Origin of the sequence: Sphingobium xenophagum (assembly GCF_031457465.1) — a bacterium.
Taxonomy (GTDB): Bacteria; Pseudomonadota; Alphaproteobacteria; order Sphingomonadales; family Sphingomonadaceae; genus Sphingobium; species Sphingobium xenophagum_A.
Genome location: NZ_JAVDWV010000011.1, coordinates 1 through 115,343 on the forward strand (window position 1 = coordinate 1; position 115,343 = coordinate 115,343).

Consider the following 115,343-nt stretch of genomic DNA (forward strand, 5'->3'; position numbering starts at 1 on the left):
CAAGGGGCAACCAGTGTCGCGGGATGGAGCAGCCCGGTAGCTCGTCAGGCTCATAACCTGAAGGTCGTAGGTTCAAATCCTACTCCCGCAACCAAACACACACGTATCAAGCCTTTCCGGATCATCCCGGAGCGGCTTTTTTATGCCTTTTTTGGCGGATTTACGCCGTTTCCTGAGATCGCAATGTCGCTCATCGGATCGCGGCAAATCCCAGGACGTCGATTTGCATTTGGGGGTATTTTCTGGGGTAATCGTCTGCGTCCAGCAGGAGATACCCCCATGCCGCTCAAGGAGCTCGAGGTCCGCTACGCAACGAAGCGTTGCAAGGATTACAAGCTGGCAGATGGCCAAGGCCTTTATCTGCTGGTCCGCCCTACCGGCTCGCGCCTTTGGCGCATGAAATATCGGTTCGATGGCAAGGAGAAGCTGCTTTCGTTCGGACGCTATCCTGAGGTTACTCTCGCACAGGCACGTCTGCGTCGCGCCGAGGCCAGGCTTGCCCTTGCCAGGGGCGAAGATCCCGGACCCAAGGCGGCAGCGCCGATCGTCAGCTTTGAGGTTGCCGCACGGGCCTGGCATGATAATCGGGCGAGCGCGCTGGAGCCTAGCCATGCAGCGCGCATTTTGTCGCGTCTGGAGCGAGACGTGTTTCCTGTATTGGGGCAGCGAGATCTCAAGCAAATCTCGGCCGCCGAGATATTGGAGATGCTCCGCGCGGTCGAGGCGCGCGGGGCACTCGATGTGAGCCGTCGACTGCGTCAGCATGTCAGCCAGGTCTATCTCTTCGCCATCCCGCAGGGCTGGGCCAGCCATGACCCGGCTGCCGGACTGGCGACTTTGCTACGCCCCAAGCCACGGGTGCGCCATATGCCGCGCGTCGGGGTAGGGGAATTGCCTGCGCTCGTGAGGGCGATCCACGCCTATGATGGTGACGAAAAGCCCCGGCGCCGGGCGGTGACGCGCGATGCTCTGATGTTCACTCTGCTGACATGGGCGCGGACCAATGAGACGCGGCTTGCCACCTGGCAAGAATTTGAGGGGCTGGATGGCTCTGCCCCAATCTGGCGGGTGCCTGCTGAGCGTATGAAGATGGAACGGGAACATATCGTGCCGCTTTCGCGCCAAACTGTAGATTTGCTCAAGGCGGTGCGGGTGTATAGCCCCGGCCACCACGTGTTTTCCGGTGATAAGCCTGGATCGCCCATATCGCAAAATACGATGATCTATGGCTGCTATCGCATGGGGTATCGCGGGCGACAGACGGTACACGGGTTTAGGGGCATCGCCTCGACCTGGGCCAACGAAGCGGAATGCTATCGGCCTGACTGGATAGAGATGGCCCTTGCTCATGCCGATCGTGATGAGGTGCGCGGCGCCTACAATAGCGCCCTCTATCTCACACCGCGTCGGCGCATGTTGCAGCAATGGGCGGATTATGTGTTGAGCATGATCGAGGCGCCGCAAAAGGCTGCGGCACCCGGTTGATCTATCAATTTGAAGCAGGACGTGGGGATCGTCGCTCATAATCCCCACGCGCCTGTTGTCAGGTGGGTTCGACCACTTTCTTGGTGCGGGCAGGGCGAGGCGCTTTGGCAGGCGCTGCCTCAACAGCGCGCGGCTTGCGGCCCAGGCCAATCTTGTGGGCGAGTTCCTTGCGCTGAGCAGCATAGCTTGGCGCCACCATCGGATAATCGCTCGGCAGGTTCCATTTTGCCCGATAGTCCGCCGGGGTCATTTGATAATGGGTCATCAGGTGGCGCTTGAGCATCTTGAGCTTTTTGCCATCTTCAAGACAGATAATATAGTCCGGCTTGATCGACGCACGTACCGAGACCGCGGGTTCCTGCTTTACTTCCTCAGCCACGGCAGGTTTGCCCAGAGCCGAAAGGGCGCCATGCACATTGGCAATCAGTGCTGCGAGATCGTTGACTGCCACGCTATTGTTGCTGACATGCGCGGCTACAATATCGGCGGTAAGCGTGATGAGTGTTTCGTCGGCGGACATAGGATGTCTCTCCTTATTTGCGACCATGGAAGATTATCCATTGGCAGCCGGTAGGTCATATTACCAGTACCGGATCTCGCAACTATAGCCGTCAAGCCGCTGTCGACCCAAATTAGACCTCCAGCCTCCCTAGTTGCGGCCCGTCCGTTTCCCGTTCTGAATGCCCAAGTCTGGCCGTTAGGCGAATGTCAGGTTCGGAGCCGAGCTGCCGGAAAAGCTGACGTTCACGCGGCGTCGTATGAGCGGTGAGAAGCGGAAGCTGGCTTTGACGTACCTGCCTCGCTGGTGTCGGCATTGCGCTTCTAGATCACAGCGAAAAAGTCGAACGGTCCCGGCTCACAAACAGGGTGGCCTTCCCAGGATATGTCAGTCAGCAAAATTTCGACTTGCTTTGGGGGCGCCATAATGAAGAATTGCGTCATGGATGAAGACGCACAGCATGAGCCTGAACAATCGGTTGCCAACCGCGTGCTATCAACGTTCATCGCGGCGGTTAGGGAAGACGAGACGCTGTCAGAGGTGGCCACGCGCATGAAACCTGTCTTGTTCGATGGCGATACAGTCAACGAAGCGTCATTGCGTCAGGCCATTTTCGGCGACGATTCATGATCACAGTTGAGCGCATCAAGATTGAAGAGTTCCGGGGCATCCGCGACCTAACCGTTGATCTCGGCAGCGCGAATTTTGTGGTGTGCGGCCCGAACGGAACTGGCAAGAGCGGCATAGTTGACGCGCTCGAATTCGGCCTGACCGGCAAGATTTCTCGCTTGATCGGAAAGGGTCGCGGCGCATTGTCGGTCAAAGAACACGGCCCCCACGTTAATAGCCGGACCCATCCCGAGAAAGCGGTAGTGACGCTGGAAGTGTGGATCCAGAGCCTCGGCCAGAAGGCGACCATTACCCGTGACGTCAAATCGCCCAAGACTCCTAAGATCACACCGGATGACCCCGCCATCCGCGCGGTGTTTGAGCATGTACAGCGCCACCCGGAATTTTCACTCTCGCGGCGCGAGATAATCAAATATGTTCTCGCCGAACCTGGCGAGCGGGCCGAGGAAGTGCAAGCGCTGTTGCAGCTCGACAAGCTCGATACCACCCGCAAACTGTTGCTGAAGATATCTAACGCCGCGACGCGCGACTTAAAGGCTCTGGAAGGCGAGCGCGACCGTGCCGCGACCCACTTGATGAGCGCGCTTGGCATTGCCGAGGTCAAAGCGCTGACCTTGCTTGCATCGGTTAACGCCAAACGGGCGGCATTAGATCTGCCCGCCCTGACCAAACTCGAAGCGACCACCTCTATTCGTGACGGGCTAGAGACACAGAGTGGCGTATCCGCGCCTAAGGTGCCCAAGATCCAGGCCAAAACCGACATTGCCAAGGGGCTTGCCTCGCTTGAAGCGATTACAACGCCGGAATCCGAAGCGGCATGGTCAGGCGTGGTCGACGCGCTCTCTGCGCTAAAAGAGAACGAGGCCAAACTTGCCGACATGACCCGAGATGGGATGCTCGCCACGGCCCTTGCGCTTTTCGATGAAGAGCATTGCCCCGTCTGCGAAATCGAATGGAAACCCGACGAGTTTCGCGCCGTGGTCGAGGCCCAACGCAAGCAATTGAAAGCGGCGGCGGCCGAACGCAAACGAGCCGAGGGATTGATCGAGCCCGTCGTCGTCGCTTTGGAAGGGCTACGACCGATGTTGCGACAGTTGGCTGCCTATGCCCGCGATCTGCCTACCCCGCTCGCATTTGAGCCGTTCGCGGTGGTGGCAAAAGAAGCTGATCGCCGTGCCGAAGTGCTACGCAAGTTCCTGCCGCTGGACGATGCGATCGCCGCGCTCGACACTGACTGGGAAGACGTCCAACTGGCGATTGAACATATCGCCGCTCTCTCCGCGAGCGTCGAGGCGTTGTCGGAACCGACAGACCGAGACGCGGCACGCGATTTCCTGACCGTAGGGCAGGAACGCTTGGAGTCGTGGCGTCAGGCGATGACAAAATATACAGCGGGGAAGGCCAAAGCCGACGCCGCCGCCAAAGTTTACGCGCTGTATGGCGCGACTACCGACAAGGCGCTCGAGGCAATTTACAAGGATGTCGAGGCGGAGTTCCGCAGTTACTACCGCGACATCAACGGTGACGACGAAAGCAAGTTTGAGGCGCAATTAACGCCTTCGCTCGGCAAGCTCGGCTTCGAAGTCGATTTCTACGGCAAGGGCTTTTTCCCGCCTGGGGCCTATCACAGCGAAGGCCATCAGGACGGCATGGGCCTGTGCCTCTACCTCGCCTTGATGAAGCACCTGCTCGGCGACCAGTTCACCTTCGCCGTGCTGGACGACGTGTTGATGTCGGTCGATGCCGGGCACCGGCGCGAAGTCTGCACCCTACTCAGGGCCAAGTTTCCAAAAACCCAGTTTGTGCTCACCACCCACGACCCGGTATGGTTGAACCACATGAAGAGCAGCAAGCTCGTCGCGGGCAAGAGCGCAATTACTTTTCGCAAATGGCACGTCGATCACGGCCCGCAGGAATGGAAGCAGACCGACGTATGGGCGGAGGTCGATCAACTGGTAGCCAACAACGAGATACGCGCGGCCGCCGGTCAGCTACGGCATTACCTTGAATATGCCGCAGCGGAATGGTGCACGCGCTTGGGCGGTCGCGTCGAGTTTCGCAGCGATGGCAAATACGAACTGGGCGACCTGTTGCCTGCCGCTTTCGGCGCGATGAACGAACTCTATAAGAGGGCCAAGTCGACCGCGCAAAGCTGGGGCGACAAAGCTCGCGTTGACGAGATAAACGGCTGTCATACGACTTTCACTGCCGCCGTGACCCAATCGCAAAGCGAGCAATGGGAAATCAACCCAGCCGTCCATTTCAACGAATGGGCCAACTTCCAGCGACAGGATTTTGAGCCGGTGGTCGCCGCCTTCAAGCGGTTGGAAAGTGAGTTCGAATGTCCTGCTTGCGGCGACCTGATCTATGTCGTGCGGAGCGGCAAGACCAAGGAAGCAGCGCGCTGCGGCTGTGCTAAGGTCAATTTGAATTTGAAGCCGAAACCTAAAGATGCGACTGCCTAGCCGCCGTTACGCCCGCGTTGCATGTAGTCTGATTGTCATGCCGGGGATAGGGCGCCTCTGCATCCGAGGCCAGGTCCAGCGCTATCCGCACTTTTGAGAAACTGGCCAGATCGCACGGGCGGCATGGCCATGCCTGGCGATTTACGATAGCATCGAGAGGTATCTCGAACGCATGGGGGGCACGAGATGACAAAACGCATCGCGGTCATTCTCATCCACGGCATTGGCGAACAAATCCCGATGGCGACCCTGAACGGCTTCATCGATGCCGTCTGGACACATGATCGCGACCTTGTCGATCAGGACAAGCCCGATCCCGATAGCGGAGCACCGCGCAGAACCAACGCCTCATGGAGCAAGCCTGATATTCGCAATCGCAGTTTCGAACTTCAGGTTGTGACGACCGAAAGGGACAAATCTGGACGTCGTTATGATTTCTTCGAATATTATTGGGCGCATCGCATAACGGACACCAGCTGGGAACAGGTGCGCGCCTGGCTGTCTGGGCTGATGCTGCGCAATCCTCTCACCAACGTCCCGCGTGGCGTTCTGCCCGCCTGGCTGATGATGTGGCTGGCATTTTTCCTGTTCCTCTATGTATCGATGGTTGCCGGCATGGCGACGGCTGACGACCCAATCATCGTGTCGGATGCCTATTGGCGCGCCGTGCGCTTCACGCTCGGTTTGGCGGCGTGGACTCAAGCTTTGGGAAAGTGGCAAATCGCCCTTGTCTGGGGGGCGGCCAGTCTGGCGATCGGCTTCTTCCTGAAAATCATGGTCGATGTCGCCGGCGATGTCGTCCGCTATGTTCAGGCGACACCGAAAAACATCGCGGTTCGCCAGGCAATCCGCGAGAATGGCGTGCGGCTGCTCGAAATGCTCATGGGCATAGACGAACATGGCAAAGCTGGCCCTGCAGAATACGACCGGATCATCGTTGTCGGGCACTCGCTCGGTACGATCGTGGGCTATGATATCCTGACCCAGGCTTTTGGACGCCATCATATGCGCGTCAACCCTGACCTGCTCCTCACAGCGTCTCAGGACCGGCGCGAGCAGATGGAACAGCTGATACGCGACGCCCTTGCTCCTGATTCACCGCCGCTGTGCGTCAAGGCATTTCAGACATTGCAGGACGCGTGTCGGGCTGAGCTCACCATGCATGGCAATCCCTGGATCGTAAGCGACTTCATAACGCTCGGCTCGCCGCTCACCCATTCCGACTTTCTGCTGGCCCGGGATCGGGCAGCACTGGAGACTGCCAAGCAGAAGCGGATACTGCCGACCTGCCCGCCTACGCTTGAATATGATGGGACGACCAGATTGCTGCATTTTACCTTTCGGCTGCGCAATATTGCGGGCTCCGGCTCCGGCTCCGGCTCCGGTTCCGGCTCCGGCTCCGGCACCAACGGCGATGCACCGCGTGTGCCGCATCATGCAGCGCTGTTCGCCTACACGAAATGGACCAACATCTATTCGCCGCTCAGATTGATGCTGATCGGGGACATTGTCTCAGGCCCCCTCCGCGGCCTCCTTGGCCTGCCGAAAAAAGGAGGGCCGCCTGTGTGCGGCATTCGGGATATCGCCGTCCTGCCCGGTGCCGGCGACACCAAGGCGGATCGCAAATGGCGTTTTCTCACACATCTCAAATATTGGGATATGAAGACCGCCCTGACTGGGACAGCGGGCATTATCCCCTATCATATTAGGGTGCTGCGCGACGCTCTGGGCTTTGATCGCAAGTCCTAGAGCATCCCCTGCACTTCTGCCACGAGCTTGAGGCGGAATGCCCGCGCCATTCCGGCAAACTGGCTGTCGGGCGTACAGTTGGCATTGAAGTCTTCAAGATCCTCCAGGACGATGTCCCGAAGCGCTTGCGCGACCTCGTCCGAGGTATTGGCGGTATCGGCAATCCGATTGAGACGATTGAGAATGGTGCGGCGCTTTTGTCTGAAGGCGTTGAGTACGGACACGCGGGCCTCTGTCAGCCCGCGCCTGTTGAGACCCAGTATGTCGATCGTTTCAGCGGCTTTGGGATTGCCGTTGCGCGCCTTGACCGTCGATATCGATCGTTCGAATTCCCATTCGAGCAGATCCTCGGGCTGATCCACGGTCGGATCAATCAAAAGCGGGTCCTCGTCCGCCAGATCCGTATCATGGGCAACGACCCACTTGTTGTTTCTCACCGGAAAGCGGTTCTTCTTGCCAGTCGTGCGGAGTCGGTTTTCCAGCAACTCCTGCGCGATCGCGGCCTCGTCCAGGCCGGGCTGATGGATGAGCTGCTTTCGTGACTGATTGCAGTGCTGGCAGCTCAGGACTAGATTGTCCCACGCCATTGCCAGCCACCAATAGCCTGGATGCGCAAATGCAACGTCATCCGCATCGGTCACCCCCCCTTTGGGCCGGTAATGTTCAACATCCCCATCGAAGCTGGCCGTCGCATAAATCTCGCAATAAGCGCATTTTCCCCTGAAGATTTCCTTTAGTCTGGCTTTGACCGGCGGGCTGGAATAGACATTGAACTTCTTCTCTTCGGGTAATGTCCCATGCTCGGCTAGATGATCCAGTATCACCTTGAGCTCCAGCGACGCGGCGCTCATCTCGTCGGTCATATCCAGGGACGGCGGAGGTGCCGGGCGATCAACCTTGATCATGGCGCGCCTCTTACTCAGCCATCAGCTTGGCAAGCGCGTCCTTGACCATCCGCTTGCGGTCTCCGTCCCTGACCTGTGTGAGAATGATGGGGGCGTCGAGATCGGCGCGCCGCGCTGCCTCGGCCTGGGTCTGCTGCTCGATCGTCGAGCCAACCATCATCTGTCCCTCGATTTCGTCGGCGAGCCTCAGCCGCTCAGCCTCCTCATCGTCATTGCGTCCTGCCTTGCCGGTCAGAAACTGGTAGCGCTCGACCTTGGCGTCGGTGGTCGGGTCGGTAGACCCAAGCCCGAAGAATTCGGACGTCAGTATCTGATCTGCGCGCATACCTTCAACATTGGGCAGTTCGGACAATGTCTCGATCGCATTATCGGCATCGTCGCGGCGAAGCACGAAGACCTCTCCTTGATACATGCCGCGCAGACAGAGGGGGTCATGGGTCGTCAGGATGAACTGGACGCGCGGGAACGCCTCGCGCAGCAGCCCCACGATCCGCATCTTCCAGCGGGGATGAAGATGGGTCTCGATCTCGTCCACAAGCACGACGGCATGGGCGTTTTCGAGATTATCATAATAGACAAAGAGCTCGCGCATGATGTCGATCGCCATCGCGATGACAGACTTATAGCCCACTGACATCTTGGTAAGTGGAATGCGCCCCTGGGGGCTGTCGACCATGATGTGACCGCCTTCCGTTTGAATGAGGGCCTCATCCCCGAGCATGAGCACGATCCGCAATGCGCGGACGGCAGCGTCAAACTTCACGCTGTCCCGCTCCTCAAGCTTGCGCAGCCAGCCGATCGGGTTGGTGATGGTGGACATCGGGTCGAACAAGGAACGAACGCGGTGCGCGGCAGCGCGAAACCTGCGCGTTATCACATTTGGGAAATATCGGCGCGGGCCATAGCCAAGGACGATCTTGCTGGGCGTGATGCTGCCTTCAAAGTCAGCCTGGCCATGGATGCCCCTGAGAGAGGCCGTAGCCTCCACACCGGTAAACTGGACATCGACCATGAGTGGTGCGCTGGCAATCACGTTCCAGTTGCCAGCGTTGGGTCGATGCACGAAATCCTCAGGGCCGATCTTGTCGGGTTCGACGAGCTTATCGAGCGCCCTCGTTTCCCCTGTACCAAGCAGCGCAAGGGCGATAGCTTCAAGCACCGAGCTCTTCCCCGTGGCATTCTCGCCCAGCAGCAACATGCAAGGCACAAGATCAGGTGTTTCGACAAGTGTAGGCAGGCTTAGCGCAATTGATGACAACGCCTTGAAATTCTCTATCCGGACGCTGGCAATAGGCCGTTCTGCCGACGGAAGTTCATTTACCTTGAACCTGGGAGGGCCTTGCGCTGTTTTTGAGGCCTTTGGTGCAACGCTTACAAGGGGCGGTTGGGGCGCATAGTCCTCGCCATTGAACGCAGCCTGAAACCGCCCTTTCACATCACCGGGCAGCTTTCCCCACAGGTCCAAAAACACTCTGAGATCAGTGATCTGGGGCATCACCCGCGTCGCGACTTCCAAAATTGCAAGCGTCGTGGCTCCGGCATGGGGTATCGCTCCACCGTCAGCCTGCGCGAACACCCACGAACTCCAGCCATTTGGAAAGCCGGTTGTGGAACAAGCCGGCACCTTGTCGGTCGAGAGCATGTTAATCGCGCCGGCCAGCTGATTGCAGCGCTGCTCGACGAGGGGCTTGCGATTGAGCGCCAGCGTTTCAATCGTGGCTTTGCCATCCTCGCTTTTCGGGCGGGCCATGCCAGTCAGATCGAAGCCGAGATGCTGGGCTATGTCACTGAAGCAAGGATCGAGCAGAAGTGCCCGTTCCTGTTCTCGCAGTTCCTGGACCGAGGCCCCGATCGCACCGCGCTCACCGGCAACGTAGAATTTGTTGCGTTTGGCGTTGTTGCAAGTCCGGCAGATTGGCAGGAGATTGTCCCACTCATAAGCGAGCCAGACATAATAGAGATGCTGGGTTTGCCCCTTATGCTGGGCAGCGCTCGCCTTGGGACGATGATGCTCGACATCGAAAAATTCAAAGCCGCGCATGTCGGTTTCACAATAAGCGCAAAGGAAGCCGAAATTCTTGGCCAACGCCTCCTTTATCTCCGGATTGGTCAGCAGCCTTGGATCATAGGGGGCTCGCCGCTGACGCTGCCGCCGTTCATCGGGATCGTGCACATATTCGAGAAGCTGGCGGCGCGCATTCTCGAACGGAGCCGAAGACAGCACAGTCGGCGCAGACATCAGGTTGCGATCGAAATAACGCACCGGCCCGTCTCCCCTGTGATCTGTCCAAAACTCTATCAGCCCCGCCAACTCCTGCAAGCGCGAAAGCGAAAACAGCCCCATTCCGGCGCAATCGGATCAGCCTTTTGCTGCGGCGCAACGCACGGCATTTCTCTCACCCCGCTGTGACTTGCAGCCCCTCTCTTACCTGCCATGCCCGCATCAGGTCTCGGCATCGAGATAGGCACCATCCTCATCACGAAGAAACAGCCCGCAGTCCGCTGCCAGCCGGAGCAAAGTGTCCAGCCGATCCGCGGTCGGGTTCGCATGACCGGCCCCCTGCAGCGCTATCCATCCGCCTTCGTCGAGGACGATGCGCAGTCGCTGGGTATCATCGCCGCTCCGACCGATCGCCCAATAGACATGCTGCCCGATGAGCAACTCCGAGATCATGAGCTCACATGCATCGCGCATGGAGATCTGCCCTGCCCCTTTCAGCCTCTTCGACAACCGCTCCAGTGGCAAACGGTCGGGTTGACCGCCAAAAAGGTCCGGTTCTTCTCCCATTTCCCGGCAAATTGCGACCGCAGCGCGTAATCCGGCGGCGCAAAGATCAGGATGGTCGCTCTGGTCTGCGCCGTCGATATCATCGAGCAGCGAGACGGGCGAGAGCGTGGCCTTGATCCGGGCGCTGGAGCGAATGTCTTTTGCCAGCCACTGGTCCAGAGTGGCACCACGCCGAACGTTGAGCGCGGCATGGAGCTCGCCCACCATCTCCTGCAGCGACACAGGCCCATCGGATGCTTGCGTCAGAACCCAGTTGAGCAGTCCCTCGAGCGAGATGCGCATGAGCTGGCGCGCCTGAAGGGCCCGCCATAGCCGCGCGATCGGCAGCGTCGACCAGGATTGGTCGGAGCGAGCGGCCAGGGTGCGTATCTCATCGACGAGAAGTGGATCGTCTGCCTCTTGCAGGATTTTCCGAACCAGTGCGATCATGTCGACGCGCCCGGAAGCCGAGCCGCCGCGAAGCAGTGCAGCACGACCCACTTCAATTTCCTGTGGGGACAAGTCGTCCATATCCCATAGCGATCGCCATCGCTTGATCTTTCCGAGCGAAACCCAGCCGCATTCCAGCGCGGCGAAGGCCGGATCGCGCAGCGCTGGCGCAAGTCGCTCATCAAGCGCCCGCACCGCCGGCATGATTTCGGAGACGGGGACGAAAAGCGGCCCCGCCGCGCGAAGAAAGCCTAGCCCCAACCCTTCCTTTGCAGAGGGGCCGTAAGAGACGGGCGCCAACAATGAACCCTGCCCGCGCCTGCGCATATGCCAGTCAGTCCAGTCCTCGCCGGAAAAATCATAGCCCTTTTTCTCAAGCACCCGCGCAGCAATGGCCTCACTGCCCTGCAGGCTGTCATAATTTCCAGCCGCGAGATGCCCCGCCTGAAACAATATTTCGATGCGATCGACAAATAATCGTGCCTTGAGGGGAGCAAGCGCGTGGAGCCCGGCCTGTCCCGCAAGGCGCCCCATCTTCCACCAGGCCCAGGCCATGACGACATAGGGCCGCAGCCGCCAGGCGGCATTGTTGAGGCCCGGGATGCAGCGATCCATCATGGTAAAGTTGAGCTGGCGAAGGCCAAGTGGGTCAACGCCACCAACAGAAAGCGGAAGCGGCGGCACGATCTGAGGCCCGTCGAGGCGCTCTACCGCGGTATCGAGGTCGGACAGAGTTCGAATGCGCATCATGACTGGGCTACGTCCAGAACGATCACACGCCCACAACAATTTCTGGCCTCGACGAGACCGACCGAGGAAAGACGTACCACGTCCGATTGCGGAAGCCCTATCCTGCATTTGGGACAGGCACTATCGCCACTCCGTGCGATCGGAATTTTTGCTGCAAAGCCTTGCAAGATACGTTGCCGAATACGGTCGGTTTCCGGTTCCTGGTCGAGCCGGGCCAAAGGCGGCGGTAAAACCCCCGCACGAATAGCGGAAAGAAGAATCGGCAGTTCCTCGAGCGGCGAGCGCTCAGCGCGGACTGCGTCGGCAAGGCACTCAACCGCATCATAACCGGCTGTGGCCTGCTCGATAAGTCCCTTCAAAGCCGCTGGCAGCCCCTCCTTCCATTGCAGAAGCGCAGCGTCTGCATCGCCAATAATGGTGGCCATGCGCCGCCGGGTTCTTTGCGGCACGCCATCGGCAAGCCCATCCATGAGCAGGAAGACGGTGGCAAGCCTTATCAAATCGGGGCGGTTTGCAGGTTGTCGAAGATGGCTGGCCGCCAGGGTGCACCACCAGCCCACGAACGCTGTGAGCCTTGCGGCATCTGGACGACGGGCAAGGACGCAGATGCCAAGCTCCCCCAGGCGATGCAGTTCGGTGGCCGGATCGAGCGGCACCCGCTCGGCCAATAGCTCGCACAATGTTTCGAAAATCCTGTCGACCTTCTCGGGCGGTGGTGGGGGTGCCCCATCCCCTTCCGCATCATACTCGCTTTCGATCGTCGCGCCACGTGCCGAGCCTGCGGGCGCGGACAGCAGCATGCGTCTGACTGTCGCTGCAAGCCGGGCCAGCGCACTTGCTCCACCGCTCATTCCGGGCGCGACCGCCATGTCTTCGCGGGGCCGGATATCAAGATCCATCAAGGCTATGTCAGGCTGCTCGCGAACGAAGCCGTCCTCTTGGGTGCCAGGATCGCCCGAGGCCCAGGCGAAGGATGTCTCGTCGGGATGGCGCGCATAATATTCAAACACGCCGGCCCAATCCTCGTCGTCAGTCGACCCGCCTATGACCCGGATCATGGCCCCGGCCCCCGTTCCGAGCCGGCCGTTAAGCTCAAGAAGATCAGGGAACGTAACGAACCCCGAAATACGTTCATCGCCGCGATAGAGTATGAGCACAGCGCGCTTCGTGCCGAAGTTGACCTCATCTGCCGCATCGATATCGACGCTGAACGACCGGTCCGGACCGACCTCCACGGGGCCAAGCTCATTCATAAGGCCCGCCGCATCGAGGCGTGCGTCCCAGCTGCCAGCCGCCATGGCTCCAAGGACAGAGCCCGACAGCCTGCGACCGACGAGCCGCGCCTGAAGGAGAGAAGTGACAGTGGAAGAGGGTGCGACCGCCTGCTGCTCGATAACGGGCAACGCCCCCTTGAAGCGACGGCGCGCTGCGGTCTCCCTCCCCACGCGAACCACTGCCAGTTCTACGTTACTCGCCTGCATGAGCGCAGGACCGCTGGCGTTGACGCTTCCGCTGACAGTCAGCACAGCGTCCCGACATTTTACCTCCAAGAGCTTAGCGTGCATTGGCCTTTGCCGAGCCGCTTCATCAAGCGCACGCACGACCACCGGTCGGGCATCCTCATGCCGCTCAAAATCATAATGATGGCCCGCAAGCGCCAGTCTCGACGACACATGGACATCTGGACGGTTCACGCCCAACGCTTTTGCCAGGCGTTGAACGGCATCGCCTTTCCCGAAATAGGGCGAGGCAACAAGCAGTCCCTCAGCGCCGCCATAAAGGCCGGCCATGGCAGCCAATTGCGGCGCGATCGGTTCATCGACATTGTGAATGAGGCGCATGTCCTGCTGCCGCCCCGGCACAGCAATTCTGCGAAGGGCTCCCGCCCAGGATTCAGCGGTTCTGGCTCCCGGGAAATCGACACGATCCGAGTGGGCGAGCGCGCTCAGAAAATCGGCCATGTCAGCAAATACCTGCGGCGCTTGTTCCGGGGTGAGAAACTCCGCCAGTTCGAGATTTCGGCCCCAGCCGCTAAATGTCAAATTGCCCGACCCTACAAACATCCTTGGCCCGGTTTCGCTGTCAAGCAGCATGAACTTTGGGTGAAAGCAGCCTTTGCGTACAAGGAGGGGTTCAACCGCATAGGTCCGCCCGACTTCGCGTGCGCCGGCTTCGCCCAGCGCATCTGCTACGCCCGAAATGTCCGCCAATATGCTGATTTCAGCAACGCCTGCCCGACGAAGCGCCCGCAGCGGCGTTGCCTCGAAGAAGCCAAGGCTCAAAGTATAGGTACCAAATAGCGCTCGCTTCCAACGGCCAGCGCGCAGCATGTCGAGCGGATGCAAGGCTTCAGACCGTTCTTTCTTTCCCATGACTTGATCCCGCTGCTACTCAAGACACATATGATCCGCCTGCTGCGCAGAGGGAGAAAATCCGCGCGGCAGGTGCGAACCATCACCGGCGTACAGACTATCTAAAATGACTAGGCGGCGTGGACAAATTTGAGCCAGAATCTGGCTGTGGCAATATGGACCATGCCTAGGAAGCTATTGGCAAGCTGATCGTAGCGGGTAGCGATCGCGCGGTTGATCTTGAGGTGGCCGAACATTCGCTCGATGCGGTTGCGCTGCTTATAGAGGACTCGGTCATTCTCGATCTTCACACGGCGGTTTGATCGGCCGGGTATGACAGCCTTAATTTTACGTTCGGCAAGGTCGGCGCGGATGGCGGCGGCGTCAAAGCCTTTGTCGGCAAGCAAAGCGTCGGGTGTGCGCTCGGCCAATCCGATCAGGGCACCATACGCCTTGCAATCAGCTGCCTCGCCGACCGTCAGATGGAAGGCGAGTGGCCGACCGAGGGCATCAGTCAGGCAGTGAAGCTTACTGGTGAACCCGCCCCGCGAGCGGCCAAGAGCGCGTCGATGAGTCCCCCTTTTCCGCCCGCTGCCGAGACATGGGCGCGAACTGTGGTACTGTCGATGCTGTAGTGGCCGCTGTCCGCCATGATCTCGGCTAGGGTCACAGCTACGGTCTCCCAGAAGGGCATTGACGAGCTGGGTTCGCTGCCGAACCAGCAAATCGCGCGTCCTGAACACCATCGCCCCAGCTTGCTGTTCCGGCGATTTGAGCGCGACAAAGCGCATGTTCGGCCGAACGGCCGCTTCAGCGATCGCCTCTGCGTCCGCAGCGTCGTCCTTCTGCCGCTTCACGAAGGGTTTCACATAGATTGGCGGGATGAGACGGACCTCATGTCCAAGCTCTTGTATCGCGCGCTCCCAGAAATGGGCGCTGGCACAAGCCTCGATCGCCACTATGCAACGCGACTGCTGGGACAGAAATGGGAGCAACTGACCACGGCTAAGCTTCTTGCGGAGGAGCGCGCGCCCGTTCGGACACGCTCCGTGTACTTGGAAAACCCGCTTTGCCAGATTCAGACCGATGATGCTAACTTCGCCCATGGATGTCTTCTCCTCTGCTGTGATGTTCGGAAACATCACATTGGCACATTCGATGCCGTCGGTAGGGGGAATCCACTCCATCACTTCTCAGTGGAAATCAGCACGAACGGCGCCTGTCTTGCGTTGGGCCATCGAACTGGATGAATGTGCCAGCCTTTACCCCGAAGCCGCCATTAAACCGGCTCGAAACGTCTGCATTTTTCGGATGGTCGCTCAAGACCGGACCGAGCAAAACGTCCCCAAGCAAGCCATTGAACTGAGGTAGCGCCCCTGTGGAGCGAACGTCGGCTTACGCTGGATGGTCGCCGATAAGCCGACAGTCGCAAAAGTCCCATCGTCGGCCGTTATCGGTCGCGCTGTCACCGGCGTTGGCGAGCGGCAAAAGTAACCCCGCCGCAGATAATATCGACGGCGGGGCCATAGTTCAGGGAGGTGTCGCTCCAAAGGGGGGGAGGATGCGACAGTCTTGATATGGGTTGCGTCGATGACATTACAATGACTGAATCTTTTGCGCTGCGCCTGCGTCATCGACACTCCAAAACATCGGATTGCGCATCCAGTCGTTGACGGCGGATTCGCGCCAGCCCGTGCAGCGGGTGGCGATGCGGATCTGTCGCGGAAAGGTCCCGGCCTGGACCTTTCGATAGAGCGTGGCCCGGCTGAGGCCGGTGCGATCGAGCACGGTGTTGAGCCGCAAAATGCGGTCGGGTGGCTGAGCGGTCATGGTAATATCCCATATGCTATGATGTCATTTATGCGCCCCTGAGCCGCAGGATTGTCAGGCGTCTGGTCGGCGTCAATAGGCCGAGAATCCACGGGAACACGCTGTTCGCACTGTGGCGCATCATGGCAATCGTCAGCGTTCTTCAGTGGACTGAAAATATATTTCGTCGTTCGATTGGGATGCTGGCTGACGTCGCCTGCTTGAGATGTCGTGAGACAATTGGTCGGCTGCGGAACGCGCGGAAGGGCCGCGCGTGCGTCGTGTGATTCGGTCTCTAGGCGGCGCTGTGTGCCGCCATGCGGTCATCGCGCCTGGTGGCGCGATGGCGTTGGCCTCCGGCATCGAACGGTCGGTGTGGGCGTCGCTCGTCCCTAGCCCCGCCTCGCCGTCCTGCAACCCCGGCTGCGCCGGGGTCCTCCATTGCATTGCGGCCCTGTGGGTGCAGGCCGCCTTCCCCGGCGGCGCTGATGGACCGCTCCTGCCGCCCACCCCGCCCTCCGGCGCCGGTTGCGGTGTGAAGAAGGAGGAAGGACCCATGAGCAAGACCGAACGGCAGAGCATCTATGCCGACGTTACATCCCGGATCATCGCACAATTGGAGGAAGGCCATCTTCCCTGGGTGCAGCCTTGGGACAGCAGCGCCTGTCCCTGCACCATGCCGCAGAACGCGGTCACCGGGCGGCAGTACTCAGGGATCAATATTCTGATCCTGTGGGCTACCGTCATAGAGCGGGGCTTTGCCGGGCAGCGCTGGCTTACCTACCGACAGGCAGAGGCAGCAGGCGGTCATGTCCGCAAGGGCGAGAAGGGCACGATTGTCTGTTACGCCGATCGCTTCATTCCCAAGGCCGAAGAAGAACGGGCGGGACAGGAGGATCGCGAGGCCAGGACGATTGCGTTTCTGAAGCGGTTCACGGTCTTCAATGTCGACCAGTGCGATGGCCTGTTTGACGATCTGACCCAGTTGCCCGAAATCCCGGAGCCGCTGGTTACAATCGCCGAGGCTGATAGCGTGATCCAACGCAGTGGTGCTGATATCCGCATAGGTGGCGATAAGGCCTATTACGCCCCAGCAGGCGACTATGTTGCCGTGCCCCCGCAAGCGGCGTTTCATGAGCCGATCAACTGGTATCGCACAGCGCTGCATGAGCTAGGGCATTGGGTCGGACATGGCAGCCGTCTGGCGCGCGATCAGTCGGGCAGCTTTGGGTCTGCGCTCTACGCGCGGGAAGAATTGGTGGCCGAGATGGCAAGCGCGTTCACCTGCGCGTCGCTCGGGATTGTCCCCACCGTCCGACATAGTGACTATATCGGATCCTGGCTCGCCGTCCTGCGCGAGGATGATCGGGCGATCTTCAAGGCGGCCAGCGCAGCCAGCAAGGCGGCCGACTATCTGCTGAACAGGGAAGAGGCGGTGTCATGACCGATCCGCTTGCCCGGCGCGTCTTTCTGCGGCGCGGGCGCAGGTCGCTGCGCCGCATGACCTATCTCCAGCGCGCGATCTTCTTCGCCATACGCATGGAGGACCTGACCTATGCGCAGCTTGCGGAACGTCATGACATCACGGCGAGGCAAGCAGAGGCAGAATTTGCCGCTGCGTTGCGCATTTTCCTGCGAACCGTGCACGAGCCCGAGCCCTGGTGGCGACGCCTGTCCCATCGCCTGTGATCAATTCACCGTGCCCGGTGGCTTGCCATCGGGCGATCGGTTCGACAGGGTATCCCTGACATGCGTAACGATCTCGATCATCTTCCCGCCGACAAACAGCGTGAACTGGAGCGCGTGGTACAGATCATCTTCGAAGAATTCGAGGATGCTTTTGCGCTCTCGCGGCATGAATGGAAGAAGGCAGGTCGGATCCTCAAGATCGTGCTTTATGGCAGCTATGCCCGTGGCACCTGGGTCGACGAGCCGCACACCGCCAAAGGCTATAAGTCCGACTATGATCTTCTGATCATCGTCAGCGACCAGCGCCTGACCGATCGCGTCAAATATTGGCTCAAGGTCGATGACCGGCTGATGCGCGAATATGGCATCACCGCTACGCTCAAGACCCCGGTCAACTTCATCGTCCACACCCTGCAGGAGGTGAATGACGGCCTTGCCCATGGCCGCTATTTCTTCATGGACGTCGCCAAGGACGGGATCGCGCTCTATGAGAGCGAAGACAGTGAATTCCATCAGCCCAAGCCCAAGACGCCGCAAGCGGCGCTCGATATAGCGCGTGAGTATTTCGAAGAGTGGATGCCCAGCGGGCAGCAGTTTCTAGAAACTGCTAGGTTCACCTCTAGTAAAGGCTGGAACAAGAAGGCTGCTTTCCTAATGCATCAAGCGACAGAGAGCCTTTATCACTGCGTCCTGCTTGTCGTAAATTTCTACACACCACACGTTCATAATTTGGCATTCTTACGGACGCAGGCAGAGAAGATTGACCGGCGGCTGGTCCATGTGTGGCCAAGCGATAATCGCGAGCAGCGGGCCCGGTTCGAGAAGCTGAAGGAAGCCTATGTGAAGGCGCGCTACTCCAAAAATTATCGCATCACCGAAGAAGAATTAGCTTGGCTTGGCGAGCAGGTCGAGGAACTGGGCCGGGTCGTGCATGCAATCTGCACCGAACGCATCGCCGATCTTAGAAAGGCCGCAGGCATCACCGCCTGATCATTCCGGTTGAGGGTCCACTTTCCCGAGCGCGTCCGCAATCATCGCTGCCAATGACTCTTCCGCCCGTATGCGTGCAGCCGCATCTTTCGCGGTGAGATCCTGGCGGATCCATTGCGGTGCCCGTTCTATCACGGCGAGAATGGCCGCCTGGATATGTTCATTCATGCCGCCGCCTATGCCTGGTCAGCTTTCGTCAGGCAATGAATCGCTGGCGAACATCCGTTGACCGCGTCTGCGCCATAGCAGGAGCAGCCGCTCGTGATCGTCTGTGCGCAGCTGTGCCGCAGCCTCGCCCAGCAGTCCGAGCATGACGGCGCGATCATCATCGGTGAGCGCAACCAGATCGGCCTTTACGACCAGCCCGCCCAGTTCGATCAGATGGCGGGTACGTTCGCGCCGCTTCACCTGCCAGTCCCGCCAATCATGCCGCGCCTGGACTGCCTCCAGCCGGTGACGCGCGATCGTGACCCGTTGCACCGCCGCCCGGCTTGTCGCCAGCGCTGTGGCCAGCTTCGCCTCGCTTGCCTGAAAAGAAGGCCGCGCCCCGTTTGTGCCACGCCTCCCGTTTCGCGCTGTCCGTGGTGGCGACGGCGTCCAGCAGCGCCCCGGCTAGCGCTTCGGCGCTGAGTCCATCCGCCCCGGTCGCCATGACCAGTTCGCCGAGCTGGCTTTGTTTGCGGCTCTTGAGCTGCCGGGCCTTGTCGGTGAGAGCCTTGAGCTCAGCATCGAAATCGCGAGGTTTACGCATGGAGAATGTCCTCCTTGTAAGGGTGAGGCCATTCGCGTTATCGACCCTCTCGATCAGTCACAATCTCGTGAAATGTCCTGAGATTGCGCCATCCCGAGATTGATGAAATCTTTTGAGGGCGCGCTTATACGTCGTGCCGACGTGGCTCTTTAGGGGTAATTGGTATGTCGCCATGGCGATCTACCACTTCTCTGCGAAGATCATTTCCCGCGCCGCCGGATCCTCGGCGCTGGCGGCTGCCGCCTATCGCTCCGCCTCCCGGCTGCATGATCAGCGCCTTGGCCGCCATCATGACTTTTCCAACAAAGCTGGCGTCGTTCATAGCGAAGTGATGCTGCCCGACGGCGCGCCAGAACAATGGCGCGATCGCGAGCAGCTGTGGAATGACGTCGAGGCTGCCGAAATCCGCAAGGACGCCCAGCTGGCGCGCGAGGTCGAGTTTGCCATCCCGCGCGAGATGACGCGGGCTCAGGGCATCGAACTGGCCCGTGACTTCGTCAAACGAGAGTTTGTCGACAACGGCATGGTGGCCGACCTTAATGTCCATTGGGATATCGGCAGTGATGGCATGGCAAAGCCACATGCCCATGTGATGCTGTCGCTGCGGGAAGTCACCGACGAGGGCTTCGGCGCGAAGGTCCGCGACTGGAACAGGACCGAACAGCTCACCCACTGGCGCGAGGCTTGGGAAAACCATGTGAACTTGACTCTGGCCGAACTGGATATCGATGCGCGGATCGATCACCGCAGCCTGGAGGCGCAGGGGATCGATCTCGAACCCCAGCACAAGATCGGCCCTGCCGCCTCACGCATAGCAGGCCAAGGCCATGACAGTGAGCGGCTGCAAGAACATCATGAGATTGCGCGGGCCAATGGCGAAAAGCTCCTCGCCAACCCCGGCATCGCAATGGACGCGATCACTCAGGCCCAAGCGACCTTCACCACCCGCGACCTTGCCCTGTTCGTCCATCGCCATAGTGAGGGGAAGGCGCAGTTCGACGCGGTGATGGCGGCGGTGAAGGCGTCGCCCGATCTCGTCACCCTGGGCAAGGACGGGCGCGGCGATGCGCGGTTCACGTCGCGCTCGATGCTGGAAACCGAGCAGCGGCTCGAACGGGCGACCGCCACGCTCGATGCACGCCGCCATCATGGCGTGGCCGAACGCCATGTCGCGCATGCGCTGGAGCAGGCGGCCAAGCGGGGCCTGGACCTGTCGGCCGAGCAGCGCGGCGCGCTCGAACATGTCACCGGCGCCAAGGGGCTCAGCAATGTGATCGGTTATGCCGGCACCGGTAAGAGCGCGATGCTGGGCGTGGCGCGCACCGCATGGGAGCATGCCGGCTATGACGTGCGCGGCGCAGCCCTGTCCGGCATTGCCGCAGAAAATCTCGAAGGCGGATCGGGCATCGCGTCGCGCACCATCGCCAGCCTCGAGCATCAATGGGCACAGGATCGCGAGCTGCTCACCGACAGGTCCATCCTTGTGATCGACGAAGCCGGGATGATTGGTACGCGGCAGATGGAGCGCGTGGTCAGCGAAGCGGAGAAGCGTGGCGCCAAGATCGTGCTGGTGGGCGATCCCGAGCAGTTGCAGGCGATCGAGGCGGGGGCAGCATTTAGATCCGTGGCCGAGCGCCATGGCAGCGTCGAGATTACCTCGATCCGGCGGCAGAGCGAGGCATGGCAGCGCGAGGCGACCCGGGCACTCGCCACGGGCCGGACCGGCGAGGCAATCGACGCCTACATGGAAGCAGGCCATATCCATGCCGCCGAGACCCGCGATGATGCGAGAGCAGATCTGGTGGATCGCTGGGACAAGGATCGCATCGCAGACCCACAGGCCAGTCGTATCATTCTCACCCACACCAATGATGAAGTGCAGGCGCTCAACCAGGCGGCACGCGCCCGGCTGCGCGATGCTGGCGCGCTGGGTGATAACATAGGCCTGCCGGTAGAACGCGGCGAGCGCAGCTTCGCAGCCGGCGACCGCGTAATGTTCCTGAAGAATGAGCGGAGCATGGGCGTCAAGAACGGCACGCTTGGCACGGTGCAAAGCGTGAACCAAGTTCGCATGGCGGTGATGCTTGATGATGGTCGGGCTATTGTGTTCGATATCAAGGATTATGCCGCCATCGATCATGGCTATTCCGCTACCATCCATAAGGCGCAGGGCATGACAGTCGACAAGGTCCATGTGCTGGCGACGCCCGGACTCGATCGTCATGCCGCCTATGTCGCGCTCTCCCGCCATCGGGGCACGGTCGATCTCCATTATGGCCGGGATGACTTTGCCGATCAGGGCAGGCTCGTACGCACGTTGGGCCGCGAGCGGGGCAAGGACATGGTGTCGGATTATGCCAAGGTCACAGAGCAGCAGCGCGAACTGCAGCCTGCGTCCACCGCTCCTCGACGCGGCATGTTCGACGGCCTCAAGCTCAACCGCGCTCCGATCAATATTCCCGAGCAGCCCAGCCCACTGGATCAGGCTGTGCAACGCTATGCCCGGGCCGCGGCAGATATCATCCGCATGAAGGAACAGGGCTTTGATCCGCTGCCTCATCAGCGTCAGGCGTCTGGCGGCGCGATCAAGGACATCGATACGCTGCGCCCCGGCGGCGCGGAAGACATGCGTATCGCTATGAATAAGGACCCTGCCCTTATTCGCGAGGCCACCGATGGTCGCACCAGCCGTGCGATCCAGGCGATGATGGCCGAGGGGCAAATCCGAGCCGATGGCATCAACCGTGCCGATCGCTTTGTCGCTGCCTGGCAGGACAAGGCCCGCGAGTTGAAGGCGCTGGAGCGCCACGGCGATTCCGACGCTGTCTGGAGCGCGAAGCAGGACATGCATGCGATGGCCAAGGCGCTGCATCGCGATCCCCAGCTCGAGTCGCTGCTGCGCAATCGGACCAAGGACCTTGGCCTCGGGTCTCAGAAGGGCGCGTCCATTTCTCAGAGCCTCCAGCAATGGCTCGACCGCTCGCGTAACCGTGGAATCGGACTGTAGGGTCCGAGCTCATGACCGACATAGCCCCCCAATCCGCCATCACCGATGATCCGAGCCAGGCCTTTGAGGGCCTGCGGCGGGAGATATCACTGCTCCACACCGCCATTCAGGGCCTGACGGCCGCGCGGGAGAGGATACCCGATTACAACCCGACGCTGGGGGCGATTGGGAAACAGCTTGCGACCCTGACGGAGGACATTGGGGTCATTGCTCAAGCCCCGGCTGTCAAGCTGACCCCGACCGTCATGGTCCGGGAACTTGCCAAAGCTGCCATCGATGTGCGCGCCGATGACAAGCAGCAGATGGATGAAGCGCGAGCCGTGCTGCACCAATCGATAGGTCGGCTCGAGGGGATTGCCCTGCGGGCGCGGACTACGCAGCATCAGCGCAAACGGGGGGTAGCGATCGGCGGCTGCGCTTTTATTGCTGGCATCCTGCTCTGGTCGTTTCTGCCGGGCGTGATCGCCAGGTCGCTGCCAGCAAGCTGGCATGTGCCCGAATGGATGGCGGCGCGAATGCTGAAAATAGAGGAGGTAGCTTTGATCCAAATGCGCGACGCTCATGTTAATGGGTTAAATACTGAGAGAGGTAGGTCAGGCCAGCCTCGCCGATAATAGAGCCGTAATTCAATGTGGTTTTACAGAAATATTGTAACTATTCATGTCAAAATACAGCCAGATATAATGAACATTTGATAATTGCAGTTATCACATAAGCGCATTTGACCCCTATTCATAAGGTGCGCTACAGCCGCGGGCATGGACGCCGATAGAGCAGGTGGGCGAGAAGGCCCGGAAACCCCTGATTTCGACGCCCCTAGTGGCGCAATCGCCGCGACGTCGGTTGAGGGAATGCCTGCGATCGCCTGGACGGCGACCCAGATGCGCACCGGCCACGTCGGCGCAACGATGGGCTTTGATGTAGCTGCTGCCGATCTGACCGGTCTCCGAAATCCGGCCTTCCTCTGTCAGCGCCACCAAGATGTGGGTCCGGATGCCCCGACGGCTCACCTGTTCCAGCGGTTGTAAAGGGTTGTCGGCGGGCCGTACTCAGTGGAGCAATCCTCCCATCGTTCGCCGCATTTGAGCATGTGGATGATGCCAGAGATCACACACGACCCGTTGCGCTCCGGGCTGGTTTTTCGGCAAATGCGGCTTGGCAACTTGAGCTTGAACGGTTAACCAGAACAATGAACGCGACATTCTCAAAGCCTTCTGCCTCAGCGAAGACTCCCTGAATCAATGTGCACGCGGATTTTCAAGCGGCTGATTGGGTTTGGACCCTAGGGCAGCTTCACCGGATCCAGTGCCTCCAAGGATTGTAATACAGCTGGCGGCAAACCTCGCATGCTCTCAAGCATGCTGCTAAAGAATACTTCTGCCTTTGCCTTAAGATCGGCGAACATGGCAGCATTGCGTCGCTTATAGTTGGCGTGTTCGGTCTCATCTTCGGCGAGGTTGTACAGAAATTCTCGTTTTTCGATCTTAAGATATTTCCAAGGGTAGGCTAGGGCGGAAAGCATTTCACCCGGGGTCTTCCAGTAGACGACCCGGTCGACCGGCTTGGCCCCGAACAGCTGCGGCGAGAGGTCTATCCCGTCCGAAGGCAAGGTTGGGTTGGTGAAGGCGCCAGCCAGTGAGGCGAATGTCGGGAGAAAATCCATCGACATAGCGACCTGGTTTGACCGCGATCCGCGCTTGATCGCGCCGGGCCAGCTGACAAGGAGAGGCACACGGGTGCCGCCCTCCCACAGATCACCTTTCGCACCGCGTAACGGCCACATTTTCGAAAAGCGTTCCCCGCCATTGTCGCTCGTAAACACGATCACAGTATCGCGAGATAGATCGAGGCGTCGCAGCAGGGCAAGTACACGCCCCACGCCGTCATCCATAGCCCTAACCATTTCGCCATAAATCGCCGGCGAACCGCCGTCGAAATGAGCGTCTGACATCCGCGGCAGGCCGCGATCGGACCGTGTCTCCCACGGCCAGTGGGGCGCATTGTAGTGCAAGGACAGCAGAAATGGCTGCCTCGCATTGCGCTTGATGAAATCGCAAGCCCGGTCTGTGAAGAGATCCGTGGCATAGCCCTCGACGTCTACGGGACGCTCGTTTTCATAGAGATCTGGGTCACGCCCATCAGGGTCCGTCGCCTTGTCCGGGGCGTGGGTCCAAAATTTGCCTAGGTCATGCGTCGAGTAGGAGATACCTCCACCCATCAGCCCGAAGAATTCGTCATACCCGCTCTTATTCGGGCCGAAGCCCGGCAATTCGCCCAAATCCCATTTGCCAACAAGCGCCGTTCGATATCCTGCGCTCTTTAGGACGCTGGCCAGCGAAGGCAGTGAAGCCGGGTAACCGAGCGTAGCACTCGGATATCCGCCGCCTTCGCCAGTCCCGATTGGCAGGCGGTTCTGGTACCGGCCCGAGAACAGCGCCACGCGCGTCGGCGCACAGGAACTCGAGTTGGCATAGCCAAAGTTGAACTTCATGCCCTCTTGCGCAAGGCTGTCGATGTGCGGCGTCGTGTAGTCGGTACGACCATAGCACGACAGGTCGAAGGCCCCCATATCGTCCGCTAAGATAAAGATAAAGTTGGGCTTGCGCCGCTGGGATGCTGCAAAGGCGCTCCCAAATCCGGTCGATGCCGTCACCGCCGCCGAGATGCCGGTGCCTAGCAGTCCGCGCCGCGAAAAGCCTTCAAATCTATCATTCATCGTAACCCTTTCTCAGATGGGGTTATAAGCGCTGTGATGCCCGTCGCCAGCAGCGGTATCGGCGCTTACGCGATCAGGCCAAGGTTCTTGATTGCATCTTGACCTTGATTTCCGGTTGCGCCGAAAAGGCCGCAAACCAGTCGAGGGCGGTCGGATTGGCCATCGCATCGCGGCTAGCGACGACATTGGCTGCGGCGCCCATCATGAGCTTGCGGACAGGCACCTCCATCTTCTTCCCCGTAAGCGTGTAGGGAATTTCCGGCACATAATAGACTTCGTCGGGCACGTGTCGCGGAGAAGCCTCCTCGCGCAGGGCGCGTGCGATGACCTGCGCCGTGACGTCCTCGGGGCTGACGCCGACTGCCAATTGCACGAAGAGGGGCATATAGTAATTGCCATCCGGCAATTCGCAGCAAATCACCAAGCTGTCGCGGATGCCAGCCACCTGCTCGAGCACACTGTAGATCTCGGCGCTTCCGATACGGACGCCGTGTCGGTTCAATGTCGAGTCCGAGCGGCCGTAAACATATACGCCGCCTTCTCGCGTGATCTTGGCGAGGTCGCCATGTCGCCAAACCCCTGGAATGGCGGAAAAATAGCTGTCATGGTAAAGCGTACCGCCTTCGTCGCCCCAGAAATATAGTGGCATCGAAGGCATTGGCTTTAGCACCACCAGTTCGCCTGTTCGATCGAGCAGAGACTGCCGATCGTCATCCCAGACTGCCAGATCCGTGCCCAGTGCGCGGGCCTGAATTTCACCTGCCCGAACCGGCAGCGTAGGAACGCCAGTGGCGAGGCCGCTGCAAAATTCGGTCCCGCCGGACTGCGAGGTGAGCCACAAATCCCGTTTCACATTTTCGTAGAACCAGGCAAAGGTGGCGGGCGTGGAAGGCGAGCCCCCGACCATCACCGCTTCCAGAGCAGACAGGTCAAAACGCTCCCGGGGCCGGACGCCCTCCTTCTCCATGATTTGAACGAGTGTCGGACTGGCCCCAAAAAAAGTTGTGCGGCTGTCGGCAGCCATGCGCCAGAGCATATCGACCCCACCATGTGTAGGGCTGCCGTCGTACAACACTGCTGAGCTGCCAGCGATAAGCGCCGCCACCACAATGTTCCACATCATCCATCCGGTAGTGGAATAGAAGAACATCGTAGTCGAACAGCTAAGGTTGCAATGCAACATGATCACCTTGTAATGCTCGACGATCATGCCGGCATGACCGTGCACGATTGCCTTAGGTAGGCCCGTGGTCCCGGAGGAGAAAAGCACCCACAGCGGGTGATCGCTGGCCACTCTCTCAAAGGCGAATTCCTCGCGCGCGATCGTTGGCCGATCTATCAACGCGGCGTATTCCATCGTCCGCACTGGCAGGTTGCGCTTGGACAAGCCCAAAAAGTCTAGCCGGACGACGGTTTCGAGGCTGGGCAGTCCTTCGACGATCTCGGCCACCTCTTCGTCCCTGTCGAAGATGCGTCCGCCGAAGCTATATCCATCGGTGACGAAGATAAGTTTGGGAGATATCTGACGAAAACGATCGAGGATGGTTTTCGCGCCAAATTCCGGTGCGGCTGCTGACCAGACCGCGCCGATCGAAATGCAGGCCAGCATCGCCACGGCAGTTTCCCAAACGTTGGGCATGTAGGAAACGACGCTATCGCCCGGTCGTATGCCGAGTTCGCGCAATCCGGTCGCCAATCGTCGAACGCGGTCGCCGACCTCGTGCCAGGTCAGCGTATCGAGCGGACGCGTCTCAGCGGAATGATAGAAAGCAATTTCATTCGAAGCTGCCTCCGCTTCGTATCGTAGCAGATGTTCCGCGTAATTGACGCGGGCGCCGGTGAACCAGCGGACACCGGAAACACCCTCGCCCTGCAGCACGGACTCATAAGGTACATCAGAGCAAACGTCAAAATATTCCCACATCGCACTCCAGAACGCTTCTAAGTCATCTACTGACCATTGCCAAAGCGCCTCGTAGTCATCGAAGACCAGACCACGGTGGTTCAGGAGCCACGCCTGAAAGCGACTAATATTTGACCGCTTGGCAAAGGCGGCACTAGGCCGCCAAAGCAATTCTCCCTCAACAACCATTGAAACGGCCTCTTTCCCTTTATGGCTCCCAGCATTGCGTCGTTATGTTTGTACGCCGCACGTCAGGAGATCTTGTACATGCCCCCGTCCACGACCAGGACTTGCCCCGTTATGTGACGCGCTTCCTCGCTGGCGAGGAAGGATACCGGACCCGCGACGTCCTCCGGTTCTCCGAGCCGCTTGATCGGTTGGGCGTTTGCGACCTCGATCCGCATGGTGTCCGATGCGGCGGCAGTGCCAGGCGTATTGGTTAATCCCGGCATAACGGCGTTGACCGTGATGCCGTCGTTGCCCAGGTCGTTGGCCAGCCCCCGGACGAAGCCGATCACGCCCATTTTACTCGCCATATATGCACACATGCCCGGGTAGGATGCCCCAATCGTGTTCGACGACAGGCTGATGATGCGGCCGTACTTCTGGGTTCGCATGATACCGATGACGCTCTTTGCGGCGATGAAATGCGCTTCGAGGTTAATCGCAAACGTGTTGCGCCAAAGATCGAGATCGGTTTCGTCGATCGGCACAATCGGCATGACGCCAGCATTGTTGATCAGGATGTCGACCCGGCCATAAGCGTCGATCACGGCAGTAACGAGTTCTGCCCATTTCGTGCTCGAGGTGACGTCGAACACGGCCGTCATCGCCTCACCTCCAACCGCGGCCTGAGTTTGCGATGGATCATCCTTGTCCACTAGGACGACCTTCGCTCCGCGGCGCGCGAGATGTTCGCTGATAGCGCGGCCGATTCCGCCTGCTGCGCCGGTGACGATCGCGACTCGCCCTTCGTGGGTCTCGGCCATGGGATCAAGTTTCCTCGTGTTGGTAGTAGCCAGGAACCATCAGCTATCCATCTCGGCGAGATTGGCGATCGCCGTGCCGAAGCCAGTGACGGTCCTGAAAAGATGGTCGTCGGGCCAGACGTCACCGCGCCATGCGATATGTTGATCGGGCCTTATTAATGCCATTTTACGCTCGTAAACGCGGGCCAGCTCGACATCGCCGATGCGAACCACCTCCAAAGGTACTTGCAGCTCCGCAGCCTCTGCGCCTGCACGGTCAATGTAAGCCTGCTCAACGCCATCGAAAGCGAGGAGCGTGAAGCCCGCACCGAAAAGGTCGTAAAGGGATCGGCCATCGGCCAACCAGCTATGCGGTGCGAGGCACCCAGGCGCTGCACTAGGAACATAGTCCCTGTTGGGCACCCAGTCCTTCTCAGTGCCGTCTGGGACGATGATCGGCGACGCGAGATAGCGCAGGCCCAGTACGATCCCGAGCGTATGGAATTCCTGCTTTTTCGTCCGCGCGATGAGCTCCGAGACCTCTGCGCGAATTGATTCGCCCTCGGCCGTAGGCTCCTCGATCCCATGGCGCATCAGCTGGTTCGGTGCCACTTTGTGATTATTCTCGGCCTCGTCCATCACGATGTGGTGGACCGGTCGCCGCTCGGCTTCATAACTATCGAGGAGTTCCGAACCTCCCCAGCCTTCCACCGTCGCAGCGAGCTTCCAGCCTAGGTCCAGGGCGTCCGCTACGCCCATATTCATTCCATAGCCTCCAAAGGGTGGGTGGAGATGGCAGGCGTCTCCCGCCAGGAACACACGTCCCACTCGGTACCGGTCCGCGAGTAGGCGACTGGCTATCCACACGTCCGAGCTGAGTATTTCGTAGGGCAAATCCACGCCGGTCGAGCGCTTGATTAGCACGACCATTTCATCGTCTGTAAGTGTCAAATCGGCCGGAAGGCCCATCGGCCCGAAGAACCACCGGTCATCGTCGTCCATCGGGCCGACCACGCTGGGTGCGTCGGGATTGATGAGCCAATACATTATGCCCGGCCCATGCGGATGCGCTTCCGCCAAGCCGGGAGCACGGAAAATGACATTGTAATTCCGGGACAAGCCATAGGTGCCGTCCATGCGGGCACCTATGGCCTCTCTGACGCTGCTCCGCGGGCCATCTGCGCCGATCAGGAAACTTGCCCGGATGGTATCGGACGACCCTGTCGCGTGGTTGCGTACCTGAACATCAACGCCATCCTCGCCTTGGACGAGACCGATGAACTCGGTCGCAAATAGAAACTCGATGGAGGGAAGCTGCCTTGCTTTCTCGAACAGAACGGCTTCGAGCTTGTATTGCGGGATCCATTGCCCGTGCTCGGAGTATCGGTCATCGCGGGCCGGCGCGCAGTTCGCGGCATGCTCGAAGCGGGCCAGGCCGTAGCCATCCATCCGCGTTACAAAATGGATGTGGCTTGGGTAGTCTACGCCGAAGGGCGAAGCCTGCGCCAATGCATCGGAAATCCCCCAGCGGCGCATGATCTCGCGCGTGCGTACGTTGGTGGTCTTGGCACGCGGTGCGTGACCCCGGCGTTGCTCGCGTTCGAGTATGATACAAGGCACGTCGCGAGTGCCTAGTTCAATCGCCAGCGCAAGTCCGGTTGGGCCAGAGCCCACTATGACAATAGGAAACTTATCTTGGAGCTCAGCGCGCATCGTGTGGCTCGCTGCTAGCACCCACCGTCGGATGAATGGCTTGTACCGGCCTCTCGCCAACCGGAGGTTGCGGCGATCCAGAGCCGCTAGCGGCCGATAGATATATCGTTGAAATGCCGATCGTAGACATCCGTTCCCCCTCATCCGGTAAGCGTTACCGGCTCCACCATTTTCTGGCCCGTGGCGATCTCGATACTGAAATTGCGCACGCGGTCGGAAGATGCTTAAAGTGGGCCTTGATAGCTCATAGGCATCACCATCAATGGCGGCGGGACGAGCAAGCCTTGATGCCAGGGGTCACTTGGAAGAGGTTTAGAAGAATGAAGCTTAGCAATATCCGCGACATTTTGGCTGTCGCCGAGACCGGGAGCTTACGTAGTGCGAGCCGGAAGATCGGTATCACTCAACCCACGATAACGCGTAGCATCCGCGACGCCGAGAACGAACTCGGCCTCGAGCTGTTTACACGTACAGTCAGTGGCGCAATGCCCACCGAGTTGGGTAGAATCTTCATTCGGCGAGCGAAAGCCATTCAAAACGAGCTGCGCAAGATTCAGGAGGAATTAGCGCAGGCCCGAGGAGAACTGACGGGAGAAGTATCGATAGCGATGTCGCCGGCGGCAGCAATTGCCCTCCTCCCAAGTGTCCTTGGGACGTTTGAACGGAAATTTCCCAGGGCCACGCTCAAGTTGACCGAGTCGCTGTTGGAGCCAATCGAGTCGGAAATCATCGAGGGCGCGGTCGATTTCTTTGTTGGTCCATATCTAAAAGAGATCACGACCACGGCTCTGCAAGTTGAGACATTGTTCGAAAACCGGCGAGTTGTCGTTGGGCGGAGTGGGCATCCGCTTGCGGGATCGACTAGCTTAGAGATGCTTCGGGACGCGCGATGGGTGCGCCCCAGTTTTGCCGTCCGACGCGACGAAATTGAATTCGAGGCGATTTTCGAACGCGCGGATCTGCCGCCACCTAACATTGCTGTGCAGGCTCGCTCGACCATCATGACGCTTCTGACGGTCGCGAATTCCGACATGCTCTCGGTCTTCCCGGCACAATGGCTCGACCTTGCAGAAAGGAACTTTGGCGTCGAGATCATTCCTCTCAAGACAGCGCTGCACGCTGCCCCCATCTGCGTTATTCGGCGAGGGGGTCTGCCGCTGACGCCACTGGCCGAGGCTGTGTACGATATGATCCAGAAAGCGGGACTGAACTACCGGTTGCAACGGAGCGCCAACGTGGCGGCTTGATCTCGCAATGTGGCGTTCGGTTCGGAAACCGACGTTGCAGATTGAACTAATGGCTGGCTATCCGGCAGCACCGGGCTGGCAAGGCCCCGCAGCATGGTTTTCATCCTACGAGAATGCGCTGCCTCGTTTCAGGCTGTGTGCTTGTTGTCCTGTTGCCTGGCCAAGCAGTCGTGCGTAGCGGCAATCGCTATCGCTTAGGGTTACCGGTCAAGAGCCACGGTTCTGATCCATGCACCGCGACGTTTAAATGTCCTGCTGCGCACCGGCAGTGATCTTGCCGGTGCCAGCGATGAAATCAGCGTCAACGCCCCGGCCGTGACTGACTTGCACCGCGTGCCGAAGCTCCGCCAAACCACCCTCAAGCCATTTAGCACTGCGCCACAACACATGGCCGTCCGGCCGGACGGCAACCACGCCCCCTGGCCCGATCCCGAGGAGATCCTTGATCCGCTCTCCAAAACGCGCCGCGTCAGCCGCAACTGCATGAATCGGCACGCCAGTGTCGATAGACACCTCGCGCGCGATGGCGGACCAGCGATCATCTGCAGCAAACAAAGTCACTCCTTCGGAAAGGATATGACCAAGCGTAGAATCCTCGAACCGTCCGCTAACGGCTGCGTATGGAAGCCGGGCGCCAGGATGCGCATCGGGGCGGTAACTCAGCGTGTCCGTTGACGGCGGCGGCGAGCCGTCGGGTATCAACGCCCCCGTCGTGTATGAAAAACCCAGGTCCATGCCGGCCCCTTGCGCGAAATGCTCGGCTTGCGCGTCGATAGCGTGCTGAACTGCGGCACGATGCGTTGCCGCCTCTGCGTGACCTTCATCGATGCGGAGTGCGCCTGAGGGATAGGAGTCGATCGGGCCTATGCCGGCGTCTGACAGCACCGGCGCCAATGTAGCTATGCCAAGAGCTTCGTCAATCATCCCCATTTTCATCAGGTTGCGCACGCTCTGATCGGTGTTGCGTTGGGCGATCGGCCGGCGTTCTTGCTCGTAGCTGTCGAGCAAAGTCGCGGGCGCGCGCTGTTCGATTACCGCGGAGAGCTTCCAAACGAGATTATGCGCGTCTTGGATGCCCGTGTTCATACCGAGGCCGCCAGTCGGGGGGAAGCGGTGGCAAGCATCTCCCGCCAGAAGTACATGTCCCGCCCGATATGCGGTCGCTACCTGCGCGCTCATGTTCCAGTCGCTGACCGCAAATATGTCGATGGCGACATCTTCGCTGCCGATCGCCTTGTGCAGGATCCTCCGGCTTGCGTCAGCATCGAATGTTTCCATCGGCAGGTCCGCGATGGGAACCAGCATCGCCCAGGTACCCGTTGCCTTTTCGAAATTGATCAGGACGCCCCTGACATCCTTACCGCCGACCCAATAAAGGATTGCTCGACGTCCCTCTACGAAATGATCCAGGTCCGCGCGAAAATAGATGGTCATGAAGCGAGCGAGAGTGCGCGGCCCCTCCATTTCGATGCCGATCGATTTCCGAACGATGCTGCCCGCGCCGTCACAGCCAATCACCCAGCCATAAGCCTCCTTTCGACCTTTTCCTTCTGCCACGGAGCGAATTTCAACTTCCGCGCCCTCCTTGGTTTGCTTGACACCGAGCACCTGTTCCCCAAAGCTCACCGTCCCGCCCAAACTAACAAGGCGATCGTAGAGCAGCGCCTCGAGGCGATTCGGCGCGATGTTTAGGGAACCGAAGGCACTCAACGGACCCCTGTCATCGTCAGGCGCCGCGGGAACGTGCAGGCGACCATATTCACGGTGCGATAAGCTCTCGGTCCACACAACAAGCCCGCTGTCGCTGGCTGACAACGGCTCACCGGCGGCGATGGCCGCATCGACTGCACCCATCTCCGCCAAGACTTCGCACGAGCGCGTGTTGAGAACATGGGCGGCAGGCAGGTTTGCCAGACCTGCGCGGCGGTCCAGGACCACCGGATCATAACCTCTAAGGCGAAGCATGATCGCTGCCGAAAGGCCGGTAGGACCGGCCCCCACTATGAGAACCGAGTTCCGATCAGACATGATTAAGCCCTCGGACTCGTGAAGCGCTCTGACCAACTTGTCAGTAGCGATAGGATAGCCGCAGTCCATAAGTGCGTGGCGGGGCAATCGAGACGCCCACGAACGAGGGAACGAAGCTGTTCTGGAAAGCGGCCAAATAGACCGGCTCATTGCTGATATTGCGCACGAAGCCTGTAACCGACAGCGTGTCGCCGGGCAACGCGTAAGTCAGTGCCGCATTGAACACCTGATAGGCAGGCAACCGGGTGTTCGGAATGAAGTCTGCCGACGCCTCGCGTTCCGAAGCGAACTGCATGTCGCCGTTGAACGTCAGCGTCCCATTGGTGTCCAGATCGAACACATGGCTGTAAGCCACATTGCCGGTCCATTTTGGAGCAAGCGGAAGGCTCTGACCCGAGCAGTCGACCTGAGCGAAAGGCGGGCTTGCCGGGGTGACAACGCATCCAGTTTTCCCGGAGGGCAGAGCAAACTGCGGCGTCTGATAGATGAAACTGTCATAGCGCGTCTTGTTATACACGAGACTGGCCGACAAATTGTCATTCGACGTTGCCTGAAATACGACGCTGCCTTCGGCACCGTAGGATTTTGCTTGTCCTGCATTGTAGATCAAGCCCGAAAGAATGCCCAGATTGTCCGGGGCGACGGACTGTACCTGCTGGTTTTTGTATTCAAGGTAGAACCCTTCGACATTGACCTGCAGCTTGTTATCGAAAAACCGGTTGCGCATACCGAGCGTGAAGGTTTTGACCCGTTCCGGCTGGTAGGGCGGGGCGACCGCAGGAGAGACGCCGCCGGCCTTGAAGCCAGTTGTGTAGTTTCCATAAAGCATGTTCTGCGGCGCTAGGTCGAACTCGAAGCCGACCTTGAAATCAACGCTGCTAGATTTGGCGATACCGTTCACGGGAAGCGGATTCGTGCCGGGAACCGGAAGGTTTGACGTCCGCGTACCAGCCAAATTACGCTTCTCTTCGGTGTAGCGAAGTCCACCGATCAGCCGTATCGTATTGCTTACCGAGGCGGTCGCCTGTCCAAAGGCGGCTGCGCTCTCGGTTTGCAGGTCTGCCGAGAGAGATACATTTTGGAGCAGGCCTTGATTGGCCGTGACCACATAATGTTGCTTTTCGTTGTAGTAGAAACCACCGACGACCCACTTCAGCCAATCGCTCTCGTTCGATAGGCGAAGTTCGCCCGAATAGGCTTTCGAACTTTCAGGTCGTCCCCGCCCGGCATCTTCTCGCACTTGAAAGTTTATCGACGAGAAGATCTTATAGTCGATCGTGCTTCTCTGATAGGACGGGATGAAGGTGAGCTTCGCGAAGCCAAGATCGGCGTTGAGTTCCCCTTGGAAGTTCCAGAATTCGTTATTTTGATAAAGACCGTTGGGGTCCGGCGCAGTCAGCACCGGCGGGGGAGCTCCCGTTGCCAGGATCGCTGCACCACGTGCATCGGTCGCGCTGGTCCAGGGATCGAACGACCCGATCGATGGGCGTGGCGGTGTGCGGAGGGGGTTACCCTTCGGGTCGTAGAGCGCATAGCCGTTGCCGATCCCGCCCATGTGCGCATAGGCGCCGAACAGGAGGACCGACACCGCGTCGCTAGGCTCGAACAACAGTTGCAGCCTTACAGCCTGGCGCTTGTCGTCGCTGCTGCCGTCGGACAAATAGCCGTCACGAGTGCGAAGCAGGTAAGAAGCGCGGAGCGCGACAGTGTCTCCAAGCGGCAGGTTTATGGCACCGTCGGACGAGATCGCTTGATAGTTGCCGGCCTCGATATTCACGAGGCCTTCAAGCGTTCCGAGCTTGGGCCTTGTGGGCAGGACATTGACCGCGCCGCCGCTAGAGTTGCGGCCATACAGCGTGCCCTGAGGCCCCTTCAGGACCTCGATCCGCTCCAGATCGTAGAACGCCGTGCCGGCGGCCTGGGGTCGCGCATAATTGACCCCGCCAATGTTGAGCGCAATCGCCGGATTGCTGAGTGCGGTTTGGCTGGGATCGCCGACACCGCGCACATAGATCTGCGGAATCGCGCCTGAAGTGCCAATCTGGACGCCCGGAGCGATCCGGGCGATGTCCTCCGTCCGGGAAACGCCTTGCCGGCCGATCTGTTCAGCGGTCAAAACGCTGATCGAAAGCGACGACTTTTGAAGGTTCTCCGCACGGCGCTGCGCCGTAACGACAATATCGTTGATCCCGGCGGCCTCGCTGGCGGCCTGCGCAGGCACCGTCGCGTCAGGCGACGTAGTCTGCTGAGCCGAAGCGGCATGCGGAAATAGTAATGATGATGACGTGCTCAAAGCGATCGCCAGGAAACGCGCTTTTTTCATTTAATCCTCCCCATTTGACTTTATCGAACTCGATTGATGATCGTCCCTATCTGATCGATCTCACAGCGGACTTCATCGCCCGTCTTTAGGAACTGCGGTGGGCTCATGCCGACCCCGACACCCGACGGCGTGCCAGTCGCCAAGATGTCGCCGGGTTCAAGGGTGACGCCGGCGGACAAATAAGCGATCTGCTGCCAGATTGAGTAAAGAAGGTCGCTGGTGCTGGCCGACTGTCGAAGTTCGCCGTTCACAAACGTGCGGACGTCAAGTGCGTGCGGGTCTGATATTTCGTCGGCCGTGACGATGCACGGCCCGATCGGGCCATACGTGTCGAAGGACTTGGCGATGGTGAATGTGGTCGAGTGGCGCTGCCAGTCTCGGGCTGACAAATCATTTGCCACCGTGTAGCCGAAAACATAGTCCAACGCTTCGTCTTCGAGGACCGCTTTTGCCGGTCGACCGATAATTACGGCCAGTTCGACTTCATAGTCGAGGCTATTGGTGACACCGGCGACGATGTCGTCGAAAGGACCGGAAAGACAAGACGTTTGCTTGTTGAACCAGACCTGGTTTGTTGGGGCCGCCAGCCCTAGCCGCTCGGCCTCTTCGATATGCTTGCGATAATTCATTCCAATCGCAAGATATTTTCCAGGACGTTCGATCGGGCAAAGCAATGCCGCCGAAGCCAACGGAAAGGCCCCGTCGCCCTTCGCCGAAACCTCGTGCGCAATCTCGAGCGCGGCTGAGCCACCCGCGATCAGCTCCAGCATGGTGCTGTATCGCGCCCCAATCGGCGCGAGCGGGACGACATAATCGCCCGATACGCTTCCCAGGGCTGGTCGGTCGCCATTGCTATATCGGACCAGTTTCACAGGCAGACCTCGGGCGCCATGCTGCGCTCACCCGACACTGTCGCTATCGCGACGGCAGGCCGATCCCAATAAGGGGTGGGGCGCAGGAAGGAGGGAGCGGGCGAGGTCACTGCTGACCGTTCCCGAACAGCATGGCCATTTCCTCGGCGAAAATCTCCGCATAACGATCGCGCTGTAGAAGGCCTGCTTGAAAGCGATCCAGTTCGGGGAACTCGGCCAGCTGACCCGCCAACACGGGCGAGCGTCTCCATGTGAGCAACACCAGCAGGAAGACATCGCACAGGCTGAAGTCGTTCAGCACGAAGGTGCGCCCCGTCATCATACGGTTTACGTCGCTCAGGATCTTGTTCAGATGTGCAAAGGCGCCTTGCCGGGCGACTTCCGTGTCACAACCGACTTTGGGCCTGACGAGCGGGCGATAGGCGTCGTGTAGCGCAGTCGAAAAATAGGAAAGGCGAGACTGTGCAGTCGCTCGATCGAACGTGCCGGCGTCCGGCAGCAAGCGCTTATCCGGAACGCGGTCAGCAATGTATATGAGAATGGCAACAAGCTCGGTGAGGAAACCTTCGGGGGCAACCAGTGCGGGCACCTTGCCGGACGGATTTACTGCGAGGTACTCATCGGTCCGGTTCTCTCCGGCCGACACGCGAACAAGCTTTATCTCATGAGGCAGGCCCGACTCCGCCAGCGCGATTCGCGCTGCAAGCGAGCAGGCCAGCGGAGAATGGTACAGTTTAAGCATTTTAGTGATTCCCCACGCTGAGATCACTCGGCGTCTTCAGGCTGAGCGGTCCGCCGTCGGGCACCGGAAGTTGCGCGGCGATCTCCTCGGGCGCGATCACGGGGCGCGCGAAAAGCTGTTCTGGATTTTCACCCGAGCGATAGCGACGAATGATATCGTCGGCGTCAATGCGCACGCCGATAGGGTTCACGCTGAAGTCACTGTGCTCGAACCACTCGTTGGTCTCTGCCGCGTCGCCATGCAGATCAATCTGCAGTTCGATCTGGTTTAGATCCGGATCTCGGTAATAGAATGACAGCGTTGGCCCGTGGTTGACCGTCCAATATGGTTCGATGCCGTCCGCCTTAAGGCGGCCATAGGTCTGGAATAAATCCTCCGCAGACCCATAGGTAAACGCAACATGCTCAACGCCGACTGCCATCGCCGGGCGTTCGACCAACCCTGGGAGCATAGCGATGGCAATGCGATGATGCTCGTCATCATAGGTGAGAAACGAGACCATATCGTTCGCGAGCGCCACCTCTGCCTGCAGAACGTTGCGATACCAAGCGATAAGTTCTTGAGGACGATTCGTGCGAAAGACGATGTGAGCCAACTTGGCTGGCCTGACCTTGTCGCCTTCCTGTGACGATTGTGGCTCCCCCTTTGACATTAACGGCTCCCATTGTTCTTGGTTGGATCCTGCTGGCTGACTACGGAGTCTCGTCTCCGATGCCACCATCTGAGCGCTCGCTTTCGACGGAGTCCTGTCCCCCGTCATTTGGCGATGGTCCCACGCCGATTGCTACCGATAGGGGAGGCGGGATGGGCGTTGACGCCTGAGCGGTTATGCGTTGCGCTCATGTGGTTGCGTTAGGGGCGGCAACAACGAAATTTTCGCCGACATCATTCGGGGCGAGGTTGATCACGACTGATTTCGTGACCGTGTAGTGGTCGAGCGTGGCCAGCGCCATTTCCCGCCCGAAACCACTTTGCTTGTAGCCGCCGCCAGGTAGGCCGGGCTTGAAATTGTAATAGCGATTGACCCAAACGACCCCGGTCTCCATCGCGCGTGAAATGCGATGCGCACGGGTCAGGTCCTGAGTCCAGAGGCCACCTGCGAGGCCATATTCGACGCCATTGACGAGCTTGAGCATCTCGTCTTCATCCTTCCAACGGATAACGGAAGTGACCGGACCAAATATCTCTTCTTGAGCAATCCGCATGTCGTTGCGCACATCGCTAAAGATCGTCGGCTCGATGAAGTAACCATCTTCCAATCCCTGGATACGGGCCGGCTTGCCGCCAAAGAATGCGCGCGCTCCCTCTTGCGCACCTAGCTCGAGATAGCCGCTAACTTTATCGAACTGCGCCTTCGATGCCATCGCCCCAAGCTGGGTCGCGGGATCTACCGGGTCGCCTTGGCGGACTGCTGCGAGCCTTCGCGCGAACGCTTCGAGAAACTTGTCCTCGACCTTTTCGTGGACGAAGACGCGCGTCCCGGCCACGCATACCTCACCCTTGTTGAAGACCGTCGTGATCACCGCCGACTGCGCTGCGGCCTCGATGTCGGCATCCTCGCAGATGATGTTCGCGGATTTACCGCCCAACTCCATCGTCTGCGGAATGATGTTCTTCGCCGCATAGCCGATAATTTTTTGCGCTGTCGGACGGGAGCCGGTGAACGCGACTTTCCGCACCTTCGGATGCGAAACGAGAGGCTCGCCGACCACGCTGCCATAGCCGGTGACGACATTGATCACCCCGGGCGGCACGATATCAGCGATATCTTCAATAAACGCCATCACCGAGAGGCAAGCGACCTCTGCCGGCTTCAGAACAATCGTGCACCCGGCCGCGAGGGCAGGGGCCAGTTTGATTGCCGCCATCATCAGAGGTGCATTCCAGGGGATGATCTGCGCGACGACACCGATTGCCTCGCGATGGACGAGCGCTGTCGCATCGGGGAAGTCGTGCGTCTGCCCATAGATATGAAATGCAGCACCGGAGAAATATTCGAACTGGCCCATTGCTCCGGGAATGTCGTGCGAATAGGCGTCGGAAATCGGCTTTCCGTTGTTCAACGTCTCCATCATCGCATAATCGAACTGCCGCTCGCGGATGCGCGCCGCGATGGCTCGGAGCATAAACTGGCGCTGAATGGCCGGCGACTGGGACCACTTTGGAAAGGCACGAGCGGCCGCTTCGACGGCGCGGTTCACATCGACGGCATTGCCCGCTTGAATATGAGCGAGCACTTCGTGCGTCGCAGGATTCTCCTGGGGGATTGTTTCTCCGCTGTCGCTTTCAACCCACTGGCCGTCGATGAAGTGCCCGTACACCTTGCCCGTACGCGTCCGCTCGGCCGCCTCCCGTGTCGTCTCCAACGTCAATTCCACGCATTCTCTCCTTCTCGGGCATCCGGGTGCCACTCATCGTCACGATCTGGACTGGTAGCCCCGCGCTTCCGAGATGCGAAAATTACAAGGTGATAGCTATTGGGCATCGAGACCTATATCATGTCAGCGTACACCCGGTCCGAGCTTTGGATGCTGACGTTCGTATCGTGGGCATCCGACCCGGCTCGCTTGGAGTAGAAGTGAAGGGCAGGATCTTCCAGTCCGACCCGACTGCCGCCAAGAAGGTGCCGCGATCGACACTACCGTGAACACATTACCTCCGGCTTAGAAGGCGCACGCGATGATGCCTAACAACGCGGGGTTCGACACCCGCCTCTGGACGAATGATCAGGCTCGATGTCGAGGCGAAAGACGAGGTAGTTCGCACCGCGGCGTGCCCTCGAACCGGAACAGCCCAGTGGTCATGAAGCGCTCGGGTCTCATCCGTCATGCGCGACAAAGCCATCGTGATCGCGCGCACCTTCGGGTGTGACGTAGCCGTCACGCAGGTCGGCGCTGATCGCATCCGCGGATCGCTTAGAAGAGGGCCATAGCCACCGCCTGAATGGACTACCAGCCGGTCGCCGGGTTGGCGGGCTGTATTAATCCCATAGCGGTCGATCAGTGCGCGCACCATCTTCGCGCTGGAGAGGCAGCCGGCGAGTTGCTTAGTGACAACGCCAATCAACTCGCGCGGAAATCGGATGTTCGCCTCGATCGTCGGGAACAGCGCTTCATCGCGTTCGCCACCGCGCAGGAACTTCAAGCAGCGATACGGCACGCTTCCTAAACTATTGCGGTCGCGGTCAGCGGTTCGGATTCAACGGCACTGCCGCCGCCGTCGAGCCAATGGACGACTATCGCCATGAAGCCAAACAACGTCTTTCTCGTCCGTAATTTTGGAATGAGCCAGGTGGCCTCTGGCTACTGGATTCGTGGGGGCGCGGGCACATTGCTTCTGCCTGCGCTGATCCACCCGCGTATCCGCGATGGCCGTATCGATGCCTTCGTCAATCTACTGCTCGGCACGATGTTCGGATGCATAGTATGCGGCGGCCTCGCCGGCTTGGGCCTCAACTTGCCAATCACACTTCTCGGTTTCGCTGGCTTCAAGTTCCTCGTGGGCGCAACGGGGACCCACCTTGATGGTGCAGCTCTACGTGCCGGCGCACATGCGCGGCCGGGCGTCTGCTGTGGTGTGTTTCATAATATACCTCATGGGATTTGGCCTTGCGCCGGCTCTTGTTCCCATCATTGCTGGCCGGCTATCTATCAGCGGCTCGGCGATCGGCATACTAGCGGTGCTTTCGGGTCTGCTGGCGATTCTGCTGGTTAATTCTACTCGGCGCGCTTTCCACAAGGCCGAGAGTGAGGATCGAAAATTTCGCGCATAGGCCGACGGTAGTGAAGCATCAGGTCGATTAGCCGGACCATGTGCCTGAGAACTATTTTACTCGCCCAGTGTAAATTTGCCGCAGCGATGACATCCGCACTGACCCGTCCAGCCCATGGCTATAATTTACAATAGCTTGTCGAGCGTGATAGGGAGGTCCCGGATTCGTTTGCCGGTGGCATTGTAAATCGCGTTAGCGACCGCCGCGCCGGTGCCAGTGATCCCGATCTCGCCAATGCCTCTGGCGCCCATCGGGGTGTGCGGATCGGGTATATCCGTCCACATCACATCGATCGGTGGCACGTCTAGATGCGCCGGAACGTGATACTCCGCGAGGCTGGGGCTCATCACCCGTCCGGTGCGCTCGTCGAAGGCGGTCTCTTCCATCAGCGCGAGGCCCAGGCCCATGATGATCCCTCCGCGGAACTGACTAGCTGCCGTCTTGGGATTGACGATGCGCCCGCAGTCGAACGATCCCAGGAAACGGGCGATGCGGGTTTCGCCCGTCACCGCGTTCACCCGTGCCTCACAGAACATCGCGGCTTGGGAATGCATCGACCAGTGCAGCATCTCAAGTGGAAGCGGCGCCTTGGCTTCGACCGTCAGCTCCGGCAACTTCGCACGGGCGAGTATCGACGCATAGCTCTCCCGGCGCTCCGCGTCGTCGAGCTTGGCAAGACCTCCATCGAGGCCCGTGACCTCATCCGGTCTGAGGCCGGCGATGGGTGAATCGTTTCCGGCGAGCCTGATCAGCTTCGCGACCAGCGTGCGGTGGGCCGCGATGATCGCGGCCCCGATCGCTGCGGTCTGCTGGGAGCCACCGGCCAGGAACACACCCGGCAGTATGGAGTCGCCATACTCGACGGTGATCTTGTCGAGAGGGAGGCCCATTCGGTCCGCTACGACCTGCGTGTGCGCCGTCGCCGTGCCCATTCCCATCTCATGCGCCGCCACCGATGCGCGGACACAGCCGTCACGGTCTATGGTCAGGCGGGCCACACCGCCCGGCATCCTGTAATATGGGTAGGTGCCGGTCGCGCAGCCCAGTCCGACCAGCCATTCGCCTTCGCGGCGCGTGCCTGGCGCCTGCCGGGTGGACCATCCGAACCGCTCGGCGCCCGCGCGGTACGCCTCGACGATGTTGCGGGACGAGAAGGGCCTGCCATCCGTGGGGTTGCGCTCGGGTTCGTTCCTGATGCGCAACTCGATCGGATCGAGCCCTATGAGCTCGGCGAGTTCGTCCACCGCGCATTCCAGTGCGAAGGTGCCGACCGCTTCGCCAGGCCCGCGCATGAAGGTGCTAGCGACCGAGTTGATCCGCGCGATTTGCACGTCCAGCTTGAATGTCTCAGCGGCATAGCTGTTACCGGTCCCGGCGATGAACGGCTCCGGCATGAAGTTGTGCGGGGTCATTAAGGCAGTGCCGGTGTGGACGATGGCGGTGAAGCAACCGCGCTCGTCGGCGCCGATCGCGACACGCTGTTCTGTCGGGCTGCGGACGCCCACAATTCGGAAGACACCTTCGCGAGAGAGCGTGATCCGGACAGGACGACGAGCCAGCTTGGCCGCCGCTGCACCGAGCACCTGATGTTGCCAGAGACCCTTCGAACCGAACCCGCCCCCGACATAAGGAGAGGTGACGTGCACCTTTTCCTGGGGAATGCCGAAGACACGGGACAGCTGCCATGCCGTGTGCGTCACCCCTTGGGTCGCGTCATGCACGACAAGTGCGTCCTCGTTCCACGCGACCGTCGTGGCGTGAGGCTCGATCGCCGCATGACTGTGCCGGGGTGTCCGGTAGAGACCATCCACCCTAAACGGGGCCGCTGCAAGTGCCGACTCGGCGTCGCCCACCTTTACGTGAAGCGGTTGGCCCAGGAAAAAGCCGGTCTCCGTGCCGGCGGCCTTCGCTACTTCGAAAGCGGTTGTCGAGGGCCAGATCTCGTAACCGATGCGGATGAGCGATCTGGCATAGTCGGCCTGTTCCTGGGTTTCCGCGAGCACAACCGCCACAGGTTGGCCGTTCCAGTGGATGACGTCGTCCTGCATGACGGGCAGATCGTCTCCGCTCAGGGCCATCTCGCTGCTCCCAAGAGCCTGCATCGGCTTCATGCGCGGCGCGTTGCGGTAGCTCATCACGAGAACGACACCGGGCGCGGCTTCAGCGTCGCCGACGTCGAGCGAAGCGATCCGTCCCCTCGCGATCGTGGAAAAGGCGATCGCCGCATAGGTCATGTTATCGAGCGCGACCTCCGCAGCGAAGCGCGCTGAGCCCTCTACCTTCAGGGGGCCGTCGATTCGAGAAATCGGGCGGCCGATTTGCCCGTGCTGTCGCCGGATCAGCGGATCGGGCGTCCCGCCCGGCATCCAGCGATCGGGTGCGTTTTCGACCGCCTTTTTCATGACCTTGAACGCGAGGCTCTTCGCAGCCTCGGCCGCATCGTTTATGATGCTCATGCGACATCTTCCGCGAGGTCGCGGAGCACCGCAGTCATGGTGCGCTCGGCGAGCTCCACCTTGAAGGCATTGTGAGCGAGGGGGGTCGCCGCCGCGAGTTCAGCGCGCGCGGCGTGGCGGAACATCTCGTCGTCTGCACGGGCGCCGCGCAGCAATTTTTCCGCGCTACGGGCGCGCCACGGCTTGTGCGCTACACCGCCAAGCGCGATGCGGACATCGGCAATGCGATCGCCCTCTAACAGAAGCGATGCGCCGACCGAGACCAGGGCGAACGCGTAGCTCGCCCGGTCCCGCACCTTGCGATAGGTGGATCGGGTGGACGGGGGCGAGGCTGGGATCTCCAGGGCGATGATAAGTTCGTCGGGCGCGAGCGCTGTCTCGATATCCGGTCGTTCTTCGGGCATGCGATAGAGGTCGACCAGCGGTAGCCTGCGCGACCCGTCGGCCCCCTCAAGACAGACGACCGCATCGAGGGCGGCGAGCGCAACACACATATCCGACGGATGGGTTGCAACACAGAAAGGGGAAGCTCCCAGAATGGCGTGCGCGCGATTGAGGCCGCCGACGGCGTCGCAACCGTCACCAGGGCTGCGCTTGTTGCAACGCGCTCCGTCCGTATCGTAAAAGTAAGCGCATCGCGTCCGCTGAAGGATATTGCCGCCGACCGTGGCCATATTCCGGATCTGACCCGAGGCGCCCGAGAGGATGGCCCGTGCCAGGACGGGATAGCGCGCGCGCACGCTGGTATGCTCCGCGACGGCCGTGTTGCGAGCCGCCGCACCGATAAGCAGGCTGCCGTCGGCACGCTCCTCTATCGTTTGCGAAAGACCTGTCACGTCCACGAGGGTGGCAGGACGCTCGATCGTCTCGCGCATCAGATCGACGAGGTTGGTGCCCCCGCCGAGATAGCGGGCGCCCTGAGTTGCCGCCAGGCGAACAGCGTCGCCGACGTCGCCGGCGCGCGCGAAGCTGAAAGGAGTCATGCGACACACTCCAGCGTGGCGGACCGCGCAACGTCGCGATCTCCGCTTGCCCCGTAGATCTCATCGATCGCGGAAATGATGCCGTTATATGCGCCGCACCGGCAGAGATTGCCGCTCATGCGCTCGGCGTATTCTTCTCGGCTTGGCACCATTGTCGTCGCGTTCAAATCCTTGGTCACATGGCTTGGCAGTCCCCGCTGCAGTTCGGCAGCCATGCCCACCGCCGAGCAGATCTGGCCCGGCGTGCAATAGCCGCACTGAAATCCTTCATGCTCGATGAATGCCGACTGGAGTGGATGCAGGCGCGAAGAGTTGGATAGACCCTCGATGGTCGTTACCTGTCGCCCTTCATATTGGATAGCTAGCGCGAGGCAGGAAACAATACGCTCGCCATCGACCAGCACGGTGCAGGCGCCACAGGCGCCTTGGTTACAGCCCTTCTTGGTTCCGCTCAGACCCAGCTGATCACGCAAAAGATCGAGCAATGACAGACGCAGATCGATGTCCGCCTCGACTATATTTTCATTGATGATGAAGCGCATGGCAATTCCGTTCAATGCGTTGGTGAACCCGAGACGGTCGTCGCCGGCGCCGGCGGGTAGTACATGCCGTTAATTTAGGCTTGTCTTTGTCAGCGCCTTCGCCGTACGCGACAGGCCGCTAAAGCGAACACAAGCTCGGGACGACGACCTTGCAACCCCAAACATTCCGGAAGCTCATGTGGTCAGCATTTAGTCCAAATTGAATTTAGACTAAATGGGCTTTAGGTTGCAAGTGGGAATCTTGGGGGAGTGCTCATGATCGTTACACCGAGGCGACCGCTTCGCTCAGATGGGGAGGCGACCCGTACGCGTCTCTTGGAAAGTGCGGGCGCACTCATTGCCGACTTGGGCTATGCTGAGACCACAGGGAAGGCGATCGCCGCCCACGCCGGGGTCGATTTGGCTTCGATCAATTATCATTTTGGCAGCCGTGATGGGCTCTACCGCGCGGTCCTAGTCGAAGCCCATCGACGTCTCGTCCGACTTGAGGCGCTGGAAGAGATCTCGACCAAGAAAATCCCGCCTGGCGAGAAACTGAGGGAGTTGCTTGAGATCATCCTGTTCAACGGCGGCGACGCGAAGAATTGGAGCATCAAGGTACTTATGAGGGAGATGATCTCGCCGTCGTCGCACTTTAACGTGCTGAAGATAGAAGGGTTAACGCCGAGCCTTGATTCCGCAGTCGTGATCATCAGTGAGATAACGGGTATACCATACGAGGAGCCTCTGCTTTTTCATTCTCTGCTTTGTTCAGTCGCGCCCTGCCTGATGTTGATTTTGTCCGGGACCGCAATAGTCGCTCAGGATAGGCCGCGACTTTCCCCTGATAAGCTACTCGACCACATGCACAGCTTCGCTCTTGCGGGCCTTAAGGCTGCAGCGGTGCAGTATCACGCCGGACGCCTTTGAACTTTTTGTTCCGTAGGACAGACGATCCATGTGCGTCGACGCGTCTCACGGGCCTATGGTGCCAGCGGCCGGAATGTCGCACTTTGTGGCAAGAACGGACTTGATCCTGGGGACCAGCGGCAAGCCGTCGAACAACGCTTGAACCCGGACCGCGCGCTCGAGCGCTTCGCTATCGCCTTGATGATAAACAGCGGCGCAGTCGAGCACGTTGAGGTTGGCGGCGGCCGAGATACAGCTGGCGAAGCATTCGCCCATGCTTCGCTTAACGTAGGCTCGTTTGACGAGAAGACACGGAGGTCCCGCGAGAGCCAGCGACCGCCCGGGCAAGGAAAGATCTCCAGACGCGTTCTTCAGCCCTGCGATCCGCTGACCGAAACGCTGCAGAAGCAACGAGACAAGCGACGGACCGTAGGTGATGCCGCTGAGCGCTGGGAAGTTGTAGAGATATAGCAGCAATGCTTCGGCGGCCGTTTTCTAAGCAAGCGTACCGATAGGAGGCGACCCCCCATCCGTGACGGGCTTGTAGTAGAAGGCCTGCCATCACGACCGTCAATTATGACGTCCGCACCTAGTTTCGAGTTGATCGCCAGCCGTTCTGCGCGCGTACCAATAAGTATGAACCGACTGGCGCCGAGCGTCGTTGCGACGGCTACTGAAATCAGGCCAATCGGGTGGGGCCGATGACGACTGCGCTTGCTCCAGCAACAAGGCCCCCGAGTTCGGTAAAACCATACATCGACGTTCGGTTCGGTGGCCAGATCGATGTGCGCCTTCAACAACAGCATTTTCTTGCTCACCATGTTGGACCCCAAGCAGCCCGGCTTCAAGCTGCTGCCCCGTCGCTGGATCGTCGAGCGCAACTTCGGCGGGATGACCCTACAGAAGCACTTGGTTCACGACTACGAACAGCGTCTCGAAGTCTCCGACGCCATGATGCACGTCGCACACGGCAACCTTATGCTGCGTAAAATCGTCTGCCCTTGGTATTCTCAAACGGACTCTAGGCGGCGAATGCCGATTTCGGATCAATGTTCGTTGAGGGTGTCGAACAGCGGAAAAAGCGTGGAGGGCTCCTCGCCGCCGCGAATTACCCAGGCATTTGCGGAGAGAAGAGGGCGAAGCATATGCGACTGCTGAGCCGGCAGAATCTCCACGCAATCGTCAGTAGAGCCTTCGCGCGTCATGGCTTTCAAAATCCTAGTTGGACCAGCTTCGGGGATCTCATCAAATGTTCGGGTAGGCCGCTCCGCGTCCAGTCCTAGCCTCGCACGGATCGCCCGCATGACAAAAAAGCGAGCACCGACGAGTGCTGCAACGGGATTGCCCGGCAGGCCGAAGAAAGTGGCCCCATCGGGATGTGTCGCGAACAGAACAGGCTTGCCTGGCCGCATGTGAACGCCGTGGAACTGCACGTCACCACCAACACGTTCGACCGCTGGCCGCAAGAGGTCGCGATCCCCGACAGATGCGCCTCCCGTTGTGACGATAAATTCGAACTGACTGCGCAGCAGCTGCTCAAATGCACTGGCAATAGCGAACTCCTCGTCGCGAATGGAGCCAAGCAGTGTGACGTCGCAGCCTGCATTGCCAAGCAGCGCCGAAATCATTGGTCCATTGGAGTCGACGATCGACGTATCAAGCGTGTTGCCGACGGACTTTAGCTCGTCACCCAGGGCCAAGATGGCCACTCTCGGGCGGCGGCACACTTGCATGGAAACCACGCCATAAGCGCATAACGCTCCGATCAGGGCCGGGCTGATGCAGCGCCCCGGTTCCAACAATTTGTCGCCTGCCCGAGCATCTTCACCTTGGCGTCTAATATTGGCGCCCGCCACGAGCGCCTCGGGTCGTTGAAGATGGTGTCGAACGATTGTTGCACGCTCCCTAACTAGGATCGCGGAAGCGTTTGCAGGTACGGCGGCGCCTGTCGCGATTGGCCTCGCCTCACCCGGCGCGAGCTGTTGCGCAGGAGCTCCGGCATATTGAGGCGCGCCGATCCACAGCATGCCTTGGTCGGCTTCCCCCAGAGTCTCTTCTCCGATCGCATAGCCGTCCATGGCAGACATATCGAAAGGCGGCCAATCGCGGGCGGCCAATACGGGCTCAGCGGTAAACCGATTAATCGCTTCTTGGACCGCGATGCGCTCGGGCGCACCCGGGCGGACCATGTCGCCAATCATCTGCATGGCCTGAGCGAAAGATCGCCGATCCCGGCTCAAGACTCTTCTCGATTGAGAGCTGAAATCCAGGTGGCAAGTTCGTCTGTATAGTAGAAGTTGACGACTCCGATGCCCCGGAAGCGAGGGAGCGCGAAAATTGAATTTGCCCATGCGCGCATTGAATTGTCGGCTTCCACGGCGAGCCACTCGTCGAGTTGATCTGCTTCGGAACTCGGCCACAGACCCATCACCGGTTGGCTTTCCATGAAGCTGGCCTCGGCCGAACGCGCAAGCTGCTCGAGTGTCCCGAGTGCAACGAAGGGAGCGTCACACGGCAGGGAGAGCACCCAGCTGACCCCACTATTGCGGGCGTGGTGAAGCGCACTGTTGAGGCCTGCCAGCGGCCCTTGTCCGCCCTGCGCACGATCTGTCAAACAGACATGAGGCTTCCACTCACAACCGCATATGACGACTGCAAGATGGATCGCCCTTAACGCGTCGATTGCGTGTGAGATCAGCGGCTTATCAAGCGCAAGCGCGACAGCTTTGTCACTACCGAACCTGCGCGACCGACCACCAGCAAGAACAGCCCCAAGCACATCCCCCGCGACTATCTGATATGGATCCGACCAAGCGGGAGAATCCGACCTCATGAGCGATCTTTCATAAGATCCTGATGAACAGGCCACGTAGGAACACTGCGCCTGGGATTGTCTGTCTCGTAATTTTGCCACGTGCGCCTACGCCTGCTATGTAATACGTTGCCGAGTGCCAATGTTGCGCTGGCGGTAGAGCCTTTCGACGGCGGCTCGACGGCGTATTCGCTCACAAGGTCACCATACGAAGGGCCGGGAGGGATTGCGGATCGGTGTTCAGGCATCGGCGGTTGATGTTCGGCGAAAAGGCCCGGTGTCCCGGTGTTCTACCAAAGCGATTGCGAGGAACGACTTTGCTTCGGTGAGAACGGCACGGCTTAAAGAAGCCAAGCCGAGAAACCACTCGGTTTGAGCATGCGCCTCGACTGCATCCGCCCAGCTCGGAATCCACCTGAGCATATGCTGTGTCAGGAAGCCTCGCTGAGCCGCGATCAGCCTTTTGACTTCTTCGCCATCGAATTGCTTCGATGCTGCAATAGTCAGCTTGGAGAGGTGGGACAAGAAACTGAATTCCAGCCCCACATGATCGGCCGGCTCGTTATATTCAGTTGCTAGCCCCAGCGAGAAGCGCTTGTACCAGTTTTTCACGCCTACCGTTTCGGTCTGAAAGACGGCCCGATCCTTGTTGCTATAGACCGAGCCCCATGGTGCGGCGAGCAGTCGTCCTGGACCGACAAACAAGTGCATGTAGTCACGACAGATGGCCTCAACCGCGCCATCGCGGTGCTCTCCGAGAAGCGAGGCCGACCCGGATCGCAGCAAGGCTAGCGCGTCCTCGACATCCCTGTTTTCCGCGTAAGGCGGCAAAGCGTCAAAAAGCTTTTCCTCTGCAATCGCGTGGAGCCATGCGACGTCGGGCTCTTGATAGAGGGCCTTTGCGAGGAAGGCCGAGACCAGCATCTGCGTCTCAAACTGAACGATCCACTCGGTGTTCTTGGCGGCTTTCATTTGCGTTCCCGATTAAGAATGGGGGTCTCTCAAAGCAGAGGGGAGGGGCTTACTTGGCGTTTGATGACCCAAGACGTCCAAATGTACAGCAGCGCAGGCACAAGTGCAGCGGTCGACGCCGCCATGATGACCCATCGCAGACCTTCCGGGCCATGCTTGGTGGATAGATTGGCAGAAAAAGCACCTATCAGGAATGGGCCCAGCCCGCCTCCGAGGAGGTTCATCACCATGAACAAGATGACAGTGACAGTCGCCCGGCACGACGCTGGAGACAGAGAATGAAGAGTGGAAACGAGTGGCCCCATGAAGAAGAAAGCGCCAAACGCGACGATACCATAGAAGAAAGTGAAGACGCGCCAGTCCTCGCTTCCGAATGCGACAAGCGCCGCGGGAATGCCAAGCGCCAGGCCCGCGGCCGGAACCAAAAGGGATCTGCCGACCCCTCTTCTTTCCATGCGATCGGCGAGAATGCCGCCGACCATCGTTCCGGCAATCCCGCCTAGCCCGAGGATCAAGCCGAGAATCAGCCCCGCATGTCCTGGCTCAAGATGCAATATTCGGATCAGATAGATCGCCGTCCAGCTTGGTAAGCCGATCGTAATGAGGCCGGAAGTCGCCGCCGCGAAAGTCAGAAGTAATAGTGGTTTCGAGATGAGCATGACCCGCAACGCCTCGTCGAAACGCGCGCGGTGCGCGAGACGGTCCATCGGGCCCATTCTACGCGGATCCCGGACGAAGATCTTGAAGGCGACAGCGACAAGGATTCCGGGCGCACCGACGATGACAAAGGTCATGCGCCATCCCACAAGCTCGACGAGATATCCGCCTACGGCCAAGCCGAGCAATATTCCGAGAGGCGCTCCCAACCCATAGATTCCAAACGCCTTCCCGCGCACGCGTTCTGGCACAGCCTCGTTCAGAAGCGTTAGCAATGCAGGGCCTGAACCGGATTCTCCGACTGCAACGAAGGCACGCGCGAAGAGAAGTTGCACGAACGTGGAAGCCAGGCCGGATAGGACGGTCATGGCAGACCAGACCGACACACAGGCTGCGACGACGAGCCGGCGATCGGTGCTGGGGCGATCCGCATAATGGGCGATTGGCAACCCGGCAATTGAGTAGAAAAGGGCAAAGCATACCGACAGCAGGCCAAGTTGCGTGTCGGTCAATCCGAGGCTTATCCTCATCGGTTCCGCCACAATATTCAAAACGGAGCGGTCGAGGATATTGAGTGTAGCCGTGCTGGTTGCAAAAAAGAGCAATACGCTGGTGGAGGTTCGCGTAGCGGGGAACCCCGTCATGTTGATGTGGGCGCGGGCTGACTCACCCATGAGCTTACGCTTCTCGACCGGCGAGGTGCCGATCGTAGGAGGCCTCGACCATCGCGTCGGTGGACGATGCTAACGGATCTGGCGGCGCCGCCGGTACCAGAACGGCCTCATCCAGATGTCTATCCGCATCTGCAAGGATCTGCGCGTCCACTTTCGCGCCCCCGCCGATCCAGCGGCCGGCCTGCACAAAATCTATAGGGCTGTTGACCGCCTCCATCGATATGACTTCCTTGTCCTTGAGGTACCACACCGTGAATCCGGGCTTGTCGGCATCACCGCGGACGATGACCTCGTCGAAGCCGTCGGACAGGCCGACGATCTGGAGTTTCAAATCATATTGGTCGGACCAGAACCAAGGAACGTGGGCGTGGCGAACCCGGCGGCCGCACATCCCGGCCGCCGCAACTCTCGCCTGCTCCAGCGCATTATCCACGGACTCGAGCTGGATGCGCCGACCGTATCGGACGCTGGGATGACGCGTGCAGTCCCCCGCCGCGAATATATTGGGATCGGACGTGCGGCAGCGGTCATCAACCACGATGCCGCCTTCGCATTCTAGACCAGCGTCGGCCGCTAGGCGGTACTCCGGGATGTTTCCGGCGGCGACCAGGACAACATCCGTGGCCACGAGTTGCCCGTCATCGAGCAAGACTGCTTCGACCCGTCCTGCGCCTTCAAAAGCCATGGCCGAGCGGTGCGGCATCAGCTTGACGCCATGATCAAGGTGATAGCGAGCGAAAAATTCCGAGGTTACCGGGGCGACGACCCTGCTCATCAGTCGTCCCGTGAGCTCGATAACGGTAACATCCATGCCGGCCATCCGGGCCGCGGCGGCCGTTTCCATACCAATGTAGCCGGCACCGATGATCACCAAACGCACACCGGGAGCAAGCGCGGCCTTCAAGCCTCTGGCATCCTCGACAGTCCTGATGACATGGATCCCTGCAAGATCGGAGCCTTGAATAGGCAGGGTTCGTGGGCGCCCGCCGGTTCCGATCAGCAGCTTGTCATATTGGAGAGGTTCGCTGCTCTCGATCGTGACAATCCTGTTGCGACGATCAATGCCGGTCACCGATGCTCCCAGGCGCAGCTCGATATTGTTGTCATCGTAGAAGTTCTGATGCCGCAATACGAGGCGCTTGACCGGCATATCGACCAACAGGCCCTTCTTGCAGAGGGGCGGACGGCTGTAAGGCAAATGCTGTTCTTCGCTGATAAGAACGATCCTGCCTTGGAAGCCCTCTTGCCTCAAGCAGTCGGCGGCGCGAGATGTCGCATAACCTCCGCCGATCAGTGCAAATGTTTCAGCCATCTATTTCACTTCTGCTGAGCGGAGAATTCCGATGGGGTGTGATCAAGAGCGACGGCCTGGTGATTGCTGGATCAGGAAGCGGCTCGACGCCAGCAACCCTGGTCGCATGCTTGTGCGCTAACTCTTCAACATCTCCGAACTCCAGCGCGCGTTGCGGACAGGCGGCGACGCAGGCCTGCTCTTCGCCGGTACCCTGCAGATCGACACAACCGTCGCACATTGTCATCACGCCGAGTTCTTCGTTGAACTGGGGGGCGTCGTATGGGCAGCACTGGCATAGCCGGCATCCCACACAGATATTCTTGTCGATCAGGACGAGTCCGTCCTCCTGCTTCTGAATAGCGGCAACCGGACAGGCTTCGAGACATACGGGATCGGCGCAATGATTGCAGGCGATGGACAAGGTATAGGCCGATATTTGCGGCACCAGAAAGCCTGGCTGAGCGCTATCCTCCTCCCAATGCCCCATCGTTTGATGGATGACTTTGCGAAAGTTTACGCCGACGGGATTGTCATATTTGTCCTTGCAGGCGACCAGGCAAACAGAACAGCCATTGCATGCCGCTGCGTCCAGGTAGAAGCCAAGTTGCGTGCTCACATGCGCTCTCCCGGCAATGGGATAATGGCCCCGCGATCCAAGTCCGGACGCAGTGGCGCGCCAGTCCATTTTTCGACCTGCGCGATGACGCTGTTGAAACCTGAATGCCCGCCGCCCGTCAGGGTCCCGCCCTTGAGGACATTCGCGCATCCGCCATGGTCGATGCCTGTTTCTTCATCCAGGTCGACGCGGGCGCCCTGGCCGAGTACACACACTCCAGGCATCACCAGCGGCGTGACCCACGTTGTGCGCAAGATCTTGCCCCACGGACTGCGAACCAGAACCGTGTCTCCATTCGCGATGCCTCGCGCCTCGGCATCGGCCGGGTTCATGATGAACTCGTGCGGGAACAATTCACGCATGACCGTCGCATTGTCGAAGAACGTGTGTGCGTTTCGCGGCATGTGTACATTGTAGATTTGAAGCGGATACTCGCCCTTGATGCGAGCTGGCCAGTCGCTGAACGTGGCTTCATAGCCTTCAAGTGGAGGATTGTAGGAGGGGATAGGCCGAATTTTGGCCCAGCCCAGATTGTTCACCACATCAGCCAGCGCCTGACAATGAATTTCGAGCTTTCCGCTTTGCGAGTGGGTCGGATGCCTTTCCGGATCGTTTCGGAAGGCTTCGAGATAGACAAAGCTGTGATTGTCGCCGGGCTCGCGCGGAATGTGGTAGATTCCCTTTTCCTGGAATTCACGGATCGGGATGCGCCCGACTTGAGGCTCTCCTTCAAAGCCGAAATGCGCCAGGTCTTCTTCGGTGATCGTGACGAGCGGCTCCAACGTCTTGCCGTCATCCTGCATGACCCGGGCATCCGCAACCTGGTTGAAGATCTCCTGACCCCAGGACCATGGCTCTACGATCGTAGGATCAACCCCGAGCCGCTTCGCTAGTTGAACACCGATCCACAGGTCGTCCTTGCACTCGAAATAGGGTTCCATGACCTTGGAATGCCATAACAGCTGCTCGCGGTAGCCGATGCAGACATTCCCTTCGCGCTCCCAGCGCGACGTGACCGGCAGAACGAGATCAGAATAGATCGCATCGGCGTTCATGAACATATTCTGGGTGACCACGAACTCGACCTTGCGATGGGCCTTGATCGCTTCGAGCGTATTGGGAATCTGGTTTACCCGAGATCCGTGCGCATGATAGATCATGCGTAGGTCGATTGGCGTCTTTGCGCCATCCACCTCGGTATACTGTTCGTTAAGAACTGCCGAGTTAATCTCGTAGATGTTGATGCAGCCTGGCGTCGGGAGCACCACTAGACCCCCGGCCATCGTGTTGCTCGCCAAAGGATTGAGCACGGGCGGAGCGCGCAGGTGTGAATTTGAATAGGACCGGGAATTTTGCCCTTGGACGAGCTGCGGCCCGCCATTGGTGCCGAAGTGATGTGCTAGGGCAAGCTGGCTGTGCGCCCGGCCGATATGGCCGGTCATCGCCGCGAGGGTGATAAACGCCTGCGGCAGGCTGTCCGCATTGTCCACGCGCGCCACGCCTCCGGACGTGCAGAGAACCGCGTCGCGCTCCTTCGCGAGCTCTCGCGCTAGCCAGCGAATGCGCTCGGGTGGAACGCCGCATATCTCCGACGCCCACTCGGCGTCCTTGGGCTGGCCGTCGTCCTTGCCCAGCAGGTAATCGACGAAGTTCTCCGACGAATCGACGCCTTCGGGCATATGATCGCGGTCGAAGCCGACCGTGCAGCGGTGCATGAAGTCCCAGTCGATCAACGGATTGGTGCTCGGATCGTCCTCGACCACCAAGGTGTGCATCATCCCGAGGAGCATGGTGTGGTCGGTGCCAGGACGAATGGGTATCCACTCGTCGGTCAGCATCTCGTACGTCGGGTTGTAGAAGGGGTCGATCGCGATGAACCGCGCGCCCCGCTTCTTGGCTTCCCAATAAGTGTAGGCTGGAAGTCCAGCCTGGCTCCAGACTGGATTGGTACCCCAGAGAAGGAATAATTTGGTCTCGACCATGTCAAAACGGTCGCTCCACTGCATCTCATACCCAGTGAAGAAAATGGCGTTCATCCAGGTCCCGAGAGAATGTCCGCCCCATTGCTCGGTAAAGCCGCCATATGCTCCCAGAAAGCGCGCCGTAATGGTACCGACGAAATTAGCGAGGATCGCCCTGTTCCCGTAGGTTTCCTTTACGCGCTTGAGTTCGCCGGCGAGAATATCGAGCGCTTCGTCCCAGGATATCCTTACCCACTCATCCTTGCCGCGCAGCTCCTTTTGCCCACCACCAGGCTCCCAGTTCTTGCGTTTCATCGGATATTTCAGACGGTCTGCTCCCAAGAGCCACAGCCTCAACGACTGTCCTCTTGCGCAGGCGCGCAGTTGCGGTCGATTCCAGCTGTCTTCGATATTGTCGTCCGTCCCCATCCTGACGACGACACCGTCTTCGACATAGGCCTTGTTATAGCCCTTGCTGCCACAGTCGGGCCAGCAATCCGCCGCAATCCATTTGCCCCGGCCGCCGCCTGGACCCAATAGCTTGTCCGATCTCGGGAGCTGTTTGAGGCCGAAGCCGACGCCGCCAGCCAGTTTGACAGCCCGGCTCCAGGCATCAAGAGAGGCTTTGAACGGCCTCGCGGCACCTTCCCTCGGCCTATCCTCTACTCGCATTGTACTGCCCTTCCTTGGGTTAATCCTTTAGCGTGACCGATGACCATTTGGCGTGAACCGCGATGTTTGTAGGTCGGGGCTGTTCGCCATGCCCTTTCAGTGCATGATCTCCGGCACTGGAGCATGGGTCGTCTCACCGTGCGGTGGGTAGTGGGGTCGGCGACCCCGCTCAAAGGCGAAGCAGACCAAGGTGCGGAAGCCGGGTTCCATCGCCAGCGCGAAACCGGTTGCACCGACGTCCACTCGGACGATGGAGTCCCGGATCTGCCGCTCAGCGCGCATGGCACATCTCGTTCCCGGCATCTGCGTTCACCGGAGATGGCTTATCGCAAGTATAGCCCGCCAACTGGCAAACGCGCGGGGGGGGCAAGCACATGGCTTTTGTGCTTCACTGACTTGAGCTTTCATCCATCCTCCTCGGCTGCCCCTTATCCGACGCAAAAGACAATTATCATTGGGCGTTACGGCGAGAGTATGGAGGCCGCGGGCGGCGGAGTAAGATGTTTAATCTGAGGCTTGATAGCTCCTGGGCATCGCCCTCACTCCAGCAGCGGCCCTGCTGCCGGATCGGTCGCTCTTGCCATGTCGCTGCGGACGGATGAAGCTGGCAGCGCAGATTCAGCCGGCTTCATAAGGCGAAAGGTGTCTACGCTCGCCGCTGGTTAACTTCGTGCGCAGTGTGGAAATGAATGTGCGCGTTGCTTGAGTGGGTTCTGCCCGTGCCCGCACGGCCGCGCAGATGATGGCGCCAGGATATGGCGTGAGCGGCTCGATAAGATCGAACTTCTCGCCGAACCTCGGATACTGAGCATAGCTGCGCGCGACATGGCCGATGGCATCCGAGGTCGCGACGAGGCGCCGTACCACCGGAAAGGCGTCGATCACATGGACGTGGCGCTTCCAGTCCATTCCTTGGCTCTCGAAGATGCCGCGTGTGGTGGCTATATAGGGCCGGGTGACGGCTGGCGAGACGAGCTCGTATCGCGCGAGGTCAGTGTCGCTTGGCCGAGAGATCGCGTGGATCGGATGACCTTTGCGCGCAAAGAAGGTGGATTCAAGCACTCCGATCGGGATGCGCCTTACCTCTGCCCAGTCAGCGAATGCGGCATCGAAACCAATCGCGACGTCCACATTGCCACTGAGAAGCTGCTGAATGGTGCGCTCGAAATTGGCGCTGCTCATATCGAAGCGAAGCTCGCCGTGACGCCGATGCAGATCGCTAAGGGCTTCAACGAGGAGCCATTCGAGCGATGACGGACAGACGCCGATCCTGAGAGTTACGGCGAAGGGATCGTCTGGGCGCCCAACCCCACGGAGCAGATCCTGCGTTTCATCCAGGAGCCGCTCTGCGCGTTCGATGAAGTCGCGACCTTTTTCCGTAGGCAGCGCGCCTTTCACCGAGCGATGGAAGAGCAGGAAGCCAAGCTGCTTCTCCAACTCGGCGACGCTGCGGGTCACCGCCGATTGCGTAAGCCCAACCTCCTTGCTGGCAGCGGTAAACGAGCCGGTGCGCGCTACCGCTACGACATAGGCAAGACGGCTATCCAACATGCGATCATTCATTGCATGAATGGAGCGTACTCACAATGAATTATACGTCACGTTCATGCTTCGCGTAGGCCTCACAAGACGGGTTGCATCGGTATGCCCAATCTTGCTGAGAGGTTCCTTTGCCTATCGCCATCACATCATTGGCATCGATCCCCCCAGGTTCGACGACGTTGGGGACCGCTCGGAGAATCGCGCAATGACCGGCGGCCCGCTGAGCGGTCTGCGAATTCTCGAATTCGCCGGTATGGGGCCTGGGCCGTTTTGCGCGATGATGCTTGCGGACCATGGCGCGGAAGTCATCCGCATCGATCGACCGTTCTCCCACCAGGATCGCTTCGGCGTCGATCCGCGATCGGACTTTACCAATCGTTCGCGGCGCTCGATCGTCATCGACCTTAAAATGTCCGAGGGTGTCGCCCTGGTGCGGACCCTTGTCCGCTCGGCGCATGGCGTCATCGAAGGCTTCCGGCCTGGTGTCATGGAACGCCTCGGGCTTGGGCCGGACACCCTGCTCGCGGAGAACCCGCGCCTCGTCTACGGCCGGATGACTGGTTGGGGCCAGACAGGTCCCCTCGCGCCCTGCGTCGGTCATGACCTCAACTATATCGCGCTTTCCGGCGCGCTTCACGGGATTGGTCCTGCTGACGGTCGACCGGTCCCGCCAATCAATCTAGTCGGAGACTATGGGGGCGGGGCCATGATGCTTGCTTTCGGGATGCTTGCGGCGATCAACCACGTCCGAAACACCGGCGAGGGGCAGGTCGTCGATGCCGCCATGATAAAAGGAGCGGCCACGCTCACCACCTCGATCCACTCATTCCTTGCCGCCGGCAATTGGACAGACCACCGAGGCGTCAATACTCTCGATGGTGGGGCGCCTTTCTACGATACCTACGAAACCGCCGATGGTCTGCACGTGTCGATCGCGCCGATCGAGCCGGTCTTTTACGGGCGCTTGCTGGCGCTTCTGGGCGAGGAGGAGGATCCGCTACTCAAGCGGCAGGAAGACAGGGCGTCATGGCCAGCGCAGCGGGAGAAGTTTGCGGCGATATTTAAGAGCAGAACACGCGCCGAATGGGACGCTCTCCTGGCGGCTACCGATGCCTGCTATGCGCCGGTCCTTTCCCTGTCCGAGGCCGTTGATCATCCGCAAAATGTCGCAGTTGGCGCCTTTGTCGATGTTGATGGCTACAAGCAGCCCGCGCCATCGCCGGTCTATTCGCGCAGCGTTACCGTCGTTCCAAGGCCGCTGCAATCAGGGCCGGACACAACGCGGCAGATCCTGAGCGAAGCGGGCTACGGGGACACCGCGATCGCGTGCCTCACCGAAGGTCGGGTCGTTTGCTGATGCACTAGCCCAGAGGCCCGCGGGCAATGGATAGAGTTCTGATTGAAGAGGAGGGGCGCTTGCGCCCGAAGCAACTATGCAGCGAATGATTTTCGACGAGACCCATGAGCAGTTCCGGGCGACGGTGCGGGACTTCATGCTGCGGGAAATCGAACCGAACCGTGATCGGTGGCGCGAGGCGGGCATGGTCGACAGGGAGGCTTACGCCAAGGCCGGCGCAATCGGTCTGCTCTGCACCTGGGCCGAGGCGCGCTACGGCGGCGCCGAGATCGGCGATTTCCGCTTCGAGCAGGTCATCATCGAGGAGAATTTTCAACGCGGTGACTCGGGTTTCTACATCCACCTGCATTCCAATCTTGTTGCCCCATACATCGCGAAACTCGGCAGCGACGAGCAAAAAGAGCGTTTCATGCCTGGCATTGTGTCGGGCGACATTATCCTTTCGATCGCGATGACCGAACCTTCGACTGGCAGTGATCTCGCCGGCATTCGCACGCGCGCTGTAGAGGATGGCGATCATTGGGTTCTGAACGGAGCAAAAACTTACATCTCGAACGGTATACTTAGTGATTTGTGTATCGTTGCCGCGCGCACCGATCCCAACGATGCGCGCCACCAGACGCTCTTTCTTGTCGAGCGCGGCATGGAAGGGTTCGAGCGGGGCCGTAGGCTCACCAAAATGGGGTTGAAAAGTCAGGATACAGCTGAGCTTTTCTTCAATGACTGCCGCGTGCCGAAGGCCAATATACTTGGCGAAGTAGGGCAGGGGTTCAAATACCTCACGCGCTTCCTGGCTCAGGAACGCCTTGTCGCATCCTGCGCCTTCATAGCGACCGCGCAGGCCGCCTTCGACCTCACCCTCGACTTTGTGAAGGACCGTCGTGCCTTTGGCCGCGCTATCGGCGCGTTTCAAAACAGTCGCTTCAAGATGGCGGAGATGCGCGCGCAGTTGGACATGTGCCAGACCTACATCGATCAGTGCGTTGTGATGCATAATAGTGGTGCGCTGTCGCCCGAGGACGCCGCCGCGGCCAAATTGCTTTCCAGTGAAATCGAGGGGCGCGTGATCGACGAATGCCTCCAGTTGCACGGCGGGGCGGGTTTCATGGACGAGTATCGGATCAGTCGGCTCTTTACCGACACGCGCGTCGATCGGATTTTCGGCGGCACCTCCGAAATCATGAAGGAAATCATCGGGCGCGGTCTCGGACTCGACGAGCGGAAAATGGCCTGAGCGATGGACAGTCTCTTCTCTCTTTCCGGCCGAACCGCGATCGTTACCGGTGGCGCGCGAGGTCTTGGCCGGATGATCGCCGAAGGCCTCGTCGTGGCCGGCGCGAGGGTCTTCGTCACCTCGCGGGATCCTGATCTGTGTTGCGCCGCCGCCACCGAGATCGGCGCTGAGCCGCTGGTGGGGGATGCCGGTTCTCCCGAAGGCATTGCAGCGATCGGCGCCACATTCCGGGCAACAGGTGCCGCAACCCTCGACATATTAGTGAACAACGCGGGTCGCACCTGGGGGGCACCATTGGAAACCTTTCCTGACAAAGCCTGGCCAGGCGTTTTTGCGGTGAATGTACAGGCGCCCTTCCGGATGGTGCAGGAGTTTCTGGTCGAATTGAGCGCAGCGGGGCGTGCCGAGCGTCCATCACGCATCATCAACATCGGCTCCGCTGTCGGCGTCGCGTATACCGACCTGCCTGCCTACAGCTATATCGCCAGCAAGGCTGCAATCCATCAGCTCAGCCGTAAACTTGCGAGCGACCTCCTGCCACGAAACATCACGGTCAATGCGATTCAGCCGGGCTATTTCGCAACCTCGATGACGGCGTTTCTCACCGAGGACCCACAAAGCCATCTCGAAGAGCAGATTCCGATGCGGCGTCTCGGACGCCCGAGTGAGATTGCCGGGGCGGTCATCTTCCTCGCCAGCGACGCCGGCTCCTATCTGACCGGGGTGGAGCTTCCGGTCGACGGAGGCCTTGTGGGATGCCGGTGATCAGCCGCCCCGTACACCTTCTTGAACATTTCACGACATTCTTCGGGAGTTGCAAATGAAGCTACAATCGACGGCCGCAATCGTTACCGGCGGCGCATCCGGTCTCGGCGCGGCAACCGCCCGTACTCTAGCGGCCGGTGGCGCGAAAGTCGCCATCTTCGACCTGAACGATGCGCTGGGCGAGGCCATCGCGGCGGAGATCGGGGGAACATTCTTCAGGGTCAATGTGACGTCGGAGGACGATGTGATTGGCGCGCTCGACGCCGCCGAACAGGCTAATGGTATCGCTCGCGTCCTCGTCAACTGCGCAGGCATCAGCGTGCCCACCAAGACGATCCAGCGCGACGGATCTCCCCATCCGCTCGACAGCTTTCGCAAGGTCGTCGAGATCAATCTCGTCGGTACTTATAACGTCGCATCCAAATTCGCGGCGGGTCTCGCCAGGGCCGAACCGATCGACGGTGAGCGGGGCGTCATCATCAACACTGCATCAGTCGCCGCCTTTGATGGGCAAATTGGTCAATGTTCTTATGGCGCGTCCAAAGCCGCCATCGCCGGATTGACGTTGCCGTTGGCACGCGATCTTGCCAGCGTCCTGATCCGCGTGAACACCATCGCGCCGGGTGTTTTCATGACCCCCATCCTCGAAAGCCTATCCACCGAAGCGCTGGCGTCGCTCGGCAAGCAGGTGCCGATGCCGGCGCGTTTGGGCCGACCGGAGGAATATGCCGAGCTCGCAGCCCAGATCGTGTCGAACGGCTATCTGAACGGCGAAACGATCCGCATCGACGGCACGATCCGCATGGCTCCGCGCTGAGCCGCTCGATTCTAGTTATAGAAAGGACATTGTTCATGGGTGAAGCCTATATTGTCGAGGCCGTCCGTACGGCTGGCGGCCGTCGCAAGGGGGCGCTGGCCGATTGGCATCCGGCTGACTTGGGCGGCGAGGTGCTGACCGCTCTTGTCGACCGCACAGGCGTCGACCCTGCGGCTATCGAAGATGTGATCATGGGCTGCGTCAGTCAGATTGGTCAGCAGAGCTTCCAGCTTGCTCGAAATGCGATCTTCGCTTCCAGGCTGCCGGACAGCGTGCCGGGCACCACCGTCGACCGCCAGTGCGGATCCTCGCAACAGGCGGTGCATTTCGCTGCGCAGGCGGTCATGTCGGGAACGCAGGATCTTGTGATCGCAGCCGGCATCGAAAGCATGACGCGCGTGCCGATGCTGAGCCCGACCAACCTCGCCCTCGAGGCGGGGCTTGGCAGTCCCTGGTCCCAGCGCGTCCTCGACAGGTTCGGCGTTACCGAGTTCAGCCAGTTCAACGGCGCGGAGATGATTACCGAGAAATACGGCTTCACGCGCGAGCAACTCGATGCCTACGCCCTGCTTAGCCATCAGCGCGGCGCCAAGGCGACCCAGGAAGGCGCTTTCCAAAAGGAGATCGTTGCGCTCGAGATCGTAGACGCTGAGGGAAGAACTGGGCTCCATAACAAGGATGAAGGCATCCGGTATGATGCTTCGCTCGAGGCAATGGCGCAGGTGAAGACCATTCGGCCGGGCGGCTACATCACCGCTGCGAACGCCAGTCAGATGACCGATGGGGCCGCGGCGATACTGATCGCCAATGAAAAGGCGATAAAGGCGCATGGGCTGAAGCCGCTGGCGCGCATTCATCAGATGCATGTCCATGCGGGCGACCCCGTCATCATGCTCGAGGAACCGATCCCGGGTACCGCTCGCGCGCTCGCGAAGGCCGGCATGACAATCGCCGACATCGACCTTTATGAGGTTAACGAAGCGTTTGCGCCTGTGCCCATGGCTTGGCTCAAAGCGATCGAAGCCGATCCCAGCAAGCTCAACGTTCATGGAGGAGCAATAGCGCTCGGCCATCCATTGGGCGCAACGGGAACCAAGATCATGACAACCCTGGTCCACGCCCTGCATCGACACGGCAAACGCTATGGCCTGCAAGCCATTTGTGAGGGCGGCGGGACGGCCAACGTCACCATCATAGAGCGCATCTGAGGCTCCTTAAACCCGAAGCCCCGCCCCTTGGACCAGGATGCATCATGACACACCTAAACAATTGCTCCGTCGTTCGTGAAGGACGCATTACTATCGTCACCATCGAGCGGGAAGCCGCGTATAACGCGCTGCATACCGAAGCTCATATCGAACTGGAGGCGGTGTTTGATGAGTTTGCCGCTGACGACGAGCAGTGGGTCGCCATCATCACGGGTGCGGGCGCCAAGGCATTTTGCGCCGGCAATGACCTTAAGCTCGTACCAGATTTGAGCCGCGAAATAACACCACGGTCCGGTTTTGGCGGTCTTAGCGATCGCCACGATCTTACAAAACCTGTGATTGCCGCCGTTAATGGCATCGCTATGGGGGGGGGCTTCGAAATCGCTCTCGCTTGTGATATTATTGTTGCTCAGGAAAATGCGATCTTCGCGCTCCCGGAGCCACGCGTGGGATTGGTCGCGCTGGCCGGCGGTATACAGCGCCTCGTCCTTGATATCGGCCTCAAGCGGGCAATGAGCATGCTCCTGACCGGCCGCCGTGTGACGGCGGCGGAAGGCAAGGACCTTGGCTTTGTCGCGGAAGTCGTGTCCGGCGACGTGCTCGCGGCGGCCAAGACTTGGGCCAACATGATAATTGAATGCAGTCCGCTCTCGATCCGCGCGACAAAGGAAGCCGTATGGAAAGAGCTCGCACCAATCCTGTCAAAAGAGCTGGCCGAGGAGTGGCAATATCCGGCCATGGCGAAGATGCTCACTTCGCAAGATGCAGTTGAGGGGCCAAAGGCGTTCGCAGAAAAGCGCAAGCCTAGCTGGCTCGGCCGCTGACTACATCTTTTCTTCCGGAGACCCAATCCCATGAGTTTCGCCGTTCCCGCGACTGAGCAGCGCTTCCTGTTACGGCATATCGCTGATTTGCCGACACTGCTCGAAGAAGGCCGTCACGATATCTCTGCTGACGACGCGGACGCGATCGTCGAAGCGGCAGCCGACTTTGCCAATGGCGAGTTCGCGCCCCTTCTTCGCGCCGGTGATCTTGAAGGAGCAACGTTCGGCCCAGACGGCGTGCATCTCCCGCCAGCATTTCGCGCGGCGTATCAGGCGTATGTCGATAATGGCTGGGGGACCGTCGGAGGTGTCGCCGAGTTTGGCGGCCAGGCCTTGCCATTCCCGCTCGCGCTCGCGGTTCACGACGCGCTCGGCATGGCAAATGTCGGCTTTACCCTATGTCCTGTTCTGACCCAGGGCGCGATCGAGGCCATCGAAGCTCATGGTGACGAGGCGCAAAAGGCTCGATGGCTTCCCAATCTCATCTCCGGTGCGTGGACCGGCACGATGAACTTGACCGAGCCCCAAGCCGGCAGCGACGTTGGCGCGCTGAGCAGCCAAGCCACGCCATACCCAGACGGCCTCTATAAGATCCGTGGTCAGAAGATCTTTATCAGTTTCGGTGAGCACGATCTGGTCGACAATATCGTCCACCTCGTTCTCGCACGCCTTCCGGACGCTCCTCCCGGTTCGAAAGGGCTTTCGCTCTTCCTCGTGCCACGATTTCGACTCGATGAAGAAGGTAATCCGTCCATTCCGAATGGAGCGCATTGCGTGTCGATCGAGCATAAGCTTGGTCTTAAGATTTCGCCGACTTGCGTCATGGCGTTCGGCGAAGAGGAAGATTGCTTTGGCGAGTTGCTCGGGGCACCGGGCGGCGGATTGCGGGTGATGTTCACCATGATGAACAATGCGCGCCTTAACGTCGGCGCAGAAGGCGTGCAAATCGCAGAGCGCGCCTTCCAGCAGGCCCTTGAATATGCACAGGAGCGGGTGCAATCTCCGCTGGCCGACGGCAGTTCGGGCACGAAGCCCAGGCCGATCGTTCAGCATCCAGACGTTCGGCGTATGCTCTCGCGCATGGCAGCGCTCACGCAGGGGTCGCGCTCGATGATCTATTATACGGCAGGCCTGGCGGGCCGCCGAGATACGGAATCGATCGCCCGAGCCGCTCTACTGACGCCACTTGCCAAGGCCTATGGTTCCGACGTCGGCGTCGATGTCGCTTCCATCGGAATTCAGGTTCACGGTGGTATGGGATACATCGAGGAGACCGGCGTAGCCCAGCATCTGCGCGATGCGCGCATCATGCCGATTTATGAGGGGACAAACGGGATCCAGGCTGCGGATTTAGTCGGGCGCAAGCTAAAAGGCGACAACGGAGCGGCACTGACCGCACTCCTCACCGACATTTCGGCGGACATTGATCGCGAGCAGCCTTTGGTTGACCTCTCAAACGCGGTTCGGGAGACTGCTGCATGGCTTTTACACGCCGAGGTCAACGACCGGTTATCGGGTAGCTATCCGTTCTTGACCATGCTCTCGACATTGGTGGCTGGGTGGTTGCTTGTGCGGCAACGCCGGATCGCGGAAACGCTTAGCGAAGGAGCTGGTTGGAATCCTGAATATCTAACGGCCAAGATCGCGGCTGCGAACTTCTACGTGCGGTGCATCGTGCCGGAGGCGACTGGCCTTCGGTCCAGTGCAACGGCGGGCTCCCACGTTCTTTTTGCGTGATACCGAACGGGAAACGCTGCCTGACTATGATTTCGGTATCGGAGTAAAGGCCGAGTCCGCAGCGCTGACAAAAGTGTCGATCACGCTGCTTTTCCTATAGACGCAGAAAGACATTGCAGACTAGTGCTTCGGTAGAGCTAAGGCCGACCAATCGTCATGTGCGGTTCGATAACATCGCAGGAACAGTTCTGCGATGATGCAAGACTCTCTTGCTGCCTCAGCCGAGCTAAAGGGACTCACGCCCAACAGCACTTTTTGCCGAAGACCGCCGACACACAGATTGACGACCATTGTCGCTGCCACATGGGCATCATCCACCCGCAGGTTGCCCGACACCATCTGATCGCGGATAAAGCCTTCGAGTAGCCCGACCGTTGCTTTCGGCCCCTGCCGATAGAATATCTCGCTCAGTTCTGGAAACTGCGCGCCTTCGCTGATGATGAGGCGCTGAAGCGCAATCGCGTCCTGTCGACACAGGCCTTCGATATAGCACAAAGTGAACCGTTCCAACGCCTCGCGAATGCCCTGATTGGGATCGAGTATGGCTACAAGATCCTGTCGGAACGAAACTATGGCACTCTCAACACATGCGGCGAACAAGTCTTCCTTCGAGGGGAAGTAGCTCCATAAAGTTCCTTTCGAACCTCCCATCTCTGCCGCAATCGCAGACATGCTCGTTGCATAATATCCGTGCTGCAGGAATCTGCGGCCGGCAGTGGAAATGATATTGGCGCGACGTTCAGCTCTGCGCCGCTCTCGCCCACTGATGGAATGGAGGTCCGTACTCATGTCAGGAACTTCATGAAGTGAGGGCGAAATTGTGCATCGAGTCACCCAATAGCTTCGGTTGGGTCGGGACAGCGTTGATGCGAGACCCCGTTGAAAATTCTGGCGACCTGGCGTCCGGCCAAGGAACTGACGTTTACTACAGCAACGACGGATGCTTTCGGTGTCGAGGCGACGATTATTCGAAGGGCCCCGACTACCTCTTGCGACTGAACGAGCGCTCCAGATATATCGAACAAAACTTGACGGGCTCCCATCGATTCCCGCAGCGCAGCAAGCGCTCTGCAAAGATCCTCTCGAAAGACCTCGACATCCGCGAGCGTCGCGAAACCGCTTAAAGTGATCTGCAACCGATTTCTAGTTTGGATCGGTTCAACAGTTAGTGCGCTCATAGCCTGCTTCACGCGCCGCCTTTTCCGTTGCTCCAGCATGGGAATCGAAAGCTCTTTTCGCCATGTGCGATGTTTCGAACGAAGGCTGGCTAACGCAAAATAGCGTCCGAGCGTTAGCCATCGCCAATCTATCAAGGATTCTCCAAGCGCCGAAACTCCCGCGCGACGTTACGCATCGTCCTGCGCAACCATAAGTGGCCAGGGTCGCGGTGTAGGCGCTCATGCCACACCATCGTAACATCGAAGGGGGTCATGAGGAATGGAAGGTGCAAGATCTGAAGCGGAAGGCAGCGCGCGAAAGCCGCGGCGGCAATGTTTGGCAATGTCGCGATCAAATCCGTCCTCGACACCGTCGTTGCAAGGGCAAAGCCCGAGGTTGCCCTCGCGGCGATGCGGCGGTGGCGGCCATCTTCTGCGAGGGCTGCGTCGATCATCTGCTCCAGAGTCGAGACAGGAGTCGGTGTCCCCGATGTGACAACATGTCCCAAATCCAAATACTGATCGATAGTAATAGTGCCGACGACGCCCGGCAGGTCGTTGCGCGCGATGCATACCGCTTTGTCGTGCAATAGGACCGATGCGTGCAGCCGATCATTCAGGTGCGTAAGCGCCCCGAATGCAACGTCGCATTCCTCCTCGTCCAGCCAGCGATCAACCAGCGGCGGCTCAATCGACTTGACGCGTATTGTGATGCGCGGGGCGGTCGCTTGCATTTCTGACATGATTCCTGGCAACAACATGACGGACACATAATCCGACATCGCCAACACGAAGCTGCGAGTGCTTGTTACTGGGTCAAATGTTTCTGGTTGTTCCAACGCTCCGTGGAGGCTTGTTAAGCTCGAGCGTACGCCCGCGGCAATCTCAATCGCGCGGCCGGTCGGAACCAGACGCTGTCCCGATCTAACCAGCAACGGATCGCCGGTCAGTTCGCGTAAGCGCGCCAGGGCATTGCTCATGCGAGGTTGCGTCATCGAGACGCGCTCGGCTGCCTTCGTCACGCTGGCCTCGTCGACTAGCGCGATTAGAGCGTTTAACAATCGTATATCGAGCGACGCAGGAAGACTCATGATGCTCCTTCGTTCGCCTATCGTTATTCTGCTTCGAGCATTAGCGCAACAACCAAGAATAGCGAATCAAGGCGCATCGGTCCGAATCCCGACATTTCAAGCAGATCTATATGCCGCATTCGGCATATCCGTTATCGCTCGGCGGATATTGCTCGGACCGTCCGTCGGCACCAACATGCGACATGAACACGGCCGCCCAGACCATATGCGGGTCACGTGGGGCAGATCCTGGCGCCTCGATAATCGATTTCGATGCGGGGATGGCCGTGCCGAATGATCGAGGAAATGGCGATGAAGTTGCGTGACGTTTCGCTGGACGACCGACACCGGTTCGACGGTAATCCCTTCTACCTCAATGGGACGCAGTCGCTGGTGCGGCTCTTCCAGTTGGAAAAGCGTCGTCGGGCCGAGCAGGGGTTCGACACCGCGGTCTATGTTACTGGTTATCGCGGATCTCCCCTCGGCACGCTCGACCAGACGTTTGCGCGCGCGGGCAAGCTGATCGACCCTGCCATTCGCCTCGACCCCGCGGTCAACGAAGATCTTGCGGCAACCGCCATTTGGGGGACGCAGCAGGTGGGGACTTTCGGGGAGGGGCGCGTCGAAGGCGTCTCCGCCGCATGGTATGGCAAGGGTCCGGGCGTCGATCGGACTGGCGACGTGTTCAAGCATGGCAATCTGGCTGGCTCCGCGCGCAACGGCGGGGTCCTCGTCATCGCGGGCGACGACCACACGTGCAAATCATCCACGACAGCTCATCAATCAGAATATGGTTTGGTGGACGCGCTTATCCCAATCCTTTCGCCTGCCACGATCAGCGAACAGATCGAATATGGTCTGATCGGCTGGGAGATGTCGCGCTATACCGGCTTGTGGGTCGGACTGAAGGTCGTGACCGAGATCATGGACAGCGGCGAAAGCTTGGCCGCCGACCCCCGGGTCGACATCACGCTACCCATGGCATTCGAGATGCCCCCGGGCGGGCTCTCGCTGCGTACGCCGGATACGCCACTGGCACAGGAGGAAAGACTCCATAAATTCAAGATCCCTGCCGCCCTTGCTTTTGCGCGTGCGAACCAGCTGGATCATGTGGTCTTCGGCTCGGAGGCGGCACGGCTCGGCATCATCACGGTTGGCAAGGCCCATGTGGATACGTTGCAGGCGTTGGCCGATCTCGGGATCGACGAGGGCCGCGCGGTCGCGCTCGGTCTCCGCCTCTACAAGGTGGCGATGCCTTGGCCCCTCGAGCCCGAAGGCGTCCGGGCTTTCGCAGCCGGACTGGAGCAGATCGTCGTCATCGAGGAAAAGCGTGGGTTAGTGGAGGATCAGCTGCGCGCCCACCTCTATGGCATGGCAAACGCTCCCACCATCGTTGGGAAGCGCGACGAACAGGGTGACTGGCTGTTCCCCTCGAACGGCGAACTGGGCGCGGGCGTGATCGCCTTGGGACTTGGGCGGCGGATAGCCAGCCGAGCCGGCGACCCGAAGTTGCAAGCCCGGCTTTCCGGGTTGATGGAGCGCAATGTCACGCTGAAGGAACTCCCCAATCTCGCGCGACGGTCGCCATATTTCTGTTCGGGCTGTCCGCACAACAGTTCGACCAAGGTCCCCGAGGGAAGCAAGGCATTTGCCGGCATCGGCTGCCATTATCTGGTGCAGCCGATGGAGCGCGAGACTGCCGGTTATACGCATATGGGGGGCGAAGGGGCGAATTGGGTGGGCCTGGGTCCTTATTCCAAGACGAAACACATGTTCCAGAACATCGGCGATGGCACCTATTTCCATTCCGGGTCTCTGGCGATCCGCGCCGCGGTCGCTGCAGGGGTCAACATTACCTACAAGATCCTCTTCAACGACGCAGTGGCGATGACCGGCGGACAGCCGGTGGATGGCGAGTTGACCGTTGATCGGGTCGCAGCGCAGGTCGCAGCGGAGGGCGTGCAGCGCATTATCGTCGTGTCGGATGATCCCACGCGCTATTCGTCCGGGACCTTCGCGCAGGACGTTACTGTGCGCCCGCGTTCTGAGCTGGATCAGGTCCAGCGTGAGTTACGCGAGGTGGAAGGCGTCACCGTCATCATCTACCATCAGACCTGCGCGACCGAACTACGGCGCCTGCGCAAGCGGGGGAAATTGCCCGACCCGCAGGTGGCGGTGGTCATCAACGATCTGGTCTGCGAGGGATGCGGAGATTGCTCGCGCGTGTCCAACTGTCTGTCCGTAGTCCCGGTCGAGACCGAGTTCGGGCGCAAGCGCGCGATCGACCTGTCGACCTGCAACAAGGATCAGACCTGTCTCGACGGCTTCTGCCCCAGTTTCGTGACCGTCGAAGGCGGAAAGTTGCGGCGGCCTAAATTGTCATTGGCGGATGAGGTGCCCCTCCCTGAGCCCGTCTATGAAGTCGACAGCGACAGTTATTCGCTGGTTGTGACAGGCATCGGTGGGACCGGCGTCGTGACGATCGGCGCGCTCATCGGTATGGCAGCGCATATCGACGGTAAGGGCGTGCGCGTCATGGACATGACCGGCCTTGCGCAAAAAGGCGGCGCGGTGGTCAGCCATATCCAGCTCGCGGCCCATGCCGATGATATACAGGCATCGAAGGTCAGCGCGGGCTCTGCGGACCTGCTCATGATCTGCGATTTGGTGGTAGGCGCCTCGCCGGACAATCTGGGGCGTATTTCGCGCGAAGCCGGACGGGTGATCGCTAACGACCATGAGAGCATCACAGGAGCATTTACGCGCGATCCGGATTTCCTTTTGCCGACGCGTTCGTTGATGGCGTCGCTGAAGTCGATGGTTGGTCAAGGACAGCTCGACATGGTCGACGCTACCGATCTCGCGACCAAGCTAGTCGGCGATGCAGTGGGCGCCAATCTCTTCCTGATGGGCTTCGCCTGGCAGAAGGGGCTGTTGCCGCTCTCGTTTGAGGCACTTGATCGTGCCATCGAATTGAACGGCGTCGCGGTGCCGCTCAACCGCCAGGCCTTTGCCTGGGGACGGCGCGCAGCTCTTGATCTTCCGGCCGTAGAGGCTGCCGCGCAGGCCGACAAGCCAGCGCATCACGCCCTGTCGTCTTCGCTTGACGAAGAGGTTGCTCGCCGGGTTGCGTTTCTGACTGACTATCAGAATGCCGGTTATGCGGAACGCTACCGCGAGGTCGTCGAGCGCGCCCGAGCGGCGGAAGTGGCCGTCGGCGCAAAGAGCGAGCCCTTCGGCACCGCCGTCGCTCGGTCGTTGTTCCGCCTAATGGCATATAAGGATGAGTATGAAGTCGCCCGACTGCATGCGCAAACGGGCTTCCGCGAGACTATCTCAAGCCGCTTCGAAGGGCCATACAAGATCGGGTATTACATGGCCCCGCCATTGTTTGCACGTCGTGACCCCGCAACCGGGCACCCACGCAAGTCGCGCTTCGGCGGGTGGATGTATCCCGTGCTTGGCGCGCTAGCACGCGGACGCTTCCTGCGCGGCACTGTGTTTGATCCGTTCGGCTATACCGAGGAGCGCAGGCTGGAACGACAGCTGATCGCTGATTACCGCATGTTGGTGCTGGAGACGCTCGTGCCGGCCCTGACCGCGGAAAACGTTTCACATGCCGTCAAGGTGGCGGAGGCGGCTCAGACCATCCGCGGTTTCGGTCATGTTAAGCTGAGCAATATCGCTATCGCCCAGCAACGCCAGGCGGAGGCATTATTGATATTCCGGGGTAGCGGGTGCGCCATTCAAGCCATTAAGATTGGCACCGGGGGTGACGCCTGAGGGCAATCTATCCGTCCTTGCTTGCGACGCCTGAATTTCAGTTCTAACACTTGCGGGCATCTCGCCGGTTGCGATGCTCACCTCAGCATCGTCGACACGCTCGAGGCTCCGGTCGCCGGAGCGCGCGGTAGGATGATCGTCCGAGGATATACGACGTCTTTAAAGACCTGGATGTCGCCCCGTCAGCATTTACCTGACTGTATCCGACTCAGCGGGCGTACTAAGGGTCAGAAGTCTTCGCGCCGGCCGAGGTCAGGGCGAGCGCGTCATTTCTAAATGGCACTGCGCGTTCCATTTTAAGCACGAGTTCCGTGGCTTGCATAACACTTTAGCCAGGGTTGGGGTGAACTCCGACCCTGGTTGACCAAATTTGCCCTTCCCAAAGGATGGCAATCTGCACGCCCAGCACCTCCTGCGGTGTTCGATAATCGAGGCATTTGCAGGGCGTGTTGTTGAGCCGTTCGACCATCTTTTGGAGCTCGTTGTCCGACACCAGCGCTATGTCCGTATCGAGCGGCAGAAAGCGACGTATCCGGTCGTTGCTGTTTTCGACGCTGCCCTTTTGCCATGGCGCCGATGGTATGCAGAAATAGCTGGTCATGCCGACCTTCTCTTGCAGGCTTAGAAAGGCGGCAAATTCTGTCCCCCCCTGTCGGAAGTTATACTTTGGAGGAGGGAAGGAGGCAGGATCTTCAGCTCTCTGCCGATACCAGTCATCACACCGGCCGAATGACGGCTCGAATTGCTCGTCAGAAGCGTAAATCGGCTACGCCGTTCGACCAGCGATGTCAGGTCGCTATGCTAAAATTCCTGCCGGAAAGCCACCAGATTGCCTTCCTGATGCGCAAAGCTGGTCCGGCAACTGATTTCCGCAGCCCGCGCCTTGATCGTGTTGGCCAGCGGGATATGAACGCGGCGTGGCTTGCGGGCATAGCGCCGACGTCGTGAGCGCAGAGCACGAGGCAGGAAGCGCCTACGCTCTGACTGGCGGCACGATCGAGGGCCCCGAAAGGCGTGATCCTGCCGGAGGGAGGAGACTGGATCAAAATGCACGGCGGCAAGCGTGCTGGGCTTGACGTGCGAATTCATGTACTCACTGAGGACGGCGGTCTTATATACATACATTATCCCGGTTGGATGCAGCCGAATGAGAAGGCCTTGGCGGCGCTGTCAGGCGGTCCGGAGACCAGTTTTGATGATCTGTATGCCCGTGCCACGCCGCGGATGGAAACGGGGTCTTCCGCTTACAGCTGGGTCAACGACGCGGTGTTCATATGCCGCGGCCTAGTCATCGCCGGGCCAACGATCGAGGCTGAGGTCTTCCGGTTGACTTGAGGGAATTTAACGGAGGGTGGCTGATGCCGGTCTTTAATCGATCGGTAACGCGTTGACACTCACTACTGGATTTAATGTTTGAAAAGGCATGGTTGGTGGATGCCAGCTTGGCAGTTTTCAGGTGCCCCAAGCGCATAAGCGGACCTTCTGTCAGCAGGCAAAGAAGGGGGCGCTTACGACTAAGTGGAGACGTTCGCTTTTGGTGAAGCGGACGTAGTAATCTGACAGGGGTAGTCGTTCGTGTTGCGTCAGGCCGTTTGAAGTAGCCCCCTAAATCGGCTGACAGGCCCTCACACTTATGGAAGTGTGATGCATATGCCTGACCGTATGACTGGAACCTATGATCGCGTGGAGGTGATCACCTCGGTGCAACGCCGACGGCGTTGGACGCCAGACGAGAAGATCCGGATCGTTGAAGAGACTTACCTGCCGGGCAACACGGTTTCGCTGGTAGCTCGTCGGCATGGCATTGCCGGCAATCAGTTGTTCACCTGGCGCCGGCTGATGGCCCAGGGCGCGCTCACCGCCCCCACGGCGGGTGAGGAGGTCGTGCCCGCGTCCGATTACCGCGCTATGGAAGCACAGGTGCGTGAGCTTCAGCGCCTGCTTGGCAAGAAGACGATGGAAAAGGAACTGCTGCGAGAGGCTGTCTCCCGGGCCGCAAGCCCAAAAAAACGGCTGTTGCGCTCGACCTTGTGGCCAGAGGGTGGACAGTGAGTGCGGTTACCGATGCCGTCAGCGTATCACGTCCGCATCTGTCAGCAATGCAACGGCCGGGAGAACTGCGCCGTCGTGGACGCCCGCCATTGCCTGACGCGGAAACTCTCTCCAATATACGAAGGCTAATCGCCGACCTGCCAACCTATGGCTATCGACGCGTCCATGCGCTGCTGCGCCGCGAAGCGGAAGAAAACGGGCGCGCAGCGCCCAATCCAAAACGTATCTACCGCATCATGAAGCTACATGGCCTGCTGCTGCAACGTCATTCTGGTCGCGGGGCGGAACGTCGGCATGACGGCCGTATTGCTGTTGCAACCCGCAATACACGCTGGTGCTCCGACGGCCTTGAGATCGGCTGCGACAATGGCGAAAAGGTCCGCATCGCCTTCGCGCTCGACTGCTGCGATCGGGAGGCGATGAGCTATGTCGCTACGAGCGGCGGTATAACCGCCGAGGATGTGCGTGATCTGATGGTGGCCACGGTCGAACATCGCTTCGGCCAGGTGAACGCCTTGCCACACGCCATCGAATGGCTGACCGACAACGGCAGCTGCTACACCGCGCATGATACTCGGCGCTTCGCCCGCGACATCGGCCTGGTCCCGCGAACCACACCGGTCGAAAGTCCGCAAAGCAACGGTATGGCAGAGGCGTTCGTTCGCACCCTCAAACGCGATTACGCCCGTGTCAGCCCGCGCCCCAACGCCCGCGCTGTCCTCGAGCAACTGCCAGAATGGCTCGATCATTATAATCGCGTGCATCCGCACCGCGCTCTCGGCTACAGATCGCCGCACGAGTTTATCGACCGCTCAACCCGTGAGGAAATGTCAGACCTTTAGGGGGCAACAACACCGTTCGACGGCCCAAATGCCTTCCTAAAAAACCTACCCTTCGTCCTTTAGGTTCAGCACTCGGGTGGGTGTCCCGCGGTTTTTCATCCATCCTAAGAGAGAGTACCCAGCGTCCACTAGGCCGACCGCCCGACGGTAATCCAGATGCTGATAAATGTGCATCATGTGCCTCCCTAAAAGGGGATCAACCCTATAGGTACTAGTATTTCGCACTATGATCCAGCATGCACCGCTTACAGTGAATAAGTTCGATAACAGTAAGTATGTTAAAATTTCGCACCTCGACTCTGAACAGATGTATGTGAAACCGAGCGGTCTGACCAAATCTCAGGGCATTTCATCGCATTTCTTGCAATTTGGGGTACATAAGGGGGTACTCTCCAGTTGAATTCTTAAAATTATCCTATAGATCATATGGTTATAAAAGGTAGTGATTGATTTAAAGGTCCTACTCCCGCAACCACCGAAACCGACATTCCACAAAGCCCCGACGCACAAGCGCCGGGGCTTTGTGCATTCTCGGCCAACCGACGCTGTTCGATCCACTCCAGGATCCGGCCAAACTCGCCGTAGAGCATGGCGTTGACCTCACCGCGCTTCGCGCCGGGCGTAAGGTCGATCCGCTCGATCAGCGCCCGCAACGCATCGGCGGCTTCCTGTCGCTCCTCCGGCTGTGATAGCGCGTGCGTCAGTCGCTCGACCTTGCGCCGATAAATCTCGGAGATGTTGGGATGGATATCCGGCACATCCGCCGGTGCTGCAGCCAAACGAGCGCGGATCGCATCCTCCTGGGCTTCCAGCTCCAAAAGCTCATCGACCAGTGCGCGTGTGCCCTTGCCTTCCTTCGCGAGTGTCACAAGGCCCTTGATCGCCTTGAGGACTTTCTGCAGATCAGTTCGATCGGCGATTTCTGACGCGCGGCGCTGATGGTTGATGCGGTTGCGCTCCTCGACATAGGTCCGAATGGCTTCTGCCGCGACATCGGGGGTCATCATCCGATCGCGCAGACCCTCAAGGACGCGCGCTTCCAGCTTGTCGCGCGTGATGCTATGCCCGTTCGCGCAGCTTTTCGTATCAACATGGTTCGAACAGGCAAACCGCCCCTGCCCGCGAAGGGAATAAGGACCGCCGCAGCAGCCGCAGTAAACCAGGCCGGACAGCAGGCTTTTCGGGCGATGCGTGCGATTAAGAGCTGTATGGGCGGAGCGTGTTGCCTCGATGACGTCGACATATTGGATCGCGATATTCTCTTGCCTCGCCTTCACGGCCTGCCAGAGTTCTTCATCCACGATCCGCAGGTCGGGAACCTCGGTCACAATCCATTCGGATTTGGGATTGATGCGGGAGACCCGCTTGCCGGTTTGCGGGTTCTTCAGATAGCGCAGCCGGTTCCAGACGAGCTTGCCGATATAGAGTTCATTGTTGAGCAGGCCGGTGCCGCGCTTGGCGTGGCCGCGGATCGTGGTCGATGTCCAGAGCTTGCCCGTTGGTGCTGAAATCCCGGAGTCATTCAGGCGGCAGGCAATTGCGTGGGGGCTGAGCCCGTTGGCGAACTGTCGGAAAACCTGGCGAATGACTTCAGCTTCGGCGGCATTGATGCTGCGCTCACCGTGGACCGGTTCGCCTTCGCTGGAGAAGCGCCGCACGACGTCATAGCCAAAGCAAAGCCCGCCCCCGGATTTGCCCTTCTCGACGCGGCCGCGCAGACCGCGATGGGTCTTCTTTGCAAGATACTTGAGGAACAGCGCGTTCATAGTGCCCTTGAGGCCGACATGCAGTTCAGAAACTTCACCCTCGGCCAGGGTGACGATCTTCACACCGGCGAACTGGAGATTCTTGTAAAGCGTGGCGACGTCGGCCTGGTCGCGCGACACCCGATCCAACGCCTCGGCTAGCAGAATGTCGAAGCGCCCCATCTGAGCATCCTGCAAAAGTGACTGGATGCCGGGACGGAGAATGACGCTCGCGCCGGAGATCGCTGCATCCTTATAGTTGGCGACAATCCGCCAGCCTTCGCGCGCCGCCTGTTCACGACATATCAAAAACTGGTCGTCGATGGATGCAGGGCTCTGCTTGTCGTCGGAATAGCGGGCATAAAGCGCTACGCGGGGCATTCGGAGTCTCCGGAGATGGGCGTCGGGGCCAGTCTACAGATTTGACCATCCTTGCCAATCTGGGGAAGATATCAAAATTAGAGTATGCTTTTATGCTGCCCTGAGGTTCCGCCAACATGCCCGACTGGGCCTTCGAGAGAACGGTTGATGAGCCCTCGCGGGGTTATACCGTCTCTGCAGCCGACCTCACCTTGTTTAGCGAACGACATGCGGACGGGCTCTGATAGCCAAGACCGTTACCCTGGTCTCCCGACAAAGCCAAAGAGGCACCGTCGGGAGTGGGGAGGCCCACTTGGGGGGTAAGCAAACCTCATCCTTCGCTACTCCACCATCGCTCGGAGGAAACGCTCTTCTCGCCAGATCGGGGCAGGAATGGGACGTTCTGACCGGCTCAGTGGAAGCCATACACCTGCTTTTTCGGTCGAAGCCAAAGCGGCTTCTCTCCATCTCACTGGCAAATCGGCGTCGATTATGCGATCCGATCCCAAACGAGGAGACATGTGTGAGCAAGCGTAAAGCACAGCCTGTAGTCGCGACAGGCGTGGCGGGACTGGACGAAATCCTGCGCGGCGGACTGCCCGCATCGAATCTGTATATGCTTCAGGGTGCGCCGGGCGCGGGGAAGACAACCGCGGCGCTCCAGTTCCTGCGCGCAGGCGTCGAAGCGGGAGAGAGGTGCATTTATGTCAGCCTGTCCCAGACAGCCGCTGAGCTGAAATCGATCGCCTTGTCGCATGGCTGGACTTTGGACGGGATTCGGATTGAGGAATTGTCGGCGTCCGACGCGGTCAATGGCGCTGCTGATCAGACCATCTTCCAGACCGCAGAACTCCGCCTGGACGAGACGCGCCAGGCCATCGAACTGGCGATCGAGGAGCATAAGCCGCACCGGCTCGTGTATGACTCGCTGCTGGAAATCCGGCTCATCACGGGCGACACACCCCGGTTCCGCCGCGAACTGCTCGGCTTCAAAGCATTCCTCGCGCAGCGCAAGGTTGTGGCGCTTCTGCTCGACACCCAGACTAATGAGGCGGCGCTCAACGGCGAGGAGGTCGAAGGCATCGCGCATGGCGTCATCCGCTTCGACAAATCCTTGCAGGACTATGGATCGGTGCGCCGGCGGATCGAGGTGAGCAAGATGCGCGGTGTGCCGATCGCCGATGGCTATCACGACATGGCGATCCGCGAAGGCGAAGGCGTCGTGGTGTTCCCCCGGATCGTCCCTGGCGAGGCTGTGGATTCCCGCAAGCCGCAGCTAATCAAGTCGGGTGTCGACGCGCTCGATGACATGTTTGGCGGCGGTCAGGAATCGGGTACCACGACCTTGGTCATCGGCCAGTCCGGGACCGGCAAGTCGACCATGGCCTCGCTCTATTCGACCGCAGCGCTCAAGCGGGGCGAAACGGTCGCCCTGTTCCTGTTCGAAGAGCGGTTGGAGACTTTCTTTCGGCGTTCCGAAGGGCTGGGCATGGATTTGCGGCAGTTCCATCAGGACGGCCAGCTGATCATCCGGGATTTCAACCCCAACGAGATATCGCCGGGCGAATTTGCCCAGATCGCGCAGTCGATCGTCAAGGATTTTAAGACGCGCGTCGTGGTGATCGACAGTTTCACGGGCTATCTCAACTCGCTTCCGCACCGGGACAAGGCGGTGCGCGATATTCAGTCGCTCCTCAAATATCTGGCGCGGTCTGGCGTTCTGACTATGCTGATCGTAGCCCAACATGGCCTGCTCGGCCAGAATGTCGGCATCGACGTGGATGTCAGCTTTCTGGGCGATACGGTGCTACTGTTGCGGATCATGGAGGATGATGGCCGTCTGCGGCGTAACATAACGGTCGTCAAAAAGCGCCATGGGCCGCACGATCTCAATGTCCATGAACTGTTGATCGAAAGCGACGGCGTCAAGGTCGTGCCGTTCAACCCCCTGCCGACGCCATGAGCGAAGGCGATCTGGTCGAACCGGGCGCGCTCGACCAGGTCCTCATTCTCGCACCCTATCGACGAGACGCGGCCTATCTGGGCCAGTTGCTCGCCGAATATGATATGGCCGTAACAACCTGCGCGTCAGCGGAAGAGTTAGCGGGACATCTCTTGTCTGGACCGGGCGTGTTTGTGACGACCCATGAGGCATTGACGCCAGCCCTCATCGACATCGTCGCAAAGCATCTGAGCGCGCAGCCGCCCTGGTCCGAAATGCCGATCGTGGTACTGCTCGACCGCGCATCGCCGAACAGCCGGATACGCGGCCAGTTGGCGGCCGCATGGCCACGGTCGCGCCAGCTTTTCTATCAGCGCCCGCTGACGCAGGTCGAACTGGTCAGCGGTATCCAGTCGGCCCTGCTGGCGCGGATGCGGCAGCGGGAGGTGCGCGATCATATCGAGCGCGAGATCGAACTGCGGCGGGAACTGAACCACCGCGTCAAGAATATCCTGGCCAGCGTGTCGTCGATCTTCGAGATGACGCGCCGCGGGGCGACCAGCGTGGAAGCGCTTGCGGGCGATTTCGGCGCCCGCCTGACGGCGCTTTCCAACGTGCATTCGGCGGTGTTCGAGGCCAAAGGGGAATCGATCTCTATCGCCGAGATCGCACAGCTCACGTTCGATCCCTATCGTCAGATGGGGATCAGCCGGATCGACGCCGCCGGTCCGCCGATCATGCTCACTCGCGAGGCAGGGACGACACTGGCGCTCTGTCTGCACGAGTTGACGACGAACGCGATCAAATATGGTGCCTTATCCGTCCCCGACGGCCGGGTTACATTCTGTTGGGACATCCTTGCCAACTATGGTCCTGACCTGTCAGTCCTGTGGCAGGAAGCGGGCGGTCCGCCCGTCGTTGCGCCATCGCGCTCAGGCTATGGCACGCGTTATCTGCGCGCTGCGCTGGCTGGCCTGTTGGGTACCAAACCCGACATCCAATTTGTGCCCGAGGGCCTGCGATGCGAGGTTCGGGGACCGCTGATACGCGTCGCCTGCAACCCGAAAGCCCCTGCCGACGTTTGAGACTCATGACATCAGACAGCAGCGAGACTCGCCCAAAACTCCGGATCTATTGTGTTGAAGACAATCCCCTCATTGTGTTTCACATAGAGCATCTGATCGAGGAGGCGGGCCATGTTCTGGTCGGTTTTGCCGACAGCTTCTCTCAGCTGAAGGCCGATCCTGTGGTGGCCGACATAGACGGTGCGCTTGTCGATATCGACCTGGCTGACGGCCGCACCGGCCCCGATGTCGCTGCATGGCTCAAGCAACAAGGGATCCCGTCGATCTTCGTGACGGGCCAGCAGGATGTCGCAGATATCTATGCCGATCGGGTTGTGGCTGTGGTCATCAAACCCATCGTTGCTGACGACTTTGCGGATAAAATCCGCCTTCTACGCAGCCTAACGTGATGTACGCCCGCTAGGTTAACCGATGTGGTCTGAGAATGGTAATCGCCAAATTCGTAAAGCTCAATAACTATTGCTGCCAATCGTTGATCCTCCTGGAACAGAAGACCGCTGTTTTTTTTTCAAGCTACGCAGATAGCCACGTCAAGCAGCGCTGCAATCAACAAGATCATTGATTGTTGGCTTATCTGCGAGCACGCCTTCGCCCGTGTTTAAGATGGCGGCAGTCCCGCGCCGGAACTGGTTCGCCTTATGGAGCGCGATGTCCGTGCGATGCAGCAGTTCGCTCCCATCCTTGACATTCATGTCGAGCCATGCTGCGCCGATAGTGGCTGAAACAGGTATAGTGCGATCCTCGAGGTTAAAGGGCATACGGAGATCAGCCAATAGTTTGCCAAGCAGGGCTGGCAGATCGGCGAGCGGCATGGCATCGCTTGCGATAAGAACGAATTTTTCGCCACGCATGACGGCCGCAATGCAATTTGCGAGGTCAGGCTCCGAAAGCTTCGAATCGACGTTGCATAGACTCAGGGCGACGAATAGGCTTTACGTTTTGCGCTTGGGGTCCGTTTTTTACAATTTCCTGACCATAAGCTGTCAGACTGATCACGGTAAGGATTTTGGACGCCGTGAGCCGTGGGAAACTCAATACGGTTTCAGCATGCGGAACAATATAGCCGAAATATTTTCAGCCTATGACATGCGAGACTCGGTTCGCTCCTGCCAACCAGCGTCCGGGGCTGGATAAATATGGCTAATATGTGTTGCTGTTGCCCTCCTTGAGACCTTCCAGGCAGCATCCTTGCTTGTCGTTTCATACCGAGCTATCTTGTTGCTGACAACAAGATGGATCGTGACGGTGCCGGTCAATTATACCCCAGGACAACTACGAGATGCCGTCGGCATTAGCCAAGAGACCTATCGCCACTGGAAGAAGGCGATTGCACCCTTGCGGCGGGAAGCGGGACACAGTCCCTGCTTCTCCGCTGGGGATTTGCTCGCCACCGCCATCGTCAAAATCCTCGTTTCCGATTATGGGATGCGCGTCAGCGCGCTCTCTGCGCTTGCAGACGGTGTGTTCGGAGAATGCAATTCTCGTTCGTGGCCGATGCTCGAACGCAGCATGGTGGTGCTCAATATCGTGAGTGAGCACGTGGCGATCCAAACTGAAGGTAGCGGGCTGATTGTCGACACACCTGCGATGGTTGTGCCGCTTGGAAAGTTGATCGAAAGTCTTCGCCGTACGTTGCTTGCAGGCGATGATGACGGCCAAGAGATGCTTCGGTTCCCGCCGGTCGCCCAGCCGAGCGCTCCTTTGCGGAGAAGGACGGGCCTGGCATGATCCCCGTCGAAATCTTCGCGAAGGCCGCTGAAGCCACCGGCTACCGGCGCGAGGCGCTTTTGCGCGACTATGCGTTCGCCGACGTGCTGGCAGCCGATGGCGGGACACGTAGCGTGCCGTTCGCTGCATTCACACAGACCCCGCCCTCCTATCGATCGGCGGCACTCGCGGTGGTAGAAAAGGGAACGGAAAGCGACATCGAGACGGTGCAGGCGTATCGATCGCTGGGCGCGCCGCTACTGTTCGTGATCGCCGGCGAAAACGTTTCAGTGTGGCAGGTCCGCGCCGGGGGCGCGCCCCGCCGGCTCGATCAAGTCAAGCTTGCCGATGTACCCGCGTTGTTCGAGCGCAACCGCGCCGACTGGCAGCCCGACGTCATCCACCGCGCCAAGTCGATTGGTTCGATCGACCGCGCCTATCAACGCGATTTCGTCGACCTCGGACTATTGTCGGCGGTCGAGGGTGAGATCCACGTCAAGCTCGACCAGCTGCTTATCGATACGATGCAGGCGGCGAATCACCTCGCGGGCGACGCGCTGAACGATCCTAGACAATTGTTCCGCATCGTGTTCAGGTTGCTTGCGGCTAAAGTGCTACAGGACCGCCAGCACACCTACGCCGCATCGTGGGACCCGGACGACCTTCTCTCGGTGCTGCGCGCGATCGAATCCTTTTATTCGCTGCCGGCCGTATTGGCCGGCAGGAGCGCCACCGAGCTTGCCGCTTATGCCGCAGCTTGGGCGATCTTACGCCAAGGGATCAGCTTTTCTAATATTTCCTCGGAGGACCTAGCCTTCGTCTATGAGAACACGTTCGTCACGCCCGAAACGCGCCGACAACTCGGCACCCACAGCACACCGCGTCAGCTTGCAGAATATGCGGTGTCGCGGCTGGAGCTGCATCGGTTCGCGCCCGAGACACTGTCAATCTACGAGCCATTCGCGGGCGCCGGCGTATTCCTCGTTTCAGCACTGCGACACCTGCGCGACCTCCTGCCGGGCGAATGGAGCGACCGCGAGCGCCATCAGTTCCTCGTGCAGCACTTAGCGGGCGACGAATATGATCCATTCGCCTGCGAAGTCGCGACGCTCTCGCTTATCCTCGCTGATTATCCCAACCAGAATGGGTGGCATATCCTCGAACGCGACCTGTTCGCCGACGGTGTGCTTTCGGAACGGATGCGCGGCCAGGCAGTGATCCTGTGCAACCCTCCGTTCGAGGCGTTCAACCACGCGGATCGCGACGCCTATGCGCTGGCGCGACAGACCTATTCGAAGCCGGTGGCGGTGCTGGACGCCGCGCTTGCCGCGCGACCACAAGCGCTCGCCTTCGTGCTACCTCGGCCGATCATCCAGGACCGGCAATTCGCCGAGCAGCGACGACAGGTCGAGGCGCTCTACGGTTCTGTCGAACTGGTCGAGTTGCCCGACCGAATCTTCGGGGCGGCGGTCACCGAATCGGCGCTGCTGATCGCCCGCGACCTGCGCCCGGAGCAAGCCAACACGATCACGCTGCTGTCGACCGAGGTCGCCGATCGGGACCGGCTCGCCTTTCTCAAGACGGGCAAGGTAACGGTCCAGCGCGCGCTCGAGCGTGTGGTCTGCAATCCTCCTCAGGGTGACCTGTGGATTCCGCCGCTACATACGCTGTGGGCGCACCTCGCTCATAATCCAACGCTCGGCGAGCGGCTCGAAGTCCACCGCGGCATCGAATGGAACTACGCCCAGGGCCAGGCGTGGAGTCGCGACGAGCTGCAGGGCTATAGGCGCGGCTTTGCCACCGCGCGTAACTTGAAGCAATATGTGCTGCCGCAATCGGTCTGGCTCGATTGCCGTCCCGAAACGCTGCGTGGCAATGCGATCAACCATCCCTGGGCCGATCCGAAGCTGATGGCCAATGCCGGGCGCCTCAGCCGGGGACCGTGGCGGATCGGCGCGACCCCCGATCGCTCCGGCCTCATCGGGTCACAGCAATGGTTCGGCATGTGGCCACGCGGGTGTGCGAACGACGACGATCTCGTTGCGCTTGCCGCGATCATTAACGGGCCGGTCGCCAATGCTTATCTCGCGGTCCATTCGCCTGCGAAGGGCATCCGGATTTCGGCGGTGAACGCGATTCCTATGCCGGCGTCACTCCCCGACATTGCGGAGATGATCACCGATTATCGGCAGCTGCTGACGGGCGTCGACCTGCTGAGCGATCGCGATTCCCGGCTATGTGAGCTGCTGGTCGAGATTGATGCACGGGTGCTCGCTGCCTACGACCTACCGCCCAAGCTCGAACGCGATCTGCTCGATTATTTCGGCTCGGCGGAAAGGCCGGTGGCGCACGACTGGAGCAACTGGAATCTGCTTTATCCGACGCCTGGCTTGACACTCGCCGAACGGCTGTCCGGTCGCTTTCAGCCGGGCAGGAAGTGGATCGGCGAGCTGTTCAAACCGTTGCCGCCGACAGAAGCTGAGCTGCTACGGATCTACGGGGTCTGAGCATGACCGGATATATCTATGACACCTCGGTCCTGTCGGCGCTGCTTGATGCTGCGCACCAGCGTCACGTCGACATTGCACGCGCGGTTGCCTCCCTACCCGACGATGCGAGCCATTTCGTGTCAGCGGTGTCACTTGCTGAGTTGACGTTCGGCGTGCGGATGAGTGAGGCCTTTTCGTCGAGCCGACTTCCTGCACTCGAACAAATGCTGATCGATGTGCATACCTATGGGGTATTGGAGATCGGCCACCACACCGCCACCGCCTATGCCGAACTCAAGACGAATCTCGCCAGGCGCTATCTCCTGAAGGCGAACCGCCGCGACCGGCCACGCTGGGTTGAGGAATGGCCGCTCAACAATCGTGGGCAACGCTTGCAGGTTGACGAGAATGATCTGTGGTTGTGCGCCCAAGCTAAGGAACGGTCGCTTACGCTGCTGACGGCCGATGGCGGTATCCAGCGGATCGCGGACGCCGATCCAGAGGTAATGGTGCTGCTGGCATAACGAGTAAATCCTGCCGCTAACGGTCGAGATCGTTGCTAAATCGACTCTTGGGGTAGCGCCAAGTCGGCGGCGTACGGAGATATTTATCGCACCCGGAAAGATCCTAACTATTGGTCGGTCGTGAAGCTACATAAGTGAGGTTCGTCCGCTTTCAGACTGTCTCAATCCAAAGCTGACCGAGCGAAATGTCCCACTTATGCATTCGTCCAGCTATCATTGGAAACCCTTAACCCGCGTCAAAGATGAGGCACACCCATGATCGTGGTACCATATCGCGGGACGCTGAGAAACACCCAAACCCCTGGCCCGGTCCCGAATACGGGGTAATGTCCAGCTCAGATATCGTCGCTAAGACAAAGGCCTCGTTCCCACAGCCAGCCTTCAATCTCGGCAAGTGTGACCTTGCCCGAATTACCTAGATTCATTATTTTACGGCGAGTCAATGTTGCAACACGCTCCGGAAGTAGCCGGTCGCGCTCGGCAGGGTCCGCTTCAGGCTCGATGACTAAATGTTGTATCACGTTATTGGCCCGGCCTGAGAGTGCTGCACGGTTGGTTTGAATAGCTTCCTCCCGGACACGCCACTCCTCACGTGACATGACATCGCGCACCCGGCCGATGCTGATCCCAAATGCTGCGGCAATTTCGCGCTGTTTCGTACCTTTGGCTTTCATGGCAATCATACGCTTTCCGCGCTCCTCTGCATCGCTTGGCTTCTTTCTGCGTTGCCGCATCGCAGGGCGTTTCGCCTCGATTACGCGAACCCCGTCCCAGAAGCGAATGGTGTGCAATGACCCATATTTGATCGCATCCATTGCCCATGTTTTCGCAGCGTCAACATCTGGCACATCAACCAGCCTCATCGAAGGCTCGCCCTCGTTGGAGATAAGATAAAATGCAAACGCAGGCACAAGTTCGTCCTTCGGAAAGACTGTGATTTTCAGATAAAATCATTCCGTGGGCAAGATCGCGATTGCACCACCGTTCGGCGCAAAAACACGCCGACACCAGCAAGGAATAGCGGCATATTTGCCGCAACATTCGCCCGACAATGTTTCATCTGATATTGAAAGGGCTGGACACGCAAACCTTACTCCCACGATTTAGGCGGGACGTCCGTGCGCTTTTCTCGCTGCTGTCGCTCCTGATCAAGTTCGCGCGCGATCTGACGGCCCAGGAGGCGCGCAAGTCGAAGGATGGCGGCATCCGCTTCGGTAGAAAGACTGGGAGGCACATCCCGATTGGGCCTCTTCTTCTTCATTGCGGCCGTGTCCAGGATTTGAAGTACGTCCTCTTGTTAGAACCAAAAAGCAAAGCTCGATGTAGGGGGGGAGGAAGGGAGGGGGCAGGAGTCTTGCGATGGCCATGGGCGATCGGTCCACGGCGATCATGGTGGATCGGTTTCCAGTCGGATGAACCTGTGCTATTTTTCCAGGTGGAAAGGCACTGCAGATGCAGATTGTTGATCACGTCGAACAGACAGATGCGGCACGCCCGCCATCGCCGCGTGCTGCCGATTGGTTTTGGCGGCCATGGTATGCGAAGCTCTATTGGGCAACGGCGCTGCTGTACTGGATTGGCCTCGAGTTCATGATAGCCATCCCCTATGACCGGATTAATACGTCCGTGGCCAACACCATGGTGCTGCTTATCTTCATCTTCGATCCGATCACGGTGGTGGCGGTTCTCGGTTATGGATTTTTGAAAGCAAAAGTCGCTTGCGGGGACTGGGTGATCGTGCCGTGGTCGGCACCCCAAAGACCGCTGGTTGATCCCACGTCTGACCCATTCGATGTGCGTTCGGGTGATTTGCATCTCCGACATATCGGTGTCGTTCAGGACTGATATCATGGATCCCGGCGCTCCTTGAATTTAGGATCCCCATCCGCCATTCCGTTGTCGCGATCTAAGAGCAACCGTCCCGAACTGAGGATCGAAGACTGCTCCATCGACGTGACGGGGCCGGTGACATCGACCGTACCCCGTCCTGAATCGGCCTGCCGCAAATACCTGTTACGGAGCCCATCATTGCCGAGCACCCGTTCACCCAACTCTCTGGCGAACGCTTCTTCTGGACGCCCGGAGCGAGAGGCGGCTTTCTCTGCTGACGCGATTGCCTCCCGAACATCATAATTCACAATGTCGATTGATGATCGGGCAGAAACTGAAGCGCTGCCACGATCCACAAAGTCCATACCAATCTTGCCGGACAGCGAACCGACAGCGCTACCCTTGCTGCCGCCCTTGTTATCGCTACTCTTGCCTCCCGAACCCATCCCGCGTGTCGCTGAAGCGGCCAAGTCGCCTGATATGCTCTGACTGTCCTGCGTTTGGTGCTCGGCCGATCGGGAAAGCGACCGTTGCCACCCGGTCTGAACCATGATCGCGGTGACATCGCGCTCAAGCGTATCAGCGACCTGCGGTTTCAGCCGCCAGTCACCCCGCCGATCCATCTCGAACCCGCCGCGCAACCAGTTGGCCATAGCGGCCTGGCCTTGCGCGCCGCTGCCCAGGAAATGCTCGATCGTATCCGGCCCTGCCTGTTTGCCGGCTTCGAACCGCGTACTGCTGTCGTTGCGCGCAGACTGGCTGAACCCGGTGCTGCTCGAGACGAGCAGATCATTATGCGCAAAGCTGAACCGGGCGTGCCCGCCATTGGCGATCGCGCCGAGCTGGCTTTCGTTGATAAGCCCGCCTCGCCACATCTGCGCGGCCAGTTCCGGCGTCAGGTTGAGGCCGATATCGCCATTCTGGTCCATGGCGATCTGGCGCTTCGACAGCTCCACGCCATGCTCGCGCAGCAGCGCCTGTGTGCGGGTGAGCCGCTCTCTATCGACAATGCCGGTCAGTCGCTCGTTGCGCGCGCGATCGGCGATGCCTTCTGCGCCGCCTTGCGCCATATCGACTTGATTTCCGGCAGTGCCCGCCAGCGCGCGGATGAAAGAATCCAGACGCGAGGCTTCGCGGACCGACACGCCAGCGGCAGCGGCGCCTTGTGCAAAACCGGCATTGTCCGCCTGGCGCCGCTGCTCACCGATCTGGGCCGAGCTGCGCACGCCATCAGGGCCGATCTCACGCTGCGCGTCGAGCTTGCCCGACCGCTCGGCAAAATCATAACCGGCGGCTTCGCGCATGCGACCATAGACGCTGGTCCCTTCGCGGGCCGCCTCGGCCGTAGCGCCGTCTGCGGTTCCCACCTGTACAGCGGCATTATAGCTTTCCAGCGCGCGCAGCACCTGCGCCTCGTTGCGCCCGGTCGAACGCGACAACTGGCTGATCGCGGTCGATCGCGCTTCCCCCGACAACGCATGGATGAATCCGATGCGCCGGCTTGTCTCGGTGACCGAGAGACCCAGCATCCCTGCGGCCTCGCGCTGCCCCTGATTATGCCCGGTGCGATGGGCCTGTTCCGTCGCGACATTGCCGCGCTCGACGGCCGCGACCCTGTCGCCGGCATAGTCACGTCGCCCTTCCATCGCGCCCACCTGCGTCTGCGCAGCGGTCAGGTCATTGCGCAGCATCTGGTCCTGATCGAAGGCGTTGGCGGTAATCTTGGCAAAGGTCGGGTCAGCGCCCGCCTGGGCGATCACGGTCGAGGCCTTGAGTGCAGCATCCTTTGCATCATAGCCACTGCGCTCAAAATGCCGCTGCGCGCCCGACTGCATCATCTCATAGGCTTGCCTGTCGCCGAACGCCTTCCACTGCACCATATTCTGCGCGAACGCGGCAAAGGCACGCTCCCCGCCCTGGCCTTCCCCGAAATAATTGGTGCCAAGCTTGCGGAGCGCGTCTCCCTGCGCAAAATTGTGGATCGCCGACGTTGCCGCATTGGCACGGATCGCGCTGGCCGTGGCAGGATCGTTCAAATCCCGCCCGACTAGGGCAGGGGCGAGCCCGCCCAGTTCCCTTGCGGCATCCGCCCGGCCAAGCCCGAACGCCGCCGTCCCCGTCGCGCCGCCGCCATGTTCGCCCAGTACCGTTCCGGCAGACGCAAAGGCGCGGTCGAGACCAAAGCTGCTGCGCTCGCCAAAATCGCCAAAGACTGACGATGTGGACCGCCGGGCCATCGTACCGCCGGCCGAAGCCTGCGCTTCGAGCGCCGAGGCATAGCCCTCGCTGGTGCCCACCGTCGCGGCGGCCATGCTGCCCTGGCCCTGGACGCCGAGCATACCCGACGTGAAGGCGGTGAACATATTGCCCGAAAAGCGGAACACGGTGAACACGAACGCGCCTGCCAGGCCCGCCGCTGCTGTTCGGAACGACCCGAAGATAGCGAGCGCCTTCATCGCGGCCGATGGCGCAAGGATCCAGCTATCGGCCGCGACGTTGGTCGCGCGCAGTTCGGCCAGCACATCCATTGCCCGGCCCAGGGTCAGCTGGTAGATGCCGGCATCGATCACACCCCACAGCGCGACGAACACGAACAGGCCGAGCGCAAAACTCGCGACCCGCAGGTTGATCGGCGTCAGGATGAACAGCAGCGCGATCGGCATCATCATGAGCATGATCGCGAAGACCGAGGCCCGGATGGTCGGCATCCACTCATTGGCCGTCGAGAGCGTGGCAAGTCCGTTGGACTCGATCGCCCGGTTCGCCATCACGCGGGCGGTCGCAGCCGGTGAGTCCTCGAACAGGACGTCGCCGACGGTCTGGCCGAGCAGGATGTTGGTGAGGAATGTCTGCCGGCTCATGGATTGGTCCAGCATCATGTCGCCCAGCGCATCGATCTGCTGGCGGCAGCGATCGCGCTGGCTCGCCTGGTTCACATCGAACCCGGTGCGCGCGCAGACCTGATCGCTATAGGCGTCGAACAATGTGGCATCCGACAGGCGGTCGCCAATATACGCCCAGGCTGCATCACAGCTCATCGTCGTTCCCGCTTTGTCGCTCGGCGTGAAGACGGTGGAGAAGGTCGCAGGGCCCGCCATCGCCGCAAAGGAGGCAGGGAGGTCGGTCGAGGTCCGGAACAGCTGATCGTCATCGACGCCATAGGCCGGAGACACACGCGCAACTGGATAGCATTGCCGCACATAATCCTTCACGCTCGCGTCGAGGAAGGTATCGACGATCGGGCTGCGCGGCGACACTGCGTTGAGGAACAGGTCGAACGCATGGCCGCCTGCGCCAAATTCCAGCTTGGCATTGGGATCGGTGGTGTTGTCATCGATGGTTTCGGCAAGGGCCCGTTCCATAAGGTTGGTGACACCTGCGACCAGCACGATGAGATTGGGAACGTCGCCGACCGGCTGATAGGCATTGCGTACACGGTCATAGATGTGGACCATGCCGGTCGTGGCGATCATGCCTGCAAACAGGCCGATGCCGACCAGCATCTGGAACCCGAACGCGACCAGGCCCATGCCCGATCCCCGGATACTGGCGATGACCGCGCCAAACGCGATGCCGGCCACCGCGATTATCACGACCAGCGTCTCATAGCGCGGGTCACCAAAGATCATCGCCACCAGATGGAACGCATCGACGGTTTCGGAGAAGCCGTCCCAGGTGTGATAGCTCGCATCGATGGCCAGCGCGGGCGCGGCACTCAGCAGGCCGAACAGGACGCATGCCAGGCGAATGATTTGGCGCATGGTCCGCCTCACCGGTTGCGGTTGGCGTTGGCGCCAGCGGCGTCACGCGCATCGCGGTCACGCTGGCGCACGACCCCGGCATAGCTTGCTGACAGGTTCGCCTGGCTCATGGCAGCCATATAGGACTGGCGCATCTGCGCGCGCTGGCGCAACGCCTCGTCACGCAGCTCGCGGAGCTGCTCGATACCCTTGGTCAGGATGCGGGTCTGGCAGATGTTGGTGTTTTCCGCGTCTGCCGCGCCAGCTATGGTCGCGCCCCGCTCGGCATTCTGAAGCGCGAAGTCGATCGAGCGGGTGAGATCGTTGAGCATCTGATAGGCAAGGGTTAGGGCGACCAGTTCGTCGGTATCGGCGATCACGCTGTCGGTGAGGCCCTGCCGCACGCCCCATTCGAGCAGGCGATAGACCGGCAAGGTCCGCACATTGGCGATAAACTGCTTTTCCTCAGATGTGAGCGCCGCGCGTGTCCGGATCTTGATGGCGATCGCGTCCATCCGCTCGCGCGCCAGCACCAGTGCGCCGCGCCCGGCGCCGTTCACCGAGCAGTCCGAGGTGGTCGCGGGAATATTGAGCGCGCGGGTGGGCACCCGTCCGGTCAGGAAATCATCGGCGCTCTCGCTATCCTGGTGCGGGCAGGCTGGGATGGCGGAGAAAAGCGGCACCTTGTCGTTGCTATCCCAGCGCATATAGACGTCGCCCACCCGCGCCCGCATCACGCCCGCCCAGTCGGACGCGCCGACGCGCGCTGCGGCATGGGCGAGCAGCGAGCCGGTCTTGAAGATGTCCGTGACCTCGGCCGGGCAGTTGGCGAGCGCACCTTTCAGATCTTCGGTCGGATTGCCCTTGTTGGCCTGTATCTTCTCGCGGCTCTGCTGCCAGCTATTGGCATAGCCTTCGCGGATCGACTTGTAGCCGGTCATCTCCTCGACTATCCCCGACATATTATCGTCGCCTTTGGCGATCTGGATCATGCGGTTGGCGAGACGGCAGTCGTTCACCTGGATGGAGTTCAGGTAATTGGTGGCCGCTTCCATCTTCGAGATGATGTTGCCCATCTTTTCGTCGAGCGTTTCGAGCAGATATTGAAAAGCCACGGCCGGCGCGGCCTGAAGGATCGTTTCCAGCTTCTGGACCAGATAGTCGGGGTCGAGGAACGACATGCCGCCTAAAAACATGTCGATGCCGCCGCAGCCCGCCTTCACCTTGGGCAGCGTCAGGCTCATGAGATAATCGTCATGCACATCGACCCGGCCCGACATGCCGCCTGCGGTCACATAGCCGCGGGTCTGGTCCTCGAAGCTGCCGGGTGAAGTATAGGTGACATTATCGAACCAGCTTTCGGCCCAGCCTTGCGCATAGGCAGGGGCGGCGTGACCGCACGAGGCGACAATGATGGAGAGCGTAAGGATCAGACGATGTGGATGATGTCCCATGGCAGGCTTCCTGGTGGAAAAGGACAAGTGACGCCGCCCCGCCATGATCAGCGTCGCTTTGGGTTAGAGGAGGCCGGCGCCCTCACGCCGACGATCCCTGTAAATTTCGACATGGCGCGCACGCCCAATGCTGCCCGCGTTCCGGTCAACATGCGGGCGGCAAGCCAGGCATTGCGTGCGATATTGGCGCCATGGTCTGTGCCGATCGCGATCGGCACCATGCGGTTCGGGTCTGCAAGCGGCCGCACCCATGCGACCGGGTTTCCAACCCAGGGGAGTCCGAGGCGTCCCGATCGCAGCATCGCTTCCTCTTGCCCCAGCGTCCGAACCTGCCAGCCGTAGCGGGCGCGGAAAGCGGAAAGCCTGATCCACAGATCGCCGCAGGGCAGGCAGCCGGGCGACGTGCTCATCTCGATACTGTAGAGCGTGGCCTGGCTACGCAGCATGATCTCAAAATCGGCAGGAAAGTCGCGCGTGGTCGGCACGCGCGCGAGCCAAAGCCGCATGTCCGCAGCTGTCGAGACCGGATGAATGGCCGCTCGCCTGGCCAGATCCCGATCTGTGTGCTGCGCATCGGCCGTTGATTGCATCTGCGCCCAGACCGCCATCAGCATCCAGGCGAACCGGGCTTTCCCGAAGCGCGTCACGGCCTGGGCTCCCGGGCGTCGATGAGGTCGCCGTCGATCACGCGCGGATCAGTTGAAGAGACCGGCCCGTTGGCGAGCGCATCGAAGAAGCCATCTTCCTCGCCGGCTCCCGTCAGCCATTGTTCGGGCCGGATATCGCCGCTCAGTAGTCTCACGGCCTGATAGGCCATCTGGGCGAGATTGGGATAGGTCTCGACGCCTGCGGCGATCACCATGCGCTGGGGACTGTTGCGGCGAATGATCATGGTTGTCGGCGTCACCTCGACCCCGAAGCGCTGGCGGAGTTCCGGTTTGCGATCAAGATCCATGAGGCTTACCTGCCAGCCCATTTCGTCCTGGAACCGCTGGACGATCGGCCATTGCACCTTGCAATAGCCGCAGGACTCCCGGGCGAACATGACGAGCGCGAATTCCCCGGCATGCGCGCGCAGATAGTGGCGGCGGACCTGATCCTTATGCGCGCCGAGCGCATCGCGGGCTTCCCCCACCATCGGATTGGCGGCGCGGGCATTGAGTTCGGGGTGGGTGAGCATGGCGAGCTGGGTTACGCCGGCAAAGGCGCGCGCCTTGCGCCGGGCAAAATCCTGCAGCCGCCAGAAATCGGCGACCGCATCTATGGTCAGCACCGTCGCGGCATAATCGCGCTGCTGTTCGATCAGCTTGGCGATCTGGGGCGGCGCCCATCTGGCGAGGTCAACCATCGGCGGAATGACGGGTTTGGGGACGGCATCGTCGGGCGCTTCTTGCGCAACGTCGGATCCGGGCGTCTCATACCACCAATAGCCCCGCGTCCCGCGATCGCCCGCGCCTGAAGGGATGGCCTGCGCACCAGCCACATCGACGGGCAGCAGCAGGAGCGCGGCGGCCAGGGTGAGAAGACGCGTCACAGCAGCTTCTCCATGCGGGTCAACCGCTCGATCGCAACCGGGCCATAATAGCGGCTGTCATATCCATCGGGATGGCTTGAGCCGACGAAGATCATGCCACTGGGAATGCGCGGAGTTTGCGGCCGCCAGTGGTCGAGCGCCTTGCCGCTGCGCGCTACAGGCTTGGCGACGCCCATCAGCTGGCCATTGCAATGATAGAAACCGTTGCGGCCCGTACCCAGGGTGGCGGGCTTCTCGACCATGACGATCCGGTCGCCGGGCATGCACAAGGCATATTTGGTGACAGCGGCAGGCGTCGGGCCAGCGACCGGGTCGGAGAGTAGGAACGAGACGAGGTCGCCGCGGCGGACGGGCCCTGGCGAGCGGTGCACGACCCAGGCATCGATAGAGGGCGTCATGACCAGAGTGATCTGCGGCATCGCCCACCAGGCGAAGAGACCAATCGGCAGGACGATCCCATAGGCTTTGAAGAGCTGCCCCGGGCGCGCCGGTTGCCCCAGGCCGCTCGCGCCCAGCGCGACGGCGGCGCGCAGCGGCAGATCCTTAAGTTCGTGCCAGACCCGGTTACCGGCGCGCCATGCGAGCAAGAGCATCCTGCACCTCCGCCTTGCCGCCAAGGCGGCCATATTCCTCAAGAAGCCCGGACAGGGCGGCGTCGCCCAGCACGAGATGCGCCGCGCGGGGGCTGGCCTCCTCGCGTTCGCAATAGGGCCGGGTCGGATCGCCGGGGATCATTGCCAGCGCAGGCACCTGGGTGACGCGATTTTGCCGGAAAATCAGCGGATCGACGATCAACTGTATGTCGCGCATGGCGCAGGCCGGACCGTCACAGCCCGGATCGATACGCAGGATTGCGGCCGACAGCTTGGCCATCGGTCCGACCTGCCGCATCCCGCCCGGCATGCCGCGAAAGGCCATCACGCCGCCAACACGTTCGAGCTGCCCTGCATAGGTGCGCAAAGTTTCGACCGTCATGGACGATGACACGAACAGGACCGGGACCCGTTTTCTCCCATCATTGGCCGACATGACCCCGGCCAGTGCCGCCTCTTCAGGTCGTTCGAGGCCCAGCGCCTGGGCGATCCGGTGACTTGCCACGGCTCGCTCGGTGGCCAGCGCTTGGCGGGCGGCCGCAACATCGGACTGCACACGGCTCGCCATCGCCGGGTCATGCTTGCGTCGGCTCATCCCCTCAAAAGCACGACGTTGCGCCGCGGCGTCAGGTTGGGCGGGCAGAACGGGCGAAGGCGGCGCGGATGCCCTGGTTTTGCCGACAGAGCGCTTTACGCGTTCCAGCGCCGCTTCGCCCTGGTCCTCAATCCGCGTCCGCGCATTGTCGCTCTTCGGCTGACCGGCCAGGGTCTGCGGTTCGCTCGCCTGGAGCCACGCGGGCGCAAACACGATCCCGGCCAGAAGCAGGGCGCGCCTAATTATTGATCGTCTGCATGTGGGCATCGATCTTGTCCTTCATATCGATCTGGATGTCGGATTGGGCACGCGCCTCGATTTCCGCATAATATTCCGAGAGGTCCATTTTGCTGAAATCGAGCGCCTGGAATTCTTCCGGTGTAAAACCGCGGCAATAGGGCTGTTTGGCGGTGCCCCAGCCCATGGCGCTAAAGGCCTTCAACTCCGGGCGACCCTGTTCCTGGATGATACGGCCAAGCTTGGTGTTGAAGCAGCAGTGGCCGCGGGCCTTCTGCACGCACACGCCAAGGACGCTCGACGAACAATAGCTGCCGACCTCATGGCACATGCCCGAACCGCGCAGCATGCCCACTTCCATATCCTGCTGGTCGCAGCCCTGGAGCAGGAGATCGATCATGACATTGACCGCAAGGCTGATTGCGATCGATGTGGGATCGATGCCGACGATGATCGCGTTGGCACCGGCACTCGCTGCCTGGCTTGCGGTCGCGCCGGCCTTGAAGGCCGTATATGCGGCCTTCATGCCGGTGAAGACGCCCTTGACGACCGCGATCTTCGTCGTGATCGACGAGATCGAACCGCCCATGCCGTCCTTCACGATTTTCCCCTTGTCCTTGCAGCAATTCTGGAAGGTTGTGCTGAGACCGGCAGGGCGGCACCGCGCGGCGCGGCCGGAAAAAATTTCGATCGTGCCAAGGCAATTGCCATCGGCATCGACGGTGCCGTCGGCCTCGACGCCCGGATCATCCAACGCCGGCTCCTCGACGATGGGATTGGCGCCAGTGTCGATACAGGCGTTGGCCGAGCAGCTTGGCGCACCGCCGCGCGCGGGTACCGCGCAGGCATGCTGATCGCCCAGCGGGCAGTGCATGGCACCAGTCCCATCCGCCTCACAAAGGGTTTCGCCAATGGGGCACATCCATCCGCCCGCGCCGGTCAGGTGACAGCTTGCCGTTTCGCCATCATCAGCCGCGTCGCCATTGCCGTTGCGATCGACCGCGCACATCTGCTGGGCGATCGCGACGCCAAGCATCAGCGGGACACCGCCAACGAGAAGGATGACCCCTAAGAGCAAGACACGTCCGTGCTTCATCGCATGGTACTCGTGCAGACCATGTCGGCGCCGCCCAGGCGTACCGTCTGCATCATCACCACCGCTTCGGGGAAATCATCGATGCAGCCACAGCCCTGGACCAGTTCCTCGCCCTCGCCCGCGGGGCAGACATTGCTGTCCTGGCAGGCGTGATAGAAACTATCCCAGCCTATGGGGTCGGTCTGCTTCGCGCCCGTCACGCCATCGGGTGCGACGGCTGCGTTGGCCTGCGGCTTGCGGGTCTTGCAGATCGGCTCGCAGGCATTGACGGTGCCCAACACCGGCAAGGAAAAATTGCGGGTCGTCAGGCTTTCGCTGCCACCGGCATGCTTCACCCGGTCAGCGAGCAAGGTCTCCGTCGAATGATCGATGATATAGGCGCCGCGGGAAAGATCGGGCTGCGGGGCAGCGCCTAAATCTACCGTGCAGGCGTAGCGGCGCTGGCGCTCGAAGAAGGGGCGGTTGATCTGCGTCGCGCAGGCACCGGTGCCGATCAACCGGGTCTGGGGCAGGGGGCTGAGCCCGGTCTTGACGCCGTTGCGATAGGTGACGACGCCATCCACCTCTTCGTCGTCGAGGCGGCATTTATCATTGGCGGCATAGCCCGAACAGGTGTCGACAAGCTGCTCGCTCGTCTTGCAACCCACGTCCACTGTCGCTTCGATCGCGGCATAGGCTTCGCCGCCATCGGCGACCGCGACGCGCAGCCAGATATCATGATCGCCTCGCGTGAGCTTGGCCGTGAGATCGAGATTGGGATCGACATAGAAGGCGCTCTTCTTCTCGCATTTGCCCGGCGGTGGTCCAGATCCAGTCCAGCCATCGGGACCTGAACCGACCAGTTCGCCATCAATCCGTATTTGCGCCCAGTCATCACCGCCAAAGCGGGTCAGAAGTACCCGCTGGAGTCTTTGGGCATCCTTGACCCGCAACGTCATATGAAAATCAATGAGGGTGCAGGATCCCCCTGTGAGGCTGTTGTCGGTGGGCGAGCCCATGACGAAGGTGCGGCTGCCTGGGTCTGGAGCATAGGTTGCGAAGCCGCCCGACACGCGATCGATGATCATCTCGGCGGTCATTTCTTCCTGTGCGATCTGCCGGGTGATGGTGCAGCTTTTGATGACGTGCGACGTGCCGGTTCCGGTCGATGACGCAGACAACGCCTGGAAAACACTGCTCGTCTGCGCGGTGCCATAGGCGTCGCTGGCCATGGCCCCCGGATTGGCCTTGTAGGCTGTGGCGCCAATCCGGGGCTGCGCCGTACAGGATGTCGTCTGCGCCCCGGTATAACGGATGATCGGGCCATCGATCGCCGCTTGCGCGACGCCGACGCGCGGATCGGCGGTGGTCAGCGCGCCAACCACGCCGCCGCCCAGATCCTTGAGTATCGAGGCCATATTGCCCCAGACCAGATTGCTGCCGCAGCTGTTGTTGACGCAGTAACAGCCGGCAAGATCGGTCAACTCGACCTGGGACAGCTTCAACGATCCGGACGCCGAAGCGTCCCAGCGGAAGAAGCGACACGCGTCCCAACTGCCCGGCGCGCAGGAGATGATCCCATTGGCGCAAATCCCGGAGGTGGGAACCGGAACGGTCAGTGCCTCATCGAAGCTCCCGTCAAGATCACTGTCGCGCGAGATGTTGAGCGTGCCGATATCGCCGGTGGCGCTGGGTTGGGCGAACAGTTCGAGTAGCGTCGCGCTCTTCTGGCAGGCAAGATTGGGGGTGAAGGTCTTTTTGGTGTCGACGGTGGTGATCGCCTGTCCCGCCAGCCCCGGCGTCACATAATTGCCCAGAAGCGCATCGCTGTCCGCGCTCTTTGCCCGCGCTGCGGCCGCCGCAGCGCGGGCGCGGTCCTGCGGGGTCTGCGCATGGAGCGGAGCAGGCAGGCTCAGTGCTGCGACAAGGACGAGGGTCGCTGGCCTCATGGCCGGATCTCGCGCAAAGCGATCTGCCGCGACCCGCGCCGCAGCCGGAACAGAAATTTGGTCGGAGCAAGCCCGGCACGCTCTGCCCGGAATACAGCCTGCCCTTCAAAAACGGTCAGCGTGGCCACGACCACATGGGGCGAGGAGGGGAACGCCGCATGATCGTCTGCATCTGTGGCCACGCCGACCGTCCGACCGGCGCCGCAGGAGGGATGCGACACTGGCCTTACCGCAGGGGGAACGCCTGGCTCGGTGGAATGACGGGCAGACCATCGGCTGATGCCATGCGATGCCATGCGGATCGGGTAAGGCGATCTGCTCATGGCGTCGAAACCCCGGCGCAGCAGATCGTCTTTTCAAACAGCATGAACTGCGCATTGTCCTTGCCAGGCGCATGCTTGGCGGACGTCCAAAGCGCGCCGGGCCGCCCGACATTGACGCACTGGCCGCCATTGACCGGTTCCATGAGCTGGAACTTGTAGCGGCTCTTGGTCCAGACCGGTTGCGGGATGAACGAGCAGCCATCCGCTGAACTGACGGTGAGAGCACCAAGCCGCCCCATCATGAAGACGCCGCGCGCGGCGAGCCCCGCCCAGGCCTCGACGCTGTCGCCAAAATGGATATCGCCCGCCACCGGATAAGTCGCGCCCCAGGACCCCATGCACCAGAAGAGCGGATCGACCACCTTGCCCGCAGCCGCCGCAGCGCTATCGGCCATGCAGGCCAGGCCTGCGGCCGGATTGCCGAACAGGATCGCCTCGGGCTGGATGATCGCGCCCAAAGTTGCCGACTGCCAGGTCGGCAGCACCTCGGTGATCAGCGCCACGTCGAAGCCGTCATCTTCAATGCAGGGCAGGTCGGTGAACATGTCGAGCATCTTCCAGACAGGCGCGATATAATAATGCATCTGGGCGAACATCTTGCGCGTGTTGGTGCCGTCGGCGATGCTGGTCTGGCTGCCCTGCAGCCTGCCGCCGGTCGGCATGAGGTCAGCGCCCAGCGCCATCATGCAGCCCGGCTCCGTCACCACGTCGATCATGCGATTGGGTGACCAGAAACTGACCTTCACGCCGAACCAGAAGGTCACGCCCTTGCGGCAGGCGCATAAGGGTTTGGAGGCTGATTGCGCTTCGAGCGCCTTGCCGAGCGGATCGCTCGGACCCACCTTCACGCCGCCGATGGTGATCGGGAAGATGCAGTTCCAGCGCACCTTGGTGATCGGGTTGAAGACCGTGCCCGCCTCACATTTGGAGGCATAAGCGGGCGAGCCGATCGCTAGTGCTGCAAAGGCCGAACCGCATATCAGGATTTTTCGGATCGCGAACATGTTCATCGCGCGATGCTCCGCGGACTGGGGGGCATGGCGACCTCGGTCAGCACCAGCTTTTGCCCCGTCTGGGCGACGATCACCGGCGCGACCGTGAGGCCGAGCCGTGCCTTTACGCGCTCTTCAAGCAGGAACAGCGCCCGACCGTGACGCTCACCCAATGTGATCGCATCGGCATCTGTATCTCCCGCCTGGGAAAGACCACCGGCGGCAAGCAGGATGAAATCGGCGGGCCTTGCGGTACGCAGCGCCCAGGCCAGATCGCGAGGATGCACGACGATGAGCCGCTGGGGCAGCGCAACATAGGCGAGGGGATTGAAGCTATAGCCTTTGGCGTAGAGGAGTTTTCCGCCTGGCAGCCGGATATCCTGATTGAGCGTGTAGAAGGGCACCATCGTTCGGTTCCGATCGGCGCGGGCGATGCCGAGCGCGGCAGGCTTCATCGCCGACCAGCGCTCGCGGGAGCCAAAGGCGGTTTTCATGTCGGGAACATGCGCGGCGCGGCCTTCGATCTCGCTCAGCGCATCGGGTTCGGCGATTGGCCAGGTGCGGCCGATGGTGCTGGTCGCAGCCGGTATGGGCGCGGGCGTCATCAGCCCGGTCATCAGCGCCAATGGTGCGAGTGCCGACAGGGCAGGGAGGCGGCCGCCAGGGCATATGGATCTAGCGACCATGGCGCCGTCTCCAATATGGCGAACGGTTCTCGCGCCCCTCGCCGATCACGGCGCTGATAAGGGCCGCTGTAGCAATGATGGCTATGGCTACGCCAAGAAGGCGAACGACCGCGGGCATAGCGGGCAACTGCCAGGCGATACAGGACTGCACGAGCGCAAGGCCCTGGCTGCCGACCAGGAGGCGGATGGGCCCTGGCGCGGGCGTGCTTGAGAAGATGCCGTTCACGCCCGCTACCACCGCTGGGTGAAGTCACGAAGGCGCTCGGCGATTGCATCCCAGGGAATAAGGATCAGACCCGTGGAGCTCGCGCCCATTCCGGCGCAGATGCCGATGAAAATGGCTTCGAACAGCGGCACCTGGAGGATCCACGCTGCCGCGAACGCGCAAAACACGGCGTTGGCTATGCCGCCGGTCACCAGCAGGGTGTAGCACAGCCGCGCGAAGCGGCGTTCCGCCTGGATGACCGTGACGATCGCCTGCGCGACCGCGTCCACACCAAGCGCCGGGTCGCTCACGCTGCGCGCATAGGCGAGAAGCCCATGGACATCATCTCCGACGTCAAGACCATGATCGAAGCCATTGGCGTGATCTGCCTTCATCGCGCCCTCCATCGTTTGAAGCGCGAGAACAGCATTCCGCATGCGCCTGACAGACCGATCAGCAGCATGCCGCTCGCACAGCAGGCAGTAGCCACAAGGATGCCCGCGCGAATGGTCTGGAGCGGCGGCTGATCGAGCGCGATCCCGGCTGCGATGACGAGACTGCCCATCATGCAGGTTTCGATGGCGACCAGCCGCACGCGCCACTGGAAGGCGGCGGCCTCGGCGCGCCTCGCGACGCGCGCTTCGATCATCGCCTCGATCGCCGGGTCGTTTTCCCAGTCGAGCGCAAGCTGAGCGGGATGGGCTAGAGGCTTGTGCGTCATGCCGCCCTCCCGTCCGGGCGGATATCTCCGCCCAGCACCTGCGCGGGATCGACACCGGCGAGGTCGCACACCGCCTCAAGCGGATTGCGACCCGCCCGCACCAGCGCCTCAAACGCGGCGACCTCATTGGGGGCCGAGGTATTGATCCAGTAGCTGAAGGGATCGACCACCAACCGCGCGATCCCCAGGCCCAGCGGACTGTCGATGAACACTTCGGAATAATTGGGCTTGGCGTTCCTGACGGATTTCAGGAGATCGAGGACGAAGCCCGAATAATCGAGGATCTTGTTGTCCACCGCCTTGTCATAGGTGGACCCCTGCAACAGGAATTTGGTCGCGGCATTTTCCAGGATCACCTGTCCGGTGCCGCCAAAGAGCATGAGGTCATTCATGCTCTGGAGTACGATGCCAAAGCTGCCCTGATATTTGCGCGCGCGCCGATAGCCCTGGCCAAAAGCCTCGGCGAGGCGGGAGAGATCCTGCCCGTCGCTGCGGGTCATGAACTGGGCTGCCTCGTCGCACAGCACGAAGCGGGGTTTGTCGCGCGCCGAGAGATAGAGTTCCTGGGTGACCGCGTTCACGACCACCATAACGATCACGTTGAAAAGGTCAGGCAGCGCCTTTAAGCGTTCGAGCTCCAGCACCACGAACTCGTCGCGCGAGATGTCGAGCGTCGAGGGACCGTTGAAGAAATGGCCATAAGCACCCTGCGACCCGAAATCGCGCAGGTTGAACGCCAGTTCGCGCGCGACCGGCACGAGATGATCGACCCGGTCGAGATCGGAGGCGGCATTGTCGGGATAGTGCCCGAGCCAGTCGCGCACCGCGTCGATGCCGTCTTCGCCCCGGCCGCTATCGACTGTCCACTGCACGGCGGACTTGAGCAGGTTCCATTCCGAAGTCGTCACCGACTTGCGGGTAGAGGCGTTCGCCATTTCCGCGACGATCGCGACTGCCATGGCGATGGCCGACTGCTTGTCCTCGCCATCGAGCGCGAGGCCCATGTCGAAGGGATTGAGGACGAGGCGCTCCTCGCCGATGTCGATATAACGGCCCGAGCAAAGCGTGCAGAGCTTGCGGTAGCTGCCACCGATATCGATGATGCGGATGAGCGCGCCTTGCGCATAATATTGCTGGCACAGACTATTGAGCAGGAAACTCTTGCCCGCGCCGCTCTCGGCCGAGACGATGAAATTATAATTGTTGATCCGCGGGTCGAAGAGATCGAGCGTGATGAGCTGGCCCTTGCGTCCGACATAGAGTAGGGCCGGGCGGCCGCCGCCGCGAAAATCGGTCTGCACCGGCGCCATCAGGCTGGCGGCCTTCACGGGCATGCGAAAATCGCGCTCCAGCAGCTTCAATGTCTGCTTCTCGGGATAGAGGCCGAAGGGCAGGCTGGCCGCGAGCAGCACGGGCAGCAGATAGCTCTCTTCCTGCACCATGAAGGGCAGGGGTTCGGATTCCCACAAGCGCTTGGCGCGGGCTGCCAGCTCGCGCGCCTGGGCGCGGTCGCGGCCGAACACCCACATGGTGGGGATCACCGAGACGAAGCGACTGTTCGAGGCTTCATCCAGGATCCAGCCGATCTCCTCGATCTGCTTGCCGACCTCGACCGCAAAGCTGCCGGCTGCCTTTTGCGCCGAGAGGATCTGCGCACGCTTGTGGATCTCGAACTGTGAATGGTCGAACATGACCGAGAGGCAATAGAGAAATGGCCCGCCAATCTGATCGCTATCTTCGGCGCTCCCGCGCAAGCCGCCCATGAGCCGGTTGGCCCGCTCAGCGGTGATCCGGCGCGCTGGCGCCTTGGGCGTGAGGCAGCGGGCCACCTGGTTACCCAGAAACACTTCCGGGCCCTCGAAGCAGAGGTCCGGGCCGGCCTCGATAATCTGCCGCGCGATCGACGGGGCGGGCATCCCGCCCATGCTTTCGCTCAGGAACACACCCGGCGCGGCTGCGAAGACGCCGTTGAAAATCCGGCGATAGAAGCTGACAAGGGCGTCGGGCGGCAAACGCCGGATACCCATCTTCGCCAGCTGCTCCTCGACCTGACGGCGAAGGTCCGCGCCAAGCTTCACCCGCGTCTTGATCGAGAGGAACAACCGGAAGTCGCGCACCGGGATGGCATGGAGCGCATCGAGGCCCGTGGTTCCGCCGCGCAGATAGTCGGCCGTGCGCCGGGCCGAGGCCTGGACCAGCGGGTCGGGGCGGACCTTCATATCGAGATAGGCGTCGAGCGCCGGATCGATCAGCGGATCGGCAAAGGTGATGAGCTGGAGGACTGTCCCTTCGGGGAAATGGATATTGAGCAGCCCCAGCAACGCCTGTTGGACATGGGCGAACATATAGGCGGAAGGGACAAGCTCCCAGGCCTGGCCCCATCCATCGTCGATGCACAGAAAGGCTTCTTCCTCCTCGACCCAGGCGACCATCGGCAGGAAGTCCGAATAGGCGTCGCGGGTCACGGCGGCGCGCAAGCGCTGATAGCTCAGGCCCTTGTGGGTGGGCCGCGCGGTCATGGCCGCTTCTCCGGATGGACGGTGAGCGGCATGGCCTCTGCGGTTGGCGCGTCTGCGCTACCCGGTTCGGGCTCGCGCAGCGTGCGCAGCACCGGCGGCGCAGGCGTTCGCCCGCCAGGCTCGACCAGATAGTCGCCCACGACCCAGGCCGGGCGGTCGATGATCGAATAGACATAGCGCGCCATATAGAGCCGGTCGGGACGTTGCTTTTCCGCATAGGGGAGGATCAATGTCCGGATCGTGCGCGACGGGCGCAGCATCGGCGAGCCGGGATCCTCGATCAGCGCGCCGACATGGCCCTGGCCAGGTCGCGCCATAGCCGAGGGCGTCGCAGTAGCTATGGCGTCGCCCTTGGCCATGCCGTGCGCTCGCGCCTTCTTGTCCGGTGCAAGCAGCTTGCGATCATGGGTGACGGCGGGATCGGATTTGGAGGCACGGCCTGAGAGCGCATCGGCATAGGCCTGATCGGGATGGATGCATTGCCCATGGTCGCTATTCTTGCACGAGAACTTCTCGCTATAGGGCGACATCACCGATCCCATTGTGGCGCAGCCGGGCAGCGCGAGTAGCGGCAGGAGGAGGAAGGGTCGAACCATCTTCATCGCTTTGTCTCCCATGGGCGCGGACATCAGAATTTGGCTCCCGCGCCGGGTTTGATTTCAAGGGTGGCGCCCTCCTGGATCACCACGACTACATCCTTGGCAGCGCCCACTTCGACGATGGGACCAGCCTGACGGGCGAGGTCGAGATAGAAGTCGGTGAGCTTGTCGGAGGATTTGGAGAGCCCGCCGGCAATGCCGGTCCTGGCGGCGTCACCCGCATCGAGCGTGCGGACCGTTCCCAGCGCTGATGTCGAGGTGTTGCCGAACGTGCTTTCGACCGATTGCGAGATGCCGCTGATGGTCCCGGCGATGAAGGCGCGCGCCAGCGTCGCCCCGGCGCGCGTCACCACCTTGCCCGACAGGCCCTTCTTGCCGTCGGTATCGACGAAGAAGCCCTTGACCGGCTGATCGACGATCGAATGCTCGTCGAAATCCACGCAGGAGAGCGACACGAGCTGCACCTCGACCCGCTCCTTGGCAAGACTTCCGGTGGCGTTGCCGACGACGAAGCAGCCGGCTAGATTGGCCTTCACCTCATTGGGCAGGACGGCAGGCGCCTGCACGCGGGCGATGATCGGTTCAGGATTACTGGTCGCGTCCCGGCTCGCCAGTGCGTCGATCCCGGTCAGGAGCCGCGCTTTCATGAAACCAGGCGGTAAATAGATCGTCCGATTCTTTTTTTTGGACGAGGATGAGGTGTCGGCCGCGCCCTGGGCCACGACCTGACCGGCCGCCGAGCCGATCGCGCCGACCGTCTTTTCGACCGGCGGCGCAGGCGGTGCAGGCGGTGCAACCGGACCGGCGGGCGGCGCCGGCAACCTGTCGGCATCCGCGCTCATGTCACCGGTCTCTGGCGGGTAGGGCAGGGCTGGAACGGTGTCGGGCAGGGCGGGCGGCAAATCGCCATCGATAGTCTGGCCGCCCGGCGCTCCGGGGGTGCGTGACCCGGGAACCACCTTGCCTTCCTCGATCGCGCTGACCCGGTCGCGCAGCAGTTGCTGGCCATCGAGAAGCTTTTTCAGGTCGCCGCGCAGTTTGACTTCGAGACTGTCGCCGCGCAGCCCTGCGCCCATGTTGAGCGATGCGGCGGGATCGTTGGGCTTCACCTCCTCCTTGCTGCCGGACGCCGCATAAAGGCCGATCCCGAGCGCGCCAACGGCGACACCGACGGCGAGCTGGCGCGCGCGCAGTTTCTGCCGCGCGGACATCTTGGCCCATTGCGCTTTCCAGTCGAGCAAGCCCGGGAACGGACGGCGCATAGCCTCTTCCTTTTGCCCGGCGCTCTGCGCGGCAAGATGTGCCTGATAGGGGGACAGGGTTTCAGGCGAAGGGGCGGGGACTTCCGGGCGCTCCCTGTCCATCTCGCCGCTCATTGCCCGGTTCCCCGGCGGACCACGACCAGTCGGGCCGTTTTACCGGCATCGAGATGGACCCGGTCCAGCGTGATCGAGAAAATGCCTGTCCCAAGGGCCGGATCGACCAGCAGGCGCTCGTCCAGCGTCACCGCTGCCGGGGATCGGACATGATATTGGGACGCTGAAAGCCCGGCACCCTCGACGGCGATGCGGCGCTGCTCGCTGATCGACAGGCCCGGAACGGTCGCGATGGCAATCGCGCTACCGGATGGCGCAACCTCGCTGAACGAAGCGGGAATGCGATCGTCGAGCAGGGCCATGGTGATGGAGACGGCGCGGTCCTCGTCCGCCAGCGCCGCCATCAACGCGCTATTGGCCTGGGCGCGCTGCCGGGCACCGGGGACGAGCACGATCGTCTGCGCAGGAATTTCCACCGGTTCGGCATAGAGCGGATAGGTGGCGCCGTTGCACTGCACGAAGAATTCGGACGGCTGCGTCACATAGCTGCGTGTTATCTGGCCCCCATCGTCGATTTCGCGGGCGAGGAACTTGATCCAGGCGTCCGATCCGCCTTTCTCGACGGCAAGACCCTTCTCGGCCGAGAATTTGATGTCCTCGATCTCGCCCCCCTCGCAAACGACATGGTTGATGTCGCGGTTGGAGAGACGGATCCGACTGGTCTGGTCAGGCAGCGCGTGGAGCGTCTGGCCTGAGGCCGGGATCGCCAGCAGCATGAGCCCGGACAGGGCGGCGCATGCGCCTATGCCGTAATTAGCGTGTTTCGACATCGAACTGCTCCTCGGAAAGACGCGTCAGCCAGAAACGGCCATTTTCGATGCCGTAGCCGATGCGCAAAATGCCCCGGAATTTGCGGATCACGCCGCCGATCACCCGGACCTTCTCCACCGGCACGACGATCTCATGGGCAGTCCAGCGGACCGGCTGATCGTTGCGGATATAGGTCGCGATCGACAGCGTCGGATTGTTGGCCAGTTCATCGAGTATGGCGTTGAGGCTGTCGCGCATCGCGCCATAGGCGGACGGGTGGACGAGCCCCAGCAGCTCCTGGAACTGCCGGTCGGCTGAGTAGGCCGACCATGTGCCCGACAACGCGACGATGTTGCGCGTCATGGCGACGATATAGGCTTCGGACGGTGTGTTGCCCGAGACATGGAGGTCGCCGGTGGCGCCGAACGGGACGATCACGGTCCGGGCGTTCTGGTTGGTCGTGTAGATGACCGCGCCCAGCACGGCGGTGACGCCGAACATGCCCGCGATCGCGACTTTGAGCAGCCGGTTCTCCTCGAACAGGTTCGCCGACCCCTGCAGGTAGCGATGGATGCCGAAGCTGGCCGGTTTGCCCAGCAGCGGATCCTCCTGACCCTCTTTGCGATGCAATAGCCCCATGGCGCTCACTCGAAGAAGCGGGTCTGGGTAGGACCCGGATAATGGGGAAAGGAAACAAGACCCCAGCGCCAGGCGAGATGGGGGAGATAGCCCCTGGGCTTGGTCCGCTTCCACGGAATGAAAAGGAGAAGGGCAGCGATGAGCGCCCAGCCGACAAGTCCGCCTACGATCGCGGCCACGAATATGCTCGAGGTCGCGAGTAGAAACTCGTCCGATCCAAACCACAGGATCTGGACGGGCCGATGCAGATATTGCGGAAGGCGTTCGTCCATCTGCCCTTCTCCTCCTGCTTCATGATACCTCCAAAGGTATCATCCTCCAGGGACCGACCATCGACCCCCAGCCTGTTGCCGGTGCGGCATGCGTCCGGCAGGTCAGCCAGGCCGCAGCCGCGCCGTGCGTCTCAGACGACCATCCCGAAGGTCTGGAGAATGGAGTCCGCCTTGATGAGGCAGACAGCCGCGACGATGGTCGGGATGCCGATCATGATATTCGAGAACAGGCGTGAGACGCCGAACAGGAAAGCGGCGACACCGCCTACAAATCCCATCGGACCCTTCACACCCTGGTTCACGACGATATCGTATATGTCGTAACCAAGATCGCCCTGGGCCGGTGCCGAGAAGGCATGGACCGGGCCACCGACCAGGGCCATCGCGCCTAAAGGGAGGCCGACATTGGCCACCGCCAGGACCTTGCTGCCAAATGTACGCATCATAGCATTGCTCCAAAAAGGAGCCGTCCAACCTAAGCCTGCCGGCATCGAAGGAAGATCGGTGTCGGCCGGGGCGTCGGTGGACGGCTCCATGAGCCCGCCGCCGCCGGCATCCTGGTTCATCCGCGCAGGCCGGGTGGAGCCGGGCCGGATGCCCTCCGCAAAGAGATTGTGCGCAGCTGCGATGGCGCGCGCCCGTTCAGCGCCGCGCATCGGACGCTGCCTTTGCAGGCTTGGGCTTTGCGTGCCGATCGAGGAACGCCTCGAGTTCGGCCTGCTGGAAGCCCGATATGAGCTTGCCATCGACGATCAGCGTCGGCGTTCCTGAGACGCCGACTTTCGCGACGAGCGCAGCATCTTGCGCGACCCTGGCACGGCCCTCCGCGCACTGACGCAGGGTGGGCGGTGTCTGGCCTGAATAGGCCGCGCGGAAGGCCGCCTCGCGATCTGCCGAGCATAGGATATGCTCCGCCTTGGCCGCTGCGGTCGGGTGGATGCCGCTCACGAAGAAAATGAGACGCCTGACCGGCTTGCCTTCGGCGGCCTTGGCGCTCCAGTAGCGATCGAGCGCTTGGCAGTAGGGACAGTCTGGGTCGGTGAACTCGATGACCGTGGGCGCATCTTCAGGGCCGATCGCCAGTGCCTTGGCAGGATCGATGGCCTTGAGGCGGCGCGCCGTGCCCTGTTCCTGCGCTAGTGCGGTCAGGTTGACACCGTTGCGGTCGTAGACCGTGGCGAACAAAAGATGCTCACTTTGTGGCGCATAGTAGATGATGCGGCCGCCGGCGGCCGCCTGATACAACTGGCCCGTGACGGGAGCCACGGCAAAATCCTCGAACTGAAGATTCGTGAAGCTCTGATGGAGCTTCGCCTCGGCTTCGGATGCGGCTGCCCTTAGTATCGCAGCCTCATCAGCGGGGTCTGCGATAGCTAGGTTGGGCGATACGGCCAATGCGGCTCCTGCGAACAAAGCGAGCAGCGACAGCGGCTGAGATGTGACCGTCATGGGCGTTGCTCCGGTTTCCTGGGATTGGGCGAGAAAAGCGCGGCATCAATTCCGATGGATCGTCCGATCGGCACCGTTGTCGGCCGGGCCAACTGCCGCCGCGGCGTGTCGGCTATGATGGCATACTCGCCATCGACGTTGCGGATGACGCGTGTCGCCCTGTCTGCGGCGCCGGTTGATCGGACGAAGGCCTCTTGTTTTGGAGCCGCAATCGAGGGCATAGTGACGGCCATAAGAATGACGAAGGTCGGTGGCCTGTATGGGAATCCGCTGACCATGGCTCATACCTCCTTGGACTAGATCGGCCATTGGCCGCCTGGATGAAGGGACTGTGTGACCGGGGAGCTTCGTTCGTTCGGGTAGACTTGCCATCACCGGTCCGTTGAAATGGATCGTTGTCCAAGCTTCCCCAGCCCTGCAATGGCCAGGGCAATGTCGTGCCGGTGCAGGGTAGTAACGTGCCGCTGGAAGGCAGTGAGATGCCGCGATCAGGCACCATCGTGCCGAATGGGCACGTTAGTGCCGATGGGCCGATCCCAATGCTTTGACCCCGCACTGCTCCCACGGATCGGCACGGCGTACTTTCAACGGACATGCGGGCTCGATTCGCTGGGTCACCGCGGGGAAAGGAGGCATCTATGGCCGCGCAGGCGACACGAAGTTACAGGCTGACAATGTCCGAGTGCGGGCTGAGTCTTTTCTTGCAGTGTCATTCACGGTTCTGCACTGCTGCCCATGATCTTTTGTCGTACGGCAATACCTTGCATGCGGCCGTCACGCTGCTAGCCGCTCGGGACCTTGACGAACTGGTCGCCGACCTTGCCGATCCCGATATTGCGCGTCTTTCAGGGAATATGCAGCATTATGTAGGGGCACCGCAGGAGCTGGGAAGCTTGGCCCGAGAAATCAGAGAGAAGGTCTCGCGGGCCGGTGCTATATATGCGCCGTCTCTCAGCACCGTGTATGTTGCGGCCGTAAGTCATATGAGCATCGCCAGCGAAAGGGATATGCGCCGCCTATGTGCGCTGTTGCGCTACCCTCAATCAACATGATTGAAAAAGGGTGGCTGTTCATTCGGGACGCCTGGAATGACAGGAGAAAATTCGTCTCAGATTGAGAACGATAGCCTTTGACCGCATGAGCAAAATGCATAGCCTATCGTAATCGGGTAAGTGCCATTGGGAGTTTCGAGACAATGTCCGGGGGTGCCTGTACATGCAGACTCGAAAACTTCAGACCAAGGATGACGGGCTGGTTCTCTCCACGATCAAGGAGATTTCCGGCAAGCGCATCGAAGAGCGCCGCCGACGTGACCGGATCACTCAGCCCCAGCTGGCACGCGCCGCCGGGGTTAGTGTTAGATGGTTGCGGGAGATTGAAGCGGGCAATCCAAAATCCAAGCTGGACGAGCATTTGGCATGTGCACACCGGCTGGGGCTATCGACGGCTCATATCATGATCCCGCTTCTTCTCATGGAGCGAAAAATGTCGATCCCCCAGGAGCTGCTTCTCGACGAGGACCTGTCCGAGCTGGAGGATCGCTGCATCGCTCTCATTTATGAACATTCGTCCAGCACGATCAGCAGGCGCAGAGCCTCATTTTTTACAGATGCGGGCGATCAGGAATAAGGGCTTGTCGCGCAATGTCTGCCGAACCGATCACCGCCGATCGCATTTACCGGCGGCTCAAGCAGGATATTCTGGACGGTATATTGAAACCAGGCGCGCCGCTCGTCGTGCAGGCGCTCGCCGATCATTATGGTGTCAGTATATCACCCGTGCGCGACAGCGCGCACCAACTCGTTGGTGAGCAAATCCTGGCCGCGAACCAGGGCGGCGGTTTTATTGTGCCGCCTGTCACTGCCGATATGCTGCGTGATCTCTACACCTGGCACGGATATCTGGTGCGACATGCCCTCAAGGCCAAGGCACCATATCACGGTGATCTCGAACCTATCAAGGCGCTCGAACGGCATGGGCCCGTTCATCCCCGCGAATTACGTGATGCGGCCAATAGCCTGTTTTCCTTTATCGGAAGCCGTCCCAAAAATGCGGTCCATGCACGCGCAATCATCATGGCAGGTGACAGATTGGCTGTCGCGAGGCTCCATGAGCCGCTTGTCTTCGACAATGTCCAAGAAGAACTGCTGTCGATCTCGAACCTGACAGAGATCGGTCGCGATGCGGCCGTCCGGGAGGCAATCTGGGCCTATCACCGACGCAGAATAAGGCGGGCTTCGATTGTCGCGCATCAGATCGTATCAAATATATCCAGTTTCAACACGCCGAAATGAAACTAGATTTACCAAACATGCAGCAAAGCTTGTTGGCGTACGCACTCGACCATCAGATTAGTGCGCATATTGAGAGCTTATAAGGTCGCCAATATGTTGAACTGCCACCTAAACTTCTCGTCGCTGCCACTTGGTAGCTTTTTTGAAGATGGAGGTTGTTATGGAACGTCTGGAAAATATCGAGGGTGACATGATCGATCTGGGCGACGCGAGTGCCGAAACGCAGGGCATTGGCCTGGTCGATCAGGACAATCCCGCTGGTCAGCAGCAGACCGGCATTCTCGACGAATAATCGGTCGACCCGGCGCGCGTTTCCGCGCGCCGGGTCATATTCAAGAATTTTACGGGAGCTTTGCCCCATGCTGGTCATGCTGCGGCCGGGCCTTGCCTATTGTGTGATCGAAGGGCAGGCGGTCTTCCTCGATCTCACGGCCGATCGCTATTTTGCTCTCAGTCCTGCAAAGACCGCCGCCTTTTCAGATTGTCTCATCGAGGATCATAGCTCCGAGGCGAAACCGGCTTTGCGCTATTTCATAGACGCCGGGATATTGGTCACCGACGTTGCTGACACAACAGGCCTGGCGTTGCCAAATATTCAGTTGCCAGCGCGTGATGCGCCTCTTCTGCCGGACGTCTCGGTCCGCCGACAAACCTTGGTGCGGGCGATAGCTATTCTGCTCGCCACGCGTTTCATGCAGAGATATCGCCCGAAGAGATTGTTCACGTTCGGGCTTGAAGCGCGCTGGTGGAAACTGGGAGCGAACGCTTCTGGCCGAGGCCGGATTGGTGATCTGCTTGAGGCCATGTCGTGCGCGGAGCGGCTGCTGCCGCTCCGGCTGAACTGCGTCAGCCGCACACGAGCGCTTAAATATTACCTGGCGTGTTATGGCGTGGATACCGACATGGTTGTCGGGGTGAGGCTTCATCCATTCTCGGCGCATTGCTGGCTTCAGGCCGACGACGTTGTGCTGAACGACACGCTGGAAGGTATCGCCCCTTACACGGTGATCAGAGGCATCAAATGAGCAGCTTCTATTCTTTCGCGATCGACATTCGACCTGAGGCTTTGCCCTTTCCTGGTCCCGTGGAGAGCGGGGCGGGGAATGCAGAGGCGCCGGTCTCCCTGAAGAGCTTGTCCAGCGACCTTGATCGCTATGAGGCCGTCGACGATCGCGGCCGCCATTTGCTGGTATTGGGCAATATTTTCGACAGGACCGCAAATCGAATTGTGTCGCCGCGCGATTTCTCGGAGATTCTACGGGAGGAGGATCCGATTCAGGCGCTGCTGGCGGACTATTGGGGGCGGTATGTCGCTGTCCTTCACCATTCCCGAACCGGACATGTTGAACTGGTCCGAGATCCGTCTGGCCAAGTCCCATGCTATTATCGCCAGGCTATCGGTCAGCTTCACGTTGCGCATGACGCAGATCGGCTGTTCGTTGAGGCGACGGCACCTCATCCCGACTGGTCCATCCTGGCAAGGCATTTGCGCAATCCCATGGTGCGAACGAACGAAACCTGTCTTCACGGCGTGTCTGAACTTTTGCCGGGTTTGAGCGTCACATGGTCAGCTGATAGGCTGACATGCAAGCCAAGGTGGATTCCGCAGATTGAAGCAAATCTGATCGAAAAGCCTGTCGAGGCGATTGCGGATCGACTGAAGCGCGAGATCGAAAATGCGACTACCGCCTGGGCGCGGCGCTTTCCTCACCCTTTACTTGGTTTGTCTGGAGGTCTGGATTCCTCGATCATTGCTGCATCGCTCAGAGCACGCAAGTCGGATGTGAACTGTTTGAATGCCGTCTTCGGCACAGGGAGGGGAGATGAGAGAAGCTATGCGGCGGCGGTCGCTGGCATGTACGGTTTCCCCCTCCATCAAGTATTCCTCAAGGTTCATGACATTCATTACAGTAGATCGCTAGCCTCGGCCAAGCCGAGACCGTTATCGAGCGCCTTCACGCAGGCAATCGACAGAGCCTCCGCCGACGTCGCCGACGCCTGCTTAGCGGACGCCCATTTCAGCGGGGGAGGCGGTGATAATATCTTCGCCTTCATCCACTCTTCCTATCCCGCGACCGACTGTCTCCTGGATACCGGCTTCGGGGCGAAATATCGGTCAACCATATCCAACCTGACGCGGATGACCGGCTGCGACATGTGGCAGATATTGGCGCGATCAATCAGACATGGGGTCTTTGCGCATCGCCCGTTTGTCCACAGGGTGGACGTGCGATTTCTAGGCGAGAAGAATGGCGACGACTTGCCCGTTCATCCGTGGATCGAGCGCGGCGGCAAGCGGCGTCCGGGAAAGCGTCAACATATCGCGGTAACGCTGGAGGCCATTCATTTCACCGAGTTTCTCAACATCGGCGGGCGCCCCACTATTTATCCGCTGCTCTCCCAACCACTGATGGAATATTGCCTTTCCATCCCGGTTTGGCGCTGGTCGCACAAAGGCGTTGATCGGTCGCTCGTGCGTGAGGCTTTCCGCCGAATGTTGCCAGAAGAAATCATAGCGCGCCGGACAAAGGGGTCATTCGGTCAGCTTTTCGAAGCGGGCTTCATGCGTAACATCGGTGTCATCAGGTCCATGCTCGCGGATGGCCAGCTCGCGGCTCAAGGCCTTCTGGATCGCGCGGCATGCCTCGATGCCCTGAGCAGACCAGAGAAATTGCGTCCGGAGGTCATGAGCCGTCTCGCGCTTTTCGTGGATGCGGAGGCGTGGCTGGCGGGGCGAAGCGCCCGTTAACGGCCGACCCGTTCAGGGTGCGTCGCAACCAATCAAGCACGCGGCGATACACCGCAAAGCGGTGCGCGGGCTGGAATTTTACATGCCCCTCGTGTGGGAATATGTACATCTCAACGGGCCATCGTTTGGCGCGCAGCACTTCAAACGTGTTGAGCGCCATTCGATACTCCTCTTCCGAAGCCTGAATGAGGATAGGGATCGGCCGCTTATCTGCATGCATAGCCAATGAGGATTGCGACCAGAAAGCATCCGCCCGACTGCCAGGCAGGGGATAACCGAAGTTTCCATACCATCGCCGATATCCTTCGCCGTTGCCGACCATCATGCTCGCATCTTCGCAGCATGTGCTCAGCGCCGCGGCGGCGAACTTGTTGGAATGGATCAGCGCAAACGTCGCTGTGGTGGCGCCATCGCTCTGGCCTGTGATCGCCACCCGGCGCGGATCCACGACGCCGCTTTGTTCGAGACGATCGATAATGGTCTCAAGCGATGACAATGTGCTCCGGCGATCGATCCAGTCTTTCTGGTTCGCCTCGAGATACTCATCATAGGTGACAGGCGGCCCGTGCAACGCGTAGGCTTTGGGCTTGTTGAAGCTGAGAACCGCAAACCCGTGTGATGCGAGAAGCTGTATCGGATATTCGTCCGCCGTTCCGCCGCGTAGAAAGCCTCGTGATTCATACTGGACGATAACCAGTGGCAACCGCGTTCCGGGTTGGTAGCCCGCCGGAAGAACGAGGTCACCAAAGGCCTTAATCCCGAAACTGTTATTCCATGTGAGGCGTTTGGCCCTGCCAAGCCGATACTGCGCGAATTCCGGATTAGGATCGAAGATCGTGTTGAAGGAGCCCGTCGCTACGTTGATCGAGACAATATGTCGGGGCCGAAGGGAGGCCTCGCGAGCGCAGATGAGCTGTGTGTTTGCCACTCCACAGCCAAACAGCGCGTCGTCAGTGACCAGGATCTTGCGCGGGCGACTGCTTCCAGGAATCCAGTGATAGAGCCCGGTCTTCTCGTCCGATGCGCCTTCGCGCGTGGCAAATATCAGCTGCTTGCCCGGCAGCCACCAGGAGTCGGTAACATTACGGCAGGCAATGGCCAGGCATTCAAATGTCCTCGCGCCGATACGAACGTGCAGACGCGCTGGCTGTCGAAATTTTGCGGGATCGTCGGCGATGGACCAGGCGACATGATCGGCATCGAACCGAGCATAGGCTCTCGCTCCCGCGGGCCGTGCCCCGCCAGGTGATCCTAATTGCGTGATCTCTTCCTGGCTCGCCGACCGGACGGTAGCGCCGCCTATATCAAGCGCTTGGACGACCGATGGAATTTGGTTAGTGGGCAGGGGCTGATTGCTGCCCAGCGGCCAGAAGCGGTCGTCGTAGCGAAAGCCGTTCAGGCCTTCTCGCGTGATTTCATCTCTTGCCTCCACAAGGCTGGGACGGCTGCGAAATAGGAGCACGTCGCCCGTTTCTGACCATTCCAGTGCCTCGACGTCGACCTCGGACTGAATGAGCATATGACGGTCTGTCCCGTCGGGCTTGATGATCCAGATTTCTGCCTTCCCGCTACGCTGTTTGACATAGGCGAGATACCGGCCGTTAGGATGCCAGCGGACCAAGGGAGGCTTGGGAATGCCGAGCGGTATGCCGACCAGACCGTATTTGTCGAAGCTTGCGCGCTCGATGTCCCCCGCGTCATCGATCACACGCGCTGGGGTGCGGCCATCTGTTGGAACCAGGACAAGCGCCGAGCAGAAGCGGTTAGACGCCAGGTTCGCCTGGCGAAGCTGAAGCGCAATCATCTCGCCGTCCGGGGACAGTTGTATTGGTGCGCCATCTAAAGAAACGCCGCCAAAATCGCGTAAGCCGATCAGGGCTTCCGCAGTGATGTCCCTGAAAGCCCTGTTACTGGTCCAATTGATCGGGAGAGAGCATGGGGTGCTCCCTCCCTCCGTCACGGGGTTGCTGTGAGGTTGGGCAAAGGCATGCGTCGCCATGAACAGGGGCAAGGCGGCGCATATCAGCGCCCTGGCAGCGCCGGACGGATTGGAAGGAGTCGGCTTGGCAAATGCTCTGGTCATCACTGTCACCAATGCTTTGTGACGCTCAGGCTTACGAAGCGACCGATGGGAGAATAGTTGGTGGAATCATAGTTGGCGTAGAAGCTGTTGCCCCCGCTTGGTGCAGCATAAGGTGGCCGGGCATTGAACAGGTTGCGAGCGCTGAGTGCAAAATCCCATGCACCAAGCGGGGTGTCGGCTGGCAGGGTGAGAAGGGCGTTCAGATCGAACGTGGTTTGCGATTTTACGTCATTCTCACTTGTGGAGCGCGTATCGCGCAGCCGACCCGAATGGTTGACATAACCTGCCAGCGTGAAGCTGTCCTTGGTCCAGCTTATGTTAAATCGGCCCCGGAATTTGGGTGGATTGTAGATGATGCCGGCGAGGCGGGTAACCGGAGCGTTCTCGTTGATCTGTTCGGTCGATTTAAGCCAAGACCCGTTGCCGCCCACATTCAGTTCGCCCCATGCGCCTATTGGAAGGCTATACCGCCCGCTCAGATCGAAGCCGTGAATCTTCTGCTCAGTGCCGTTGATGAAATTGTTGAAGGCAATGGCGACAACGGACGATGGATCATAGGGCGCGCCGCTGTAATTATTCAGCTGCCCGTTTGTCGACGCGATGAGAGCAGCCTGCGTAGCGGCGTCCGGGGCATAGATCACATAGTCCCCGAAGATGGGATTGCTTAACGCGGAATATTGATTGACCCCAGAGATGGGCTGGATAATCCGGTTTTGGTAACGAATGTTGAAATAGGAAGCGTCCAACTGAAGGCCCGGGATCGCGCTAGGATGCGCACCAAGGGTGATCGTCCAGGTTTCCGCCCTTTCAGGCTTCAGATCGGGATTGCCGCCTTGGCTCATCATGGCGACCGAGCCGCTTGGGAATTGGGATCCGCCATAGGCGGACGCCGCGCGCAGGGTGACATAGCGCATCTGATATTGCTGCAACAGCGTGGGCGCCTTGAACGATTTGCCCCAAGAAGCCTTGAGATCAAAATCGCGGGTCGGTGCATATATGAGGCCGAGCTTGGGCGTGGCGACTTCGTCGATACCGGGATAGCGCTCGTAGCGCAGGGCTCCATTTATCGAAATCTGATAGGCCCAGCTCAAGTCTTGTTCGGGCGATATGAGGGGGACGTTAAGCTCGCCGAAGGCATAGCTGCTATCGATGCTGCCGCCCCCGTTGGACCGGCTGCCAGATGCGTTTGTATCCTCGAAACTATTATATCGGTAACCGCCGCCGATCGCCAGGCGGACGTCCCCCGCCGGCAGACTAAGAAGCTTGCCTTCCGCGCCCAACTCTACCGATCGCGCAACATTGCAATAGCAACCATAGGCCCTGCTCGCGAC

At 60.4% G+C, this 115,343-nt stretch carries 99 protein-coding genes, 1 tRNA gene and 2 pseudogenes (1 of these 102 running past the window's edge); 38 read left to right on the forward strand and 64 right to left on the reverse strand.

The genetic code is table 11. The annotated features are described in order from the left end of the window. Window positions 1-17: 17 nt before the first annotated feature. Window positions 18-94, forward strand: a tRNA-Met gene (locus J2W40_RS12445). 185 nt (window positions 95-279) lie between these two features. Then, window positions 280-1,485, forward strand: a complete 1,206-nt coding sequence (locus tag J2W40_RS12450; RefSeq protein WP_310225205.1) for a tyrosine-type recombinase/integrase — start codon at window positions 280-282, stop codon at window positions 1,483-1,485. 58 nt (window positions 1,486-1,543) lie between these two features. Here the strand turns inward: J2W40_RS12450 and J2W40_RS12455 are convergent, their stop codons facing one another. After that, a complete protein-coding gene (locus J2W40_RS12455; RefSeq protein ID WP_310225208.1) occupies window positions 1,544-2,005 on the reverse strand; it encodes a Ros/MucR family transcriptional regulator in 462 nt (153 codons plus the stop codon). Window positions 2,006-2,425: 420 nt separating this feature from the next. Between J2W40_RS12455 and J2W40_RS12460 the strand changes: the two genes are divergently transcribed. The 3 genes from J2W40_RS12460 (at window position 2,426) to J2W40_RS12470 (ending at window position 6,828) form a co-directional block, all read left to right on the forward strand. Then, on the forward strand, window positions 2,426-2,614 hold the full coding sequence (locus J2W40_RS12460; protein ID WP_310225211.1) for a hypothetical protein: 189 nt from the start codon (window positions 2,426-2,428) through the stop codon (window positions 2,612-2,614). Beyond that, complete coding sequence (locus tag J2W40_RS12465) at window positions 2,611-5,079, forward strand: AAA family ATPase (protein WP_310225213.1); 2,469 nt, start codon at window positions 2,611-2,613, stop codon at window positions 5,077-5,079. The genes J2W40_RS12460 and J2W40_RS12465 overlap by 4 nt, the downstream gene beginning before the upstream one ends. A gap of 486 nt (window positions 5,080-5,565) precedes the next feature. Beyond that, a complete protein-coding gene (locus J2W40_RS12470) occupies window positions 5,566-6,828 on the forward strand; it encodes a hypothetical protein (RefSeq protein WP_310225217.1) in 1,263 nt (420 codons plus the stop codon). Here the strand turns inward: J2W40_RS12470 and J2W40_RS12475 are convergent. The 6 genes and pseudogenes from J2W40_RS12475 to J2W40_RS12500 form a co-directional block, all read right to left on the reverse strand. Then, entirely contained in the window at window positions 6,825-7,733 is a 909-nt protein-coding gene (locus tag J2W40_RS12475) for a hypothetical protein (RefSeq protein WP_310225220.1), read from the reverse strand. The two genes, J2W40_RS12470 and J2W40_RS12475, sit on opposite strands and share 4 nt — an antisense overlap. 10 nt (window positions 7,734-7,743) lie before the next feature. Continuing rightward, window positions 7,744-9,996 carry an AAA family ATPase gene (locus J2W40_RS12480; RefSeq protein ID WP_310225222.1) on the reverse strand — a complete coding sequence of 751 codons (2,253 nt, stop codon included), beginning with the start codon at window positions 9,994-9,996 and terminating at the stop codon, window positions 7,744-7,746. A 180-nt stretch (window positions 9,997-10,176) separates the two neighbouring features. After that, window positions 10,177-11,736 carry a hypothetical protein gene (locus tag J2W40_RS12485; protein WP_310225225.1) on the reverse strand — a complete coding sequence of 520 codons (1,560 nt, stop codon included), beginning with the start codon at window positions 11,734-11,736 and terminating at the stop codon, window positions 10,177-10,179. Next, window positions 11,697-14,072, reverse strand: coding sequence for a hypothetical protein (locus J2W40_RS12490; RefSeq protein ID WP_310225227.1), 2,376 nt, complete (start codon window positions 14,070-14,072; stop codon window positions 11,697-11,699). The genes J2W40_RS12485 and J2W40_RS12490 overlap by 40 nt, the downstream gene beginning before the upstream one ends. Window positions 14,073-14,182: 110 nt before the next feature. After that, window positions 14,183-14,737 (reverse strand): IS5 family transposase, encoded by a 555-nt coding sequence (locus tag J2W40_RS12495; protein WP_310225517.1) that lies wholly within the window; start codon window positions 14,735-14,737, stop codon window positions 14,183-14,185. Further along, window positions 14,732-15,157 (reverse strand): annotated as a pseudogene (locus J2W40_RS12500) (IS110 family transposase); the annotation flags it as partial. The gene J2W40_RS12495 and the pseudogene J2W40_RS12500, both read right to left, overlap by 6 nt. Between J2W40_RS12500 and J2W40_RS12505 the strand changes: the two are divergent. Further along, the gene (locus J2W40_RS12505) at window positions 15,156-15,422 is read left to right on the forward strand and encodes a hypothetical protein (RefSeq protein WP_310225229.1); all 267 of its coding nucleotides are present in this window, start codon (window positions 15,156-15,158) and stop codon (window positions 15,420-15,422) included. The pseudogene J2W40_RS12500 and the gene J2W40_RS12505 overlap by 2 nt on opposite strands. A gap of 225 nt (window positions 15,423-15,647) precedes the next feature. On the opposite strand, the gene J2W40_RS12510 is transcribed toward J2W40_RS12505, so the two are convergent. Then, window positions 15,648-15,881 carry a helix-turn-helix transcriptional regulator gene (locus tag J2W40_RS12510; RefSeq protein ID WP_310225231.1) on the reverse strand — a complete coding sequence of 78 codons (234 nt, stop codon included), beginning with the start codon at window positions 15,879-15,881 and terminating at the stop codon, window positions 15,648-15,650. Between the two features lie 535 nt (window positions 15,882-16,416). Between J2W40_RS12510 and J2W40_RS12515 the strand changes: the two genes are divergently transcribed. Genes J2W40_RS12515 through J2W40_RS12525 form a run of 3 tightly spaced genes read left to right on the forward strand, consistent with a single transcriptional unit; the run spans window position 16,417 to window position 18,539 of the window. Then, complete coding sequence (locus J2W40_RS12515) at window positions 16,417-17,304, forward strand: ArdC family protein (protein ID WP_310225520.1); 888 nt, start codon at window positions 16,417-16,419, stop codon at window positions 17,302-17,304. Beyond that, the gene (locus J2W40_RS12520) at window positions 17,301-17,549 is read left to right on the forward strand and encodes an iron dicitrate transport regulator FecR (RefSeq protein ID WP_310225233.1); all 249 of its coding nucleotides are present in this window, start codon (window positions 17,301-17,303) and stop codon (window positions 17,547-17,549) included. Before J2W40_RS12515 ends, J2W40_RS12520 begins: the two co-directional genes overlap by 4 nt. A gap of 60 nt (window positions 17,550-17,609) precedes the next feature. Continuing rightward, window positions 17,610-18,539 carry a HEPN domain-containing protein gene (locus tag J2W40_RS12525; RefSeq protein WP_310225235.1) on the forward strand — a complete coding sequence of 310 codons (930 nt, stop codon included), beginning with the start codon at window positions 17,610-17,612 and terminating at the stop codon, window positions 18,537-18,539. On the opposite strand, the gene J2W40_RS12530 is transcribed toward J2W40_RS12525, so the two are convergent. From J2W40_RS12530 to J2W40_RS12540, 3 genes are read right to left on the reverse strand one after another with little or no spacing between them, the layout of a single operon-like run. Then, window positions 18,540-18,707: a DUF6771 family protein gene (locus J2W40_RS12530; protein ID WP_310225237.1), complete on the reverse strand. Its 168-nt coding sequence runs from the start codon at window positions 18,705-18,707 to the stop codon at window positions 18,540-18,542. 18 nt (window positions 18,708-18,725) lie between these two features. Then, on the reverse strand, window positions 18,726-18,947 hold the full coding sequence (locus J2W40_RS12535) for a conjugal transfer protein TraD (protein WP_310225239.1): 222 nt from the start codon (window positions 18,945-18,947) through the stop codon (window positions 18,726-18,728). A 16-nt stretch (window positions 18,948-18,963) separates the two neighbouring features. Then, the gene (locus J2W40_RS12540; RefSeq protein WP_310225241.1) at window positions 18,964-19,290 is read right to left on the reverse strand and encodes a conjugal transfer protein TraD; all 327 of its coding nucleotides are present in this window, start codon (window positions 19,288-19,290) and stop codon (window positions 18,964-18,966) included. A 172-nt stretch (window positions 19,291-19,462) separates the two neighbouring features. Here J2W40_RS12540 and traA point away from each other — a divergent pair, with 172 nt between their 5' ends. Further along, window positions 19,463-22,297 carry a Ti-type conjugative transfer relaxase TraA gene (traA, locus tag J2W40_RS12545; RefSeq protein WP_310225242.1) on the forward strand — a complete coding sequence of 945 codons (2,835 nt, stop codon included), beginning with the start codon at window positions 19,463-19,465 and terminating at the stop codon, window positions 22,295-22,297. 11 nt (window positions 22,298-22,308) lie between these two features. Beyond that, a complete protein-coding gene (locus J2W40_RS12550) occupies window positions 22,309-22,911 on the forward strand; it encodes a DUF6118 family protein (protein WP_310225245.1) in 603 nt (200 codons plus the stop codon). Window positions 22,912-23,579: 668 nt separating this feature from the next. On the opposite strand, the gene J2W40_RS12555 is transcribed toward J2W40_RS12550, so the two are convergent. The 4 genes from J2W40_RS12555 to J2W40_RS12570 form a co-directional block, all read right to left on the reverse strand. Then, a complete protein-coding gene (locus tag J2W40_RS12555) occupies window positions 23,580-25,013 on the reverse strand; it encodes a sulfatase-like hydrolase/transferase (protein WP_310225247.1) in 1,434 nt (477 codons plus the stop codon). A 73-nt stretch (window positions 25,014-25,086) separates the two neighbouring features. After that, complete coding sequence (locus J2W40_RS12560) at window positions 25,087-27,105, reverse strand: acetoacetate--CoA ligase (protein WP_310225252.1); 2,019 nt, start codon at window positions 27,103-27,105, stop codon at window positions 25,087-25,089. Between the two features lie 62 nt (window positions 27,106-27,167). Further along, on the reverse strand, window positions 27,168-27,905 hold the full coding sequence (locus tag J2W40_RS12565) for an SDR family NAD(P)-dependent oxidoreductase (protein ID WP_310225254.1): 738 nt from the start codon (window positions 27,903-27,905) through the stop codon (window positions 27,168-27,170). A 39-nt stretch (window positions 27,906-27,944) separates the two neighbouring features. After that, window positions 27,945-29,597, reverse strand: a complete 1,653-nt coding sequence (locus tag J2W40_RS12570; RefSeq protein ID WP_310225256.1) for an FAD-dependent monooxygenase — start codon at window positions 29,595-29,597, stop codon at window positions 27,945-27,947. A gap of 320 nt (window positions 29,598-29,917) precedes the next feature. On the opposite strand from J2W40_RS12570, the gene J2W40_RS12575 reads away from it, so the two are divergent. Then, window positions 29,918-30,844 (forward strand): LysR substrate-binding domain-containing protein, encoded by a 927-nt coding sequence (locus tag J2W40_RS12575; protein ID WP_310225258.1) that lies wholly within the window; start codon window positions 29,918-29,920, stop codon window positions 30,842-30,844. A gap of 243 nt (window positions 30,845-31,087) precedes the next feature. On the opposite strand, the gene J2W40_RS12580 is transcribed toward J2W40_RS12575, so the two are convergent. The 7 genes from J2W40_RS12580 to J2W40_RS12610 all read right to left on the reverse strand — a co-directional run bounded on the left by J2W40_RS12580 (window position 31,088) and on the right by J2W40_RS12610 (window position 39,953). Further along, window positions 31,088-33,022 carry an FAD-dependent monooxygenase gene (locus tag J2W40_RS12580; RefSeq protein ID WP_310225260.1) on the reverse strand — a complete coding sequence of 645 codons (1,935 nt, stop codon included), beginning with the start codon at window positions 33,020-33,022 and terminating at the stop codon, window positions 31,088-31,090. Further along, window positions 32,913-35,195: a TonB-dependent receptor gene (locus J2W40_RS12585; protein ID WP_310225262.1), complete on the reverse strand. Its 2,283-nt coding sequence runs from the start codon at window positions 35,193-35,195 to the stop codon at window positions 32,913-32,915. The genes J2W40_RS12580 and J2W40_RS12585 overlap by 110 nt, the downstream gene beginning before the upstream one ends. A gap of 20 nt (window positions 35,196-35,215) precedes the next feature. Further along, window positions 35,216-35,965: a fumarylacetoacetate hydrolase family protein gene (locus J2W40_RS12590; RefSeq protein WP_310225264.1), complete on the reverse strand. Its 750-nt coding sequence runs from the start codon at window positions 35,963-35,965 to the stop codon at window positions 35,216-35,218. Between the two features lie 208 nt (window positions 35,966-36,173). Next, a complete protein-coding gene (locus J2W40_RS12595) occupies window positions 36,174-36,809 on the reverse strand; it encodes a glutathione S-transferase family protein (protein WP_310225266.1) in 636 nt (211 codons plus the stop codon). Window position 36,810: 1 nt separating this feature from the next. Continuing rightward, window positions 36,811-37,404, reverse strand: a complete 594-nt coding sequence (locus J2W40_RS12600; RefSeq protein ID WP_310225268.1) for a VOC family protein — start codon at window positions 37,402-37,404, stop codon at window positions 36,811-36,813. A 244-nt stretch (window positions 37,405-37,648) separates the two neighbouring features. Then, on the reverse strand, window positions 37,649-39,187 hold the full coding sequence (locus J2W40_RS12605; protein WP_310225270.1) for an aldehyde dehydrogenase family protein: 1,539 nt from the start codon (window positions 39,185-39,187) through the stop codon (window positions 37,649-37,651). A 274-nt stretch (window positions 39,188-39,461) separates the two neighbouring features. Further along, on the reverse strand, window positions 39,462-39,953 hold the full coding sequence (locus J2W40_RS12610) for a hypothetical protein (RefSeq protein WP_310225274.1): 492 nt from the start codon (window positions 39,951-39,953) through the stop codon (window positions 39,462-39,464). Window positions 39,954-40,332: 379 nt separating this feature from the next. Between J2W40_RS12610 and J2W40_RS12615 the strand changes: the two genes are divergently transcribed. Beyond that, entirely contained in the window at window positions 40,333-40,581 is a 249-nt protein-coding gene (locus J2W40_RS12615) for a hypothetical protein (RefSeq protein WP_310225275.1), read from the forward strand. Window positions 40,582-40,706: 125 nt separating this feature from the next. Here the strand turns inward: J2W40_RS12615 and J2W40_RS12620 are convergent, their stop codons facing one another. The 3 genes from J2W40_RS12620 to J2W40_RS12630 are packed head-to-tail and all read right to left on the reverse strand — an operon-like array spanning window position 40,707 to window position 44,562. Next, a complete protein-coding gene (locus J2W40_RS12620) occupies window positions 40,707-43,037 on the reverse strand; it encodes a xanthine dehydrogenase family protein molybdopterin-binding subunit (RefSeq protein ID WP_310225276.1) in 2,331 nt (776 codons plus the stop codon). Further along, entirely contained in the window at window positions 43,034-44,020 is a 987-nt protein-coding gene (locus tag J2W40_RS12625; protein ID WP_310225277.1) for an FAD binding domain-containing protein, read from the reverse strand. The genes J2W40_RS12620 and J2W40_RS12625 overlap by 4 nt, the downstream gene beginning before the upstream one ends. Further along, entirely contained in the window at window positions 44,017-44,562 is a 546-nt protein-coding gene (locus J2W40_RS12630; protein ID WP_310225278.1) for a 2Fe-2S iron-sulfur cluster-binding protein, read from the reverse strand. Before J2W40_RS12630 ends, J2W40_RS12625 begins: the two co-directional genes overlap by 4 nt. A 255-nt stretch (window positions 44,563-44,817) precedes the next feature. On the opposite strand from J2W40_RS12630, the gene J2W40_RS12635 reads away from it, so the two are divergent. Further along, window positions 44,818-45,471, forward strand: coding sequence for a TetR/AcrR family transcriptional regulator (locus J2W40_RS12635; RefSeq protein WP_310225279.1), 654 nt, complete (start codon window positions 44,818-44,820; stop codon window positions 45,469-45,471). Between the two features lie 45 nt (window positions 45,472-45,516). Here J2W40_RS12635 and J2W40_RS12640 read toward each other — a convergent pair whose 3' ends face one another. The 9 genes from J2W40_RS12640 to J2W40_RS12680 form a co-directional block, all read right to left on the reverse strand. Further along, the gene (locus J2W40_RS12640) at window positions 45,517-45,927 is read right to left on the reverse strand and encodes a beta/alpha barrel domain-containing protein (RefSeq protein WP_310225280.1); all 411 of its coding nucleotides are present in this window, start codon (window positions 45,925-45,927) and stop codon (window positions 45,517-45,519) included. A gap of 569 nt (window positions 45,928-46,496) precedes the next feature. Next, on the reverse strand, window positions 46,497-47,801 hold the full coding sequence (locus tag J2W40_RS12645; RefSeq protein WP_409050369.1) for a molybdopterin molybdotransferase MoeA: 1,305 nt from the start codon (window positions 47,799-47,801) through the stop codon (window positions 46,497-46,499). Then, the gene (mobA, locus tag J2W40_RS20595; protein ID WP_409050370.1) at window positions 47,687-48,283 is read right to left on the reverse strand and encodes a molybdenum cofactor guanylyltransferase; all 597 of its coding nucleotides are present in this window, start codon (window positions 48,281-48,283) and stop codon (window positions 47,687-47,689) included. Before mobA ends, J2W40_RS12645 begins: the two co-directional genes overlap by 115 nt. 219 nt (window positions 48,284-48,502) lie before the next feature. Next, window positions 48,503-49,234: a TorD/DmsD family molecular chaperone gene (locus J2W40_RS12655; protein ID WP_310225286.1), complete on the reverse strand. Its 732-nt coding sequence runs from the start codon at window positions 49,232-49,234 to the stop codon at window positions 48,503-48,505. 29 nt (window positions 49,235-49,263) lie between these two features. Next, on the reverse strand, window positions 49,264-50,565 hold the full coding sequence (locus J2W40_RS12660) for an MFS transporter (protein ID WP_310225288.1): 1,302 nt from the start codon (window positions 50,563-50,565) through the stop codon (window positions 49,264-49,266). 4 nt (window positions 50,566-50,569) lie between these two features. Continuing rightward, entirely contained in the window at window positions 50,570-51,877 is a 1,308-nt protein-coding gene (locus tag J2W40_RS12665; RefSeq protein ID WP_310225290.1) for an NAD(P)/FAD-dependent oxidoreductase, read from the reverse strand. Next, window positions 51,870-52,475: a 4Fe-4S dicluster domain-containing protein gene (locus J2W40_RS12670; RefSeq protein WP_310225292.1), complete on the reverse strand. Its 606-nt coding sequence runs from the start codon at window positions 52,473-52,475 to the stop codon at window positions 51,870-51,872. Before J2W40_RS12670 ends, J2W40_RS12665 begins: the two co-directional genes overlap by 8 nt. Next, on the reverse strand, window positions 52,472-55,108 hold the full coding sequence (locus tag J2W40_RS12675; RefSeq protein ID WP_310225295.1) for a molybdopterin-dependent oxidoreductase: 2,637 nt from the start codon (window positions 55,106-55,108) through the stop codon (window positions 52,472-52,474). The genes J2W40_RS12670 and J2W40_RS12675 overlap by 4 nt, the downstream gene beginning before the upstream one ends. Window positions 55,109-55,726: 618 nt before the next feature. Continuing rightward, window positions 55,727-56,659: a LysR family transcriptional regulator gene (locus tag J2W40_RS12680; protein ID WP_310225298.1), complete on the reverse strand. Its 933-nt coding sequence runs from the start codon at window positions 56,657-56,659 to the stop codon at window positions 55,727-55,729. Window positions 56,660-56,855: 196 nt separating this feature from the next. On the opposite strand from J2W40_RS12680, the gene J2W40_RS12685 reads away from it, so the two are divergent. From J2W40_RS12685 to J2W40_RS12715, 7 genes are all read left to right on the forward strand, one after another. Continuing rightward, window positions 56,856-58,007, forward strand: coding sequence for a CaiB/BaiF CoA transferase family protein (locus J2W40_RS12685; RefSeq protein WP_310225300.1), 1,152 nt, complete (start codon window positions 56,856-56,858; stop codon window positions 58,005-58,007). 85 nt (window positions 58,008-58,092) lie between these two features. Continuing rightward, window positions 58,093-59,241, forward strand: coding sequence for an acyl-CoA dehydrogenase family protein (locus J2W40_RS12690; protein ID WP_310225303.1), 1,149 nt, complete (start codon window positions 58,093-58,095; stop codon window positions 59,239-59,241). Window positions 59,242-59,244: 3 nt separating this feature from the next. After that, window positions 59,245-60,006: an SDR family oxidoreductase gene (locus tag J2W40_RS12695; protein WP_310225306.1), complete on the forward strand. Its 762-nt coding sequence runs from the start codon at window positions 59,245-59,247 to the stop codon at window positions 60,004-60,006. 55 nt (window positions 60,007-60,061) lie between these two features. Then, a complete protein-coding gene (locus J2W40_RS12700; protein ID WP_310225308.1) occupies window positions 60,062-60,823 on the forward strand; it encodes an SDR family NAD(P)-dependent oxidoreductase in 762 nt (253 codons plus the stop codon). Between the two features lie 35 nt (window positions 60,824-60,858). Further along, on the forward strand, window positions 60,859-62,031 hold the full coding sequence (locus J2W40_RS12705) for an acetyl-CoA C-acetyltransferase (RefSeq protein ID WP_310225311.1): 1,173 nt from the start codon (window positions 60,859-60,861) through the stop codon (window positions 62,029-62,031). 44 nt (window positions 62,032-62,075) lie between these two features. Further along, window positions 62,076-62,855, forward strand: a complete 780-nt coding sequence (locus J2W40_RS12710) for an enoyl-CoA hydratase-related protein (protein WP_310225313.1) — start codon at window positions 62,076-62,078, stop codon at window positions 62,853-62,855. A 30-nt stretch (window positions 62,856-62,885) separates the two neighbouring features. Continuing rightward, window positions 62,886-64,592, forward strand: coding sequence for an acyl-CoA dehydrogenase family protein (locus J2W40_RS12715; RefSeq protein ID WP_310225315.1), 1,707 nt, complete (start codon window positions 62,886-62,888; stop codon window positions 64,590-64,592). Between the two features lie 120 nt (window positions 64,593-64,712). Here J2W40_RS12715 and J2W40_RS12720 read toward each other — a convergent pair whose 3' ends face one another. Together J2W40_RS12720 and J2W40_RS12725 are read right to left on the reverse strand one after the other, a co-directional pair. Further along, window positions 64,713-65,381: a TetR/AcrR family transcriptional regulator gene (locus J2W40_RS12720; protein WP_310225318.1), complete on the reverse strand. Its 669-nt coding sequence runs from the start codon at window positions 65,379-65,381 to the stop codon at window positions 64,713-64,715. Between the two features lie 520 nt (window positions 65,382-65,901). Continuing rightward, window positions 65,902-66,840 (reverse strand): LysR family transcriptional regulator, encoded by a 939-nt coding sequence (locus tag J2W40_RS12725; protein ID WP_310225320.1) that lies wholly within the window; start codon window positions 66,838-66,840, stop codon window positions 65,902-65,904. Between the two features lie 273 nt (window positions 66,841-67,113). Between J2W40_RS12725 and J2W40_RS12730 the strand changes: the two genes are divergently transcribed. Beyond that, entirely contained in the window at window positions 67,114-70,602 is a 3,489-nt protein-coding gene (locus J2W40_RS12730) for an indolepyruvate ferredoxin oxidoreductase family protein (protein WP_310225322.1), read from the forward strand. Between the two features lie 328 nt (window positions 70,603-70,930). On the opposite strand, the pseudogene J2W40_RS20655 reads toward J2W40_RS12730, so the two are convergent. Beyond that, window positions 70,931-71,574, reverse strand: a pseudogene (locus J2W40_RS20655) (IS30 family transposase); the annotation flags it as partial. A gap of 12 nt (window positions 71,575-71,586) precedes the next feature. Here J2W40_RS20655 and J2W40_RS12745 point away from each other — a divergent pair. Both J2W40_RS12745 and J2W40_RS12750 read left to right on the forward strand, forming a co-directional pair. Continuing rightward, window positions 71,587-71,937, forward strand: coding sequence for a DUF3237 domain-containing protein (locus tag J2W40_RS12745; protein ID WP_310225522.1), 351 nt, complete (start codon window positions 71,587-71,589; stop codon window positions 71,935-71,937). 327 nt (window positions 71,938-72,264) lie between these two features. Further along, window positions 72,265-73,496 (forward strand): IS3 family transposase gene (locus tag J2W40_RS12750; protein ID WP_310225327.1). Its coding sequence is split into 2 segments (ribosomal slippage): window positions 72,265-72,598 and window positions 72,598-73,496, totalling 1,233 coding nucleotides; the frame shifts between segments, so codons are not numbered across the junction. Between the two features lie 422 nt (window positions 73,497-73,918). Here the strand turns inward: J2W40_RS12750 and J2W40_RS12755 are convergent. Next, window positions 73,919-75,622: a recombinase family protein gene (locus tag J2W40_RS12755; protein ID WP_310225329.1), complete on the reverse strand. Its 1,704-nt coding sequence runs from the start codon at window positions 75,620-75,622 to the stop codon at window positions 73,919-73,921. A 502-nt stretch (window positions 75,623-76,124) separates the two neighbouring features. Between J2W40_RS12755 and J2W40_RS12760 the strand changes: the two genes are divergently transcribed. The 3 genes from J2W40_RS12760 to J2W40_RS12770 are packed head-to-tail and all read left to right on the forward strand — an operon-like array spanning window position 76,125 to window position 79,017. Continuing rightward, complete coding sequence (locus tag J2W40_RS12760) at window positions 76,125-77,564, forward strand: DUF7125 family protein (RefSeq protein WP_310225331.1); 1,440 nt, start codon at window positions 76,125-76,127, stop codon at window positions 77,562-77,564. After that, a complete protein-coding gene (locus J2W40_RS12765; RefSeq protein WP_310225333.1) occupies window positions 77,561-78,628 on the forward strand; it encodes a sensor histidine kinase in 1,068 nt (355 codons plus the stop codon). Before J2W40_RS12760 ends, J2W40_RS12765 begins: the two co-directional genes overlap by 4 nt. Window positions 78,629-78,633: 5 nt before the next feature. Then, on the forward strand, window positions 78,634-79,017 hold the full coding sequence (locus J2W40_RS12770; protein WP_310225336.1) for a response regulator: 384 nt from the start codon (window positions 78,634-78,636) through the stop codon (window positions 79,015-79,017). A gap of 141 nt (window positions 79,018-79,158) precedes the next feature. On the opposite strand, the gene J2W40_RS12775 is transcribed toward J2W40_RS12770, so the two are convergent. Further along, window positions 79,159-79,479, reverse strand: a complete 321-nt coding sequence (locus tag J2W40_RS12775; RefSeq protein ID WP_310225338.1) for a diguanylate cyclase domain-containing protein — start codon at window positions 79,477-79,479, stop codon at window positions 79,159-79,161. Between the two features lie 364 nt (window positions 79,480-79,843). Here J2W40_RS12775 and J2W40_RS12780 point away from each other — a divergent pair, with 364 nt between their 5' ends. From J2W40_RS12780 to J2W40_RS12790, 3 genes are read left to right on the forward strand one after another with little or no spacing between them, the layout of a single operon-like run. Continuing rightward, entirely contained in the window at window positions 79,844-80,356 is a 513-nt protein-coding gene (locus tag J2W40_RS12780) for a MerR family transcriptional regulator (protein ID WP_310225339.1), read from the forward strand. After that, window positions 80,353-82,842 carry an N-6 DNA methylase gene (locus J2W40_RS12785; RefSeq protein WP_310225341.1) on the forward strand — a complete coding sequence of 830 codons (2,490 nt, stop codon included), beginning with the start codon at window positions 80,353-80,355 and terminating at the stop codon, window positions 82,840-82,842. Before J2W40_RS12780 ends, J2W40_RS12785 begins: the two co-directional genes overlap by 4 nt. A 2-nt stretch (window positions 82,843-82,844) precedes the next feature. Next, the gene (locus J2W40_RS12790; protein WP_310225343.1) at window positions 82,845-83,348 is read left to right on the forward strand and encodes a PIN domain-containing protein; all 504 of its coding nucleotides are present in this window, start codon (window positions 82,845-82,847) and stop codon (window positions 83,346-83,348) included. Between the two features lie 335 nt (window positions 83,349-83,683). Here J2W40_RS12790 and J2W40_RS12795 read toward each other — a convergent pair whose 3' ends face one another. After that, a complete protein-coding gene (locus tag J2W40_RS12795; RefSeq protein WP_310225345.1) occupies window positions 83,684-84,211 on the reverse strand; it encodes a hypothetical protein in 528 nt (175 codons plus the stop codon). Between the two features lie 589 nt (window positions 84,212-84,800). Here J2W40_RS12795 and J2W40_RS12800 point away from each other — a divergent pair. Next, on the forward strand, window positions 84,801-85,193 hold the full coding sequence (locus tag J2W40_RS12800; RefSeq protein ID WP_310225347.1) for a hypothetical protein: 393 nt from the start codon (window positions 84,801-84,803) through the stop codon (window positions 85,191-85,193). A 2-nt stretch (window positions 85,194-85,195) separates the two neighbouring features. Here the strand turns inward: J2W40_RS12800 and J2W40_RS12805 are convergent, their stop codons facing one another. From J2W40_RS12805 to J2W40_RS12910, 22 genes are all read right to left on the reverse strand, one after another. Next, on the reverse strand, window positions 85,196-88,939 hold the full coding sequence (locus J2W40_RS12805) for a conjugal transfer protein TraG N-terminal domain-containing protein (protein WP_310225351.1): 3,744 nt from the start codon (window positions 88,937-88,939) through the stop codon (window positions 85,196-85,198). 8 nt (window positions 88,940-88,947) lie between these two features. Continuing rightward, complete coding sequence (locus tag J2W40_RS12810) at window positions 88,948-90,372, reverse strand: conjugal transfer protein TraH (protein ID WP_310225353.1); 1,425 nt, start codon at window positions 90,370-90,372, stop codon at window positions 88,948-88,950. Window positions 90,373-90,419: 47 nt separating this feature from the next. Continuing rightward, complete coding sequence (locus J2W40_RS12815) at window positions 90,420-90,962, reverse strand: hypothetical protein (protein WP_310225525.1); 543 nt, start codon at window positions 90,960-90,962, stop codon at window positions 90,420-90,422. Between the two features lie 53 nt (window positions 90,963-91,015). Continuing rightward, window positions 91,016-91,906 carry a conjugal transfer protein TraF gene (locus tag J2W40_RS12820; protein ID WP_310225355.1) on the reverse strand — a complete coding sequence of 297 codons (891 nt, stop codon included), beginning with the start codon at window positions 91,904-91,906 and terminating at the stop codon, window positions 91,016-91,018. Then, on the reverse strand, window positions 91,903-92,499 hold the full coding sequence (locus tag J2W40_RS12825; RefSeq protein WP_310225357.1) for a S26 family signal peptidase: 597 nt from the start codon (window positions 92,497-92,499) through the stop codon (window positions 91,903-91,905). The genes J2W40_RS12820 and J2W40_RS12825 overlap by 4 nt, the downstream gene beginning before the upstream one ends. Next, window positions 92,471-93,307 (reverse strand): type-F conjugative transfer system pilin assembly protein TrbC, encoded by an 837-nt coding sequence (locus J2W40_RS12830; RefSeq protein WP_310225358.1) that lies wholly within the window; start codon window positions 93,305-93,307, stop codon window positions 92,471-92,473. Before J2W40_RS12830 ends, J2W40_RS12825 begins: the two co-directional genes overlap by 29 nt. Window positions 93,308-93,332: 25 nt before the next feature. Next, a complete protein-coding gene (gene traN / locus J2W40_RS12835) occupies window positions 93,333-94,427 on the reverse strand; it encodes a conjugal transfer protein TraN (protein WP_409050372.1) in 1,095 nt (364 codons plus the stop codon). Further along, window positions 94,424-96,355 (reverse strand): hypothetical protein, encoded by a 1,932-nt coding sequence (locus J2W40_RS12840; RefSeq protein WP_310225360.1) that lies wholly within the window; start codon window positions 96,353-96,355, stop codon window positions 94,424-94,426. The genes traN and J2W40_RS12840 overlap by 4 nt, the downstream gene beginning before the upstream one ends. Next, window positions 96,352-96,537: a hypothetical protein gene (locus J2W40_RS12845; RefSeq protein WP_310225362.1), complete on the reverse strand. Its 186-nt coding sequence runs from the start codon at window positions 96,535-96,537 to the stop codon at window positions 96,352-96,354. The genes J2W40_RS12840 and J2W40_RS12845 overlap by 4 nt, the downstream gene beginning before the upstream one ends. Before the next feature lie 137 nt (window positions 96,538-96,674). Further along, window positions 96,675-97,682, reverse strand: a complete 1,008-nt coding sequence (locus tag J2W40_RS12850) for a TraU family protein (protein ID WP_409050374.1) — start codon at window positions 97,680-97,682, stop codon at window positions 96,675-96,677. 2 nt (window positions 97,683-97,684) lie between these two features. Further along, the gene (locus tag J2W40_RS12855) at window positions 97,685-98,287 is read right to left on the reverse strand and encodes a conjugal transfer protein TraW (protein ID WP_310225366.1); all 603 of its coding nucleotides are present in this window, start codon (window positions 98,285-98,287) and stop codon (window positions 97,685-97,687) included. A gap of 300 nt (window positions 98,288-98,587) precedes the next feature. After that, entirely contained in the window at window positions 98,588-98,956 is a 369-nt protein-coding gene (locus J2W40_RS12860; RefSeq protein WP_310225369.1) for a hypothetical protein, read from the reverse strand. Beyond that, window positions 98,953-99,282: a hypothetical protein gene (locus J2W40_RS12865; RefSeq protein ID WP_310225371.1), complete on the reverse strand. Its 330-nt coding sequence runs from the start codon at window positions 99,280-99,282 to the stop codon at window positions 98,953-98,955. The genes J2W40_RS12860 and J2W40_RS12865 overlap by 4 nt, the downstream gene beginning before the upstream one ends. Further along, entirely contained in the window at window positions 99,279-101,801 is a 2,523-nt protein-coding gene (locus J2W40_RS12870; RefSeq protein ID WP_310225373.1) for a TraC family protein, read from the reverse strand. The genes J2W40_RS12865 and J2W40_RS12870 overlap by 4 nt, the downstream gene beginning before the upstream one ends. Beyond that, window positions 101,798-102,403 carry a TraV family lipoprotein gene (locus J2W40_RS12875; protein WP_310225375.1) on the reverse strand — a complete coding sequence of 202 codons (606 nt, stop codon included), beginning with the start codon at window positions 102,401-102,403 and terminating at the stop codon, window positions 101,798-101,800. Before J2W40_RS12875 ends, J2W40_RS12870 begins: the two co-directional genes overlap by 4 nt. A 26-nt stretch (window positions 102,404-102,429) precedes the next feature. After that, window positions 102,430-103,776, reverse strand: coding sequence for a TraB/VirB10 family protein (locus tag J2W40_RS12880; RefSeq protein WP_310225376.1), 1,347 nt, complete (start codon window positions 103,774-103,776; stop codon window positions 102,430-102,432). Next, window positions 103,773-104,492 (reverse strand): type-F conjugative transfer system secretin TraK, encoded by a 720-nt coding sequence (locus J2W40_RS12885; RefSeq protein WP_310225531.1) that lies wholly within the window; start codon window positions 104,490-104,492, stop codon window positions 103,773-103,775. The genes J2W40_RS12880 and J2W40_RS12885 overlap by 4 nt, the downstream gene beginning before the upstream one ends. A gap of 37 nt (window positions 104,493-104,529) precedes the next feature. Next, the gene (locus J2W40_RS12890) at window positions 104,530-105,165 is read right to left on the reverse strand and encodes a TraE/TraK family type IV conjugative transfer system protein (protein ID WP_120253449.1); all 636 of its coding nucleotides are present in this window, start codon (window positions 105,163-105,165) and stop codon (window positions 104,530-104,532) included. Between the two features lie 5 nt (window positions 105,166-105,170). Further along, a complete protein-coding gene (locus tag J2W40_RS12895) occupies window positions 105,171-105,437 on the reverse strand; it encodes a type IV conjugative transfer system protein TraL (protein WP_069064025.1) in 267 nt (88 codons plus the stop codon). 131 nt (window positions 105,438-105,568) lie between these two features. Beyond that, a complete protein-coding gene (locus J2W40_RS12900) occupies window positions 105,569-105,883 on the reverse strand; it encodes a hypothetical protein (RefSeq protein ID WP_310225382.1) in 315 nt (104 codons plus the stop codon). A 196-nt stretch (window positions 105,884-106,079) separates the two neighbouring features. Continuing rightward, window positions 106,080-106,886, reverse strand: a complete 807-nt coding sequence (locus J2W40_RS12905) for a DsbC family protein (protein ID WP_310225384.1) — start codon at window positions 106,884-106,886, stop codon at window positions 106,080-106,082. Continuing rightward, window positions 106,883-107,164 carry a hypothetical protein gene (locus tag J2W40_RS12910; protein WP_310225386.1) on the reverse strand — a complete coding sequence of 94 codons (282 nt, stop codon included), beginning with the start codon at window positions 107,162-107,164 and terminating at the stop codon, window positions 106,883-106,885. The genes J2W40_RS12905 and J2W40_RS12910 overlap by 4 nt, the downstream gene beginning before the upstream one ends. Window positions 107,165-107,281: 117 nt before the next feature. Here J2W40_RS12910 and J2W40_RS12915 point away from each other — a divergent pair, with 117 nt between their 5' ends. From J2W40_RS12915 to J2W40_RS12945, 7 genes are all read left to right on the forward strand, one after another. Further along, a complete protein-coding gene (locus tag J2W40_RS12915) occupies window positions 107,282-107,434 on the forward strand; it encodes a hypothetical protein (RefSeq protein ID WP_310225389.1) in 153 nt (50 codons plus the stop codon). Window positions 107,435-107,524: 90 nt separating this feature from the next. Further along, window positions 107,525-107,938 carry a hypothetical protein gene (locus tag J2W40_RS12920; protein WP_310225392.1) on the forward strand — a complete coding sequence of 138 codons (414 nt, stop codon included), beginning with the start codon at window positions 107,525-107,527 and terminating at the stop codon, window positions 107,936-107,938. Between the two features lie 163 nt (window positions 107,939-108,101). Further along, a complete protein-coding gene (locus tag J2W40_RS12925) occupies window positions 108,102-108,515 on the forward strand; it encodes a helix-turn-helix domain-containing protein (RefSeq protein WP_051520135.1) in 414 nt (137 codons plus the stop codon). A 14-nt stretch (window positions 108,516-108,529) separates the two neighbouring features. Continuing rightward, window positions 108,530-109,180 (forward strand): GntR family transcriptional regulator, encoded by a 651-nt coding sequence (locus J2W40_RS12930; RefSeq protein WP_310225395.1) that lies wholly within the window; start codon window positions 108,530-108,532, stop codon window positions 109,178-109,180. 160 nt (window positions 109,181-109,340) lie between these two features. Then, window positions 109,341-109,472 carry a benenodin family lasso peptide gene (locus J2W40_RS12935; RefSeq protein ID WP_310225397.1) on the forward strand — a complete coding sequence of 44 codons (132 nt, stop codon included), beginning with the start codon at window positions 109,341-109,343 and terminating at the stop codon, window positions 109,470-109,472. 67 nt (window positions 109,473-109,539) lie between these two features. Further along, window positions 109,540-110,205 carry a lasso peptide biosynthesis B2 protein gene (locus J2W40_RS12940; RefSeq protein ID WP_310225400.1) on the forward strand — a complete coding sequence of 222 codons (666 nt, stop codon included), beginning with the start codon at window positions 109,540-109,542 and terminating at the stop codon, window positions 110,203-110,205. After that, a complete protein-coding gene (locus J2W40_RS12945) occupies window positions 110,202-111,929 on the forward strand; it encodes an asparagine synthase-related protein (RefSeq protein WP_310225402.1) in 1,728 nt (575 codons plus the stop codon). The genes J2W40_RS12940 and J2W40_RS12945 overlap by 4 nt, the downstream gene beginning before the upstream one ends. Here the strand turns inward: J2W40_RS12945 and J2W40_RS12950 are convergent. Together J2W40_RS12950 and J2W40_RS12955 are read right to left on the reverse strand one after the other, a co-directional pair. Next, on the reverse strand, window positions 111,865-114,012 hold the full coding sequence (locus J2W40_RS12950) for an Atxe2 family lasso peptide isopeptidase (RefSeq protein WP_310225404.1): 2,148 nt from the start codon (window positions 114,010-114,012) through the stop codon (window positions 111,865-111,867). The two genes, J2W40_RS12945 and J2W40_RS12950, sit on opposite strands and share 65 nt — an antisense overlap. Before the next feature lie 5 nt (window positions 114,013-114,017). Next, on the reverse strand, window positions 114,018-115,343 hold the 3' portion of the coding sequence (locus tag J2W40_RS12955; RefSeq protein WP_310225409.1) for a TonB-dependent receptor. 1,257 nt of this gene lie beyond the right edge of the window; the window shows 1,326 of its 2,583 coding nt (coding positions 1,258-2,583); its start codon lies off the right edge, out of view — the gene reads right to left on this strand; its stop codon occupies window positions 114,018-114,020.

Bases quoted from the DNA above. Each gene is read 5' to 3' on its own strand.
- J2W40_RS12450 (WP_310225205.1), top strand. From the start codon at position 280: ATGCCGCTCAAGGAGCTCGAGGTCCGCTACGCAACGAAGCGTTGCAAG.
- J2W40_RS12455 (WP_310225208.1), bottom strand. From the start codon at position 2,005: ATGTCCGCCGACGAAACACTCATCACGCTTACCGCCGATATTGTAGCC.
- J2W40_RS12460 (WP_310225211.1), top strand. From the start codon at position 2,426: ATGGATGAAGACGCACAGCATGAGCCTGAACAATCGGTTGCCAACCGC.
- J2W40_RS12465 (WP_310225213.1), top strand. From the start codon at position 2,611: ATGATCACAGTTGAGCGCATCAAGATTGAAGAGTTCCGGGGCATCCGC.
- J2W40_RS12475 (WP_310225220.1), bottom strand. From the start codon at position 7,733: ATGATCAAGGTTGATCGCCCGGCACCTCCGCCGTCCCTGGATATGACC.
- J2W40_RS12490 (WP_310225227.1), bottom strand. From the start codon at position 14,072: ATGGGAAAGAAAGAACGGTCTGAAGCCTTGCATCCGCTCGACATGCTG.
- J2W40_RS12505 (WP_310225229.1), top strand. From the start codon at position 15,156: ATGGATGTCTTCTCCTCTGCTGTGATGTTCGGAAACATCACATTGGCA.
- J2W40_RS12510 (WP_310225231.1), bottom strand. From the start codon at position 15,881: ATGACCGCTCAGCCACCCGACCGCATTTTGCGGCTCAACACCGTGCTC.
- J2W40_RS12515 (WP_310225520.1), top strand. From the start codon at position 16,417: ATGAGCAAGACCGAACGGCAGAGCATCTATGCCGACGTTACATCCCGG.
- J2W40_RS12520 (WP_310225233.1), top strand. From the start codon at position 17,301: ATGACCGATCCGCTTGCCCGGCGCGTCTTTCTGCGGCGCGGGCGCAGG.
- J2W40_RS12525 (WP_310225235.1), top strand. From the start codon at position 17,610: ATGCGTAACGATCTCGATCATCTTCCCGCCGACAAACAGCGTGAACTG.
- J2W40_RS12530 (WP_310225237.1), bottom strand. From the start codon at position 18,707: ATGAATGAACATATCCAGGCGGCCATTCTCGCCGTGATAGAACGGGCA.
- J2W40_RS12540 (WP_310225241.1), bottom strand. From the start codon at position 19,290: ATGCGTAAACCTCGCGATTTCGATGCTGAGCTCAAGGCTCTCACCGAC.
- traA (WP_310225242.1), top strand. From the start codon at position 19,463: ATGGCGATCTACCACTTCTCTGCGAAGATCATTTCCCGCGCCGCCGGA.
- J2W40_RS12550 (WP_310225245.1), top strand. From the start codon at position 22,309: ATGACCGACATAGCCCCCCAATCCGCCATCACCGATGATCCGAGCCAG.
- J2W40_RS12555 (WP_310225247.1), bottom strand. From the start codon at position 25,013: ATGAATGATAGATTTGAAGGCTTTTCGCGGCGCGGACTGCTAGGCACC.
- J2W40_RS12560 (WP_310225252.1), bottom strand. From the start codon at position 27,105: ATGGTTGTTGAGGGAGAATTGCTTTGGCGGCCTAGTGCCGCCTTTGCC.
- J2W40_RS12565 (WP_310225254.1), bottom strand. From the start codon at position 27,905: ATGGCCGAGACCCACGAAGGGCGAGTCGCGATCGTCACCGGCGCAGCA.
- J2W40_RS12570 (WP_310225256.1), bottom strand. From the start codon at position 29,597: ATGCGCGCTGAGCTCCAAGATAAGTTTCCTATTGTCATAGTGGGCTCT.
- J2W40_RS12575 (WP_310225258.1), top strand. From the start codon at position 29,918: ATGAAGCTTAGCAATATCCGCGACATTTTGGCTGTCGCCGAGACCGGG.
- J2W40_RS12580 (WP_310225260.1), bottom strand. From the start codon at position 33,022: ATGAGCCGGTCTATTTGGCCGCTTTCCAGAACAGCTTCGTTCCCTCGT.
- J2W40_RS12585 (WP_310225262.1), bottom strand. From the start codon at position 35,195: ATGAAAAAAGCGCGTTTCCTGGCGATCGCTTTGAGCACGTCATCATCA.
- J2W40_RS12590 (WP_310225264.1), bottom strand. From the start codon at position 35,965: ATGCTGGAGCTGATCGCGGGTGGCTCAGCCGCGCTCGAGATTGCGCAC.
- J2W40_RS12595 (WP_310225266.1), bottom strand. From the start codon at position 36,809: ATGCTTAAACTGTACCATTCTCCGCTGGCCTGCTCGCTTGCAGCGCGA.
- J2W40_RS12615 (WP_310225275.1), top strand. From the start codon at position 40,333: ATGGTGCAGCTCTACGTGCCGGCGCACATGCGCGGCCGGGCGTCTGCT.
- J2W40_RS12620 (WP_310225276.1), bottom strand. From the start codon at position 43,037: ATGAGCATCATAAACGATGCGGCCGAGGCTGCGAAGAGCCTCGCGTTC.
- J2W40_RS12625 (WP_310225277.1), bottom strand. From the start codon at position 44,020: ATGACTCCTTTCAGCTTCGCGCGCGCCGGCGACGTCGGCGACGCTGTT.
- J2W40_RS12630 (WP_310225278.1), bottom strand. From the start codon at position 44,562: ATGCGCTTCATCATCAATGAAAATATAGTCGAGGCGGACATCGATCTG.
- J2W40_RS12635 (WP_310225279.1), top strand. From the start codon at position 44,818: ATGATCGTTACACCGAGGCGACCGCTTCGCTCAGATGGGGAGGCGACC.
- J2W40_RS12645 (WP_409050369.1), bottom strand. From the start codon at position 47,801: ATGGGCAAATTCAATTTTCGCGCTCCCTCGCTTCCGGGGCATCGGAGT.
- mobA (WP_409050370.1), bottom strand. From the start codon at position 48,283: ATGAGGTCGGATTCTCCCGCTTGGTCGGATCCATATCAGATAGTCGCG.
- J2W40_RS12655 (WP_310225286.1), bottom strand. From the start codon at position 49,234: ATGAAAGCCGCCAAGAACACCGAGTGGATCGTTCAGTTTGAGACGCAG.
- J2W40_RS12660 (WP_310225288.1), bottom strand. From the start codon at position 50,565: ATGGGTGAGTCAGCCCGCGCCCACATCAACATGACGGGGTTCCCCGCT.
- J2W40_RS12665 (WP_310225290.1), bottom strand. From the start codon at position 51,877: ATGGCTGAAACATTTGCACTGATCGGCGGAGGTTATGCGACATCTCGC.
- J2W40_RS12675 (WP_310225295.1), bottom strand. From the start codon at position 55,108: ATGCGAGTAGAGGATAGGCCGAGGGAAGGTGCCGCGAGGCCGTTCAAA.
- J2W40_RS12680 (WP_310225298.1), bottom strand. From the start codon at position 56,659: ATGTTGGATAGCCGTCTTGCCTATGTCGTAGCGGTAGCGCGCACCGGC.
- J2W40_RS12685 (WP_310225300.1), top strand. From the start codon at position 56,856: ATGACCGGCGGCCCGCTGAGCGGTCTGCGAATTCTCGAATTCGCCGGT.
- J2W40_RS12690 (WP_310225303.1), top strand. From the start codon at position 58,093: ATGATTTTCGACGAGACCCATGAGCAGTTCCGGGCGACGGTGCGGGAC.
- J2W40_RS12695 (WP_310225306.1), top strand. From the start codon at position 59,245: ATGGACAGTCTCTTCTCTCTTTCCGGCCGAACCGCGATCGTTACCGGT.
- J2W40_RS12700 (WP_310225308.1), top strand. From the start codon at position 60,062: ATGAAGCTACAATCGACGGCCGCAATCGTTACCGGCGGCGCATCCGGT.
- J2W40_RS12705 (WP_310225311.1), top strand. From the start codon at position 60,859: ATGGGTGAAGCCTATATTGTCGAGGCCGTCCGTACGGCTGGCGGCCGT.
- J2W40_RS12710 (WP_310225313.1), top strand. From the start codon at position 62,076: ATGACACACCTAAACAATTGCTCCGTCGTTCGTGAAGGACGCATTACT.
- J2W40_RS12715 (WP_310225315.1), top strand. From the start codon at position 62,886: ATGAGTTTCGCCGTTCCCGCGACTGAGCAGCGCTTCCTGTTACGGCAT.
- J2W40_RS12720 (WP_310225318.1), bottom strand. From the start codon at position 65,381: ATGAGTACGGACCTCCATTCCATCAGTGGGCGAGAGCGGCGCAGAGCT.
- J2W40_RS12725 (WP_310225320.1), bottom strand. From the start codon at position 66,840: ATGAGTCTTCCTGCGTCGCTCGATATACGATTGTTAAACGCTCTAATC.
- J2W40_RS12730 (WP_310225322.1), top strand. From the start codon at position 67,114: ATGATCGAGGAAATGGCGATGAAGTTGCGTGACGTTTCGCTGGACGAC.
- J2W40_RS12755 (WP_310225329.1), bottom strand. From the start codon at position 75,622: ATGCCCCGCGTAGCGCTTTATGCCCGCTATTCCGACGACAAGCAGAGC.
- J2W40_RS12765 (WP_310225333.1), top strand. From the start codon at position 77,561: ATGAGCGAAGGCGATCTGGTCGAACCGGGCGCGCTCGACCAGGTCCTC.
- J2W40_RS12770 (WP_310225336.1), top strand. From the start codon at position 78,634: ATGACATCAGACAGCAGCGAGACTCGCCCAAAACTCCGGATCTATTGT.
- J2W40_RS12775 (WP_310225338.1), bottom strand. From the start codon at position 79,479: ATGCGTGGCGAAAAATTCGTTCTTATCGCAAGCGATGCCATGCCGCTC.
- J2W40_RS12785 (WP_310225341.1), top strand. From the start codon at position 80,353: ATGATCCCCGTCGAAATCTTCGCGAAGGCCGCTGAAGCCACCGGCTAC.
- J2W40_RS12790 (WP_310225343.1), top strand. From the start codon at position 82,845: ATGACCGGATATATCTATGACACCTCGGTCCTGTCGGCGCTGCTTGAT.
- J2W40_RS12795 (WP_310225345.1), bottom strand. From the start codon at position 84,211: ATGAGGCTGGTTGATGTGCCAGATGTTGACGCTGCGAAAACATGGGCA.
- J2W40_RS12800 (WP_310225347.1), top strand. From the start codon at position 84,801: ATGCAGATTGTTGATCACGTCGAACAGACAGATGCGGCACGCCCGCCA.
- J2W40_RS12805 (WP_310225351.1), bottom strand. From the start codon at position 88,939: ATGCGCCAAATCATTCGCCTGGCATGCGTCCTGTTCGGCCTGCTGAGT.
- J2W40_RS12810 (WP_310225353.1), bottom strand. From the start codon at position 90,372: ATGGGACATCATCCACATCGTCTGATCCTTACGCTCTCCATCATTGTC.
- J2W40_RS12815 (WP_310225525.1), bottom strand. From the start codon at position 90,962: ATGCAATCAACGGCCGATGCGCAGCACACAGATCGGGATCTGGCCAGG.
- J2W40_RS12825 (WP_310225357.1), bottom strand. From the start codon at position 92,499: ATGCTCTTGCTCGCATGGCGCGCCGGTAACCGGGTCTGGCACGAACTT.
- traN (WP_409050372.1), bottom strand. From the start codon at position 94,427: ATGAAGCACGGACGTGTCTTGCTCTTAGGGGTCATCCTTCTCGTTGGC.
- J2W40_RS12840 (WP_310225360.1), bottom strand. From the start codon at position 96,355: ATGAGGCCAGCGACCCTCGTCCTTGTCGCAGCACTGAGCCTGCCTGCT.
- J2W40_RS12850 (WP_409050374.1), bottom strand. From the start codon at position 97,682: ATGTTCGCGATCCGAAAAATCCTGATATGCGGTTCGGCCTTTGCAGCA.
- J2W40_RS12855 (WP_310225366.1), bottom strand. From the start codon at position 98,287: ATGACCGGGCTGATGACGCCCGCGCCCATACCGGCTGCGACCAGCACC.
- J2W40_RS12860 (WP_310225369.1), bottom strand. From the start codon at position 98,956: ATGAAGGCAGATCACGCCAATGGCTTCGATCATGGTCTTGACGTCGGA.
- J2W40_RS12865 (WP_310225371.1), bottom strand. From the start codon at position 99,282: ATGACGCACAAGCCTCTAGCCCATCCCGCTCAGCTTGCGCTCGACTGG.
- J2W40_RS12870 (WP_310225373.1), bottom strand. From the start codon at position 101,801: ATGACCGCGCGGCCCACCCACAAGGGCCTGAGCTATCAGCGCTTGCGC.
- J2W40_RS12875 (WP_310225375.1), bottom strand. From the start codon at position 102,403: ATGAAGATGGTTCGACCCTTCCTCCTCCTGCCGCTACTCGCGCTGCCC.
- J2W40_RS12880 (WP_310225376.1), bottom strand. From the start codon at position 103,776: ATGAGCGGCGAGATGGACAGGGAGCGCCCGGAAGTCCCCGCCCCTTCG.
- J2W40_RS12885 (WP_310225531.1), bottom strand. From the start codon at position 104,492: ATGCTGCTGGCGATCCCGGCCTCAGGCCAGACGCTCCACGCGCTGCCT.
- J2W40_RS12890 (WP_120253449.1), bottom strand. From the start codon at position 105,165: ATGGGGCTATTGCATCGCAAAGAGGGTCAGGAGGATCCGCTGCTGGGC.
- J2W40_RS12895 (WP_069064025.1), bottom strand. From the start codon at position 105,437: ATGGACGAACGCCTTCCGCAATATCTGCATCGGCCCGTCCAGATCCTG.
- J2W40_RS12900 (WP_310225382.1), bottom strand. From the start codon at position 105,883: ATGATGCGTACATTTGGCAGCAAGGTCCTGGCGGTGGCCAATGTCGGC.
- J2W40_RS12905 (WP_310225384.1), bottom strand. From the start codon at position 106,886: ATGACGGTCACATCTCAGCCGCTGTCGCTGCTCGCTTTGTTCGCAGGA.
- J2W40_RS12910 (WP_310225386.1), bottom strand. From the start codon at position 107,164: ATGGTCAGCGGATTCCCATACAGGCCACCGACCTTCGTCATTCTTATG.
- J2W40_RS12920 (WP_310225392.1), top strand. From the start codon at position 107,525: ATGGCCGCGCAGGCGACACGAAGTTACAGGCTGACAATGTCCGAGTGC.
- J2W40_RS12925 (WP_051520135.1), top strand. From the start codon at position 108,102: ATGCAGACTCGAAAACTTCAGACCAAGGATGACGGGCTGGTTCTCTCC.
- J2W40_RS12930 (WP_310225395.1), top strand. From the start codon at position 108,530: ATGTCTGCCGAACCGATCACCGCCGATCGCATTTACCGGCGGCTCAAG.
- J2W40_RS12935 (WP_310225397.1), top strand. From the start codon at position 109,341: ATGGAACGTCTGGAAAATATCGAGGGTGACATGATCGATCTGGGCGAC.
- J2W40_RS12940 (WP_310225400.1), top strand. From the start codon at position 109,540: ATGCTGGTCATGCTGCGGCCGGGCCTTGCCTATTGTGTGATCGAAGGG.
- J2W40_RS12945 (WP_310225402.1), top strand. From the start codon at position 110,202: ATGAGCAGCTTCTATTCTTTCGCGATCGACATTCGACCTGAGGCTTTG.
- J2W40_RS12950 (WP_310225404.1), bottom strand. From the start codon at position 114,012: ATGACCAGAGCATTTGCCAAGCCGACTCCTTCCAATCCGTCCGGCGCT.